At 70.5% G+C, this 109843-nt stretch carries 107 protein-coding genes, 5 tRNA genes and 5 pseudogenes (1 of these 117 cut by a window edge); 59 read left to right on the top strand and 58 right to left on the bottom strand.

Features of this window, described 5'->3' with window-relative positions; genetic code table 11:
* Positions 1–341 precede the first annotated feature (341 nt).
* From ACZ6CL_RS06955 to ACZ6CL_RS06945, 3 genes are read left to right on the top strand one after another with little or no spacing between them, the layout of a single operon-like run.
* Positions 342–551: a ferredoxin gene (locus ACZ6CL_RS06955; RefSeq protein ID WP_468932121.1), complete on the top strand. Its 210-nt coding sequence runs from the start codon at positions 342–344 to the stop codon at positions 549–551.
* Positions 541–1935 (top strand): NAD(P)/FAD-dependent oxidoreductase, encoded by a 1395-nt coding sequence (locus ACZ6CL_RS06950; RefSeq protein WP_468932118.1) that lies wholly within the window; start codon positions 541–543, stop codon positions 1933–1935. Before ACZ6CL_RS06955 ends, ACZ6CL_RS06950 begins: the two co-directional genes overlap by 11 nt.
* Before the next feature lie 33 nt (positions 1936–1968).
* Entirely contained in the window at positions 1969–3216 is a 1248-nt protein-coding gene (locus ACZ6CL_RS06945) for a cytochrome P450 (RefSeq protein ID WP_468932116.1), read from the top strand.
* Positions 3217–3235: 19 nt separating this feature from the next.
* Here the strand turns inward: ACZ6CL_RS06945 and ACZ6CL_RS06940 are convergent, their stop codons facing one another.
* On the bottom strand, positions 3236–4711 hold the full coding sequence (locus ACZ6CL_RS06940; protein ID WP_468932113.1) for an SDR family oxidoreductase: 1476 nt from the start codon (positions 4709–4711) through the stop codon (positions 3236–3238).
* Positions 4712–5105: 394 nt separating this feature from the next.
* Between ACZ6CL_RS06940 and ACZ6CL_RS06935 the strand changes: the two genes are divergently transcribed.
* Positions 5106–5402 (top strand): type II toxin-antitoxin system VapB family antitoxin, encoded by a 297-nt coding sequence (locus ACZ6CL_RS06935; RefSeq protein WP_009716657.1) that lies wholly within the window; start codon positions 5106–5108, stop codon positions 5400–5402.
* Positions 5403–5517: 115 nt separating this feature from the next.
* A complete protein-coding gene (locus ACZ6CL_RS06930; protein ID WP_468932110.1) occupies positions 5518–6189 on the top strand; it encodes a LytR C-terminal domain-containing protein in 672 nt (223 codons plus the stop codon).
* A 22-nt stretch (positions 6190–6211) separates the two neighbouring features.
* Here ACZ6CL_RS06930 and upp read toward each other — a convergent pair whose 3' ends face one another.
* Complete coding sequence (gene upp, locus ACZ6CL_RS06925; protein ID WP_468932108.1) at positions 6212–6847, bottom strand: uracil phosphoribosyltransferase; 636 nt, start codon at positions 6845–6847, stop codon at positions 6212–6214.
* A 176-nt stretch (positions 6848–7023) separates the two neighbouring features.
* Here upp and ACZ6CL_RS06920 point away from each other — a divergent pair, with 176 nt between their 5' ends.
* From ACZ6CL_RS06920 to ACZ6CL_RS06905, 4 genes are all read left to right on the top strand, one after another.
* Entirely contained in the window at positions 7024–7221 is a 198-nt protein-coding gene (locus ACZ6CL_RS06920) for a hypothetical protein (RefSeq protein WP_468932105.1), read from the top strand.
* A 177-nt stretch (positions 7222–7398) separates the two neighbouring features.
* Positions 7399–7935, top strand: a complete 537-nt coding sequence (locus ACZ6CL_RS06915) for a tRNA adenosine deaminase-associated protein (protein ID WP_468932102.1) — start codon at positions 7399–7401, stop codon at positions 7933–7935.
* A 19-nt stretch (positions 7936–7954) separates the two neighbouring features.
* Positions 7955–8455: a tRNA adenosine(34) deaminase TadA gene (gene tadA, locus ACZ6CL_RS06910; protein ID WP_468932099.1), complete on the top strand. Its 501-nt coding sequence runs from the start codon at positions 7955–7957 to the stop codon at positions 8453–8455.
* A 70-nt stretch (positions 8456–8525) separates the two neighbouring features.
* Positions 8526–8612: transfer RNA gene (locus ACZ6CL_RS06905), tRNA-Ser, on the top strand.
* Positions 8613–9174: 562 nt separating this feature from the next.
* Here the strand turns inward: ACZ6CL_RS06905 and ACZ6CL_RS06900 are convergent.
* Positions 9175–9426 carry a hypothetical protein gene (locus ACZ6CL_RS06900; RefSeq protein WP_468932096.1) on the bottom strand — a complete coding sequence of 84 codons (252 nt, stop codon included), beginning with the start codon at positions 9424–9426 and terminating at the stop codon, positions 9175–9177.
* 258 nt (positions 9427–9684) lie between these two features.
* Between ACZ6CL_RS06900 and ACZ6CL_RS06895 the strand changes: the two genes are divergently transcribed.
* Entirely contained in the window at positions 9685–10269 is a 585-nt protein-coding gene (locus tag ACZ6CL_RS06895) for an RICIN domain-containing protein (RefSeq protein ID WP_468932094.1), read from the top strand.
* Positions 10270–10454: 185 nt separating this feature from the next.
* Here ACZ6CL_RS06895 and ACZ6CL_RS06890 read toward each other — a convergent pair whose 3' ends face one another.
* Entirely contained in the window at positions 10455–11630 is a 1176-nt protein-coding gene (locus ACZ6CL_RS06890; protein ID WP_468932092.1) for an acyltransferase family protein, read from the bottom strand.
* Positions 11631–13165: 1535 nt separating this feature from the next.
* Between ACZ6CL_RS06890 and ACZ6CL_RS06885 the strand changes: the two genes are divergently transcribed.
* A complete protein-coding gene (locus ACZ6CL_RS06885) occupies positions 13166–13705 on the top strand; it encodes an RICIN domain-containing protein (RefSeq protein WP_468932089.1) in 540 nt (179 codons plus the stop codon).
* A 355-nt stretch (positions 13706–14060) separates the two neighbouring features.
* Positions 14061–14597, top strand: a complete 537-nt coding sequence (locus tag ACZ6CL_RS06880; RefSeq protein WP_468932087.1) for an RICIN domain-containing protein — start codon at positions 14061–14063, stop codon at positions 14595–14597.
* Between the two features lie 452 nt (positions 14598–15049).
* Here the strand turns inward: ACZ6CL_RS06880 and ACZ6CL_RS06875 are convergent.
* The 3 genes and pseudogenes from ACZ6CL_RS06875 to ACZ6CL_RS06865 form a co-directional block, all read right to left on the bottom strand.
* Positions 15050–15256 (bottom strand): annotated as a pseudogene (locus ACZ6CL_RS06875) (IS5/IS1182 family transposase); the annotation flags it as partial.
* A 298-nt stretch (positions 15257–15554) separates the two neighbouring features.
* Entirely contained in the window at positions 15555–16736 is a 1182-nt protein-coding gene (locus tag ACZ6CL_RS06870; RefSeq protein WP_468932084.1) for an alpha/beta hydrolase family protein, read from the bottom strand.
* Between the two features lie 436 nt (positions 16737–17172).
* Positions 17173–17379, bottom strand: a pseudogene (locus tag ACZ6CL_RS06865) (transposase); the annotation flags it as partial.
* On the opposite strand from ACZ6CL_RS06865, the gene ACZ6CL_RS06860 reads away from it, so the two are divergent.
* Entirely contained in the window at positions 17377–17622 is a 246-nt protein-coding gene (locus tag ACZ6CL_RS06860) for a sensor histidine kinase (RefSeq protein ID WP_468933374.1), read from the top strand. The pseudogene ACZ6CL_RS06865 and the gene ACZ6CL_RS06860 overlap by 3 nt on opposite strands.
* 97 nt (positions 17623–17719) lie before the next feature.
* Here ACZ6CL_RS06860 and ACZ6CL_RS06855 read toward each other — a convergent pair whose 3' ends face one another.
* Positions 17720–18676 carry a MerR family transcriptional regulator gene (locus ACZ6CL_RS06855; protein WP_468932081.1) on the bottom strand — a complete coding sequence of 319 codons (957 nt, stop codon included), beginning with the start codon at positions 18674–18676 and terminating at the stop codon, positions 17720–17722.
* A gap of 352 nt (positions 18677–19028) precedes the next feature.
* On the opposite strand from ACZ6CL_RS06855, the gene ACZ6CL_RS06850 reads away from it, so the two are divergent.
* From ACZ6CL_RS06850 to ACZ6CL_RS06840, 3 genes and pseudogenes are all read left to right on the top strand, one after another.
* Positions 19029–20231 (top strand): SMI1/KNR4 family protein, encoded by a 1203-nt coding sequence (locus ACZ6CL_RS06850; protein WP_468932079.1) that lies wholly within the window; start codon positions 19029–19031, stop codon positions 20229–20231.
* 284 nt (positions 20232–20515) lie between these two features.
* Positions 20516–20812, top strand: a pseudogene (locus ACZ6CL_RS06845) (helix-turn-helix domain-containing protein); the annotation flags it as partial.
* Positions 20813–20888: 76 nt separating this feature from the next.
* On the top strand, positions 20889–21560 hold the full coding sequence (locus ACZ6CL_RS06840; RefSeq protein ID WP_468932076.1) for an arginase family protein: 672 nt from the start codon (positions 20889–20891) through the stop codon (positions 21558–21560).
* A gap of 5 nt (positions 21561–21565) precedes the next feature.
* Here ACZ6CL_RS06840 and ACZ6CL_RS06835 read toward each other — a convergent pair whose 3' ends face one another.
* Positions 21566–22516 carry a phosphotransferase gene (locus ACZ6CL_RS06835; RefSeq protein WP_468932073.1) on the bottom strand — a complete coding sequence of 317 codons (951 nt, stop codon included), beginning with the start codon at positions 22514–22516 and terminating at the stop codon, positions 21566–21568.
* A 171-nt stretch (positions 22517–22687) separates the two neighbouring features.
* On the opposite strand from ACZ6CL_RS06835, the gene ACZ6CL_RS06830 reads away from it, so the two are divergent.
* Entirely contained in the window at positions 22688–22927 is a 240-nt protein-coding gene (locus ACZ6CL_RS06830; protein WP_468932071.1) for a DUF6411 family protein, read from the top strand.
* A gap of 38 nt (positions 22928–22965) precedes the next feature.
* Here the strand turns inward: ACZ6CL_RS06830 and ACZ6CL_RS06825 are convergent, their stop codons facing one another.
* From ACZ6CL_RS06825 to ACZ6CL_RS06815, 3 genes are all read right to left on the bottom strand, one after another.
* The gene (locus ACZ6CL_RS06825; RefSeq protein WP_468932068.1) at positions 22966–23280 is read right to left on the bottom strand and encodes a hypothetical protein; all 315 of its coding nucleotides are present in this window, start codon (positions 23278–23280) and stop codon (positions 22966–22968) included.
* On the bottom strand, positions 23277–23627 hold the full coding sequence (locus ACZ6CL_RS06820) for a hypothetical protein (protein ID WP_468932066.1): 351 nt from the start codon (positions 23625–23627) through the stop codon (positions 23277–23279). The genes ACZ6CL_RS06825 and ACZ6CL_RS06820 overlap by 4 nt, the downstream gene beginning before the upstream one ends.
* 95 nt (positions 23628–23722) lie before the next feature.
* Complete coding sequence (locus tag ACZ6CL_RS06815) at positions 23723–24919, bottom strand: DUF6777 domain-containing protein (protein WP_468932063.1); 1197 nt, start codon at positions 24917–24919, stop codon at positions 23723–23725.
* 314 nt (positions 24920–25233) lie between these two features.
* Here ACZ6CL_RS06815 and ACZ6CL_RS06810 point away from each other — a divergent pair, with 314 nt between their 5' ends.
* A complete protein-coding gene (locus tag ACZ6CL_RS06810) occupies positions 25234–26124 on the top strand; it encodes a universal stress protein (RefSeq protein ID WP_468932061.1) in 891 nt (296 codons plus the stop codon).
* A gap of 551 nt (positions 26125–26675) precedes the next feature.
* Here the strand turns inward: ACZ6CL_RS06810 and ACZ6CL_RS06805 are convergent.
* Entirely contained in the window at positions 26676–27701 is a 1026-nt protein-coding gene (locus ACZ6CL_RS06805) for a 6-phosphofructokinase (protein ID WP_468932058.1), read from the bottom strand.
* 195 nt (positions 27702–27896) lie between these two features.
* Here ACZ6CL_RS06805 and ACZ6CL_RS06800 point away from each other — a divergent pair, with 195 nt between their 5' ends.
* The 4 genes from ACZ6CL_RS06800 (at position 27897) to ACZ6CL_RS06785 (ending at position 31079) form a co-directional block, all read left to right on the top strand.
* Positions 27897–28061: a hypothetical protein gene (locus ACZ6CL_RS06800; protein WP_009716632.1), complete on the top strand. Its 165-nt coding sequence runs from the start codon at positions 27897–27899 to the stop codon at positions 28059–28061.
* A gap of 184 nt (positions 28062–28245) precedes the next feature.
* The gene (locus tag ACZ6CL_RS06795; protein ID WP_385436140.1) at positions 28246–29100 is read left to right on the top strand and encodes an RNA polymerase sigma factor SigF; all 855 of its coding nucleotides are present in this window, start codon (positions 28246–28248) and stop codon (positions 29098–29100) included.
* A 183-nt stretch (positions 29101–29283) separates the two neighbouring features.
* Positions 29284–30114, top strand: coding sequence for an RNA polymerase sigma factor SigF (locus tag ACZ6CL_RS06790; RefSeq protein ID WP_468932054.1), 831 nt, complete (start codon positions 29284–29286; stop codon positions 30112–30114).
* A 38-nt stretch (positions 30115–30152) separates the two neighbouring features.
* Entirely contained in the window at positions 30153–31079 is a 927-nt protein-coding gene (locus ACZ6CL_RS06785) for a hypothetical protein (protein WP_468932052.1), read from the top strand.
* A 13-nt stretch (positions 31080–31092) separates the two neighbouring features.
* Here ACZ6CL_RS06785 and ACZ6CL_RS06780 read toward each other — a convergent pair whose 3' ends face one another.
* The gene (locus ACZ6CL_RS06780) at positions 31093–31293 is read right to left on the bottom strand and encodes a hypothetical protein (protein WP_468932049.1); all 201 of its coding nucleotides are present in this window, start codon (positions 31291–31293) and stop codon (positions 31093–31095) included.
* Positions 31294–31493: 200 nt separating this feature from the next.
* Between ACZ6CL_RS06780 and ACZ6CL_RS06775 the strand changes: the two genes are divergently transcribed.
* The 3 genes from ACZ6CL_RS06775 to ACZ6CL_RS06765 all read left to right on the top strand — a co-directional run bounded on the left by ACZ6CL_RS06775 (position 31494) and on the right by ACZ6CL_RS06765 (position 35648).
* Positions 31494–31979, top strand: coding sequence for a MarR family winged helix-turn-helix transcriptional regulator (locus ACZ6CL_RS06775; protein WP_468932047.1), 486 nt, complete (start codon positions 31494–31496; stop codon positions 31977–31979).
* A 128-nt stretch (positions 31980–32107) separates the two neighbouring features.
* A complete protein-coding gene (locus ACZ6CL_RS06770; RefSeq protein WP_468933297.1) occupies positions 32108–34603 on the top strand; it encodes an MFS transporter in 2496 nt (831 codons plus the stop codon).
* Positions 34604–34793: 190 nt separating this feature from the next.
* Positions 34794–35648 carry a YceI family protein gene (locus ACZ6CL_RS06765; protein ID WP_468932045.1) on the top strand — a complete coding sequence of 285 codons (855 nt, stop codon included), beginning with the start codon at positions 34794–34796 and terminating at the stop codon, positions 35646–35648.
* A gap of 23 nt (positions 35649–35671) precedes the next feature.
* Here ACZ6CL_RS06765 and ACZ6CL_RS06760 read toward each other — a convergent pair whose 3' ends face one another.
* The 6 genes from ACZ6CL_RS06760 to ACZ6CL_RS06735 form a co-directional block, all read right to left on the bottom strand.
* On the bottom strand, positions 35672–36457 hold the full coding sequence (locus tag ACZ6CL_RS06760) for a TetR/AcrR family transcriptional regulator (RefSeq protein WP_468932042.1): 786 nt from the start codon (positions 36455–36457) through the stop codon (positions 35672–35674).
* A 77-nt stretch (positions 36458–36534) separates the two neighbouring features.
* A complete protein-coding gene (locus ACZ6CL_RS06755; protein ID WP_468932039.1) occupies positions 36535–38064 on the bottom strand; it encodes an MFS transporter in 1530 nt (509 codons plus the stop codon).
* Between the two features lie 173 nt (positions 38065–38237).
* A complete protein-coding gene (locus ACZ6CL_RS06750) occupies positions 38238–40688 on the bottom strand; it encodes an ArnT family glycosyltransferase (protein ID WP_468932036.1) in 2451 nt (816 codons plus the stop codon).
* Positions 40685–41983 (bottom strand): bifunctional glycosyltransferase family 2/GtrA family protein, encoded by a 1299-nt coding sequence (locus ACZ6CL_RS06745; protein ID WP_468932035.1) that lies wholly within the window; start codon positions 41981–41983, stop codon positions 40685–40687. The genes ACZ6CL_RS06750 and ACZ6CL_RS06745 overlap by 4 nt, the downstream gene beginning before the upstream one ends.
* Positions 41984–42008: 25 nt before the next feature.
* Entirely contained in the window at positions 42009–43805 is a 1797-nt protein-coding gene (locus ACZ6CL_RS06740; protein ID WP_468933294.1) for a sensor histidine kinase, read from the bottom strand.
* 104 nt (positions 43806–43909) lie between these two features.
* Entirely contained in the window at positions 43910–44647 is a 738-nt protein-coding gene (locus ACZ6CL_RS06735; RefSeq protein WP_039938430.1) for a response regulator transcription factor, read from the bottom strand.
* A gap of 175 nt (positions 44648–44822) precedes the next feature.
* Between ACZ6CL_RS06735 and ACZ6CL_RS06730 the strand changes: the two genes are divergently transcribed.
* Positions 44823–45704: an LLM class F420-dependent oxidoreductase gene (locus tag ACZ6CL_RS06730; RefSeq protein ID WP_468932032.1), complete on the top strand. Its 882-nt coding sequence runs from the start codon at positions 44823–44825 to the stop codon at positions 45702–45704.
* Between the two features lie 21 nt (positions 45705–45725).
* Here the strand turns inward: ACZ6CL_RS06730 and ACZ6CL_RS06725 are convergent, their stop codons facing one another.
* The 5 genes from ACZ6CL_RS06725 to ACZ6CL_RS06705 form a co-directional block, all read right to left on the bottom strand.
* Positions 45726–46604 carry an amidohydrolase family protein gene (locus ACZ6CL_RS06725; protein WP_468932029.1) on the bottom strand — a complete coding sequence of 293 codons (879 nt, stop codon included), beginning with the start codon at positions 46602–46604 and terminating at the stop codon, positions 45726–45728.
* An 89-nt stretch (positions 46605–46693) separates the two neighbouring features.
* Positions 46694–46767 (bottom strand) — tRNA-Met (locus ACZ6CL_RS06720).
* A gap of 50 nt (positions 46768–46817) precedes the next feature.
* Positions 46818–47132, bottom strand: coding sequence for a transcriptional regulator (locus ACZ6CL_RS06715; protein WP_468932027.1), 315 nt, complete (start codon positions 47130–47132; stop codon positions 46818–46820).
* A gap of 2 nt (positions 47133–47134) precedes the next feature.
* The gene (locus tag ACZ6CL_RS06710) at positions 47135–47599 is read right to left on the bottom strand and encodes a hypothetical protein (RefSeq protein ID WP_468932025.1); all 465 of its coding nucleotides are present in this window, start codon (positions 47597–47599) and stop codon (positions 47135–47137) included.
* A 55-nt stretch (positions 47600–47654) separates the two neighbouring features.
* Positions 47655–48260: a DUF4232 domain-containing protein gene (locus ACZ6CL_RS06705; RefSeq protein ID WP_468932022.1), complete on the bottom strand. Its 606-nt coding sequence runs from the start codon at positions 48258–48260 to the stop codon at positions 47655–47657.
* 202 nt (positions 48261–48462) lie between these two features.
* Between ACZ6CL_RS06705 and ACZ6CL_RS06700 the strand changes: the two are divergent.
* From ACZ6CL_RS06700 to ACZ6CL_RS06690, 3 genes and pseudogenes are all read left to right on the top strand, one after another.
* Positions 48463–49029 (top strand): annotated as a pseudogene (locus tag ACZ6CL_RS06700) (isochorismatase family protein); the annotation flags it as partial.
* A 33-nt stretch (positions 49030–49062) separates the two neighbouring features.
* Positions 49063–49245, top strand: a complete 183-nt coding sequence (locus ACZ6CL_RS06695; protein ID WP_468933292.1) for a DUF1737 domain-containing protein — start codon at positions 49063–49065, stop codon at positions 49243–49245.
* A 279-nt stretch (positions 49246–49524) separates the two neighbouring features.
* Positions 49525–50358 (top strand): PIG-L family deacetylase, encoded by an 834-nt coding sequence (locus ACZ6CL_RS06690; RefSeq protein ID WP_468932019.1) that lies wholly within the window; start codon positions 49525–49527, stop codon positions 50356–50358.
* Between the two features lie 392 nt (positions 50359–50750).
* On the opposite strand, the gene ACZ6CL_RS06685 is transcribed toward ACZ6CL_RS06690, so the two are convergent.
* Positions 50751–50823 (bottom strand) — tRNA-Arg (locus tag ACZ6CL_RS06685).
* 716 nt (positions 50824–51539) lie between these two features.
* Positions 51540–51630, bottom strand: a tRNA-Ser gene (locus ACZ6CL_RS06680).
* A gap of 224 nt (positions 51631–51854) precedes the next feature.
* Here ACZ6CL_RS06680 and ACZ6CL_RS06675 point away from each other — a divergent pair.
* Positions 51855–52304, top strand: coding sequence for an SSI family serine proteinase inhibitor (locus ACZ6CL_RS06675; RefSeq protein ID WP_468932017.1), 450 nt, complete (start codon positions 51855–51857; stop codon positions 52302–52304).
* Positions 52305–52516: 212 nt separating this feature from the next.
* The gene (locus ACZ6CL_RS06670; RefSeq protein ID WP_468932014.1) at positions 52517–56872 is read left to right on the top strand and encodes a response regulator; all 4356 of its coding nucleotides are present in this window, start codon (positions 52517–52519) and stop codon (positions 56870–56872) included.
* Between the two features lie 150 nt (positions 56873–57022).
* Here ACZ6CL_RS06670 and ACZ6CL_RS06665 read toward each other — a convergent pair whose 3' ends face one another.
* From ACZ6CL_RS06665 to ACZ6CL_RS06630, 8 genes are all read right to left on the bottom strand, one after another.
* Positions 57023–58675, bottom strand: a complete 1653-nt coding sequence (locus ACZ6CL_RS06665; RefSeq protein ID WP_468932011.1) for a long-chain fatty acid--CoA ligase — start codon at positions 58673–58675, stop codon at positions 57023–57025.
* Between the two features lie 106 nt (positions 58676–58781).
* Entirely contained in the window at positions 58782–59312 is a 531-nt protein-coding gene (locus ACZ6CL_RS06660; RefSeq protein WP_468932010.1) for a SigE family RNA polymerase sigma factor, read from the bottom strand.
* Between the two features lie 189 nt (positions 59313–59501).
* A complete protein-coding gene (locus ACZ6CL_RS06655) occupies positions 59502–60350 on the bottom strand; it encodes a DUF1906 domain-containing protein (RefSeq protein WP_468932007.1) in 849 nt (282 codons plus the stop codon).
* Positions 60351–60403: 53 nt separating this feature from the next.
* Positions 60404–61570, bottom strand: a complete 1167-nt coding sequence (locus ACZ6CL_RS06650; RefSeq protein WP_468932004.1) for a lipid-transfer protein — start codon at positions 61568–61570, stop codon at positions 60404–60406.
* On the bottom strand, positions 61567–62049 hold the full coding sequence (locus ACZ6CL_RS06645; protein WP_468932003.1) for a MaoC family dehydratase: 483 nt from the start codon (positions 62047–62049) through the stop codon (positions 61567–61569). Before ACZ6CL_RS06645 ends, ACZ6CL_RS06650 begins: the two co-directional genes overlap by 4 nt.
* Entirely contained in the window at positions 62046–63179 is a 1134-nt protein-coding gene (locus ACZ6CL_RS06640; RefSeq protein ID WP_468932000.1) for an acyl-CoA dehydrogenase family protein, read from the bottom strand. Before ACZ6CL_RS06640 ends, ACZ6CL_RS06645 begins: the two co-directional genes overlap by 4 nt.
* Complete coding sequence (locus ACZ6CL_RS06635) at positions 63179–64132, bottom strand: bifunctional MaoC family dehydratase N-terminal/OB-fold nucleic acid binding domain-containing protein (RefSeq protein ID WP_468931998.1); 954 nt, start codon at positions 64130–64132, stop codon at positions 63179–63181. The genes ACZ6CL_RS06640 and ACZ6CL_RS06635 overlap by 1 nt, the downstream gene beginning before the upstream one ends.
* Positions 64129–65388 carry an acyl-CoA dehydrogenase family protein gene (locus ACZ6CL_RS06630; protein WP_468931995.1) on the bottom strand — a complete coding sequence of 420 codons (1260 nt, stop codon included), beginning with the start codon at positions 65386–65388 and terminating at the stop codon, positions 64129–64131. Before ACZ6CL_RS06630 ends, ACZ6CL_RS06635 begins: the two co-directional genes overlap by 4 nt.
* A gap of 420 nt (positions 65389–65808) precedes the next feature.
* Here ACZ6CL_RS06630 and ACZ6CL_RS06625 point away from each other — a divergent pair, with 420 nt between their 5' ends.
* On the top strand, positions 65809–66732 hold the full coding sequence (locus ACZ6CL_RS06625; protein ID WP_468931993.1) for a bifunctional DNA primase/polymerase: 924 nt from the start codon (positions 65809–65811) through the stop codon (positions 66730–66732).
* A gap of 24 nt (positions 66733–66756) precedes the next feature.
* Here ACZ6CL_RS06625 and ACZ6CL_RS06620 read toward each other — a convergent pair whose 3' ends face one another.
* Positions 66757–67317, bottom strand: coding sequence for a TetR family transcriptional regulator (locus ACZ6CL_RS06620; RefSeq protein WP_468931991.1), 561 nt, complete (start codon positions 67315–67317; stop codon positions 66757–66759).
* Between the two features lie 127 nt (positions 67318–67444).
* Between ACZ6CL_RS06620 and ACZ6CL_RS06615 the strand changes: the two genes are divergently transcribed.
* Both ACZ6CL_RS06615 and ACZ6CL_RS06610 read left to right on the top strand, forming a co-directional pair.
* Complete coding sequence (locus ACZ6CL_RS06615; RefSeq protein ID WP_468933289.1) at positions 67445–68347, top strand: SDR family oxidoreductase; 903 nt, start codon at positions 67445–67447, stop codon at positions 68345–68347.
* Positions 68348–68515: 168 nt separating this feature from the next.
* On the top strand, positions 68516–68797 hold the full coding sequence (locus tag ACZ6CL_RS06610; protein ID WP_468931989.1) for a hypothetical protein: 282 nt from the start codon (positions 68516–68518) through the stop codon (positions 68795–68797).
* A 319-nt stretch (positions 68798–69116) separates the two neighbouring features.
* Here the strand turns inward: ACZ6CL_RS06610 and ACZ6CL_RS06605 are convergent, their stop codons facing one another.
* Complete coding sequence (locus ACZ6CL_RS06605; RefSeq protein WP_468931987.1) at positions 69117–69590, bottom strand: ArsI/CadI family heavy metal resistance metalloenzyme; 474 nt, start codon at positions 69588–69590, stop codon at positions 69117–69119.
* A gap of 78 nt (positions 69591–69668) precedes the next feature.
* Between ACZ6CL_RS06605 and ACZ6CL_RS06600 the strand changes: the two genes are divergently transcribed.
* The 6 genes from ACZ6CL_RS06600 to ACZ6CL_RS06575 all read left to right on the top strand — a co-directional run bounded on the left by ACZ6CL_RS06600 (position 69669) and on the right by ACZ6CL_RS06575 (position 73356).
* On the top strand, positions 69669–70070 hold the full coding sequence (locus tag ACZ6CL_RS06600) for an ArsR/SmtB family transcription factor (protein WP_468931985.1): 402 nt from the start codon (positions 69669–69671) through the stop codon (positions 70068–70070).
* Positions 70070–71194: an ACR3 family arsenite efflux transporter gene (arsB, locus tag ACZ6CL_RS06595; protein ID WP_468931982.1), complete on the top strand. Its 1125-nt coding sequence runs from the start codon at positions 70070–70072 to the stop codon at positions 71192–71194. Before ACZ6CL_RS06600 ends, arsB begins: the two co-directional genes overlap by 1 nt.
* Entirely contained in the window at positions 71187–71606 is a 420-nt protein-coding gene (locus ACZ6CL_RS06590; RefSeq protein ID WP_468931980.1) for an arsenate reductase ArsC, read from the top strand. The genes arsB and ACZ6CL_RS06590 overlap by 8 nt, the downstream gene beginning before the upstream one ends.
* On the top strand, positions 71603–72112 hold the full coding sequence (locus ACZ6CL_RS06585) for a GNAT family N-acetyltransferase (RefSeq protein WP_468931977.1): 510 nt from the start codon (positions 71603–71605) through the stop codon (positions 72110–72112). The genes ACZ6CL_RS06590 and ACZ6CL_RS06585 overlap by 4 nt, the downstream gene beginning before the upstream one ends.
* A 206-nt stretch (positions 72113–72318) precedes the next feature.
* Entirely contained in the window at positions 72319–72654 is a 336-nt protein-coding gene (locus ACZ6CL_RS06580) for an ArsR/SmtB family transcription factor (RefSeq protein WP_468931975.1), read from the top strand.
* On the top strand, positions 72655–73356 hold the full coding sequence (locus ACZ6CL_RS06575) for a cation efflux transmembrane domain-containing protein (RefSeq protein ID WP_468931972.1): 702 nt from the start codon (positions 72655–72657) through the stop codon (positions 73354–73356).
* A gap of 430 nt (positions 73357–73786) precedes the next feature.
* On the opposite strand, the gene ACZ6CL_RS06570 is transcribed toward ACZ6CL_RS06575, so the two are convergent.
* From ACZ6CL_RS06570 to ACZ6CL_RS06515, 12 genes are all read right to left on the bottom strand, one after another.
* Positions 73787–74203, bottom strand: a complete 417-nt coding sequence (locus ACZ6CL_RS06570; protein WP_468931969.1) for a hypothetical protein — start codon at positions 74201–74203, stop codon at positions 73787–73789.
* 280 nt (positions 74204–74483) lie between these two features.
* Entirely contained in the window at positions 74484–75590 is a 1107-nt protein-coding gene (locus ACZ6CL_RS06565; RefSeq protein WP_468931967.1) for a tyrosine-type recombinase/integrase, read from the bottom strand.
* Positions 75590–75799: a helix-turn-helix domain-containing protein gene (locus ACZ6CL_RS06560; RefSeq protein WP_468931963.1), complete on the bottom strand. Its 210-nt coding sequence runs from the start codon at positions 75797–75799 to the stop codon at positions 75590–75592. The genes ACZ6CL_RS06565 and ACZ6CL_RS06560 overlap by 1 nt, the downstream gene beginning before the upstream one ends.
* A gap of 2 nt (positions 75800–75801) precedes the next feature.
* Positions 75802–77163 carry a replication initiator protein RepSA gene (gene repSA, locus ACZ6CL_RS06555; protein ID WP_468931941.1) on the bottom strand — a complete coding sequence of 454 codons (1362 nt, stop codon included), beginning with the start codon at positions 77161–77163 and terminating at the stop codon, positions 75802–75804.
* On the bottom strand, positions 77156–77341 hold the full coding sequence (locus ACZ6CL_RS06550; protein ID WP_468931938.1) for a hypothetical protein: 186 nt from the start codon (positions 77339–77341) through the stop codon (positions 77156–77158). The genes repSA and ACZ6CL_RS06550 overlap by 8 nt, the downstream gene beginning before the upstream one ends.
* Positions 77342–77431: 90 nt before the next feature.
* Positions 77432–77755: a SpdD-like protein gene (locus ACZ6CL_RS06545; protein ID WP_468931935.1), complete on the bottom strand. Its 324-nt coding sequence runs from the start codon at positions 77753–77755 to the stop codon at positions 77432–77434.
* 20 nt (positions 77756–77775) lie between these two features.
* Positions 77776–77931 (bottom strand): hypothetical protein, encoded by a 156-nt coding sequence (locus ACZ6CL_RS06540; protein ID WP_179935396.1) that lies wholly within the window; start codon positions 77929–77931, stop codon positions 77776–77778.
* Between the two features lie 14 nt (positions 77932–77945).
* Positions 77946–78137: a mobile element transfer protein gene (locus ACZ6CL_RS06535; RefSeq protein WP_179935397.1), complete on the bottom strand. Its 192-nt coding sequence runs from the start codon at positions 78135–78137 to the stop codon at positions 77946–77948.
* Position 78138: 1 nt separating this feature from the next.
* Complete coding sequence (locus tag ACZ6CL_RS06530; protein ID WP_468931933.1) at positions 78139–78333, bottom strand: hypothetical protein; 195 nt, start codon at positions 78331–78333, stop codon at positions 78139–78141.
* Positions 78334–78355: 22 nt separating this feature from the next.
* Complete coding sequence (locus ACZ6CL_RS06525) at positions 78356–79036, bottom strand: DUF2637 domain-containing protein (RefSeq protein WP_468931930.1); 681 nt, start codon at positions 79034–79036, stop codon at positions 78356–78358.
* 85 nt (positions 79037–79121) lie between these two features.
* Positions 79122–80477: an FtsK/SpoIIIE domain-containing protein gene (locus ACZ6CL_RS06520; RefSeq protein WP_468931927.1), complete on the bottom strand. Its 1356-nt coding sequence runs from the start codon at positions 80475–80477 to the stop codon at positions 79122–79124.
* 2 nt (positions 80478–80479) lie between these two features.
* The gene (locus ACZ6CL_RS06515) at positions 80480–80827 is read right to left on the bottom strand and encodes an SCO3933 family regulatory protein (protein ID WP_468931925.1); all 348 of its coding nucleotides are present in this window, start codon (positions 80825–80827) and stop codon (positions 80480–80482) included.
* A 425-nt stretch (positions 80828–81252) separates the two neighbouring features.
* Here ACZ6CL_RS06515 and ACZ6CL_RS06510 point away from each other — a divergent pair, with 425 nt between their 5' ends.
* Positions 81253–82296 (top strand): XRE family transcriptional regulator, encoded by a 1044-nt coding sequence (locus ACZ6CL_RS06510; RefSeq protein ID WP_468933286.1) that lies wholly within the window; start codon positions 81253–81255, stop codon positions 82294–82296.
* Here the strand turns inward: ACZ6CL_RS06510 and ACZ6CL_RS06505 are convergent.
* Entirely contained in the window at positions 82280–83074 is a 795-nt protein-coding gene (locus ACZ6CL_RS06505; RefSeq protein WP_468931922.1) for an NUDIX domain-containing protein, read from the bottom strand. The two genes, ACZ6CL_RS06510 and ACZ6CL_RS06505, sit on opposite strands and share 17 nt — an antisense overlap.
* 607 nt (positions 83075–83681) lie before the next feature.
* On the opposite strand from ACZ6CL_RS06505, the gene ACZ6CL_RS06500 reads away from it, so the two are divergent.
* Positions 83682–84692, top strand: coding sequence for a restriction endonuclease (locus ACZ6CL_RS06500; RefSeq protein WP_468931920.1), 1011 nt, complete (start codon positions 83682–83684; stop codon positions 84690–84692).
* Between the two features lie 33 nt (positions 84693–84725).
* On the opposite strand, the gene ACZ6CL_RS06495 is transcribed toward ACZ6CL_RS06500, so the two are convergent.
* Positions 84726–85223 carry a hypothetical protein gene (locus ACZ6CL_RS06495; RefSeq protein ID WP_468931917.1) on the bottom strand — a complete coding sequence of 166 codons (498 nt, stop codon included), beginning with the start codon at positions 85221–85223 and terminating at the stop codon, positions 84726–84728.
* A 480-nt stretch (positions 85224–85703) separates the two neighbouring features.
* Between ACZ6CL_RS06495 and ACZ6CL_RS06490 the strand changes: the two genes are divergently transcribed.
* A complete protein-coding gene (locus ACZ6CL_RS06490) occupies positions 85704–86108 on the top strand; it encodes a hypothetical protein (protein WP_468931916.1) in 405 nt (134 codons plus the stop codon).
* 341 nt (positions 86109–86449) lie between these two features.
* Here the strand turns inward: ACZ6CL_RS06490 and ACZ6CL_RS06485 are convergent, their stop codons facing one another.
* Positions 86450–86740 carry a hypothetical protein gene (locus ACZ6CL_RS06485; RefSeq protein ID WP_468933284.1) on the bottom strand — a complete coding sequence of 97 codons (291 nt, stop codon included), beginning with the start codon at positions 86738–86740 and terminating at the stop codon, positions 86450–86452.
* 593 nt (positions 86741–87333) lie between these two features.
* Positions 87334–87612: a hypothetical protein gene (locus tag ACZ6CL_RS06480; RefSeq protein ID WP_468931914.1), complete on the bottom strand. Its 279-nt coding sequence runs from the start codon at positions 87610–87612 to the stop codon at positions 87334–87336.
* Positions 87613–87690: 78 nt separating this feature from the next.
* On the opposite strand from ACZ6CL_RS06480, the gene ACZ6CL_RS06475 reads away from it, so the two are divergent.
* The gene (locus ACZ6CL_RS06475; protein WP_468931912.1) at positions 87691–88446 is read left to right on the top strand and encodes a GntR family transcriptional regulator; all 756 of its coding nucleotides are present in this window, start codon (positions 87691–87693) and stop codon (positions 88444–88446) included.
* Positions 88447–88592: 146 nt separating this feature from the next.
* On the opposite strand, the gene ACZ6CL_RS06470 is transcribed toward ACZ6CL_RS06475, so the two are convergent.
* Both ACZ6CL_RS06470 and ACZ6CL_RS06465 read right to left on the bottom strand, forming a co-directional pair.
* Positions 88593–88679 (bottom strand) — tRNA-Ser (locus ACZ6CL_RS06470).
* 39 nt (positions 88680–88718) lie between these two features.
* A complete protein-coding gene (locus ACZ6CL_RS06465; protein ID WP_468931909.1) occupies positions 88719–90395 on the bottom strand; it encodes a S1C family serine protease in 1677 nt (558 codons plus the stop codon).
* A 188-nt stretch (positions 90396–90583) separates the two neighbouring features.
* On the opposite strand from ACZ6CL_RS06465, the gene ACZ6CL_RS06460 reads away from it, so the two are divergent.
* From ACZ6CL_RS06460 to ACZ6CL_RS06450, 3 genes are all read left to right on the top strand, one after another.
* Positions 90584–91447 (top strand): glycerophosphodiester phosphodiesterase, encoded by an 864-nt coding sequence (locus ACZ6CL_RS06460; protein ID WP_468931906.1) that lies wholly within the window; start codon positions 90584–90586, stop codon positions 91445–91447.
* Between the two features lie 140 nt (positions 91448–91587).
* Positions 91588–92268, top strand: a complete 681-nt coding sequence (locus ACZ6CL_RS06455; RefSeq protein WP_468931903.1) for an ATP-binding protein — start codon at positions 91588–91590, stop codon at positions 92266–92268.
* 167 nt (positions 92269–92435) lie between these two features.
* A complete protein-coding gene (locus tag ACZ6CL_RS06450; protein WP_468931900.1) occupies positions 92436–93404 on the top strand; it encodes a DUF5926 family protein in 969 nt (322 codons plus the stop codon).
* A gap of 458 nt (positions 93405–93862) precedes the next feature.
* Here the strand turns inward: ACZ6CL_RS06450 and ACZ6CL_RS06445 are convergent, their stop codons facing one another.
* Positions 93863–94534, bottom strand: a complete 672-nt coding sequence (locus ACZ6CL_RS06445) for a bifunctional DNA primase/polymerase (RefSeq protein WP_468931897.1) — start codon at positions 94532–94534, stop codon at positions 93863–93865.
* A 584-nt stretch (positions 94535–95118) separates the two neighbouring features.
* Between ACZ6CL_RS06445 and ACZ6CL_RS06440 the strand changes: the two genes are divergently transcribed.
* The 3 genes and pseudogenes from ACZ6CL_RS06440 to ACZ6CL_RS06430 all read left to right on the top strand — a co-directional run.
* Entirely contained in the window at positions 95119–96753 is a 1635-nt protein-coding gene (locus tag ACZ6CL_RS06440) for a PP2C family protein-serine/threonine phosphatase (protein ID WP_468931894.1), read from the top strand.
* Between the two features lie 49 nt (positions 96754–96802).
* Entirely contained in the window at positions 96803–98311 is a 1509-nt protein-coding gene (locus tag ACZ6CL_RS06435) for an aminopeptidase P family protein (RefSeq protein ID WP_468931891.1), read from the top strand.
* A 118-nt stretch (positions 98312–98429) separates the two neighbouring features.
* A pseudogene (locus ACZ6CL_RS06430) lies at positions 98430–98648 on the top strand (GntR family transcriptional regulator); the annotation flags it as partial.
* A 144-nt stretch (positions 98649–98792) separates the two neighbouring features.
* Here ACZ6CL_RS06430 and ACZ6CL_RS06425 read toward each other — a convergent pair.
* The gene (locus tag ACZ6CL_RS06425) at positions 98793–99296 is read right to left on the bottom strand and encodes an ATP-binding protein (protein WP_385443206.1); all 504 of its coding nucleotides are present in this window, start codon (positions 99294–99296) and stop codon (positions 98793–98795) included.
* 201 nt (positions 99297–99497) lie between these two features.
* On the opposite strand from ACZ6CL_RS06425, the gene ACZ6CL_RS06420 reads away from it, so the two are divergent.
* From ACZ6CL_RS06420 to ACZ6CL_RS06380, 9 genes are all read left to right on the top strand, one after another.
* Positions 99498–100319: a hypothetical protein gene (locus tag ACZ6CL_RS06420; RefSeq protein ID WP_468931887.1), complete on the top strand. Its 822-nt coding sequence runs from the start codon at positions 99498–99500 to the stop codon at positions 100317–100319.
* Positions 100320–100422: 103 nt separating this feature from the next.
* Positions 100423–101160 (top strand): YcnI family protein, encoded by a 738-nt coding sequence (locus ACZ6CL_RS06415; protein WP_468933281.1) that lies wholly within the window; start codon positions 100423–100425, stop codon positions 101158–101160.
* Positions 101161–101304: 144 nt separating this feature from the next.
* Positions 101305–101967, top strand: coding sequence for an SCO family protein (locus tag ACZ6CL_RS06410; RefSeq protein WP_468931884.1), 663 nt, complete (start codon positions 101305–101307; stop codon positions 101965–101967).
* A complete protein-coding gene (locus ACZ6CL_RS06405; RefSeq protein ID WP_468931882.1) occupies positions 101964–102419 on the top strand; it encodes a copper chaperone PCu(A)C in 456 nt (151 codons plus the stop codon). Before ACZ6CL_RS06410 ends, ACZ6CL_RS06405 begins: the two co-directional genes overlap by 4 nt.
* Before the next feature lie 6 nt (positions 102420–102425).
* Positions 102426–104546: a copper resistance protein CopC gene (locus ACZ6CL_RS06400; RefSeq protein WP_468931879.1), complete on the top strand. Its 2121-nt coding sequence runs from the start codon at positions 102426–102428 to the stop codon at positions 104544–104546.
* Positions 104543–105820 (top strand): iron uptake transporter deferrochelatase/peroxidase subunit, encoded by a 1278-nt coding sequence (gene efeB, locus ACZ6CL_RS06395; RefSeq protein ID WP_468931876.1) that lies wholly within the window; start codon positions 104543–104545, stop codon positions 105818–105820. The genes ACZ6CL_RS06400 and efeB overlap by 4 nt, the downstream gene beginning before the upstream one ends.
* Positions 105821–105898: 78 nt before the next feature.
* Positions 105899–106834, top strand: coding sequence for a prephenate dehydratase (gene pheA, locus ACZ6CL_RS06390; RefSeq protein WP_468931873.1), 936 nt, complete (start codon positions 105899–105901; stop codon positions 106832–106834).
* 576 nt (positions 106835–107410) lie between these two features.
* On the top strand, positions 107411–108688 hold the full coding sequence (gene serS / locus ACZ6CL_RS06385) for a serine--tRNA ligase (RefSeq protein WP_468931871.1): 1278 nt from the start codon (positions 107411–107413) through the stop codon (positions 108686–108688).
* Complete coding sequence (locus ACZ6CL_RS06380; protein WP_468931869.1) at positions 108685–109494, top strand: HAD family hydrolase; 810 nt, start codon at positions 108685–108687, stop codon at positions 109492–109494. Before serS ends, ACZ6CL_RS06380 begins: the two co-directional genes overlap by 4 nt.
* Positions 109495–109572: 78 nt before the next feature.
* On the opposite strand, the gene ACZ6CL_RS06375 is transcribed toward ACZ6CL_RS06380, so the two are convergent.
* Positions 109573–109843: the 3' portion of a phospholipase gene (locus tag ACZ6CL_RS06375; protein ID WP_468931867.1), read on the bottom strand. Its footprint extends 179 nt past the window's final position; 271 of the gene's 450 nt are visible here — the last part of the coding sequence; the start codon falls outside the window, past its right edge; it ends in the stop codon at positions 109573–109575.

Genomic DNA, 109843 nt, shown 5'->3' with positions numbered 1-109843 from the left:
GTGGAACCGACAGCGGCGATCCCGCCTCTTTGTGGGGTTGAGGAGAGGGCTGCGGAGTGGAACATTCCCCGCACAGTAGTGGGGGGTACGGGCCCACGGGCGGAATGGCTCAGCTCTTGCGCACGACGGTTCACGCCCCCGCCGCCACTGGCACACTGCGCCCCCGCACCGCGCCCCGCGCCACCGGAAGCGGAACCGGATCGCGAACCGGACCGTGAAGGAGAATCACCCCCTTCGCCCCTTTGGCCCGGCTGTGCGCGCGGGCCCCGGCCGCCTCGCCCATGCTGGCCGTGAGGAGGGGGTGACCCGGCGACCCGAGCGTGGCGAAGGGCAGGGCCCCGATGAGGCTTGTCGTCGATCTCAACCGCTGTCAGGGGTACGCGCAGTGCGCGTTCCTCGCCCCCGACGTCTTCACCCTCCACGGTGAGGAGGCGCTGCTCTACACCCCGCACGCGGACGAGGCCCAGCGGGAGAACGTGGCGCGCGCGGCCGCCGCCTGCCCGGTCCAGGCCATCCTGGTCGACGACGAGGACCTCTCCGGTGTCCGCTGACGGCGCGACGCACACCCTGCGGCGCGACGGGCGCATCGTGATCGTGGGCGCCTCGCTGGCCGGGCTGCGGGCCGCCGAGACGCTGCGCGACGAGGGGTTCGCCGGGTCGCTCACGATGATCGGCGACGAGCCCCACGAGCCGTACGACCGGCCACCGCTGTCCAAACAGGTGCTGCTGGGCAGGTCCCCCGCCGACCACACCGCGCTGCCCCGGCGCCGCGCGGTGGACGCGACATGGCGGCTCGGCGTCGCCGCCACCGGGCTGGACATGACGACCCAGCGGGTGCGGCTGGCCGACGGCGACGAGGTCGGCTACGACCGGCTCATGATCACCACCGGGGTGCGCGCCCGCCCCTGGCCGCACCCCCTGGAAGCCGAGCTGGACGGCGTCTTCGTGCTCCGGAGCCGGGAGGACGCGGCCGCGCTGCACCGCAGGCTGTCGGCCGGCCCGCGCCGGGTGCTGGTCATCGGCGCGGGCTTCACGGGCTCGGAGATCGCCTCCGCCTGCCGGGAGCGGGGGCTCGCGGTCACCGTCGCCGAACGCGGACCCACCCCCCTGGTCGGCGCCCTCGGCGGGGTGCTCGGCCAGGTCGCCGCCGACCTGCACCGCGCCCACGGCGTGGACCTGCGCTGCGGCGTCATGGTCACCGGTCTTGAGGGCGACGCCGCCGGGCGGCTGCGGCGGGCCCATCTGTCCGACGGCACCGCCCTCGACGCCGACGTGGCGGTGGTCTCCCTCGGCATCACCCGCAACACCGAATGGCTGGCCGGTTCCGGGCTCGGCGCCGGGCCGCGCGGCATCGCCTGCGACGCGGGCTGCCGCGCGTTCGACGTACGCGGCATCGTCACCGACGACATCTTCACGGCCGGGGACGTGGCCCGCTCCCCGCATCCGCTCTTCGGCTACCAGTTCCTGTCGCTGGAGCACTGGGGCAACGCGGTCGCCCAAGCCGAGACCGCCGCCCACAACATGATCAGCGCGAGCGCCGACCGCCGACCGCATCTGTGGGTCCCGGCCTTCTGGTCCTCCCAGTTCGGGGTGAACATCAAGTCGGTCGGGGTGCCGTCGCTGGGCGAGGAGGTCCTGATCGCGCAGGGGTCGCTCGCCGAGCGCCGCTTCACCGTGGTCTACGGCTACCAGGGGCGCGTCATCGCCGCCGTCACCTTCGACCAGAGCAAGTGGCTGGCGTTCTACCAGCGGCTGATCGAGACCGCCGCGCCCTTCCCGCCGCCGTTCACCACCGTCGACCGCCGCGCCGAAGGGCTGCGGCCGGTCCCGGCCGACTTCCCGGACCCCACGCTGCCCACCCACGGCCCGACCGTCACCCTCAGCGGCTACTCGCCCGCCGACCGGCGCATCACCTTCACCCCCGCGCGCCACTGAAGCCACTGATCCCCGGCCCGGAAGGACTCCGCCATGGCCCACGGCCCCCTCCTGCGGAAGATCACCGACTACGCGAACCGCGCCGACCCGTACCCGATCTACGCGGAACTGCGGAAGACCCCCGTGGCGCACGAGGAGGACGGCCCGTACATCGTCAGCACGTACTGGGAGATCCACGCCCTGCTGCACGATCCGCGCATCAGCTCCGACGCGCGCAACCTCGACCCCGGCCTCGCGGGCGAACCGGACGGCGCGGACACCGAGGCCGAGGAGGACGACCCCGGGCTGCCGCCCGCCTTCCTGAAGCTCGACCCGCCCGAACACGACCGGCTGCGGCGCCTCGCCATGACCCCCTTCGGCCCGCCGCACACCCCCCGGCGGATCCACGCCATGCGCGGCGAGCTGTCCCGCATCGTCGGCGAACTGATCGACGGCTTCGGGGACCGGGACCACATCGACCTCGTCGACGACTTCTCGTACCCCTTCCCGGTCACCGTCATCTGCCGACTGCTGGGCGTGCCGCGCGAGGACGAGCCCCGCTTCCACACCTGGGCCGACACCCTCGCCGCGAGTCTCGACCCGGACCCCGAGCAGGACGCCGCGATGCGCCGCCGCGTCACCCACCAGGCGCGCGCCGAACTCGGCCGCTACCTCTCCGAACTGATCGAGGAACGCCGCCGCTCCCCCGGCGACGACATGCTCTCCGCCCTGGTCGCCGGGCACGGCCCGGACGGCCGGATGAACCATACGGAGCTGCTGAGCACCGCCGCGCTGCTGCTGGTCGCGGGCCATGAGACGACCGTCAATCTGATCACCAACGGCATGCTCGCCCTGCTCCGCAACCCCGATGTCCTGGCCCGGCTGCGCGCCAAGCCCCATCTGGCCGTCCCCCTGGTCGAGGAGCTGCTGCGCTACGACCCGCCCGTCCAGCTGCTCCCCCAGCGCACTCCGCTCTCGGACATCGACATCGCCGGGGTGACGATCCCCAAGGGCGCCCCCGTCTGGCTGGTCCTGGCCTCCGGCAACCGCGACCCGCAGCGCTTCCTCGACCCCGACCGCTTCGACCCCCAGCGCCGCGACAACCAGCACCTCGGCTTCGGCAGCGGCATCCACAGCTGCTTCGGCGCCCCGCTGGCCCGCCTGGAGGCCCAGCTGGCCCTGATCGCGCTGGCCCAGCGCCTGGAGAACCCCCGCCTGCTCGAAGACCCGCCCCCCTACCGCCGCAACGCCGTCCTCCGAGGCCCCCGCCACCTCCCCATCGCCCTCGACGGCCTGCGCTAGCCGCGCGCGGCCTCGCAGGTCAACCGCGCACAGACGACTCCGCCTTGGCGGCGATCTTGCGGGTCATCCCGCCGAACACCAGCGCGTGGAACGGCGAGACGCCCCACCAGTAGACGTGCCCGGCCAGCCCGTGCGGGTGGAAGACGGCGCGCTGGCGGAAGACCGTACGGCCCTCCGCGTCGCGGTCCACCCGCATCTCCAGCCACGCCAGCCCCGGCAGCCGCATCTCGGCCCGCAGCCGCAGCAGACGGGGTGGCAGGACCTCCTCGACCCGCCAGAAGTCGAGGCTGTCCCCCACCCGCAGCCGGGCCGCGTCGCGGCGCCCACGGCGCAGGCCGACGCCGCCCATCAGGGTGTCGATCCAGCCGCGCAACGCCCATGCCAGAGGAAACGCGTACCAGCCGTTCTCGCCGCCGATGCCCTCCACGACCCTCCAGACGTCCTGCGGGGAGGCGTTCACGGCGCGGCGGCGGTGGTCGGTGTAGAGGGTGCCGCCCGCCCAGTCGGGGTCGGTGGGCAGCGGGTCGCTGGGGGCGCCGGGGGTGGCGGCCGAGGACCAGCGGGTGGCCACTTCGGCCTCGCGGATCCGCCGCAGGGCCAGTTCCAGGGCCCGGTCCACGCCGAGCGGGCCGCCCGGCGGATCGGGCACGTAACTCCCGATGTCCCGCTCGGCGCAGACCACCTCGTGCCGCAGGGACTCCACGAGGGGCCGCGCGAGGGCGCCCGGCACGGGGGTGATCAGGCCGACCCAGAGGCTGGAGAGCCGCGGGCTGAGCACCGGCACCGGCAGGATGCCGCGCCGGGGCAGCCCGGCGACGGCCGCGTACCGCCGCATCATGTCCCGGTAGGTGAGGACGTCGGGGCCGCCGATGTCGAAGGCCCGGCTCACCTCGTGCGGCAGTGCGGCGCAGCCGACGAGCAGCCGCAGCACATCGCGGACGGCGATCGGCTGGGTGCGGGTGCGGACCCAGCGCGGGGTGACCATGAGCGGTAGCCGTTCGGTCAGGTAGCGCAGCATTTCGAACGACGCCGAGCCCGACCCGATGATCACCCCGGCCCTCAGCACCGCGGTCGGCACCCCGGAGTCCAGGAGCACCCGGCCCACTTCGGCGCGGGAGCGCAGATGGGGGGAGAGGTCGCGGTCCGGGACCCCGGCCGGGGTCAGCCCGCCGAGGTAGACGATCCGCCGGACCCCGGCGGCCCGCGCCCGCTCGCCGAAGAGCCGGGCGGAGCGCCGGTCGGTCTCCTCGAAGCCGGGCCCGCAACCCAGCGCGTGCACCAGGTAGTACGCGACCTCCACGTCCTCCATGGCCGCCCGGACGGACTCCTCGTCGGTCACGTCGCCGCGCACGATCTCGACCCGTCCCGCCCAGGGGTGATCGCGCAGCTTCCCGGGGGAACGGACCACGCAGCGCACCGCGTGCCCGGCGCTCAGCAGCTCGGGCACGAGCCTGCCGCCGATGTAACCGGTGGCCCCGGTGACCAGACAGCGCATGCGGCCATGCTTGAACGCGGAAGAGCCCACCGCAACCGGGCCGCACCCAGGCAGCACAAAACCTGCGAGGTGGGCTCCCTTCGCCGGCATTGTCCGGATCAGGTTGTGGAGGTCGCCTTCCGGTCTCCCCGACCTTCCGGCCTCTCAGCCCGGCCATCAGCGAGACGCTCCGGAGAACCAAAGTCCTCTGTCCTGAACGCCTCTCCGGTCGAGCTCCCTCGCTCGCCCCGCAGGCTGTTTTTCAGGTTACTCCTGACCCCCTTGGGGGACTAGTCCCCTTCCAAGAAATTTTCACCCTTTTGTCCACTCGCCCCCGAGACCCTTCCCCGGCCCCCGGCCTGGCACTCCCGCGCCTTGGCTGCGCCGGAAGCCGCTTGCCCGGTAGGCTTTCCGTGTGATCTTCAAGCGCATCGGAAACGGTCGGCCCTATCCCGACCACGGACGGGAAAGCACCCGCCAGTGGGCGGATGTCGCCCCACGCCCGGTACGTCTTGACCAACTGGTCACGACGAAGCAGCAGCTCGACCTGGAGACGCTGCTCGCGGAGGACTCGACGTTCTACGGCGACCTCTTCGCCCACGTCGTGAAGTGGGACGGCGACCTCTACCTGGAGGACGGGCTCCACCGCGCCGTGCGCGCCGCGCTCCAGCAGCGCCAAGTGCTGCACGCACGCGTGCTGGAACTCGACTGACGCCGTCCGCCGACGTCCCCGGCCGGGCCTTCGCATTGGCCCTTTCGGGTTGGACTGCAGACGAACCATTGATCATTTAGTAGGCATCGCCACCAGGCCGCACTACGCTGCGCACATGAGCATGCTGACCCCTCCTGGCATGGGCGGTAAGTACCGCATCACGGGCGACCGCTACCCGCGCATGCGCAGGCCCCGGAGCCGTCGCCGCCTGGTGTTCGCGGCCCTCGGCTCGGTCGTGGCGCTCGGCCTGGTCGGCTGGGGGACGCTTCAGCTCATCGACGTCTTCTCCGGAGGCGGCGGCAAGGGCGGCGACACGGTGCGCGCGGCGCGCGGCAGCACGGACTGCAAGCGCGAGCCGGGCAGCGGCCACGACCGGGGCACCGGGTCGTCGACGCGTACGGCGGCGAAGAAGCTGCCGAAGCCGTCCGACATCACCGTCAACGTCTACAACGCGACCAAGCGCTCGGGGCTCGCGAAGGACACCGCCAAGGAGCTGGAGAAGCGCGGCTTCACGATCGGCGACGTGGGCAACGCCCCGAAGGCGTACGACGAGAAGGTCAAGGCCGCGGGGATACTCCTGGGCGCGCCGGCCTCCGCCGACGGGGCCTCCCGGGTGCTCGGCACCCAGCTCGCCGGGGCCCAGACCAAGAACGACGGCCGCCACGGCAAGGACGTCGATCTGATCATCGGCTCGGGGTTCAAGGACCTGGTCAAGCAGAAGGACGCCGACAAGGCGCTCACCGCGCTGACCAAGCCCTCACCCAAGCCGTCCGGCTCGCCCTGCTGAGCCGGAGGCCCCAGCGGCCGACCTAGCCCGCGGTCCCGTACATCCGGTCGCCCGCGTCGCCGAGCCCCGGGACGATGTACCCGTGCTCGTTGAGCCGCTCGTCGACGGAGGCTGTGACCACCGTCACGGGCGTGCCCGCCAGCTCGCGCTCCATCACCTCGACGCCCTCGGGCGCCGCCAGCAGGCACAGCGCGGTGACGTCGTCGGCGCCCCGCGCTATCAGCTCGCGAATGGCCGCGACGAGCGTCCCGCCGGTCGCCAGCATCGGGTCCAGCACGTACACCTGACGGCCGGAAAGGTCTTCGGGCATCCGCGTGGCGTACGTGGACGCCTGCAGCGTCTCCTCGTCGCGGATCATGCCGAGGAAGCCCACCTCGGCCGTCGGCAGCAGCCGCACCATGCCGTCGAGCATCCCGAGCCCCGCCCGCAGGATCGGCACCACCATGGGGCGCGGGTGCGAGAGCCGCACGCCGGTCGTCGGCGTCACCGGGGTCTCGATGTCGACCTGCTCGGTCCGCACATCGCGGGTGGCCTCGTACGCGAGCAGGGTCACCAGCTCGTCGGCGAGCCGCCGGAAGGTGGGGGAGTCGGTGCGCTTGTCGCGCAGCGTGGTGAGTTTGTGCGCCACCAGCGGGTGGTCGACGACATGGATCCGCATGGCATCGACACTAACCGAGCCCCCCGCCCGCGGCTCCCGCCGGTAACCCCCGGAGCCCCCGGCACGCGCCGACAGTCTGCCGCTGTACTGGCATCAAACCGCTGTTTCGGGGGAAAGTGGGCAGGAGCGCCCGGACCCCACGTCCGGGCGGACACCTCGGCCCGAGGGGTGAGGCCATGGCCGACACCGACATGCCCACCGGCAGGACGATGGGTGCCGTGTCCGCAGGCGAGAGCGCTGCGGACCGCCTCCGCCGTCGCGAACGCTTCCTGCGCGCGCTGAACCAGGCACGGCAGGTGCGCGACGCCGTGCGGCCACGGCTGACCCGCGCCGCCCGGATGCGCGAGGCGATACTGCTGCGTACGTTCCGCTAATGAACCCGAAGCTGGCGCACCGCCGAGGGAGCGATCAGGTCGGTCCGTTTCGTTTCACGTGAGCCACATCTCTTTGGACTGGTGCACGACGCAGCGCGGAAGACCTCTCGCGAAGCGACGGTTTCTGCCACGATTCCGATTGGGGCGGGACACTGTCCCGCCCGCCCCGGCACGCCTATGACCAGTGGGAGAGTCACGGTGTACTTCGCCGCATTGCTCGCGCGCACCGCAGAAGGGTGGGAAGCGAGCGACACAGAGCTCGATGACGTGGAGACTCTGACCGATTTGATCGATCTGGCTCGTGGGGCCGCCAAGGACGACGACACGGTTCTGGCCTTCATCGAGCACGAAGACGCGTGGTTCGGCGTCGTCCGCGTGGACGGCGAGGAGGACCCGCACATCTACGTATCGGACGCGGCCGCGGCCGCCCGCACCTCATACGGGTCGATGCTCACCGATGAGCTGCTCGGCCGGGATCCCGAGGACGACCTGGACAGCCTCGTCGACCTGGACGGCACCGAGGACGGCGAGCCCGACGAGGACGACGAAGCCGACCCCGACGCACCGGTCCCGGTGGGCCCGCTCGGCGACGGCGACATCCTGACCGACCTGGGCATGGAGGAAAAGGAACTGAAGTCCCTCGACGGGGACGCGCTCGAATCGATCGCGGACATGCTGGGCTGCTCCATGGAGGGCCTGGAGGCGGTGCGCTGACCGCCGCCACACTGGTGTCATGACCGATCCGCTGACCGGTATCTTCCCCGGACCCGACCCCGACCCCCTGCGTGACCCCTGGCGCGCCCCGATGCGCCTCGCGCTGGAGGAGGCCGTACGGGCACCCGAGACGGGAGACGTCCCGGTCGGCGCCGTCGTGCTGGGCCCGGACGGCACGGTGCTCGGCCGCGGCCGCAACGAACGCGAGGCCCACGGCGACCCCACGGCCCACGCCGAGGTCCTCGCCCTGCGCGCCGCGGCCCGCCGCCTCGGCGGCTGGCGGCTGACCGGGTGCACCTTGGTGGTGACCCTGGAGCCGTGCGCCATGTGCGCGGGCGCCATCGTGCTGTCCCGGCTCGACCGCGTGGTCTACGGCGCGGTCGACGAGAAGGCGGGCGCCGTCGGCTCCCTCTGGGACATCGTCCGCGACCGCCGCCTCAACCACCGCCCCGAGGTCATCCACGACGTCCTCCCCGAAGAGTGCGCGGCCCCTCTCACCGCCTTCTTCCGCACCCCCTGACCGCCCCTTGATCCACCCCCGCCCGGAACCGATTTCGGATCTCGGCCCTTCGTCCGCTAGGCTCTGCCTCGGTAGCGTGTCCGAGCGGCCGAAGGAGCGCGCCTCGAAAGCGCGTGAGGGGGCAACTCCTCCGTGGGTTCAAATCCCACCGCTACCGCTCGAATCACCCCCCTGACCTGCGGAAACGCAGGGCAGGGGGGTGTTCTGCGTGTGGACACGCCCCGGCACGCGAGCCCCGCACAACCCCAACTGGCCTGCTTACAGCCGTCGATGACAGAAGGCACCGTGGGACCCGGGCCCCGCGGATCCCACAGCTTCTGGGAACGGCAAAGCAGCCGAAGTGTCTGCGAAGCCAACGTCGCCGCCTCAGGCAGGCGACACGACCAACGCGCACAGGCCGGCGCCGACGGTACGTCCGTTTTCCCAGTCACCGAGGAAGGAGTACAGGCTCAGTCGATGCCATTTGATGACCCAGCTGGGGACGAGCTGTTCTCACTGTCCGCGGTCGACCAGCCCGGCTTCGTACTGACGGCTGGGGCATTAGCCGAGCACCTCTACTCAGCCGCCGGGAAGGGCGGAGGGGTGGTTGCCGGACAGCCCAGCAGGACGTAGGCAGGCGGGTGACGCGGGGCGCGCCGCAGCGCACCGTCGGCTTCCCCGCCAACAGGCACGCACCGCCGCGGCAGGTGGCCGATGTGTGTACCGGGGGTACGGACCGCCTACTCGTTGTGCAGCACCTTGGCGATCGTCAGCCGCGCCGCCGAGCGGGCCGGGATCAGCGCGCCGAGGACGGCGATCACGACCCCCACCAACGCCAGTACGACCAACTGCGGCGCGCGCCAGACGCCCTTCACGGACTCCGGGAACGCGACCACTCCCAGGTGGTCCACGAGCAATCGGTGCGCGGCGATACCGAGGGGCATCCCCAGCAGCCCGCCGACCGCGCCCACCGCCACGGAGGTCACGGTCATCACTGTGACCTGGCGCGGCCTCGTGCCGATCGACGTGAGCATGCAACCTGCGCCGACCAGGTCTCACGGCCTTGCCTGGTCGGCGACTCGTAGCGCGGACAGTATGTCGGGCATGCAGAGCATGTCGGATACGCCCCCGTCAAGAAAGCGCTTTCGGTCGAAGTCTTCGAACGATCTAGCGAATAATCCGGATCCCCTGATTGGGTACCTCCAGTGACACCAATGGCACCAATGGCACCAATCGTGAGGAGACGTCTCGTGCGCACATCCCGCACCAGGAACACCGTCGCGGCCGTTCTGGCCGGAGCACTGATGGCGATCGCCAGCCCGGCGATCGCTTCCGCCCAGTCGCCGAGCGAGGACTGGAAGCCCAACCCTCTGCAGTTATCAACCCTCAAGGATCGGGCAGCAGCCGCCCCGATCGTTGGGCTCAGAAACGCGAAGTCCGGGAAGTTCCTGCAGCCGACGGGCAACAGCACCGCCAATGGCGCCAAGGTCGTCCAGCAGCCGGGAAACGACCAGAACTCCTCGCAGTACTGGGACATGATCCAGGACGGCAACTACTTCAGCTTCGAGAACGGCCGCTCGGGTAGAAACCTGGGGATCGACGGAGCCAGCACCGCGTCCGGCGCGGCGGCCATCATCGCAAACGGATCCGGCGACGCCAACCAGGACTGGGTGATCATTCCCTACCAGGACGGGACGGACATCGCCTATCTGAAGAACCGCAAGAGCGGGCTGTGCCTGGGTATTTCGGGCGCCAGTACCGCGAACGGCGCACAGGCCGCCCAGTTCTCCTGCGACGGGTCGACCAACCAGCGCTGGGCCCTCGACCTCCTCTGATCGAGTGATGGAACAGTCGTCGAGGGTTTCAGCCCACGCCCCCTGTCGCGCGCGGTCCGGATTCCCGGGCTAGCCTGACCGAAACGCCCGTACAGGATCTGCCGTCAGGACGCCTCGGACCTTGTCGGTCCGGGGCGTCCCGCGCTACAGGCGGGAATTCAGCACGCTTATGGCACAAGCCCTCGTCACGGCGGCTGAACGCGGCGTGCCAGCTTTCGTCCCCACGCCTGCCCCGGCGCTTCGATGTAACGGTAGGTCAGCACGCACAGCGGCAGCAGGACACCATAGAATGCCGTTGTGAGAAGAAGACTGTCACGTGGCCACCGCCCGATCGTGCCGTCGCTCACCGCCAGCAACACCGGATGCACCAGATAGACCGAGTAGCTGATCGTCCCCAGTCCGACCAGCCAGCGCGGAATCCGCCGACGGCGCACTGCCAGTCCTGCGCCGAAGGTGAACACTGCCAGGACAAACGCCACGATCCAGCCGCGCCGTGTGAAATAGTCCCCGTCCCCGTACCAGTACGCGCTCCCCACCGCGCAGGCCACCACCACGACGGCTGCGCCCGCCGCGTACGACCATGCGCTCTGACCCTGCTCAGCGCGATAGACGGCGGTACCCAGGAACATCACGGCGAGGATCACCAGCCCCTCCCACTGCGGAACCGTGCCGTTGAAGGCAACCAGGACGAGCGCCAGCACTCCGCCCAGCACACCCCCGAAAACCCGGAGCACGGGTGACCTGGCACTCGCACAGCAGATCGCAACCACCATGGCGACCACAGTGAGCGCGACCAGCGAGCCGGCCCCGACCCTGCCGGAGAGGGCAGAGGCCGGCAGCACGACCCCTGCCGTCACACTCACGGCGGCGAGCACGGCCAGGCTGACGGCGACCGCCGCCGACCGCTGGTGGAGGCGGACCGTGAACAGAGCGACGACCAGCAGATAGAAGGCCATCTCATACGCGAGCGTCCACAGAACCAGAAGAAGATTGGGCGTCCCCAGCAGTTCTTGGAACAAGGTGACATGTGCGGCTGCAACAGTGACAGCGCTCTGTCCACCGAAGTCGCGCATGCGCGCTATGCCCAACGCATCGGCGGTGAGGGCCGCGACGACGACAGCCACCCACAGTGGGTAGATGCGGAACCCCCGCCCGATCCAGAAAGTTCGGATGCAGCCCCGGCGCTCCAGTGAGGCGGGGATGATGTAGCCGCTCACCAGGAAGAACACCATGATGCCGTAGCGGCTGGTATTGAACTCCGGCATCAACTCCCGTCTGAACTCGGCCATGAAGGAGTACGAAGAGTGGTCGAACACCACGACGAGTGCCGCTATGCCGCGCAAGGCGTCTAACCAGCCCAACCGAGACGAGTCGGACAATGTTCCGGCTGAGGGTAATCGGTGCGGCGCGGAGGATAATCGCCCCAGCGTCGAAGGAGGCGGGGCGAGGCGTGAGGGGTCCATACTCGTCTTCACGTGTCGTTGCTGATCGATGTTCAACTACACTCCGCCCATATTTGAGTACGACTTGGAGTTACGCCAGCGCCTGGTCCGCCCGCTCTTCGGCGACCCGCGGGAGAGGCCCGAACGAAACAACCCCGGTGCCGCGCCACCGTGTGTGGGCCAGGCACGGGGGCCAGGAGCCGGGGGCCTTATGCGGCAACCCTTCGCCGCCGCGTCGGCCACCATGGCCGTGAGGTAGACATGGGCGAGCCTCGGCGATGTAACTGACGCCCATCGGTAGAGCCACAGCCCTCTCCGGCACCGCACGAGATCACCACCCATGCCTCCACGGGAGCCTGAGCGGATGGATGGTCAATGCGCGGGCCGAAGACCTGCTGTGACTTGGGCACCGCTAGAACCTAGCCGATACCGCACCATCCCTACGTGGCGAAGCCGCGCTCGTCGGGGACCTTCACCGCCTGGCAGCACTCACGGTTGTCCGTACAGGGCCTGGGCAGGTGCAGCTTCCGGTTCATCAACTCGCGTGCATGCCGGCGGAGTAGGCGGCAAAGACACCGATCTGACAGCCATCAGTGCGGTTGGCAGTTCCGGAATACTGACGCTACGCCCCGGCCGAGGTGATGCCCTTCTTGAATGAAGCCGATGTCGGCGATGACGAACACCCCGCCGTCATTGCGGTGCTTGGCGACATATGACTGGAGGTCACCGCGGACGTCATCGGCTTTCCAGATCACTCCGTTCAGCAACCACTGGAGGCCGTCGGGGCGCGATGCCCGGCAAATTCGGCCGACTATCGACCACCCTGGTGACCAACGGGGCAAGCAGGCCCCACGCATACTCCCGCATCCGGCGCCGCAGACCAGCATGGTCAAACCGGTTGCCAGTAGAGGGGAAGGCCCGTCGAGCTCTCGCATCCAGGCCGCATCCGCATTCGACAAGGCCGACCGTGACACACCACCGGCCAACTACGCCCCCGACCAGCACAGATACGTTGCTCAAGTACTAGCCCGAGCCCATCTTGACAAGACGCCAGCGCGTCCCTCGCCGAGGGCACACGGACTTTCGTACTTCGGCTCGCCAGAAGCGGATTGCCCGTACAAGTGAACCAAAGAGGCGTCAAGTAAGCGCTTTCAGACCATCTTGAAAAGTGATCTAGCGGGGAAGTCCTCCCATCTGGTTCAGTACATGACGTAATCGCTGCATGACCCAAAGAGGGGATATGTCATGTGTATTACGCGAAGGAGTGTCAACGCACTACTCGGCCCGGGGCCCTGACGGCGTCGGTCAGTCCCGTGTTCACCGAGGCGATATCGGCTGCTGTCATCCAGGACTTACGGCCCGACCAAGGCATGGACCAACCAAGGTTTGGGGCCGACCCCTGACCGAGCTGACCGCCGAGCGCGGAACGCGCGTCCCTGAAAGGAGTACACGTCATGCGCGCAGCACATATTAAGGGCGCCGTCGCGGCGATGCTGGCCGGAGCGATGCTGGCGGCCGCCAGCCCTGCGATTGCCCACTCTGAATCGCCACAGGGCGGTGACCCGACGCCGTCCAGACAGTTCGAAGCTAGCAGGTTCAAGAACCTCAAGTCCGGAAAGTACCTGCACGCAGTGAGCACTGCCAACGGCGCCAAGGTTGTCCAGCAGCCCTACGACGGAACCGGCTTACAGACGTGGGAGACCGTCCTCGACGGCAACTATTACTCCTTCGAGAACTACGACGCGCGTCGGAATCTCGGAATTAACGGTGCCAGCACCTCGGTCGGTGCGGCGGCCATCATCGCAAACGGATCCAGCGACCTCAATCAGGACTGGAAGATTGATTATACCGACTACAGCGGAGACTACTTCGCGCTCAAGAATCGCAAGAGCGGCCTATGCCTGGGCATCTCGGGCGCCAGCACCGCCAACGGCGCGCAGGCCGCCCAGTTCGCGTGTGACGGATCGGCCAACCAGGGCTGGAAATGGTCGTGAACGAACCGACCGTTTCGGGCTCGAGATCGCCCCTTGTCGGCGAAATCCCGCGGCCTTGATTCGGATGAGTACGTCCGAAGGCATGGTCAACGGTCACAGGTGATCAGTGATCGTGCAATGAACCGACCTGTATTGCGGTTACGCCGGACCACAGCAGCCATGGCCGTGATCCATTGTCCGGCACGGGCGAGAACGCCGACGGGGGTTCTCGCCCCGTACCGCTCAAGGTCGAGTTGGTCTTGAGGATGTCGTTCACTCATTCGACGAGCTAGCGGACGGGCCTAAGCAAGTGCCCCCGAGGGTGCGTCGCACCCACCGAAATAGCGAAAAGGCACCAACTATAAGGAGAAGCGTCATGCGTGCAACACAGCTTTTCGCCGCGGCCCTGACCGGAGCGCTGCTGGCAGTAGCCAGCCCGGCAATCACTCATGCCCAGTCGCCACAGAGTAGCGACCCGACGCCGTCCAGTAGCGCCACCAGCACCAGCCGGATCAAGAACGTCAAGTCCGGAAAATATCTGCAGGCCGTAAGCTCCGCAAACGGTGCCAGAGTTGTCCAGCAGTCCCGAAACGACAATTTCCTGCAGTTTTGGACCACCGTGCTGACCGAAGACGGCACCATCTTCAGCTGGGAAAACTGGCAGTCCAAGTTAAACCTCGGAATTGACGGCGCCAGCACCTCGGCCGGCGCGGCAGCCATCACAGCGAGACCGTCCGGCGACCTCAACCAGGACTGGCTGAAGATTTGGAAGGGAAACAACTTCACGCTGAAGAATCGCAAGAGCGGCCTATGTCTGGGCATCTCAGGTGCCAGTACCGCCAACGGCGCACAGGCCGCCCAGTTCACGTGTGACGGATCGGCCAACCAGACCTGGACAGAGATTGACGTATGACCGAGCGGTCATCGACGGTTCGCCCGTCCCCCGGCGGCGGGCCCGAGTCCCCTGTCGCGTGCGGTCACGATCCTCGGGCTAGTGCTGGAACCGCGTAGATTCGCCGGGTTGGTGGTTGCGGCGGTTGGATGTGCGCCGACCCGTCCGATCCGACCGCTGGATGGGCGGTGGCTGAGCCTGTCCGTGTCCGCAGGCTGACCGATGTGAGCGATCCACCGCTTAACCGTCGTTCGAGCCCGCAGGTGAAACGGGTCACGTGGAGGGGTTCAAATCCCACCGCTACCGCTCGAATCACCCCCCTGACCTGCGGAAACGCAGGTCAGGGGGGTGTTTTGCGTGTGGACGTGTCCGCCAGCTGTGTGGACGTATCCCGGCACGTGACCCCGCCTGACCCCAACTGACCTGCTGAAACGGCTGTAGCGGAGGATCTTCCAGGTCTTCATGCGGGCGAAGACGGGCTGGCCGACCGCGACGGCCAGACAGGCGTCCGCGTCGATGACCACCTGATGATTGGTGGAGTACCGGTAGTTCTTCGACTGCTCGGCGACCGTATGGTCACGCGTGGACACCAGGGTGTCGTCCACGATCAGCACCGTGTCGCGCCGGTACCGGCGCCGGTGTTGCAGCGTCAGGCGCGGACTGATGTCGTCGATGATTCGCCGCGGGATCGCTGTCGAGTCAGGCTCGGTCGCCAGGACAACGGCTCGTGGACGCGCTACTGCGCGGCTTGGCCGTGGTCATTTCACCGTAGAGGGCTCCTTGCCCGTGCGCCCGCATGCTGACCGAGGGCCGGTGCAGGCGCGTCCCGCACGGGCGTGACATGGCCGCCGTTGGCGTAATCGACTGGCCTCGCCAGGCGGCTGCGGCACCCTGCGGCTATGACTGAAGGTGAGCGCGAGCCCGACAGGGGCACGGTGGCCGGTCGGAGGGATTCGGCTGCCCTGTTCTTCTGCCGCCTCACGGCTGCCGGAATACGACCTCGGGATGCGCGGCAGTCGGACCGGTGAGGATCGGCTGCGGTATGTCCCGCAGGTGAAGGTCGAAGAATGCTGTCACATAATCGCGGGTTATGTCCCAACCGCGTTCCCCGGAGAGCGGCACGGCGGGATCCGACAGGCCCAACTGGCCAGCAAGATAAGGCAGGTCCGTGAAGGAGAAATGCTCGGCGCCGGTCACCGTCAGCCAGCGTTTCCAGCCGCGCAGGTGCTTCCATGCCTCAGACCAGTCGGTATTCTCGCTGCCGGGGCTGTGCTTGGACTCGGTACCGAGCATGATGAACGGGCGTCGGCCGAGCCCCGCAGCAGCAGGGCGCAGGAAGAAGTCGCCGTCCAGGTCAACCCCGGCACGCACGCGACGGTCGGCGGCCATGGTTGCCGCGGCGGCCGCGCCCCCGATCGAATGCCCCGCGATTCCGATCCGGCTCGGGTCGATCGCGCGGGACAGCGCCCCCGCCTGTCGGGCCTTCGTCAGTTCGTCGATCACGAAGGACATGTCCTTGGCCCGGCCGCGCGCGACGGCTGCCTTCTCCTCGGACGTCTCGACCTGCCCGCAGGCCACACAGGTCAGCATTCGGCCCCCAGGAAAGGCCGTACCAACGGATTCGTATGCGTGGTCCACGGAGGCAACGACGTAGCCGCGACTCGCGAGATCATCGGCGACCGACGTGAGTGTGGTGCGCGGCATCGAGAATCCCGGAGAAAGCAACACCAAGGGGAAACGCCCCGGCGCCGGGAGAACACCCTCCTGAGCGTGAGTACGCGCCCCTGCAACCGTTGCAGCAGGCACCACGCCGCCGAGACCTCTGGCCTCCAGCAGGAGCTGCGCCTCGTCATCGGTCATGTATGCCGCTGGGGAACCGCCCGTCCCACGCGACGGATAGGACACCGACACCATCAGCTCCCGGTTCCCCGCCCTTGGCACCCACGGGTCAGTGCGGTGCCTGTCGACCAAGTGCAGGGCGCGGCGGCCTACCGTGTACGGACCGGTGGGAAGTGGCAACGCCAACCCGCTCGTGTACGGAACCCGGGAGGGAGTCTGCGCGCCCTGGGCGGAGGCGGGGGGTGCGGTGTCCAGGAGCGGGGCGGACAGGGCGAGGGTGAGCAGGCTGGCTGCAATGGCTCTGCGAGGTCTGGTGGTCATACAGCCGACGCTAGACCTCCGGTTGCCTCCAACACGTCGATCTACAGGCGTACTTGGGCGTACCTCTGTGGTCGGATCTTGTCAGGCCAGGTTTCCCGACAGCGTGAGAGCGGATCCGCTGCCTCGGAGACGGCCGGTCAAAGTTCGATGAGATCGATCAACCTTCAGTGAGACGAGACACCTCGAGACCGCTCTCGGTACCCCGCCCGCACGGCCTACACATTCCGTCACCCGGGGAACCGCATTTCGTCGGTTCCCCCACAGGGGACGTGGTGTCGACAGAGGTGTCAGAGATCGTGTTTGTGCAACCCGAGGAGGAGGGTGGTATCCGGGTGTGGTTCAGCGGCCGTGGCCCCTGCCGAGGAAGAGGACGGGTAAGGGGCCGGTCATCCGTCGGCTGGCGCCGGTTTCCTCGGCCAACTCGGGGTCGCGCCTTCCGCGCCAAGCGCGTGGTCATAAGCGTGATGGCAGCCCAGGCGATCAGCGTCTCAGAGTGCTGGGCAAGCCGTTCGTAGTCCCGGGCATGCCGACGGGCATGCATCATCCACGCAAGACTGCGTTCGACGACCCACCGACGGGGCAGCACGATGAAGCCGGAGGCGTCCTTGGGGCGGCTGACCGGCTTGATGGTGACGGGCGCGTGCGGGATTCCGGCGTCACCGTGGAGCTGAGCCGCGATGGCGTGGGCGTCCTCCCGCCGCTGGTCGACCGGGCGGTGTACCGCGTGGTGCAGGAGTCGCTGACCAACGCCATCAAGCACGCTCCCGGCAGCGCGGTCCTCGTACACATCACTCGCGAGGGCGGGTGGACCAAGGTGCGGGTGACGAATACGGCGCCGCGGAGCCGGGCCGGCACGGACTGGCCGGACTGCGGGAACGGGCCCTGATGCTCGGGGGGACACTGCGGGCGGCGCCCTCGGCAGATGGCTTCGAAGTGCTCGCCACCCTGCCGGACCGCGCACCCTCCGGCTCCACCTGCGAGTTCTACCGGTCGAACATCAATCTCCTGGAACAGGGAGCACCGGGGAGGGCGGTGGTGAACCAGGTGTAAACGGGGGCGAGGTTCGGGGACGCGGGCCATCTGTTGATCGTCGCCAGGAGCTGCCAGTAGCGCGCGGCGTGGGGGTCGGCGGTCGTCTGCAGGCGGGCGAGGAGCCAGCGGCGCAGATCGCCGTCCCCCGCTCGCTCGAACGCGTGGCCGTAGAGGCCGCCCAGTGAGTCGGCGAGGGGTGCGGTGGCGGAGGCCGGGAGGAGGCCGACGGATACGGCTTCCTCGATTCGTTCGCTCAGTGCTTGATTGAGACCGTCGTGGAGACTGCTGACGTCCTGCGGAGAAGGGTCTTCCGCCTGCTCCTCGGCGATGTGGCGCACCACCGTACGGAAGTCCGCGTTCTGGCAGAGTTCGGCGAGTTCCACCCAGGCCTCGACCTGATCAGGTGTCGGGTCGTCGGGGAACTCGGGCATGGCGGATCGCATCAGGGTCACGAACTCGGGGTTGGCGTCGAGGTCCCCGAAGGTGTCGTCGATGAAGTCGGCTACCAGTCGGCGCCGTTCGGCCTGGGAGAGCGTGGCGAGTCGGTGCATGAGGTCCATCTCCATGGGGGTGGGGCCGCGTCTGGCGACAGCGCGCAGGACTGCCCGGCGCAGGCGGAGTGTCTGAATCTGCACGTCCAGGGCGTTGGCATGGGCTTCCGCGACGTCCGGTATGGACGCCTCCCGGTCCAGCACCTTGCGCACGGTCGCCAGGTCGAGCCCGAGATCGCGCAGCGTGCGGGCCAGGTCCAGGCGCGCGAGTGCGTCGGGGCCGTAGAGCCGGTAGCCCGCCGGGCTCCGGCCGGTCGGCGGGACGATGCCCTGGTCGGAGTAGAACCGGATGGTCTTCACCGTCAGACCGGTGTGGCGGGATAGTTCTCCGATGGAATAGAGGCCGTCGCTGTCCATGCGCCTCAGCTTGAGGTCTCCCCCCACAGGAGACTCAACCGCACGCGTCTTGTCCTATAGGTCCGGCCTGCCACCGCTTGCCCGTTAAGGACCCTTTACGTGCCTGTGACCAACAAGAACCTGACGGCGATGTCCAGCGGCGACCGGGTCTCGTTCGCCCGGTCGCTGTACGAGCTGTACAGCGCCGCGCCGGACCTGCGCGCGGAGGCCCGGGCGAAGGCGGACGGCACCAGCGACGAGGGCGCGGACGTGAACCGGCCCTACACCTACGAGAACAACCCCGGGCGCGGCGCGGACGTCGCCGGGGAACAGCGACGATGGGGGTCCGACCGTCCGAACCGGAGGACCCCGCGTGACCCAGGACATCGCCACGTTCACCACCCCCGGCCCGGAGCGGCCGCCCGTGCCCGTCCCTGTCGACTGGGCGGCGGTCGAGGCGTGGCTGGGGGTGGCGCTGCCGGACGACTACAAGCGGCTGGCCGACGCCCACGGGCCGCTGGACTTCGGCGATTACGTATGGATCCACGTGCCCTGCGCCCAAGAGGACGCGTTCGACTACGGGGACTGGCTGCGCGCCACGCACCGCGAAGCCCGCATCGCGCAGCGCGCGCTGCCGGAGCCGGAGCGGTCGGCCGTCCACCCGGACCCCGGCGGACTCCTCGCCTGGGGCGAGACCCGGGGGAGCGATGTGCTGTTCTGGGACACGTCCGTCTCGGAGGACCCCAACGCGTGGACGGTGGTCGTCCGCCACACCGGGCCCGTCCCCGGGAGCGGGCTCCTCCCCTGGCACCGGTACGACCTCACGCTCACCGGCTATCTGCGCCACATGGTCCGCGAGGGCTGGGAACTCCCCTCCCCGCCCGGCCCCCTGATGGGCCCGCTGCCCGGCACCATCGACCGCACCGCCTTTCTGCCGGAGGCCGGGCCCTGGACGCCGCCCGAGCCGACCGTCCCCCGTCTCACCGACGCTGAACGCCGCGTCGCCCTGGAAACCGGCACCGGACTGGACGCCCTGCGCCTGCTGTCCCCGCCGCCGTCCGAGGCCCCGTACCTGGGCGGCGGCACCTGGGAGGGGCTCTTCGAGGAGCTGGGCACGCGGCTGCCACGGGAGTACGTGACCCTCCTGGATCTGTACGGCGCCGGGTGCTGGAGCGGCTGGCTGCGCTTCCACACCCCGCTGCGCCCGTCCGGTCAGGGGTTCGTGCGACACGTGGAGTCGGCCCTGGACGGCTACGGGCAGCTCAAGGAGAGCTTTCCGGAGGACTTTCCGCTCGCAATGTGGCCCGAGCCCGGCGGCTTCCTGCCCTTCGCCAACTCCATCGACGGCGACTACCTGGGCTGGCTCACCGAGGGCGCCGACCCCGACGCCTGGCCCCTGATCGTCTGGCCCCGCCACGCCCAGCAGGGCCGGCCGTGGGACCGCGGCCTCGTCGACGCGCTCCTCGCCTGGCAGCGCGGCACCTTCGTCACCGCGGGGCTGGCGGCGCTGGACGAGGACGACGACCCCGTCGAGTACGCGGGGTTCGAGCCCTGGGACGACCGCGCCTACTGGTGAGGGCCGGTCGTGGCGTCGAAGACCTTCCCGGGCTCGATGGTGCCGTCCAGGATGTCGGGCATCAGCTCCTCCATGTAGGCGCGCGCCGGGGCGGGTCCCCGGCCAGGCGGACGTTGTGGGCGAAGAGGCTGCCGAAACCGATCGGCGCGTCCGTCTCCGCAGTGGTCGTCGATCGAGGTGCTCGGTCCACGAAACCGCCCGCGTCGCGCCCGAGGAAGGCTGCGTTTATGGGGGGGTACAAGCTCAACCTCCCTCCCCGGATGTCCATGGCTACCGTGGAGGGCATGGACCACCGCCCCGACGACCGCGCCGACAGCCGCCCCGGCGACCGCGCCGACAACCGCTCCGAGATCCGGGACTTCCTCGCCAGTCGGCGCGCGAAGATCACCCCGTAGCAGGTCGGGCTGCCGACCAGCGGGCGGCGCCGGGTGCCAGGGCTGCGGCGGGAGGAAGTCGCGGTGCTCGCCGGTGTGAGCACCGAGTGGTACACGCGGCTGGAGAAGGGCCACATCAGCGGCGTATCCGAAGACGTGCTCAACGCGGTCGCCCAGGCTTTGCGGCTGGACGAGGACGAACGCACCGTCTACACGGCGGAGGCGGGCTCGCCGTCCGCCGAAGCCCTGGCCCTGCTCGCCAGCTGGAGCGCCCCCTCCGCGGATGGAGGAGCGGGACGGCGTCGAGGCCAAGGCGGCCGTCACCCGGCAGCTCGCCACGGCCCTGGAGATCATCCGCGAGCACGCTCCGGCGCGCATCACCACCCTGGGCGGTGAATGCTCGGTCAGCGTCGCCCCGTTCGCGGAACTCGCCCGCCGCTACGGCGACGACCTGGCCATCGTCTGGATCGACTCCCACCCCGACATCGGCACCCCGCGCAGCGCGTACAAGGGCTACCACGCGATGGCCGTCTCCGCGCTCACCGGCCACGGCGACCCGGACGTACTGAAGCTGCTGCCCGCGACCGTTCCCCCGGAGCGGGTCGCGCTGGCGGGGCCGCACTCGTGGACCGACGACGACTTCCCCAACGTCGCCGAGTGGGGCATCGCGGCCTTCGGCCCCGACCAGCTGCGCGCCTCCACCCGCCCGCTGCTGGACTGGCTCGCGTCCACGGGCCGCTCGCGCGTCGCCGTCCACTTCGACGTCGACACCGTGGACAGCAACGAGGTCGTGCTGGGCCTGGGCCCCGAACCGGACGGCCTCACCGGCGACGAGGTGCGCCGCGTCGTCGCCGACCTGGACGCGGCCGCGGATGTCGTCGGCCTCACCATCGCCGAGTTCATCCCCCGCCAGGTCATGCACCTGCGGCGCATCCTCGACGCCTTCCCGGTGTAGCGGCGTCAGTCGGCCAGGCCACCGGCGAACGGCAGCGTCTGCCACTGGTCGACGGCCGGTTTCACGTAGTCCGCCAATACGGGCAGCTGCGGCGTGAGCGCGAGGCAGGCGACGGCCCGCAGCATGCCCACGGCGTTCACGAAGCGCAGGACGTCCTGGTTCAGCGTCCTCATGGCGTTGCGCTCCGCGCCACGGTTGTACGCGGCTTCGAGGTCGGGCCCGAGACCGGCCAGGTCCCATTCGACGGGGCCTAACGTGACCAGCTCGAAGTCGGCGTAGAGGTCCCCGTCCGCCCCGGAGAAGATGTTCGCGGGCGGGGAGTCGCCGTGGATGGGCTGGAGATCGACCCCCGGGAACCTCGTCTCGAAGACCGTGCGCGAGCCCGTGAGAGGTTCCAGCACCTGCCACTCGCGGCGTGCGCGGTCCAGATCGGCCGGGCCGAGCAGGTCGGGGCGCTTTTCGAGCAGAGCGAGACTTTCCGCGATGAACCGCGGTTCGGCCGCGGACAGGAACGAGAGTCGGCCCGGGTACGCGCGCATCGCGGCGTGCAGGGCGGCGACGCTTTCGGAGTTCGCCACGTAGTCGGGCTGTTTGTCCCGGTCCTCCTCGACGAACTGCCAGAACGTCATCGAGAAGCCGTCCCGCTGGACGGGTTCCCGTGGCACGAGAGGGCTCGGCGGGATCACGGGCGTCCCCTGCTCCGCGAGCCACCGTGTCACGTCCAGTTCGGTCCGCTGGCGGGCGGCCTGGGTCGCGAGGTCCGCGGAGGGCGGCAGGACGGTGGGGACCCGGACCACCACCGGCGAGGGCGCGAGATGGACGACGACGGAGAACAGGTCATGCAGGACCACGGCGTCGGTCACGGCGAGTCCTAGTTCGCGGCCTGCTCCGACCGCCGCGTCGAGGGCGGCGGAGGTGCGGCGGGCGATGTGTTCCGATGTCAGGAAATCAGTCATCGCTCGATCGTTCCATGGCACGAAGTGACTTGGGAAGAAAGGCAGTTACGGGGCCGGGCATGAGCGGCCGGGCGTGAACGACGGGCTTGGACGGCCAGACATGAGCGGCCGGGCATGCGACCGGGCAGGGCGGGTACTCGGCGGATACGCCTCACAGAGGAGTGTTTCACCATGATCTTCGCCATTGTTGGTATCTGTGTCGTCCTGGCCGTGCTGGCCTTCCTGGTCCCGCGCCTGTCCCGCCACCCCGAACGCGGCACCCAGCGCACCCTGGGCGCCGGAACCCGCGCGGGCTACAAGGCCCCCGGCATCCTGGGGCGCATCTTCAGCAAGCCGTTCCGCAGCAGCTCCAAGGCAGTTGGCCGCAGCGGTTCCGCGGGTCGGCGCGCCCGAGGCCACATGCCGTTCTAGACGGCCGCGCCACGGCAGCCCGCCTGCCGCTCAGCCGCTCAGTCGCTCTTCAGGCCGCGGGCTTCGAGGACGCCCACACACTCTTCCGGCACCAACGTCTCCCTGAAGACGGCATTGCCCCTGAACCCTTCCCGCATCTGGCGATCGGACTCGGCGCGGGCTCGCTCCAGGTCGTCGGCGATCTGTCGGCAGTCCACGGTGTACGTGGCTGTCGGCGTCGGGGGTGTCGTCGCCTGCTCGTAGGGGGAATCCGGCTCGTTTGCGTACGGCTCGGTGCTGACGACGGAGGTGGCGGCGAGCCCGGCCAGGCACAGCCCCGCCCACGCGGCGATCGCGGTATGCGCGGCCTTCACCGCAGTTCCGCTCCCAGCCCCTCCAGAGTCCCCTGGAGCCAGCCACGGGCCGCGCCCGTGTGCAGCGCGAAGCGCGCATGGGAGAGGGGGCGGGTCAGGGGGTTGCGGCGGTGGGCACGCGCCGCCTTCTCCGCGGCCCTGACGGCCTTGACGGCGAAGGCGAGCCGCTGCTGCAGATTGTCGGGCTCCGTGACGTCGATCAGCTGCGCTGCGCAGGCAACGATCTTGTCCGCCGCGCCCTCCAGCTCAGGGGCACGGCGGATGTCGGCTGGCTCGTCGACGAAGGTCGCCAGCAGGCTGTGGACTTCGCGTAAGGCGGCTATGGCGGCTATGGGGTCGGTAGACATGCGCACAGCATGCCGTAACCGAGACCTCCCGCCCGGATCCGCTCAGCCGTCCCTGGCCCGGTGCACCACCGGGCCAGGGACGGCTTCTTGGCGCGCTACTGCGGGGGCTGTTGCTGTGGTGGCTGCTGGGGCGGAGGTTGCTGAGGCGGAGGTTGCTGCGGAGGGGGTGGAGGCGGCGGTTGCTGCGGAGGGGGCGGAGGCGGGGGTTGCTGCTGCTGGTTCTGCTGGTTCGGGTCCGTGGGCTGCTGCGGGGGCGTGGGCTGCTGGTTCTGCTGCGCCGGGTCGGACGGCTGCTGGGACGGCGGCTGCTGCTGCGCCGGGTCGGACGGCTGCTGCTGGCCCGGGTCGGAGGGCTGCTGCCCTGGGTCCGTGGGCTGCTGCGACTGATCCGTCGGCTGGGACGGCTCCGCTGACGAGGTCTCGGACGGACGGATCGTCTCCAGCCCCAGCGGCGAGTGGCGTTTGATCCTCTTCGGCGCCTCAGCCAGGTTCGGGGCGTTCTGCTCGCCCGGCATCGCCAGGTACTTCGGGTAGCGGGCCGGGGACAGCACCGCGTCCCGCCCCTTCTTGCCCTTGGCGTCACCGATCACCCGCCGGAACAGCTCCGACTTGCCGACCGTCACCAGGGTGAGCCGCTTGACCGCGTCCGGGGCCGGGCGGATGACGGTGACCGCGTTACGGGAGAAGCCGGACCACTCGGGACCGGTGAACGTCGGTTCGGCGTCCTTCTTCGGGGCAGCCGCCCTGATGGGGTTGCCGGAGGCGCACTTCACGACCGGCATGCCGCGCCGGTCGACGAGCACCGCGGTGCCCGCCTGGAGCACGGTGGCCGCGGGTTTCACCCGGCCCTGGTAGCCGTACGTCCTGGCGTAGGTGTCCGAGCGCAGGACGACACCGGAGAGCCGGTGGACATAGGCCGGTATGCGCTCCGGCCGGATGTGCTGGACCCGGCTCCAAGCGGCGGCCTTCTTCGGGGACGCCTTGAGGTCGCGGATCAGTTCCCGCCGGTCACACGGCTGGCTGCCCGGGACCCCGGCGTAGAGCCCGGGGGTGTCGCCTTGGAAGGCCCGGCCCCCGTTGGACGGCGAGACCACATGTCTGCGGTCGTGGCCGAAGGCCGGGGTGAATGCCGGTACCGAGGTCTTCCCGACCGGTTCGCGGCGGTATTCCGCCGCTGCGGCCCGCCCGGAGGGGGTGACCGTCCCCAGGACCGCCACGGCGGACACGACGGCGACGGATCCGGCAGCAAGTCCTGATCGGCGCGAGGTGAGATGCCATGAGATCGAGCGCATGTCCGTTTCCCTTCCCTCGCCACCATCCTGCGCTCGCTCCTCGCGCCGCCGCGTCCCCCGAAACCCGGACATCCGCCCCCACCTTCGGGGGACGTGCCCGGCACCCCCATTCGGCGTGCGCTGCCCATTCGGCGTGGATTACCGCAGACGCAGAACCGCCCCCGATCCGGTGGCCCGGACCGGGGGCGGCCGCTGCCCCTCGCGGTTCCGTGTGGGACTCCCCGACAAGCACGAACATCACGAACATCACGGGTATATCCCTCGTATCTAGACTAAACGCAAAACCCCATCCACGCTCCGGGAGGGAGAACGCGATGACCGGCCCTGTCGTCGCGGGTGTCGACGGCTCACAGCGCAGCCTGGCGGCAGCGGAGTGGGCCGCGCGGGAGGCGCTGCGCCGCGGGGCCGGGCTGCTGCTGGTCCACGCGGGTCCCCCGCTGCCACGCAGGATCTCCCCGGTGCCTGGAGTGGACGCGTGGCAGCACGTGGGCGCGCAGATGCTGCGGCGGACCGTGGACGAGTTCACGGCCCGCCACCCCGGCCTCGCCGTCGAGGGGACGCACACCGACACCGAACCCGACGAGGCCCTGCTCGCCGCCGCGACGGACGCCGGACTACTGGTCGTCGGGGCGCGCGGCTGGGGCGGCTTCGACGGACTCGCGGTCGGGTCGGTGGCGCAGTGTGTGGCGGCCACCGCGGACTGCCCCGTCGTGACCGTGCCCGACCCGGCGGCGCGGCCGCCGGACGCGGATGCGGATGCGGATGCGACGGCGGACGAGGTGGTGGCCGGTTTCGCCGCGCACGCCCCGGCGGACGAGACGATCGGCTTCGCCTTCCGGGCCGCCCGGGAGCGGGGCGTCCTGCTGCGGGTCGTGCACGCATGGGCGCTGCCCCCGGCCTCACCGTCCGCCTGGATGCTGACCGTGCTGGAGGAGGACCGCGGCCTGTGGGAGGACCAGGAGAGCCAGGCGGTCTCCGATGCCCTGCGGGTGTGGCGGGAGAGATACCCACAGGTCACGGTGGTGCCGGACGTGGTGCTGCTGGGCCCGGCGCAGGCGCTGGTGCGGGCCTCGGAGCGGGCCCGGCTCTTGGTCGTCGGACGCCGCACGAGCCCACGGCTGGCCGAGCGCCGCCTGGGCCCGGTCACCCACGCGGCCCTCCACCACGCCCACTGCCCGGTAGCCGTCATCCCGCACCCCGCCTAGACCGCAGACACACGCCCCACCCCCTGACCGCACACCGCAGCCGCAGGCCGCACACCCCACGCCACACCCCGCCTGAGCGCACGCCGCACACCGCCTGACCACACCTCGCCTACCGCAGGCCGCAGGCCGCCTGACCGCAAGCCGCAGGCCACAGGCCGCACACCGGCTGACCGCAGCCGCAGACCGCACGCCGCAGACCGCAGACCGCAGACCGCAAGCCGCAGACCGCAAGCCGCAGACCGCAAGCCGCAGACCGCAAGCCGCAGACCGCAAGCCGCAGACCGCAAGCCGCAGACCGCAAGCCGCAGGCCGCAGGCCGCAGGCCGCAGGCCGCAGGCCGCAGGCCGCACCGGCAACGCGGCAGCGCCCCGTCTGACGCCTGCCGTGGCAGCATCGCCCTGTCCGCCCCCAGCCCCGCCTGACCTCGGACGACGCCCCCCACGCCCGTCAGCCGACGTCAGCCCCGTCACGTCCCGTCGCGCCCCCTCAGGCGAGTCGCGTCCCCTCAAGCCCCGTCACGCCCCCTCACCCCCTCATCCGAAGGACATCCCTCACCCGAAGAACACGCCGAACTCGGCGTAGAGCGCGGGATCCACGGTCCTGATCCCGGCCGCGGCCTCGGCGAGCGGTATGCGCACGACATCCGTACCGCGCAGCGCGACCATGACCCCGAACTGGCGTTCCTTCACCGCGTCGACCGCGCGCAGCCCGAAGCGGGTGGCCAGCCAGCGGTCGAAGGCGCTGGGCGTACCGCCGCGCTGGATGTGCCCGAGCACGGTGGTGCGGGCCTCCTTGCCCGTGCGGTCGGCTATCTCCCTGGCCAGCCACTCCCCGACCCCGGACAGCCGCACATGGCCGAACTCGTCCAGCGCCGAGTCCTTGACCACCATCTGCCCCTCCTTCGGCACGGCTCCTTCCGCCACCACCACGATCGGCGCGTATCTGATCTTGAAGCGGCTCTCCACCCAGCCGCAGACCTGGTCGACGTCGAAGGGCTGCTCGGGTATGAGGATGACGTTGGCGCCGCCCGCGATGCCCGAGTGCAGGGCGATCCAGCCCGCGTGGCGGCCCATCACCTCCACGACCAGGGTGCGGGTATGGGACTCGGCGGTGGTGTGCAGCCGGTCGATGGCCTCCGTGGCGATGTTGACCGCGGTGTCGAAGCCGAAGGTGCTGTCGGTCCCCGCGACGTCGTTGTCGATGGTCTTGGGCACGCCGACCACGTCGATCCCCTGCTCCGCGAGGGCCGCCGCGACCCCGAGCGTGTCCTCGCCGCCGATGGCGATCAGCGCGTCCACCTCGTAGTCCGCGAGAGTCTCCCGAACCCGGCGCACCCCGTCCTCGCTGGCCAGCGGGTTGGTGCGGGAGGAGCCGAGGATGGTCCCGCCACGGGGCAGGATGCCGCGCACGGCCGGCACGTCCAGTGGCACGATCCCGCCGTCGAGGGCGCCGCGCCAGCCGTCCCGCACCCCGACGAAGTCGAGGCCGTGCACCTCGACGCCCTTGCGGACGATGCCGCGAATCGCCGCGTTCAGTCCAGGGCAGTCACCACCACCCGTCAGCACTCCCACCCGCATCTCCGCCTCCCTCCACGGCCTTCGATGCCCGCCCCTCTCCAGAGTCCACCCATCCTCGCCCGGACGCCCACTCCACGGAGTCCGCACCTGTGGATCACCTGCCAGATGATCGGACTGATAAGACTGATGCTTGTGCGGTGTGGATAGACTCCGCCGCGATTACCTCAGGGGACACGGCGGGAGAGGCAGTACGAGATGGCCCAGGCGAAGAAAATCGCGCTGTACATGCTGATCGTCTTCGTGCTGTACACGATCATCCAGACCCCGGCACGAGCGGCCGATCTCGTCCAGGTGGGGTTCGAGGGCATATCGGAGGCCGCGAAGAGCGTCGGTGAGTTCATGAGCGAACTGGTCAACTGACCCGCCACCCGGGATCAGCACCCGGGTGATCACCGGCTCCGCCTTCCGAGTATCAACGGAAGCGGCTGCCCCACTATGGGGCAATATCGCCACCAACACGTAGTAAAGCGGTGCTTGCACACAGTGCACATGTCTTGTGATGCTATGACCGCTTTGCCGGGTGAGTACATCGTGAAGGGGTGGCGTGACCGTGTCGGCCCGTACCGCGCCCAGAACCCCGCCCCAAGGCGATGGCGGCCGAGGTGACGGCGGCAGCGAGAGCGGCAGAAGCCGCGGGGCTGACGCCAGAGCCCTCACCCAGGTGCTCTTCGCCGAGCTGTCCGGCCTCACCGTCGGCACCCCCGAGCACAACCGGGTGCGCGACGCGCTGATCGAGGCCAACCTTCCGCTGGTCCGCTACGCCGCCGCCCGGTTCCGCAGCCGCAACGAGCCCATGGAAGACGTGATCCAGGTCGGCACGATCGGCCTGATCAACGCGATCGACCGGTTCGACCCGGAGCGCGGCGTCCAGTTCCCGACCTTCGCGATGCCGACCGTGGTCGGCGAGATCAAGCGCTACTTCCGCGACAACGTCCGCACCGTGCACGTACCGCGCCGACTGCATGAGCTATGGGTGCAGGTCAACGGCGCGACCGAGGACCTGACGGTGCTGCACGGCCGCTCGCCCACCACCGCCGAGATCGCGGAACGGCTGGGGCTGGGCGAGGACGAGGTGCTGGCCTGCATCGAGGCCGGGCGCTCGTACCACGCCACCTCGCTGGAGGCCGCCCAGGAGGGCGACGGACTGCCGGGGCTGGTCGACCGGCTCGGCTACGAGGACCCGGCGCTCGCCGGAGTCGAGCACCGCGACTTGGTGCGCCATCTCCTCGTACAGCTGCCCGAGCGGGAGCAGCGCATCCTTTTGCTCCGTTACTACAGCAATCTGACTCAATCTCAGATCAGCGCCGAGTTGGGCGTCTCACAGATGCATGTGTCGCGGCTGCTGTCCCGCAGCTTCGCCAGGCTGAGATCCGCAAATCGGATCGAACCGTCATCGTGACGGGGGACCCCCACCCCGCCTCTTCGGCGCTGTAATGTCGACATGGCGCTACAGCGTGTTGCCGACATGTGACATTCTGCTGGAGTCGCGTTTGCCGCGGCCCGACCTCCGGTATTCAGGGGGAGGCTGCGTTTGAACGCGGAGAGCGCAACTGGGATCCGTCCGCGACCTCAAGGGGGTGGCATGTCCGTAGAACTGGGCAGCTCGAAGGTGCTCACCAACGACGCACCGCACGTGCTTGACGACTGCGACGCCATCGACACCCGCACCCTCTCTCGCTCCCTCTTCCTGCGGCTTGCCGCACTCGACCGGGACAGCGAGGAAGCCGGGTATGTACGTGACACCCTCATCGAGCTGAACCTGCCGCTGGTGCGCTACGCGGCGGCCCGGTTCCGCAGCCGCAACGAGCCGATGGAAGACATCGTCCAGGTCGGCACGATCGGTCTGATCAAGGCGATCGACCGTTTCGACTGCGAACGGGGCGTGGAGTTCCCGACCTTCGCGATGCCGACCGTCGTGGGCGAGATCAAGCGCTTCTTCCGCGACACCAGCTGGTCGGTGCGGGTGCCGCGGCGGCTGCAGGAGCTGCGGCTGGCGCTGACCAAGGCCAGCGACGAGCTGGCCCAGAGGCTCGACCGCTCCCCGACCGTCACCGAGCTGGCCGCGGCCCTCGGTGTCTCCGAGGAGGACGTGGTCGATGGGCTCGCGGTGGGCAACGCCTACACCGCGTCCTCGCTGGACTCCCCCTCCCCGGAGGACGAGGGCGGCGAGGGCTCCCTGGCCGACCGGCTCGGGTACGAGGACAGCGCCCTGGAGGGGGTGGAGTACCGCGAGTCGCTCAAGCCGCTCCTCGCCAAATTGCCCCCGCGCGAGCGCCAGATCATCATGCTCCGCTTCTTCGCCAACATGACGCAGTCCCAGATCGGCGAGGAGGTCGGGATCTCCCAGATGCATGTCTCCCGGCTGCTCACCCGGACCCTGGCCCAGCTGCGCGAGGGGCTCATCGCGGACTGACCCTGTACACCTGACGGGCCGTCAGCCACACTGGCCCGATGCGACCCGCAGGGAGCCGGACAACGGGCCGCCGGGGCACGGCAATCGCCGCCTCGGCGGCCGCGCTGTGCCTGGGCGCGCTGCTCAGCGGCTGCGCCGGAGACGGCGGCGGCCACGTCGCGACCGGGGCTGCCGGTCCCGGCGACGGGCGGGCCCCGACGAAGGCCGTCCCCCCGGAGGGCGGCGTGGACCTGGTGCCGCTGGACCAGGACGGCGACGGCACGGACGGGAAGAACAGAGGGAGCGGGGCACCGGAGACGGCCGGTACGGGCGACGCGAGCAGCGCGCCCCCGACCGCCGGGTCCGGCCCGCCCGGGTCCGCCTCGCCATCGCCCCGGCAGCCCCCGGCCACCAGCTCACCGGGCACCGACGAAGAGAGCGGCAGCGAAGAGGGCACCAACGAAGAGGGCAGCGGCGGCGATACGAGCCCCACTGGCGGACATACGGACGATGAGCCCTCGCCCTCGCCCCCGCCCGGCACCACGCCTCCCGCACCCTCCACCCCGTCCACGCCCAGCGGACCGGCCGCCCTGAAGGTCGGCGAACCCGAGCGCGAGGCGACCGACGAGCGCTGGTGCGAGAAGGTGACCGTCGAGTTCCGCAACACCGGCGGACTGCCCGTCATGTCGGGCACGGTGACGCTGTCGACGCACGTCATCGACGCGCTCGGCCTCGACTGGGCGACGCTCACGGCGAAGAGGAAGCTGCCCGCGCCGATCGGCGCGGGTCAGAAGCGAGAGCGGACCTGGAAGGTGTGCGTGGACGCCTGGCGGGTCCCGCTGGGGATGCACATCGAGACCCGGGACGTCTCCGTCGACTGGAAGCCCTGGAAACCACCGAAGCCGTCGGAGTCCCCGAAGACCTCAGAGTCGCCGAAGACCTCGGCGTCCTCGAAGCCCCGGGAGACCGAGCCGCGGACGTCCTGAACGGACGGGCCGGTCAGCCCAGCGCCAGCCAGGCCACCGCCGCCACGATGACGATCGCGGCGACCACGCCGACGATCACGCCGACCCGCGAGCCACCGCTCGCCGGGGCGGCCGTCTGCGGCTGTCGTCCGCCCTCGTCGACGAACGCACGGAACATCTGAGTGGATCCGGCAGGATCTTGGTTGCCGTTGGGGCTCTGCGGGTTGTTCGCCATGGGCCCAGACCCTAGCGAACGAGCGGATTCCCGCCCACCCCTGGGTCACACCGGGCACCGCACACCCCAAGGGCCCCATTTGACTGACAAGAGGACAAGCCTTTAAGGGGAATTTACCGCCCTAACCCACCCTGTCATTTGCCTGTAGCAACTAACTTCTTCTATGGTTGCCTAAAGCAACCTAAAGTCAGGGAGGTGCGATGGCAGCGCAGAGCCAGTACGAAGAGCTGGCCCGTCAGCTCAGCGCCATCGGCACCGTCAAGCGCGGCCTGGGCCGGGTCCTGCCGGCCGACTGCCCGGCCGGCTCGGCCGTCGTCCTCATGCTCCTCGACCGCTACGGCGAGATGCGCATGAGCAAACTGGCCGAGCTGCTCGGCATCGACATGTCGGTCACCAGTCGCCATGTGGCCCATGTCGTCGATCGCGGCTGGGTGGATCGCACGCCCGATGCGCTCGACCGGCGCTCACGGCTGCTGAGCATCAACGCCAGCGGATTGAAACTGCTCAGTCAGGTGTCCGAGCGCTACACGGAGGCACTCGCATGCTGTCTGAGCGACTGGTCGGACGACGACGTCGGCCGCCTCAATGAACTTCTGGCCCGGCTGCGCACGAGCTTCGGTGATACCCGGCACCGGCTCCTGCCACACCAGGTCGAAAGCAATACCCGTACACCTTCGCAAAGTTAAGGACATTCATGGCAACGACCACACCGGACGGCGGTGTGCGGGGACCCGCGGGCGGCCCCGCCCACGCCAAGCCTGGCGGAGGAGGACACCGCGGCCCCCACGGCCACGGTGCCGACGACGCGGCACCGATGACTCACCGGCAGATCATGGAGGCCCTGTCCGGGCTGCTGCTCGGGATGTTCGTCGCGATCCTGTCGTCGACCATCGTCTCTGCCGCACTCCCCGAGATCATCGCTGATCTCAACGGCAGCCAGTCCTCCTACACCTGGGTGGTCACCGCGACCCTGCTGGCCATGACGGCCACCACCCCGCTGTGGGGCAAGCTCTCCGATCTGTTCAGCAAGAAGCTGCTGGTCCAGATAGCCCTGGTGATCTACGTCGCGGGCTCGGTGGTCGCCGGTCTGTCGCAGAACCCCGGCATGCTGATCGCCTGCCGAGTGGTCCAGGGCGTCGGCGTCGGCGGACTCTCCGCGCTCGCCCAGATCGTCATGGCCGCGATGATCTCCCCTCGGGAGCGCGGCCGGTACAGCGGCTACCTCGGCGCGACCTTCGCCGTCGCGACCGTCGGCGGTCCGCTGCTGGGCGGCGTGATCACCGACACCGACTGGCTGGGCTGGCGCTGGTGCTTCTACGTGGGCGTCCCGTTCGCCGTCATCGCGCTCATCGTCCTGCAGAAGACCCTGAAGCTTCCGGTCGTGAAGCGGGACGTCAAGGTCGACTGGGGCGGCGCCTTCTTCATCAGCGCAGCGGTCTCGCTGCTGCTGATCTGGGTGACCTTCGCCGGTGACAAGTACGACTGGCTCTCCTGGCAGACCTACGCGATGGTCGGCGGCTCGGTCGTCCTCGGCCTGATCTTCATCCTGATCGAGTCCAAGGCGAGCGAACCGATCATTCCGCTGCGGCTGTTCCGCAACAAGACGATCACCCTCGCCTCGCTGGCCTCCCTCTTCGTCGGTATCGCGATGTTCGCCGGCACCGTCTTCTTCAGCCAGTACTTCCAGCTGGCGCGCGGCAAGACGCCCACGATGTCCGGCGTCATGACCATCCCGATGATCGGCGGCCTGTTCGTCTCCTCGACCATCTCCGGTCAGATCATCACCAAGACCGGTCGCTGGAAGGCATGGCTGGTCAGCGGCGGTGCGCTGGTGACGGCGGGCCTCGGGCTGCTGGGCACCATCCGGTACGACACCCCGTACTGGCGCATGGCGATCTTCATGGCGCTCATGGGCCTCGGCATCGGCATGATGATGCAGAACCTGGTGCTGGCCACCCAGAACCAGGTGGCTCCGCAGGACCTCGGCGCGGCCAGCTCCGTCGTCACCTTCTTCCGCTCCCTGGGCGGAGCGATCGGCGTCTCGGCGCTCGGCGCCGTGCTGTCCAACCGGGTCACCCACTACGTCAAGGACGGCCTCGCCGAACTCGGCCCCAAGGGCCAGGCAATGGGTCACGGCGGTACCGGCGGCGGGGGCATCCCCGATGTGAAGGCACTGCCGGAGCCCATGCGCACGATCATGGAGAGCGCCTACGGGCACGGCATCGGGGACGTCTTCCTGTACGCCGCGCCGGCCGCGCTGCTCGCCTTCCTGCTGACCCTCTTCATCAAGGAGGTCGCACTGCGTACCAACGCCAACTCCGTTCCCGACGCCCAGCAGCCCGCCACGGCTGCCGAGTCGGCGCCCGCCCCCGTGGACGCCATGACCGGCCCCGACCGGATCGAGGAGCGGGAGCCCGCCCTGGTGGGCGCCCCGTCCGCCGACCTGTCCACGTCCGACTCCGGCCGCGCACCGGCCGCCGCGGTCGCCCCGCAGCGCCTGGCGGCGTTCGCCTCGGCCGGTGACGGCGGGTCCGGACACCAGCCCCGGCAGGGTGTGCACGGCTTCGTGCGGAACGCGGACGGCGGCGCCGTGCCGCGCGCCGCGGTGACGTTGATCTCGCTCGCCGGTCGGCAGCTCGGCCGTTCGGTGGCGCACACCGACGGCTCGTACGCCCTGGACGCCCCGGGCTCCGGCTCGTACGTGCTGATCGCGGCCGCCGACGGCCACCAGCCGCAGGCCTCCACGGTCGTCGTCGGCGACGAGCCGCTCGGCTTCGACATCGTGCTGTCGGCCACCAGCGGGCTCGTGGGCACCGTGCGCGGCGCCGACGACGGGCAGCCGGTGGACGCGGCGATGGTCGTGGTCACCGATGTCCGCGGTGAGGTGCTGGCCACCGGCAAGACCGGTGAGCAGGGCGAGTTCAGCTTCGAGGAGCTGATCGCCGGAACCTTCACGGTCGCGGTGAACGCGCCCGGCCACCGGCCCGCCGCGCTGCCCGTCGAGGTCGGCTCCCAGGGCCTGACCCGGCTGGAGATCGCGCTGCAGGCCGGTGCCCGGGTGCAGGGCACCGTACGGGCCGGGGCCGACCGCCGCCCGCTGCCGGACGCGCGGGTCACGCTGGTCGACGCGGCCGGGAACGTGGTCGCCACCGCCACCACCGGTGAGGACGGCGCGTACGCCTTCACCGACCTGGACTCGGGCGACTACACGGTCATCGCGAGCGGCTACCCGCCGGTCGCGGGCAACCTGACGGTCGCCGGGCACGGGATCGACGGACACGACGTCGAACTCGCCCACCCCGGCGACTGAGAACTCCGGGGCGGGGGCGTGGGAAGAGCGGAGACACGCCCCCGCCCCGGACCGGGCGGCGGGAATTCCGCCGGACCCGGAACCCGGATCGGGGCAGCGGTGTACATCAGGCAGGGGACGGCCTCACACCGCTGCCCGGGTCCGGGCGCGGCACATCACAGCACCACGGGAGCAGGAGACGACAGGCGGCATGACGACGACTGGGGCAGGAGCAGGCGGGGGAGCGGGGCTGCGGGCCCGGATCCTCACCCGCGACGGATGGGCGGTGCAGCACGCGGTGCTGACCGTCACGGATATGACGGGCGGGCAGGTGCTGCGCGCCCAGGCCACCGAGGACGGTTCGGTGCGCAGCGAGGAGCCGCTGCCGCCCGGTCCGTACACGATCATCGCCACCGCGGTGGGGTACGCACCGGTGGCCTCGACGGCGATCGTCACGGCGGCGGGCCGCGCCGATGTGGGCACGCTGGTGCTGGCCCGGCAGGGCGGGGTGGAGCTGCCGCCGCCCGGCGCGTGGACGCTGGATCCGGCGCATTCGACGGTGGGGGCCGTCGCACAGCACCTGGGGATCTCCAGTGTGAACGGGCGGTTCACGGACTTCGGCGGACGGATCGAGATCGCCGAGGACATCGAGAAGTCGCGGGTCGAGGCGGTCATCCAGGCGGCCAGCATCGACACCGGGAACGAGATGCGGGACGGCCATCTGAAGTCGTCCGACTTCCTGAATGTGGAGCAGTTCCCGGTGCTCACCTACCAGAGCACCCATCTGAGCGCGGCCGGGCCGGACCGGTGGACGGTCCACGGTGAGCTGTCCATGCACGGTGTGGTGCGGGACGTGGATCTGGACCTGACCTACCTGGGCACCGGCCCCGACCCCTGGGGCGGTGTGCGGGCGGCCTTCCGGGCGACCGCGGAGCTGCGCCGCGAGGACTTCGCGATGAACTACAACCAGGTGGTCGCGGCGGGCATCGCGGCGATCGGTACCACCCTGCGGGTGGAGCTGGCCATACAGGCTGTGCAGGGCGAGGAGCTTCCGGCGGCGGTATGACCGCCGCGCCGCCCGCTCGCGGGCTAGGGAGCGTTCCGCAGGGCCTCGATACCGGCGATCGCGAAGTCCAGCGCGATGGTGAAGTCCCGGTCGCGCATCTCCTCGACGGTCTGTCCGCCCCGCGCTTCCATGTTCTTGCGCGATTCGTCGAACTCCGGGCGGTCCTCGACCGAGCTCATCACCTCCTGGAGCAGCTCGTCCTGGGAGATCCCCGCCGCCCGGCAGCGGGCGGAGAAGCGGCCCTCGATGGTGCTGAAGCCGTAGACGAACTGGTAGACGAGGGAGAGCGCGCTGGTGATCTTCTCGTCCGGCAGCCCGCTGTTGTGCATCACCCGCTGGGCGGCGCTGGAGAAGGCCATCGCGTTCGGCCCGATGTTGAAGTACTCCCCCATCAGCGGGGACAGCCAGGGGTGGCGCACCAGCAGCAGACGGTATTCGGAGGCGAGCTGGCGCAGCTGCTCGCGCCAGTCGAGGTCCTCGGCGGGCGGGTGTTCCCGGTCCTCGGCGGGCTGGACGGCCTCCGAGGGGAGTGCGATCTCGCCCATGGCGGCGTCGAGGGCGAGTTCGAGCAGATGGTCCTTGGTCTCCACGTACCAGTAGACCGACATGGCGGTGACCCCCAGATCCGCCGCCAGCCGGCGCATCGAGAAGCCCGCGAGCCCTTCGGCGTCCAGCAGCCGGACGGTCGCCGCGATGATCTTCACTTGGTCGAGGCCGACCGGCTGCTGATCGCCCTTGCGTTTGGGGGCCTTGCGCTCGGAGAGCCAGACGCTGGACCGCGGGCGGGTGACACGGCTGCCGGTTGCCATGGCGGCTCTCCTTCTGCGCTGCGTGGCCGCCGCGTATCCGGCGGACACGATGCGCGACGGGTCATACATGTCCGATGCTATGCCGCCGGAGCCGTCTGTGAAGATCGCTCGGCCCGGCGGAGCAGCAGCGCGGCCAGCACCCCACCGGCGAACACGGCCGCCGCGCCGACCAGCTGGCTGGTCTCCACCCCGGAGGCGAAGGCGTCCGTGACGGCCGCCCGCTCCTCGGGGGTGCGGGCCGCGGCGAGAGCGGCCGGGAGCGAACCCGCTCCGGCCGCGACCGCGGGCAGCAGCGTGCCGAAGCGGGAGTTCAGCACCGCGCCCAGGACCGCGACGCCGAGCCCGTTGCCGCATTCGGTGAGGGTGCCGTTGACTCCCGCGCCCACCCCGGCCTTCTCCGGCGGGATCGCCGACATGATGGCGTTCGCCATCGCGGGCATGGCGAACGCGATCCCGGCTCCCATCACCACCAGCCCCAGCAGCATCCCGCCGTAGCCGTCCGCGCCGAGGACCGCGATCAGCGCGAGGCCGAGCGCGAGCATCCCCATGCCGGTGACGATCACCAGCGGCGTGCCGAGCTTCGGCAGCAGGCGGGCCCCGACGCCGGTGAGGTTGAGCGCCACGATCACCAGGGCGAGCGGCGCGGTGCGCAGCCCCGCGTCCAGCGCGTCGTAGCCGAGGACGAACTGCAGATGCTGGGTGAGCAGGAAGAGCGAACCGCCCATGCCGAACGCGACGAGGATGCCGCCCGCGACGGCGCCCACGAAGGAGCGGTTGCGGAAGAAGTGCATGTCCAGCATCGGATACGGGATATGACGCTCCCACAGCGCGAACCCGGCCAGCACGGCGACGCCGACGAAAGCGGACAGCAGCACCCGGGTCGAGGTCCAGCCGTGCTCGGGCCCGGAGATGATGGCGAAGACCACCCCGGTCATGCCGACCGTGGAGAGCAGCGCGCCCAGCAGATCGGGCCGGTCGCCGGTCGGGTTCTTGGACTCGGGGACGAGCCAGACCACGGCGACCAGGCCGAGCAGGGCGACCGGGAGGTTGATGAGGAAGATCGAGCCCCACCAGAAGTGCTCCAGCAGACTGCCGCCGATGAGCGGACCCGCGGCGAAGCCGAGCGAGCTGACCGCGCCCCACACGCCGATCGCCTTGGTCCGCTCGGTGTCGTCGAAGATCTGCACCACGACGGCGAGCGTCGTGGTCATGAGCAGCGCGCCGCCGATCCCCATCCCGGCGCGGGCGGCGATGAGCTGTCCGGCCCCCTGTGCCAGGGACGCGATCAGCGAGCCCACCCCGAACAGGGCGAGGCCCGCGATCAGCATCTTCTTGCGCCCGTAGCGGTCGGCGGCGCTGCCCGCGCTGAGCAGCAGCCCTGACTGGACCAGCGAATAGGCGTTGATCATCCACTGGATGTCGGCGGTGGTCGCGTCCATCTCCCGGGCGAGGGAGGGGACCGCCACATTGAGGATCGTGTTGTCCAGCAACACGGTGAGCTGGGCGAGGCAGATCACCGCGAGGATCAGCCAGCGCTGGGGATGGCCGCCGGAGGTGGTGCCTGGCGGGGCGGCAGCGGGTCCGGTATCGGCGGTCGGGGCCGTCATGGGCACTCCAGGGAGACGTGTGTGCGGTGTATGGCTCTGCGTTCGCCTTACACCGTACAAGTGCCGCTGTACGCCGTACAGCGAATTTCCGCGCGCCACGTTCCCCATACGGATACGGGCCGGTGGCCGCGGGGGGAACCCGGCCACCGGCCCGTACAGACGGGACTCCGGCGTCAGCTGGAGGACTTCTTCTGCGTCAGGTCGTAGAGCGTGGTGCTGCCCACGGTGACCTTCTTGTAAGTCGCCTCGACCCAGGTCGTGATCTTGGAGGAGGTGCCATTGCCGCCACCGCCCGGGCCGCCGCCCATGCCGGTGCCCGAGGAGAGGAAGTAGTGGATCTTCCCCTGCTTCACATACTCCTTGAACTGGGCGAGGGTCGGCGACGGGTCGCTGCCGTTGAAGCCGCCGATGGCCATCACCGGGTCTTGGGTGGCGAGCTGGTAGCTCGCGGCGTTCTGCGAGCCGATGGCCGCCGCCACCCAGGTGTAGTCGTCGGCGTTCTTCGCCAGCTTCGCCTTCACCTTGGCGTTGACCTGCTGGCCGTTGAGCAGCCCGCCCATGCCGCCACCGCCCATACCGCGGCGGCCGCCTTCGCCCATGCCGCCGGGCATCATGCCGGGCTGACCGTTCTGGCCCTGGTTCTGCCCCTGCTGGCCTTGGCCCTGGGCGTTGCCGGCGCCGTTGCGGTTTCCGTTGGCGTTGCCGTTGCCGTTGCCGTTCTGCTGCTGGCCGCCGCCCGGGAAGCCGCCACCGCCGGGACCGCCGCCCGGCATGCCCTGCTGACCTTGCTGGCCCTGGTTCTGCCCCTGCTGGCCTTGGCCCTGGGCGTTGCCGGCGCCGTTGCGGTTTCCGTTGGCGTTGCCGTTGCCGTTGCCGTTCTGCTGCTGGCCGCCGCCCGGGAAGCCGCCACCGCCGGGACCGCCGCCCGGCATGCCCTGCTGACCTTGCTGGCCCTGCTGGCCCTGCTGACCCTGCTGACCCTGCTGACCGCCCTGCATCCCCGGCGGGCCACCCATGCGCCCGCCGCCGGGGCGACCGCCACCGGGGCCGCCGCCCATGCCACCCGACACCGTGGGACCGGCCGTGATGATCGAGCCGCCCTTCGGCGTCTCCACCGTGTTCAGCGTGTACGCCACCGGCCCGGCCAGCGCCGCCGCGAGACCGAGCGCGGCCACGCCCAGCGCGAGGTTCCGCCCCAGCCGCGCCGCGAACAGCAGCCCCACCGCGGCCGCCAGCCCGGCGATCAGCACCGCCCAGCGCAGCCACGGGTGCCAGTCCGCGGACCGGCTCAGCAGCACGTACGACCAGGAGGCCGTGATCGCGGCCGTGACGGCGAGCACCACCGAGGCCACCGTGCCGACGCGCCCCTCGGTCTGCCCCCGCCGCTCCCACAGCATCGTCGCGCCCATGCCCACGATCGCCGCGATGTACGGCGCGAGGGCGATGTTGTAGTACTGGTGGAAGATCCCGGACATGAAGCTGAACGTCGCGAACGTGATCAGCATCGCGCCGCCCCACACCAGGAACGCCGCGCGCTGGGTGTCCGTCCGCTTGGCCCGCCAGGTCAGCCAGAGCCCCGCCACCAGCAGGATGAACGCGGCGGGCAGCAGCCAGGCGATCTGACCGCCCATGTCGGAGCCGAAGAGCCGGTCGATGCCGGTCTCGCCCCACATCCCGCCACCGCCACCGCCGCCACCACCGCGACCGCCGCCGCCGACGCTGCCGGTCTCGTTGCCGTTGATCCGGCCCAGGCCGTTGTAGCCGAAGGTCAGCTCCAGGAAGCTGTTGTTCTGCGAGCCGCCGATGTACGGCCGGGACGACGCGGGCCACAGCTCGACGATCGCGACCCACCAGCCGCCGGAGACCACCATCGCGAGCCCGGCGAGCAGCAGTTGACCGATCCGCCGACCCAGCCGGGCCGGGGCGCACACCGCGTACACCACCGCGAGCGGCGGCAGGATCAGCCACGCCTGGAGCGTCTTGGTGAGGAAGCCTAGGCCGAAGCAGATTCCGGCCAGCACCAGCCACTTCGTCCGGGCGTCCTCCAGCGCGCGCAGCACGCAGTAGACGGCCGCGACCATGAGCAGGCACAGCAGCGCGTCGGGGTTGTTGAAGCGGAACATCAGCGCCGCGACCGGGGTCACCGCGAGCACGCCGCCCGCGATAAGCCCGGCGGCCGCGCTGAACCGGCGGCGTACGGCCGCGTAGAGCACACCGACCGTCGCGACGCCCATCAGCGCCTCCGGGACGAGGATCGCCCAGGAGGAGAGGCCGAAGATGCGCACCGCGAGGGCCATCGGCCACAGCGCGGCCGGGGGCTTGTCGACGGTGATGGAGTTCGCGGCGTCCGAGGAGCCGAAGAAGAACGCCTTCCAGCTCTCGCCGCCCGCCTGCACGGCGGCCGAGTAGAACTGGTTCGCATAGCCGGAGGCGCCCAGGCTCCACAGGTAGAGCACGGTGGTCACGGCCAGCAGGGCCCACAGCGCGGGCCGCGCCCAGCGGGGGTCCTCCGGACGGCCCCGCCACGCCCGCGCCAGGCGCGATCCGCCGGGAGCGGCGGGGGAAGCGGCAGGGGGAGGAGTCGGCGGAACGGCTTCCCGGGTGCCGTAGTCGTACGTCGTCATCGGTTGATCCTCGGGTCGTCGTCGGAGGTGGCCCCGCTGTCCGACGGGAAGACCCAGGCCCGGAAGAGCAGGAATCGCAGAACAGTGGCGGCGAGGTTGGCCGCGATGAGCACGGCCAGTTCGGTGCCGTGCGAGGGGGAGCCGGGGGCGGTGTCGAGGGCGGCCAGGGAGCCGCTGGTCAGCACGAGGCCGATGCCGAAGACGACCAGCCCCTGCGCGTGGTGACGGATCGCCCGGTCCCGTCCGCGTACCCCGAAGGTGAGCCTCCGGTTGGCCGCGGTGTTGCCGAGCGCGGACAGCAGCAGCGCCAGCGCGTTGGCCACCTGCGGGCCCGTACCGAGCCGGAAGAGCGTGTACAGCGCCAGATAGACCAGCGTGGACAGCCCGCCCACCACGCAGAACCCGACGAGTTGGCGCGCCAGTCCGCCCGGCACCCCGCTCAGTTCCCGGTCGCGCGGATCGTCACCGAACGGGCGGCGCAGCCGGTCCAGCGGGAGCGCGCCGGTGGCCAGCGCGCGCCCCACCCGCCAGACGCCCTTCAGGTCGTCGGTGGCCGTCTTCACGATGTGGACCGTGCTGTTCGGGTCGTCGACCCAGTCCACCGGCACCTCGTGGATGCGCAGCCCCGCCCGCTCGGCCAGCACCAGCATCTCGGTGTCGAAGAACCACCCGGTGTCCTCGACCATCGGCAGCAACCGCTCCGCGACGTCCTTGCGGATCGCCTTGAAGCCGCACTGGGCGTCGGAGAACCGGGCCGCCAGGCTGCCCCGCAGGATCAGGTTGTACGCACGCGAGATGAACTCCCGCTTGGTGCCGCGTACGACGCGCGAGCTGCGCGTGAGCCGCGACCCGATCGCCAGGTCCGAGTGGCCCGAGATCAGCGGGGCCACCAGCGGCAGCAGCGCGTTCAGGTCAGTCGACAGATCGACGTCCATGTAGGCGAGCACCGGCGCCTCGGACAGCGTCCAGACGGTGCGCAGCGCCCGCCCGCGCCCCTTCTGCTCCAGCCGGACCGCCGTCACCTCCTCGACGGTGTCGTCCAGGTAGGCCGCCACATGGGGCGTGCGGTCCGTACTGGCGTTGTCCGCGATGGTGATCCGGAAGCGGTAGGGGAAGGTGCGCGTCAGATGGTCGTGCAGCCGTCGCACACACCGCTCGAGGTCCGCCTCCTCGTTGTAGACGGGGATCACGACGTCGAGCACCGGGCGGCTGCGGTCGACCACGATGTGCCGACGCGCGGGCAAGGTCTGCAGGGGTGTCTCGGGCGGCGCCTCGAGAGGGGTGTCGGTTCGCATGGAACGACATTCGCGAGCGGTGCTGTCACGGCTGTGTGGTCAGCCTGTGGCCTGGCTGTGAGTGCGTTACGCCCTGGTGAACAGGGAGATGGACGCCGAACACGGTCCGCCCCGGCACGCTGTCCACCGTCACATGGCCGTCGTGCGCGGCGACCACCGCGTGCACGATGGCCAGCCCAAGACCGGTGCTGCCCGCACTGCGCGAGCGCGAGGCGTCACCGCGCGCGAAGCGCTCGAAGACGTGCGGAAGGAGGTCGGGCGGGATGCCGGGGCCGTCGTCCTCGATCTGCAGCGAGAGGTACGAGGGCGGCTGCGGCGGCCCGTAGGTGCCGGGGTGCGCGGCCTGCGCCATGGCGTACGGGGAGCCGTACGGCGCCGCGTAGGGGTTGCCGGAGCCGTTGCTTCCGGGCGGCGCGTCATGGCCGAAGGCGTACGGCGAGCCGGGCCCGAAGCCGTTGCTGTTGCCGTTGCCGTTGCCGTTGCCGTTGCCGATACCCGGACCGTTCGCGGACCCGTTCGCGGACCCGTACGACGGGCCGTGCACCATCCCGTACGGCGCCAGGTACGGCGACGGGCGCGGCGAGGTGTGCGGGCCGCCCCACAGCACGCGCGCGGTGACGGTCGTCCCGGCCGGGGTGTGGTTACGGGCGTTGCCCAGCAGGTTGACCAGGACCTGGTGCAGCCGCGCCGAGTCGCCCTGGACGAGCGCGGGTTCGTCGGGCAGCTCCAGCCGCCACTGGTGGTCCGACCCGAGCGCCCGCGCGTCGCTGACCGCGTCCACCACCAGCGGGGACAGGTCCACCTCTGCGTACTCCAGCGGCCGGCCGGCGTCCAGCCGGGCCAGCAGCAGCAGATCCTCCACCAGCCCGGTCATCCGCCCGGCCTCGGACTCCACCCGGCCCAGCGCGTGCCGGGTGTCCGGCCCGATGTCCTCGCGGCCGCGCCGGGTCAGCTCGGCGTAGCCACGGATCGAGGCGAGCGGGGTCCGCAGCTCATGGCTGGCGTCGGCGACGAACTGCCGTACCCGCGTCTCGCTCTCCTGGCGGGCCGCCAGCGCCGATTCGATGTGCCCGAGCATGCGGTTGAGCGCCGCCCCGACCTGGCCGACCTCGGTCCGCGGATCGGCCTCGGAGGCCGGGACCCGCTCCCGCAGCGCCACCTCGCCGCTGTGCAGCGGCAGCTCCGAGACCCGGGTCGCGGTCGCGGCCACCCGGCGCAGCGGGCGCAGCGAGATGCCGACCGTGGTGGCCCCGGCGAGCCCGGCCGCGACCAGCCCGGCGGCGGCGACGCAGACCTCGACCAGGATGAGGGTGTTGACGGTGTCCTGGGTCTGGTTGAGCGGGAAGGCCATGATGATCCCGCCGTCCCTCGGGTTCCACTTGGCCACGGCCCGGTAGCTGCCGAGGCCGGGGAGATCGACGGCGTGCACCTTGTCGTCGAGGGGGACGGCGGTGAGCGCCTTCTCCTGGCCGCTGGTCAGCTTGTCGACCCGCTGCGCGGCGTTCGAGAAGTCCGGCAGCATGGGCTCGTCGTTGCTCTTCCCGGACTGGATCGACTTGCCGTCCTGCCCGAGGCGCGCCCCCGCCGTTCCGATGGGCTGCCCGGGCCCGTTGAGGAAGAAGATGCTGCTCTCCGGGGTGCGCGGGTCGGCCGGGTTCGGCTGCTCGCCCACCTTGCGCATGGCGCCGCCCGCCGACGAACGCAGGTCGTTGTCGACTTGGCCCTCCAGGTACGACTTCAGGGCGATCGTCGTGACCGTACCGATCACGGCGCAGACCACGGCGATCAGCGACACCGCCGAGACGACCAGGCGGGTGCGCAGCGACCAGGGCCGCCGGACGGCGGCCCGGGAATCTTTCCTGGCACGTGAAGACCGCCGCGCCGGAGCAGCCTTGGACGGCGGGGTCTGGGGGTGCGCCACGGTGTCTACTCCCCGGGCTTGATCAGATACCCGGCACCGCGCCGGGTGTGGATCATCGGGCTGCGGCCCGCGTCGATCTTGCGCCGCAGATACGAGATGTACAGCTCGACGACGTTGGCCTGGCCGCCGAAGTCGTAACTCCACACCCGGTCCAGGATCTGCGCCTTGCTGAGCACCCGGCGCGGGTTGCGCATCAGATAGCGCAGCAGCTCGAACTCGGTCGCGGTCAGATGGATCTCCTGCCCCGCACGCGACACCTCGTGGCTGTCCTCGTCCAGTACCAGGTCGCCGACCGCCAGCACCGATTCGCTGCGCGCGGCCGCCGCCCCCGACCTGCGCAGCAGACCGCGCAGCCGGGCGACGACCTCCTCCAGGCTGAACGGCTTGGTGACGTAGTCGTCGCCGCCCGCCGTCAGCCCGGCGATCCGGTCCTCGACCGCGTCCCGCGCGGTCAGGAACAGCACCGGCACCTCGGGCAACTCGCGGCGCAACCGGCCGAGGACGGTGAGCCCGTCCATGTCGGGCAGCATGACGTCCAGGACGACCGCGTCCGGGCGCAGCTCACGGGTCGTACGGATCGCCTCGGCGCCGTCGCCCGCCGTCCGCACCTCCCAGCCCTCGTAGCGCAGGGCCATCGACAGCAGGTCGGCGAGCGCCGACTCGTCGTCCACAACCAGCACCCGGACGGGGCTTCCGTCGGGTCGCAGCAGCTCGGTACGCCCATGGGGCGAGGTCGCCATCATGAACGTCAGCTTCCGGCGACGGTCTGAGAGGTTCCTTTCGGCTACCTGTGAATAACCTGAGAATCCTGTGGCCCCGAGAACGGCCCAGAGGAACGCTCCACAGGGGGAACCACCCGTAGGAGTGAACATTCCACGATCCGGGAATAGCCGGATCCACCCTCCGGTTCGCGAGGGTATGGCTACTCATCCCGCCCTCGGCAAGATCGGCATCTGGACCGCGGCCCTGCGGGCCACGGAGTCCCGCTCGGTGCAGGAGGTCAGCGAGGCGACGGCCGAGCTGGAGACGCTCGGCTACGACGCCCTCTGGATCGGTGGCAGCCCCAGTCCGGACCAGGCCGCGACCCTCCTCCAGGCCACCAACCGGATCACCGTCGCGACCGGCATCCTCAGCATCTGGGACCACGAGGCGGCCCACGTGGCCGACCGGTACGCCGCCATCGACGCCGCCCACAAGGACCGCTTCATCCTGGGCCTCGGCGTCAGCCACAGCGCGCTCGCCGGTGAGCGGTACAAGCGCCCGTACTCGGCGATGCGCGATTACCTGACCGCCCTGGACACCGCCCCGATCCCGGTGCCCGCGTCCCGGCGGATCCTGGCCGCGCTCGGCCCGAAGATGCTGGAGCTGTCCCGCGACCGCGCCGCCGGCGCCCATCCGTACCTGGTCACCCCGGAGTTCACGGCCGAGGCGCGGGAGATCCTGGGCGACGGCGCCCTGCTCGCCCCGGACCTCAAGGTCGTCCTCGACCCCGACCCCGACCGCGCCCGCACCATCGCCCGCAACTACCTGTCCATGTACCTGAAGCTGCCCAACTACACCAACAACCTGCTGCGGCTGGGCTTCGAGGAGCAGGACTTCGCTGACGGCGGCAGCGAACGCCTCCTGACGTCCGTCTACGCGCTCGGCGACGCGGAAGCGATCCGGCGCCGCGTCGACACGTACCTGGAGGCGGGCGCGGACCACCTGGCGATCCAGGTGGTGACCGAGGACCCGTTCAGCGCCCTCCCCCGCGAAGAGTGGCGCGCCCTGGCCGAGGCCCTCCCCCTCGCCAACCGCTGACGCACCGGGCAGCGGGGGGTGTCAGAGGCCGAACAGCCGCGCCGCGTTCCCGTAACACACCCCCCGCAGCCACGCGTCGTCCTGATCCAGCCGGGTCAGCACCTCCAGGGCGTGCCCGTACCCGTACGGGATGTTGGGGAAGTCGCTCCCGAACAGCACCCGGTCGCCCAGCGCGCCGAGCCGCCCCCGCTCCTCCGGCGGAAACGGCCAGTTGCGCTCGGTGAAGTCGGTGAAGGCCATCGTCGTATCCAGGTGGACTCCCTCGTACCGCTCCGCGAGCCCCAGGAAGTCCGCGTACTCCGGCAGCCCCATGTGCGCGACGACCAGCCGCAGCCGGGGGTGCCGGGCCAGCAGCCGGGCCACCGGTTCGGGGCCGGTGTGCTTGCCGGGCGCCGGGCCCGAACCGCAGTGGATCACGATGGGCGTACCGGCGTCCGCGAGCATCCCCCACACGGGGTCGAGCAGCGCGTCGTTCGGGTCGTACGCCCCCACCTGCACATGCGCCTTGAACACTCGCGCCCCGCCGTCCAGCGCCCCGCGCACGTAGGCCTCGGCACCCGGCTCCGGGAAGAAGGTCGCGGTGTGCAGACAGTCGGGCGTACGGGCGGCGAATCCGGCCGCCCACTCGTTCAGCCACGCCGCCATGCCCGGCTTGTGGGGGTAGACCATCGAGGTGAAGGCCCGCACCCCGAACTCCCGTATGAGCGCGAGCCGTTCGTCCTCGCCCTCCCGGTAGGTGATGGGCCAGGCGATGCCCACCATGGGCTCGACGGCGTCGAAGTACGCCCAGACCTTGTCCAGGACGTTCTTCGGCATGAAGTGCGTGTGTACGTCGATGAGTCCGGGCAGCCCGAGCCCCTGCCAGAAGCGACGGACCGGGACCACGTCAGGATCAGTCATACGGATCACGGTACGACTAGCGAAACCACGAGGGCCGCACACGCACGAGGGCCCGGCACCACATCTGGTGCCGGGCCCTCGATCTCAAGTAGCGGGGACAGGATTTGAACCTGCGACCTCTGGGTTATGAGCCCAGCGAGCTACCGAGCTGCTCCACCCCGCGTCGGTGAATACAACTCTACGTCATTGATCCCGCTGAGGGAAATCCACTCCCTACCCGCCCGTCTCCGCCCCCGTCTCCGCCATCGCGACGATGCGCCGCAGCTCGGCAAGATGCCCGGCCACGGCCCGCCGCCCCTGGGGAGTGAGCGAGATCCAGGTCCGCGGGTAGGACCCGCCGCGCACCTTGTTCACCTCGACGTACGAGGCCCCCTGCAACACCTTGAGGTGCTTGCTGAGCACCGAATCGCTCACGTCCAGCGCCTCGCGGACCACCGCGAACTCCATCGCGTCGACCGCGGCGAGCATGCCGCAGATCTGGAGCCGGTTCGGCGCGTGGATCACCTCGTCGAAGGCCGGATCGGACATCGTCAGCCTCTGAGGCCTTCGCGCGCCACCGCATCGACGCGATAGCCGATCACGACGGTGAGCGCCCCGATCACCAACCCCGCCGCGGCGATCGCGAGGCGCACGTCCCGCCCCCATTCGAGCCACATCCCGGCCGCGGCGAGCAGCACCAGGGCCGCGCAGTACGCCCCGTAGAGCCGACCGGCGCCCGGCGTGGCGGTATAGCGCTCGAACGAGATCCCCGTCCCCCGGCGAACCGCCCGGTCGAGAACGAAGACGATGACGGCGACCAACGGCACCACCCACGACGCCAGCCGCAGGCTCATCGAGGCGAAGACGAGCGCGAGGGTGATCCCCAGCCCCCAGTGGTACCACCACGGAGCGGAGATACGGTCCGCCACCCGCGCCCGGGAGGCGTCGACGGCATCCAGGGCGGCACGCGCCGAACGGGCGTCCACCCTGGGGGAGTTGCGCGAACTACTTTCCATACCGGAAAGAATCGCAGACTACTTTCCACTACGGCAAGTAGTTACGCTGCATGGTTCACACCCCGGCGCCGGACTCGACGGCCGTGACGGTGAACTCGTCCCCGCACACCCGCAGCCCCGAGGAGACCCGTGCGGTCATGGCCTCCTTCGACCCGGGCGGGTAGGCCTGCACCAGAGAGGCGCTCTTCCAGCACGGCTTGTCCGAGAGGCCGTCGTTGATCGTGTGCAGCACGGCATGCGCGCTCCCCCCGGCGGCCACCGTGACGGGCTTCCCCATGGCCCCCTCCCGCTCGGCGGGCTTCCCGATCCTCTGTCCGTCCTTGGCCAGCAGCGACACCCCGGGGAACCCGCTCAGCGTGCAGGCGCTCTGCCCCTTGTTGGTGAACACCAGCGAATACCGGATGTTGCCCGCCCCCACGTCGGCGTTCCCCACACGCAGACTCATCGACGAGGACTCACACCGCCCGCCCCCGGCACTCCCGGCCATGGACCCGATCCCCTTCCCATCCGCCGAGCCCACCGAGGCACCCTTCGACGCCGCGGACTCGGCGCCCGCGGGCTTGGGATCACTTCCCTGACAAGCCGTGATGCCCATGGCCGCCACAGCCGCCATCGTGGCGACGACGACCTTGCCCCGGCGGGTGAGCGTGCTGTGCGACATGGGAACCTCCTTGGTCGATGGAGCGTCTCTCTCACCACCAAGCCTGCCGACCGCCGCTATTGCCCCGTTAACACCCCGGTGGTGCCCACTAACGCATCGCTAACGCCCGGTCCCCGCCGCAGCCGCCAGCCTGTCCGCTCGTCCGCTCGCCCGTCCGCCCGTCCGCCCGTCCGCCCGTCCGCCCGTCCGGAACAATCGCCGCATGACTGCTGCCGTTCCGCCCGTACAGGCCCTGATCGTGGTAGACGTCCAGTCGGCCTTCGTCGCGGGCCCCGACGCGGTACCCGACGCACCCCGCCTCCTCGACCGGACCCACGACCTGATCACCAGGGCCCGCGCCGCCGACGCGCTCATCGTCCACCTCCAGAACGACGGCCCCACGGGCGCACCCGACGAACCGAAGACCCCGGGCTGGCAACTGCACCTCCCGATCCGCGAGGGCCACCGGGAGGTCTCCATCCGCAAAACGGAGGACGACGGCTTCCACGACACGCCCCTGGGCGACCTGCTCACCGCCCACGGCGTCCGCGCCCTCGCCGTCTGCGGGGTGATGTCCGAGATGTGCGTCAGCGCGACGGCCCGCACAGCCCTGGACCTCGGCTACCACGTCGTCGTCCCCCACGACGCCCACGCGACATACGACATCCCCGCGGCACCCGGCATCAGCGACGCCATACCGGCGGCCATGGCCTCGCGCGTAGCCGAATGGGCCCTGGGCGACGAGATCGAGATCCCCGCCGAAGCCGCCAACGTCCCCTTCACCAGCGCACGTAGCCATGACAAGCCCGGAGACCCTTCCCCCATGAGCACCCCACCGGACGGCCTGCCGACCTACCGAGTCCTGACGGGCCCCGACGACGAATCCTTCTGCCGCCGCGTAAGCGAGGCCCTGGCCCTGGGCTACCAACTCCACGAAGGCCCCGCCCTCACCTTCAACGGCGACCGCGTGATCGTCGCCCAAGCGCTCCTCTGGCCGACGAGCTGAGTACGCCGGGGAGCTGGCGCGATGCCGATGACTCGGCTCCGACGCGCAGGTCGCGCCTCTACCTCGTTCGCGTCGCGACGTTGAAGCCTGGAAGGCCAGACGGCCGCGCGGGGAACAGCCGTCCCGGCGGCACGGTTGCATCACCCGAGGGACCGGCGCCGCACAGCGGGGAGCACGGAGACCACAAGGTCGTCCGCCCCAGCAGGACCCGGGCCCCAGGATCGCGGTACGCCCGCCGCGCACTTGGATCAAGACCCATTTCCGCAGGAGGACTGTTTGATGACTGACCGGCCCTTGACGCTCATGGCGGTACACGCCCACCCCGACGACGAGGCCACCGGAACCGGAGGGGTCCTCGCGCGGTACGCGGCGGAGGGCATCCGGACGGTTCTCGTCACCTGTACCGACGGCCGTTGCGGTGACGGACCGGGAGGTATCAAGCCGGGCGATCCCGGGCACGATCCGGCGGCCGTCGCCTCGATGCGCCGTCAAGAACTCAAGGCGAGCTGTGACGTCCTGAAGATCAGCGATCTGGAGATGCTGGACTATGCCGACTCCGGGATGACGGGATGGCCGAGCAACGACGCCCCCGAATCCTTCTGGCAGACCCCCGTGGAGGAAGGCGCCGCCCGACTCGCGGAACTCATGCGGCACTACCGACCCGACGTGGTCGTCACCTACGACGAGAACGGCTTCTACGGCCACCCCGACCACATCCAGGCCAACCGCATCACGATGGCGGCACTGGAGATGACCACGCTGACACCGAAGGTGTACTGGACGACGATGCCCCGTTCGGGGATGCAGCGGTTCGGGGAGATCATGCGCGAGTTCCATGAGGACATGCCGGAGCCGGATCCCGCCGAGGCCGCCGCGCTGGCCGAGATCGGCCTCCCCGACGACGAGATCACCACGTGGGTGGACACCACCGCATTCAGCGGTCAGAAGTTCGACGCGCTGGCCGCGCACGCCAGTCAGGGCGAGAACATCTTCTTCCTCAAGATGGGCAAGGAGAGGTTCGGCGAGCTGATGGGCATGGAAACCTACGTACGCGTCAAGGACGCCACCAGCGCCGCCGTACCCGAGAACGACCTCTTCGCCGGCCTGCGCTGATCCGCCCTTCGCGGCTGTCACCCACTGCGCCTCGCTGACAGCGGACACCGCATCGTCCGCTGTCAGCGGTCCTGCTCCCCAAACCCTGGCAGGCCAAGGGGCGGTCCGGTGGAGAGTCCCTGACCAAGGCCCCGCCTTGTCCCAGATGGGACAGAGACAAGCGCGAGGCACACACGGCCAGGTGGGCTCGACGCTGGCGATGCCCCAAGCCTCTACGACACGCTGGCCAGCCACGGCGATACGGAAACCGAGGCGGAGCGACCACGACGGGCCGCACCACCGCGCGGCAGCAGCTGCCCCCTCCCGCCCGCCCGGCGGCTGATGTCAGCTTGGATGTCAACGCACATGCAAGAGGCCCCTTCCAACAAGTGGAAGGGGCCTCTGAGCTGCTGCGCGCTCGGCAGGATTCGAACCTGCAACCTCTTGATCCGTAGTCAAGTGCTCTATCCGTTAAGCTACGAGCGCTTGGCTTCCCGGCGGTTTTTCTTGCCGGTCGGCGTTGCGGGAACAACATTACATGACCTGCGCCGTCACGCGAAATCCGATTCCCACACCCATCCTGACCTGCGGAAATACCTGTTTTGAGGTCGCCGAGGCCCGCTCAGGCGGCAGGGACGGCCACGTACGGAGCGGCTCGGGATGACCCCCGGCGGGATGACGCTTCGGAGGCGGTTCGTCACTCGGAGAGGTGCGCACGCACAAGCCTCCTGGCGGCCCGGGACGCGCTTCCCCGTACGCGTCCCGAGCTGTCCGCTACGAGGCACCGCGACCAAGTACGAGGCATCGGATTCGGGAACGCCGGACCGAACTCGGCATGGTGCAAGGCCAGCTCGCCATGAAAGTGAACCGGTTGCCGGGCTGACATCCGGAGTCCCCGGCTCCAAGGCCGTGCCATCCGAGGCTGTGCCGTACCGACGCCAGCTCGATGACCTCCGGGGCGCCGACGCGGTGCAGAGCCCGCGCCGGTTGGCCCCGACCGCGGTCGCGCGGTTCCAGACCGTCGCGCGCCTGGCGGCCAACAGCCACGGCGACCTCCGCCAGCGGCTGCGGCAGACAGCGGCGGCCTTCACCGGGCCAGAGGAGACGGGGGACCGTGACTGCCGTCCGCCGATAGGTCGAGGGGGCCTCGGAGACGACTCAGGGGGTCCGTGTCATGGACACGGACCCCCTGAGGCAGAAAGCGGAGGCTGAGGGATTTGAACCCTCGATGGGCTTTAGGGCCCAAACCGCATTAGCAGTGCGGCGCCATAGACCAGACTAGGCGAAGCCTCCAGCACACCGTGGCGCGCTCGCGTGAGCGCGATGTGGCGTGTGCAGATGATGTCACAGCCCAGTGGGATGTCACCAATCGCGGCCTACGGTACTCGGCGGGCGGGCAGGACCGCAAAGCTCTTAGGGGGCGCAATGCCCGGATGGCGGCGCAACGCGCGCGACGGAGGCGCGTTAGCAGGGGCAGGGGCAGCGCGCCCCGGTCTGATCACACCAGGAGTACTCACATGCCCCTGCTGCATCGCCTCGCCATCACCACCGCCGCCGCTGTCGCCGCCACCGTGGCCGCGCTGAGCCCCGCGGCGGCCACGCCGCTGCCGCTGCCCGTGTCGTACGACGGGGAGAGTTCCGACCGTCTCGTCATCAGGGTGAGCGAGACGGGCGAGCACTTCGACACCGTGCGATACGTACTCGCGTGCCACCCCACCGGCGGTACCCACCCCCGGGCCCGGGCCGCATGCCGTCAGCTGGACGCGCAGACCGAGTGGGGACGGGATCCGTTCGCGCCGGTGCCGCCCGGGGCGATGTGCACGGGTCAGTACGGCGGCGCTGCCACGGCGACGGTGCGGGGGCGGTGGGCGGGCCGACCCGTCAATGCTCGCTTCACGCGAACGAATGGGTGCGAAATCGCCCGGTGGAACCGTTTCTCGATCGTTTTGCGTCTGCCTGGGAGCTGACCTGGGGATTGGGCCGGGAGTGTGTGGCGGCGGGGCCCGAGAAGTTTGTCCGGGCGTGCGCCGAGACGTGCACGTCGTGCTGCGACCTCCCTCTCATCTACCGCCGCGCCCGCCCTTGGTGCCCGTAGACTCCCCTGAGACACTCCACGGACAAGCGGCACAATGACCGCGGGTGTCAGCAAGGTGCGGTAAGTCAGGGAGGAAGCGTCGTCGTGAGCAGCAGGCCATCCCGAGGCGCTGCTCGCCTCGCAGCGATACTCGACGCCCTCCCCGACGCGCTGCTGTTGGTCAACTGCAACGGCACGATCGTCAACGCCAACCACATCGCGCTGGAGTCCTTCGAGACGCCGGGCACCGCACTCGTGGGCCGTGGTCTGCTCGATCTCCTCCCCTCCTTCGATCCCAATCGGATCCCCGGTTCGATGCGCAGGCCCGGGGACGCGGAACGGACCACCAGCACCAAGCCGACCCGGATGATCGCGCGGCGCACCGACGGGGCTCAGTTCCCCGTGGAAGTGACCAGCGCGAACGTCGAGGACAGCCGGACCCCGTACGCCGATCCGTACACCGATCAGTACAGCTACACCGGCGACGAGCTGCTGATGCTCATCGTGAGGGACCTGACCGGGACGCTCGACACCGAGGCCGAACTCGCCCGCCAGCAGCGCCAGACCGAGATGATTCTGCGCGCGGCGGCAGAGGGCGTGGTCGGCGTGGACACCGAGGGCAAGGTGGTCCTCGTCAACCCGTCCGCGGCGCAGATCCTCGGCTTCCGGGCCAGTGACCTGGGCGGTCAGGAACTTCACTCTCTTGTACACCACTCGCGCCCGGATGGTTCCCCTTTCCCGTACGAGGAGTCCCCGCTCGCCGACACCCTGCGCTCCGGACGCAAGCACCGGGTGCGCGGCCAGGTGCTGTGGGCCAAGGACGGGAGCGCGGTACCGGTCGACCTGACGACCGCGCCCGTACGGGACGGCGAGCAACTCGTCGGCGCCGTCATGACCTTCACCGACCGGCGCGCCGAGGAAGCGCTCGTCTCGACCCACGCCGAGGAGCTGGAGAGCCTCACGGCGCGGCACGACAAGGAGCTGGAAGGGCTTCGCGACGAGCACGCCAAGGCGCTGGAGGAGCTGCAGGCGCAGCTCGACCGGGAGCGGCAGACGTACGCGGAGCGGCTGGACGCCCTCACCGCCCGCAACAGCCAGCTGCTGGCGGTGCTCGACCAGTCGCTGCGCGGTCCGCTCCAGGAGCTGCGCAGCGAACTCGGCGTCCTGGCCGACGACCCGGCCGGGCAGCTGTGGCCCGAGGCCAACCAGATCCTGCACCACCTGGCCGCCGGGTACACCCGGATGACCACGCTCGTCGACAACGTCCTGAGCTATCAGCGGCTCGACGCGGACGGCGAGGAGCTGGCCCGGTGCGCGGTCTCGATGGACGAGGTCGTGGCCGCCGGTGTGGAGGGCGCGGTCGAGCTGATCGGCCCGGGGCGCGCGCAGTTCGCCGTGCACGCTCCGCCGATCGAGGCCGAGGTGGACCCGCAGCGGGTGGCCCAGGCGCTCGCCCATCTGATCGCGGACGTGGCCGGGGTCGACTCGACCGGCAAGGCGGCCTCGGGCGGAGGCGGCGCGTCCGGGGACTCGACGATCGTGGTCGCGGCGGCGCAGCGCGGCAACGTCGTACGGTTCGAGGTCCGCGGGCCGTACGCGGGCGGCGACCCGGTGCACGAACCGATCGTGCGCGGGATCGTGCGCCGGCACGGCGGCGTGCTGCAGACGCACGAGATGCCGGGGATGGGCGGGCACGCCTACGTCCTGGAGGTGCCGATCTCGGCGGCGGCCGCCGACCAGGAGAAGGCGAAGGCCGACGCCCAGGCGGCGTCCGGAGGCGCCGAGGGTACGCGGGGACAGGGCACCTCGGGCGGCGGAACCGGCGCGGCCGCGGACACTGCGGGCGGCGACGGCGCCAACGGCGATCCGAACGGCGCCCCCGGCTCCGGCGATCCGCAAGGCGCGCCGGGAGCGGACACGAGCGGCGAGCAGAACCGTTCCGCGTCCACCGCGCTCCCCGCGGAGGCCGGTTCCGATCCGCGGCAGCAGAACCAGCAGGGCGAGCAGCAGCCGGGCGAGCAGGACCAGCCGCGGCCGACCGGGCGGCGCCGGGCGCGCCCGCGCCCCGACGAGGAGGCCCCGGCGGCCGCGAACGGCGGGACGGACGGCCAGGGCGCCGGTGCCGGTCCGCAGGCGGTCGGTCCCGCCGCGATGGGCGTCGTACCGCCGCAGGGCATCGCCGCCCAGCCGCAGCACCCGGCCGCTGGCGGCCGTCGGCGCGGCTCCCCGGCCCAGGAGGCCGCCGGTCCGTATCCGGACCAGCAGGGTGGCCAGGGCGGCGGCCGCTCCCCGTTCGCCCTGCCTCCGGCGGCGGCCGACGCGAACGGCCCCGGCGCGGCCGGTCCGGGCGAGTCCGCCATGCCCGCGCTTCCGGCCGCCCGCACGCCGGATCAGCAGCAGCCCGCGTGGGGCGACGCTTCCCAGGACTCCGCCGAGGGCGAGGGGGCGACCCCCACCGGCCGCCGCCGCGCCCGGCGGCCCCTGACCGAGACGCCGAACCGGGCGGTGTCCGAGCAGGGCGCTCAGCCTCAGCCGCAACGCCAGGCACAGCCGCAGCCCCAGGCACAGGCGGCGGGGGAACCCGGCGCGGCACGGTCTCCGTTCGCGCTGCCGCCCGCGGCGGCCGACCGGCCGTCGCAGCCCGGCGCGCTGCCGCCCGAGCTGGGCCCAGCGGGGCCCGCCGGGCTCGTCCCCGCGCAGCACGGCCCCCGGGACGCGCGCGTCGGCGCCCCCCAGGCGCAGGCCCAGGCGCAGGGTCAGGCGCAGGGCGGTGGCCTGGCCGTACGGGGCGAACCCGTGCCCCCGGGCGGCACCGCGCCCCGCAACGGAGCCTGGCCGTCCGGCCCCGGGCAGGCCCCGCAGGGCCAGAACCAGGGCCAGAGCGGGCCGCAGCCCCCGCGTCCCGGCACGGCCGGGCCGGGTGCCGGGCCAGGTGCCGCGCCGGGCTCCGGTGCGGGCGGGTCCGCCATGCCCGCGCTGCCCGCCGCGCGCACGCCCGAACATCAGCAGCCCGCCTGGGACGAGGCCGCGCAGGACTCCATGGGCGGCCAGCAGGCGGCCCAGCCCTCCGGCCGCCGCCGCGCCCGGCGCCCCCTCTCCGAGGAGCAGCCGGAGCCCGCGCCCGGGGCGCAGACCCCGGCGCAGCAGCTGCCTCCCGAGGCGCCGCGCGGGCCCCAGGGCCCGCCCCAGAACGCACGCCCGAACGCCCCCCAGCCCCCTCAGGGCGCGCCCCAAAACGCCCCCCAAAGCCGCCCGCAGGGCGCTCCGCAAGGCGCGGAAACCACCCAGGGGCGCGCGTTCAGCGTGCGCACGCTGGGTCAAGGGGTGCCGTTCGCGCAGCAGGTCAGCGAGCACCAGCGCACTGCCCAGCCGCAGCAGCCCCAGACGCCCTCGGGTGGTACGGCCACCGCGGGGTCGGGCAGGCGGCGCAAGCTGGCCGCTCGGCCCGATCTGGCCGACCAGAACAGCTCGGCGGATCTGGAGCCCACCGGCAGCCGCGCCCACCCCCCATCCCCGGCGCAGGCCCCCGGCCAGGCCGGGCCCCCGCCCGGAGCACAGCCGCGCACCCAGCCCGGCCCGGCGCCGCAGCCGCCGCGCCCGGCGTCGCCGCACAGTTCGGGGCGCGCCTTCGCGATCGGCGCGCCGGACGAGGGCGCGGAGGGGCCGGAGCCGCTGGACGGGCCCAATGGCGCCATCGAGATCGTCGACGACCGCACCCCGCCGCCCGACGACGAACTGCCCCCGGAGCCGCTGGACAACCCGCGCCGCCTCCTGGTGTGGCCCGCGCCGGACATGTCCACGCAGCAGGCGCTGAGCGACCGCGGCTACCGCCCGGTGATCGTGAACTCCCGTGAGGAGGTGGACGCGCAGATCGCCGCGTATCCGGCTGCGCTGTTCGTCGACCCCCTGACCGGGCCGATCACCCGGACAGCGCTGCAGTCGCTGCGGACGGCGGCGGTCGCCGCCGAGGTGCCCGTGCTGGTGACGGCGGGCCTCGGCCAGGCCACGCGGGAGGCGGCGTACGGGGCCGACCCGGCCGTCCTGCTCAAGGCGCTCGCCCCGCGCGACAGCGAACAGCATCCGCCGCGCGTCCTGCTGATCGAGGAGCACGAGCCGATCGCGGCGGCCCTGACGGGGGCCCTGGAGCGGCGCGGCATGCAGGTCGCCCGGGCCGCGACGGACGCGGACGCGGTGGCGCTCGCGGGACGTATGCGGCCGAACCTGGTGGTGATGGACCTGATGCAGGTACGCCGCCGCAGGGCCGGGATCGTCGACTGGCTGCGCGGCAACGGGCTGCTCAACCGCACCCCGCTGGTCGTCTACACCTCCGCGGACATCGACCCGGCGAACCTGTCGCGGCTCAGTTCGGGCGAGACGGTGCTGTTCCTCGCGGAGCGCTCGACGAGCGCGGAGGTGCAGGCCCGGATCGTCGACCTGCTGGCCAAGATCGGCACCAACTGAGGTATCGGCTGAGGTATCGGCTGAAGGCGTCGGCTGAAGGCGTCGGCTGAAGGCGTCGGGCACCGGCTGAGGTGAACGGCCCCAGCCGAGTGCCCCCGCCGGGCGGCCTCGGTCGTACGGTCTCGGTCGTACGGCTTCAGCCGAGCGACCTCAGTCGAGCGTGGTCACCTCCAGCTCCCCGTCCGCGTACCGCTTCCGGATGACCTTCTTGTCGAACTTCCCCACGCTCGTCTTCGGCACCTCCGGGACCAGGGCCCAGCGCTCCGGCAGTTGCCAGCGCGCGACCCGCCCGGCGAGGAACTCCCGCAGCCCCGCGTAGTCCACGGTGGCGCCCTCCTTCAGCACCACCGTGGCGAGCGGGCGCTCGTCCCACTTCTCGTCGGGGACCGCCACCACCGCCGCCTCGGCGACCTCCGGGTGGCCCATCAGGTGGTTCTCCAGCTCGACCGAGGAGATCCATTCACCGCCCGACTTGATGACGTCCTTCGCCCGGTCGGTCAGGGTCAGATAGCCGTCCGGGGAGACCGTGCCGACGTCGCCGGTCTTCAGCCAGCCGTCCTCGGTGAACTTGTCCTCCGGCCGCATGGGCTCGCCCGCCGCCCCTCCGTAGTACGCGGCCGCGATCCACGGTCCGCGCACCTCGAGTTCGCCGACCGCCTTCCCGTCCGCGGGAACGACCGCGCCGCCGGGCGCCGTCAGCCGGTACTCCACGGAGGCCGGGAACCGGCCCTGCGTCACCCGGTACGGCCATTCCTCTTCGACCGTGAGACCGGCGGGCGGATGGGCCATGGATCCGAGCGGCGACAGCTCCGTCATGCCCCACGCGTGCACGACCCGGATGCCGTGCCGCTCCTCGAACGCCTTCATCAAGGACGGTGGGCAGGCCGACCCGCCGATGTAGACGTGGGTGAGGCTGGACACGTCCCGCGGCGTGGCGGCGAGTTCGGCGAGCAGCCCCTGCCAGATGGTGGGGACGGCGGCGGCGAGGGTGGGCCGGGCGGTCTCGATCATGTCGGCGAGCGGGGCGGGCTGCAGGAAGCGGTCGGGCATCACCATCGAGGCGCCCGCCATGAAGGCGGCGTGCGGGGTGCCCCACGCGTTCGCGTGGAACATCGGCACTACTGGCAGCAGGGTGTCCCTCGCGGACATGCCGAACGCCTCGGCGCTGTTGACCTGCATCGAGTGCAGATAGATGGAGCGATGGCTGTAGGCCACGCCCTTGGGGTCGCCGGTCGTACCGGAGGTGTAGCACAGGGCCGCGGCCTGCCGCTCGTCGGTCACCGGCCAGGGATGGCGCTCGGGACGGCCCTCGATCAGTTCCTCGTAGTCGTGGACGCGGGCCCGGCACCCGTCCAGCACGGAACGGTCGCCCGGCCCGGCGACGACGATGTGCTCCACGGAACCCAGCTCGGGCAGCAGCGGGGCGAGGAGCGGCAGCAGCGAACCGTTCACCACGATCACACGGTCGGCGGCGTGGTTGATGATCCAGGTCAGCTGACCGGTGGGCATCCGGAGATTGAGGGTGTGCAGCACGGCACCCATGGAGGGGACCGCGAGATAGGCCTCCAGATGCTCGCAGTTGTTCCACAGGAGCGTGCCGACAGGCTGCCCCTGTTCGACGCCCAGCTCGTCGCGCAGCGCGTTCGCCAGCCGGGTGGCACGCAGGCCCACCTCGTGGAAGGTACGGCGCTGCGGCTCACCGCCACCGGTCCAGGTGACCACCTGAGCCGTGCCGTGCGCCAGCGCTCCGTGCTCGAGGATGCGGGTCACGGTCAGCGGTACGTCCTGCATCGTGCTGAGCACCGTGGCCTCCAGGAATGTTGGTTACGCGCGGGTAGTCCGCCGATTGTGCAAGCGACCGGCCGGTATGTCACTACCCCGCTTTACCCTGGAATCTCGCCGTCGGGCGTCAGGCCACGCGGGTCAGCTCCGGGTCTTCGCGGAGCTTGACGAGGGCGCGCGAGACGGCGCTCTTGACCGTGCCGATGGACACCCCGAGCACCTCCGCCGTCTGGGCCTCGCTCAGGTCCTCGTAATACCTGAGGACGACCATGGCCCGCTGACGGTCCGGCAGCCGCAGCACCGCGCGCCACATCATGTCGCGCAGGACCCCCTGCTCGGCGGGGTCGGGGGCGGGGACCGGGTCCGGCTCGGGCAGCTCCTCGCAGACGAACTCGTCGACCTTGCGCTTACGCCACTGGGAGGTCCGCGTGTTGACCAGCGCCCGGCGCACATAGCCGTCCAGCGCCTTGTGGTCCTCGATCCGCTCCCACGCGACGTAGGTCTTGGTCAGCGCGGTCTGCAGCAGATCCTCGGCGTCAAAGGCGTTGGGCGTCAGCGAGCGGGCGGTGCGCAGCAGCATCGGACCCCGCGCCCGTACGTATGAGGTGAACGACGGGAACGCGGCGACGGAAGCCCCTGAGCACACGGTCGTGGTCATGCCCCAACGCTAGGGAGTGAGCGGCTCACCGCGGATCGGCCACAAGTGCCGAAGCCGAATCAACCTGAGGTTGTAGGGGTAGGGCTGGTAACACCTCCTGGAGATGGATAAGGAGGGACTTCCGTCAGGGTTGTGCCGTAGAGGGTCCCCCGGGCGGCCGACGGCCCAGCTGACGGCCCAGCTGACGGCTCAGCTGATGATCGCGACCGGCGCGTCCACCTTGTTGCGGTCGATCTGGATCGTCCGACCGCCGTGCTTCTCCCGCACATTGCCCACGTACTGATGGATGCGGCGGTGCGGATGCCAGGCCTTCTTGGCCAGGACCGGCTCACCGGCCAGCGCCGCCTTCCCGTTCCAGCGCGCGAACCACATCACGGAGGGGAGATCACGGATCCCCGCCTTCCGGGACTTCTCCAGATGGCGCACCCCGGACTCGGCGCTGCTGTAGAAACCAGGGAAGAAGCCGTGCGAGCGCACCTCGCGGTTCCAGCCGCGGATGAAGGAGAGCGTGGTGGCCGCGCAGCTCGCCTTCCCCTGGTCGTAGGCCTCCATGTCCAGATAGAGCGCGCTGCGCTTCTTCATCGCCAGCGCCTTCGCGCGGGCCACCGCGTCCTTCCCCTCCTTGCGCCCCTGTGCCCAGGGGGTGCTGCCGATGGCGAACTTCCGCTTGTTCTTGTTGCGGACGCAGGGGGCCTGGGAGCCCACGAAGATGGGCAGCACATGCCACCCCATGCTCTTCACTCCGCGCATCCAGGAGACGGTGAGGTTGGGCTGGCTGGGGCAGGCCCGGCCACGGCCCGCGTAGTAGACGCCGACGGCGCGGTACGGGGAGACGTTCCACGCGCGCAGGGCCGCGAGCGTGGGGGTGTGGCAGGTGTCGAAGCCCCAGCCCTGGAAGACCTTGGCGCCCAGGGGACGAGGGTCGGGGAGGGCTTCCGCCGAGGCGGAGGCGGGGCCGCTGATCGAGGTGGCCAGCACCGCGATCAGACTGACAGCCCAGCCCATGAACATCCATCTGCTCTTCTTTCCTCGGTTCATATGACGAGTCAAAGTGGACACCGGAGGGCCGGTGCCGCAGACACGCGCGTGGTTCAGCCGTCTGCGCCGAGGAGGAGCCCGGATGTCGGTACCCCGGTGCCTGCGGTGACCAGTGCGCGGGCGGCGTGCGGCACCTGGTTGACGGCGGTGCCGCGTATCTGGCGGGTGGCCTCCGCTATCCCGTTCATACCGTGCAGATACGCCTCGCCGAGCTGACCGCCGTGGGTGTTGAGCGGCAGCGCGCCCTCGGCGACGCATCCGGCCGCCTCGCCCCGCTGACAGAAGCCGAACTCCTCCAGTTGCATCAGCACGAACGGCGTGAAGTGGTCATAGAGGATGGCCACATCGATGTCGGCGGGACGCAGCCCGCTGCCGCTCCACAGCTGCCGCGCGACCACGCCCATCTCCGGCAGCCCCGAGAGATCGTCCCGGTAGAAGCTCGTCATCTGCTCCTGCGCCCGGCCCGCGCCCTGCGCCGCCGCCGTGATCACGACGGGCGGCTGCGGGAGATCGCGGGCCCGCTCGACGCTGGTGACCACGATCGCCTGGCCGCCGTCCGTCTCCTGGCAGCAGTCGAGCAGCCGCAGCGGCTCCACGATCCAGCGGGAGGCGGCGTGATCGGCCAAAGTGATCGGCTTGCCATGGAAATACGCGGCCGGGTTGGTGGCGGCATGGCGCCGGTCGACGACGGCCACCTGGCCGAAGGCCTCGGGTGTCAGACCGTAGGTGTGCAGATAGCGCTGCGCGGCCATGGCGACCCAGGACGCGGGGGTCAGCAGGCCGAAGGGCAGCGACCAGCCGAGCGCCGCCCCCTCGGCCGATGGCTCGCGGTGCTGCACCCCGGAGCCGAAGCGGCGCCCGGAGCGCTCGTTGAACGCGCGGTAGCAGACGACGACCTCGGCGACACCGGTGGCGACGGCGAGCGCGGCCTGCTGCACGGTGGCGCAGGCGGCGCCCCCGCCGTAGTGCACCCGGGAGAAGAACGTCAGCTCGCCGATGCCGCATGCCTGGGCCACGGTGATCTCGGGGCTGGTGTCCATGGTGAAGGTGACCAGCCCGTCGACCTCTGCCGGGGCGATCCCCGCATCGTCCAGCGCCGCCCGGACGGCCTCGGCCGCGAGCGTCAGCTCGCTGCGACCGGAGTCCTTGGAGAACTCGGTGGCGCCGATGCCCACGACGGCCGCCCGCCCCCCGAGCCGGTCCGGCCGACGGGCGCTCATCGGACCGCTCCGGCCGGGGATTCGGCCGAGCCGGTCGAGCTGGTGGAGGCGGTGGCGCCGGTCGTGTCGGTGGGGCTGGTGGGGCCGGTGGGCAGCTCCACCATGACCGTGCCGGTCACATGGCGGCCGATGGCGTTCTGCCCGGTCACCGCGACCTCCGCCGTGCCGTCGGCGACCGAGGTGACCTCTCCGGTCAACACCATCTCGTCTCCGGGGTAGTTGGGGGCGCCGAGCCGGATGGCGACCCTCCGGAGACGGGCCCCCGGTCCGAAGTGGTCGGTGATATACCGACCGACCAGGCCATTGGTGGTCAGAATGTTCATGAAGATGTCCGGAGAGCCCTTCTCCCGGGCGGCCTCCGCATCGTGGTGCACATCCTGGTAGTCCCGGGAGGCGAGGGCGCCGGAGACGATGAGCGTCCGGGTGATCGGGATACGCAGCGGGGGCAGCGCCTCGCCCGCACGGGCCGTGACCGTCATGCGGCCGTCTCCTCCGTGAGCAGGGTGCCCAGCTCGGCCAGCAGGGCGGGGGCCGGGCCCAGATACGCGTCCAACTGCCGCCCCCACAGGAAGTGCCGGTGCACCGGATGCTCCACATCGGCGCCGATGCCGCCGTGCAGATGCTGCCCCGCGTGGACGACCCGTCTGCCCGCCTCACAGGCCCACCATGCGGTGGTGAGCGCATGGGCGGCCGTGGGCAGACGCTGGTCATAACGCCAGGCCGCCTCGTAGGCGGTCACCCGGATCGCCTCGGTGTCCATATGGGCGTCCGCCGCGCGCAGCAGCACGCCCTGCTGGGCGGAGAGCGGGCGCCCGAACTGCTCGCGGACGGAGGTGTGATGGACCACCCGCGCGACCGATCCCTGACAGACGCCCGCCTGCAATCCGGCGAAGGCGGTACGGGCCCTGCCGAGCACATCGGCCCAGATGACACCGTCGTCGCCGAGCGGCTCGGCGGGCGCGTCATGCAGCGTGAGCCGCCCCGCCGCCCAGGGTGCGGTGGTCTCGACGGATGCGGTCCGGACGGGCACGCCCGAGGTATGCGCGGCAGGGGCGGAGGCGGCCGGGGTGGATGGACCGGAGGCGGCCGGGGCGGAGACCGGCTGGGTCTCGATCAGGAAGCAGCGTGTGCGCCCCTCCTCCGTGCGCGCCGGGACCAGCACATGGGTCGCGGCCCGCAGCCAGGGGACCACCGGAAACGTGCCGGTCAGCGCCCACCCCACGCCGGTCCGGCGAGCCGAGGCCGCCGGACGGGAGCCGGGCCGGTACGCGGCCGTCGCCACCGCCGTACCGTCCCGCAGGGCGGGCAGCAGCCGCGCGCGCTGCTCTGCCGTGCCGTGGGCGGCCACCGGCAGCAGCCCGTACGCACAGGTCGCCGCGAGTGGCACCTGGGCGGTCACCCGGCCCTGCTCCTCCATCAGCAGCACCAGACCGACCAGACCGATCTCCTCCACAGCGGCGGGCAGCCCCGCCGCGCAGAGCGCCTTCCACAGCTCGACGTCGACACCGGTCCCGAGGGCCGACAGCCGCTCGTGGGTGGACAGATCCCCGAAGATCTCCGCCGCCAGGTCCCGGGCGGCCTGCTGCTCGGCGGTGGGCGTGAAGTCCATCAGGCCACCGCCCCTCGGAAGACGGGCAGCTCCAGCTCGTCGTCGGCCCGCAGGAACTCCAGCTCGACGGGCATCCCGATGCGCACCTCGTCGTACGGCACCCCCGTGATGTTGCTGACGATGCGGACCCCCTCGGCCAGCTCGATCAGGCCCACGGCATACGGCGGGTCGAAGGCGGGGAAGGGCGGATGGTGCATGACCACATAGCTGAACACCGTGCCCGCGCCGGAGGCCGCGACCGTGTCCCACTCCGGTGAACCGCAGCCGCCACACCCCGGCAGCCAGGGGAAGCGGAGGGTGCCGCACCCGGTGCAGCGCTGGATGAGCAGCCGGTGGGCGGCGACACCCTCCCAGAACCCCGCGTTGTCCCGGTTGATGACGCGACGCGGGCGCTTCGCCTTCGGCTGCCGCTGTGGTGTCTGTTCCGGCTGGTGTTGCGCCGTCTGCTCCGGCTTCGGCTGCTGCCGCGTCGGCGCGTATTTGAGGATGCGGAAGCGATGCGTCCCGGCCAGCTCACCGCCCGCCCGGATGTCCATCCGTGTGGTGACGAAGTGGCCCGTGCCCAGCTTGGTGGTCTTGCGCGGCGACACCGACTCGATCACCGCGTCGAAGGTGATCCGGTCTCCCGGACGCAGCGGCCGCAGATACTCCTGCTCGCAGTCCGTCGCGACGACCGAGGTGCAGCCCGCCTCGTCGAGCAGCGCCAGCATCTCGTCGTACGCCTCCGACCGGGCCGAGCCGCCGGGGTGCCCGCCGAGCCCGCCCATCGTCCATGCCTGGAGCATCGTCGGCGGTGCGATACCCGGATAAGCGGGGTTGGTGTCGCCCATCGCCTCGCACCAGTGCCTGATCATGGGCTCGTTGACCGGGTCCCTGCCCTCGCCGCCGCGCGCCGCCACCCGGCCCTCGTAGGCCCGCAGCCGCTCGTACAGCTCATACGTCTCAGCGGTCATCGCCGCCCCCGCCGCATGCCGAGCCGCATCGTCGCCACGATTTCCCTCTGCACCTCACTCGCCCCGCCCCCAAAGGTGTTGATCTGCGCGGCCCTGTTCATCCGCTCCAGCTCGCCGTCCCCGAACGCTCCCGGCGACCCCGACCGGATCAGCCCCGCCTCTCCCGCGATTTCCTGACATAGGCAATACACCGCCACCGCGCTTTCGGTTCCCGCGAACTTGACGCCGCTCGCGTCGCCCGGGCTCAGCGTCCCCGCCCCCACGTCCCCGACCAGCCGCCAGTTGAGCAGCCGGGTCGCCGCCAGCCGGGCGTGCGCCTCCGCCAGCCGGGCCCGTACCCAGTCCTGGTCGGCGGGGCGGGCCCCGGTGTCCGGGTCGGGGGTGCGGGCGTGGGCGAGAACGGCCTCGTAGAAGTCCTCGGCCTGCATGCCGATGGCGGCGAGCGCGACCCGCTCGTGGTTGAGCTGAGTGGTGATCAGCCCCCAGCCGCCGTTCTCCTCGCCGACGAGATGGCTGGCCGGGACCCGGACCGCGTCGTAGTAGGTCGCGGTCGTGGTCAGGCCCGCGACCGTCTCGATCGGCGTCCACGAGAATCCGGGGGCGTCGGTTGGCACCAGGATGATCGAGATGCCCTTGTGCTTGGGGGCCTCCGGGTCGGTACGGCAGGCGAGCCAGATCCAGTCGGCGTTCTGGGCGTTGCTGGTGAAGGTCTTGGCACCGTCGATCCGCCACGGCCCGGCGCCCGCCCCGCCGGGTTCGGCACCGAACCCGGCCCGGTGCCCTTCCTCGTTCTCGTTCTCGTTCTCCCCGTCCCCGCCCTCCCCACTTCCCTCGCGCACGGCCTTCGTGCGCAGCGAGGCGAGGTCGGTCCCGGCTTCCGGTTCCGAGTAGCCGATGGCGAAGACGATCTCACCGCTGAGGATGCGCGGCAGGAAGAACCGCTTCTGCTCCTCGGTGCCGTACCGCATCAGCGTCGGACCGACCGTATTGAGCGTGACCATGGAGACCGGCGCGCCCGCGCGGTACGCCTCGTCGAAGAACACGAACTGCTCGTCGGGGCCGCGCCCTTGACCGCCGTACTCGACCGGCCAGCCGAGTCCGAGCAGCCCGTCGGCGCCGATCCGCCGCAACAGCCGCCGCTGACCCGCCGGGTCGCCCGGCAGCGCCGCACGGATCTCAGGAGTGATCAGCTCACGGAAGTAGGCGCGGAGTTGCTCGCGCAGTTGCCGCTGGCGGGGCGTGGGGGCGAGGTGCATGGGCAGCAGGCTCCCCTGGGCTTGACGGCGTCGTACGGCCGCACGTACGACCGCACGGAAAGCTTTCTGACTATCCGTCAGATAATTTGGCGCTGTCAAGCACGCCGTCGAGCAGGTCACCGAACACGACCGCGCGGCGGCGCCGAAGCGCCGCCGCGTGACCGTAAACGACCTCACCCGTCCCGTTCACTCAATGAATCACCACTACTCACTCGTGCCGGTCATGCGCGAACACTTGCCATGACGGAAAGTTGCCCACCAGCCGGCAGACGAAGCGCACCGAACGACGTATTACCACGCAAGCATGATGAACTCCGTTCAAACCTTCTACGCGCCCCCGCGCTCCAGAACGCCCCGATGCACCGCTCCGGACGCGCCGCCCCCTTCCCGCTGTCGGACACTTGTACGAAAATGGAGGACATGGCGAACACTCCACTCGCCCATGCCCTCGCGGCCGCCGCCCATGGCTTCCGCGTCATCCCGCTGACCCGCGCGAAGCTGCCCGCCGTGCGCTCCCCTCACCACCACGACCCCGTACCGCTTCCCTGCCGCGGCGCCTGCGGGCGGCCCGGCCACGGCGTCCACGACGCGTCCGCCGACCCGGCGGCGATCCGGGCGCTGTTCGCCGCCGCCCCCTGGGCCACCGGCTACGGCATCGCCTGCGGCCGCGCCCCGCACCACCTCATCGGCGTCGACCTCGACCTCAAGCACGCACCGCGCGTCGACGGCGCCGCCGCGCTCGCCCGGCTGGCCGGCCGGTACGCCTTCGCCGTCCCCCGTACCGTCACCGTGCTCACCCCCGGCGGCGGGCGCCATCTGTGGCTGTGCGGACCGCCCGGGCTCGCCGTCCCCAACTCCGCCGGACGGATCGCCCCCGGCATCGACATCCGCGGGGCGGGCGGCTATCTCGTCGGCCCCGGCTCGGCCACCTCACGCGGCCGCTACCGCCTGGCGCCCGGCTCCCCCGCCTGGCACCCCGCCCCCGTGCCGCCCGCGCTCCTCAGCCTGCTGCGACCCCCGGACCGTACGCCTCCCGGCCGTACGTCCCCGGACCGCACGCCACCGGACCGCACGCCACCGGGTCGCATACCCCCGGACACCGGCGGGACCCCGGGCCGCGACGCCGCCCTCATACGGTTCGTCCGCGCCTCCCAGGAGGGGCGGCGCAACGACCGGCTGTTCTGGGCCGCCTGCCGGGCGTACGAGACGGGCGCGGGGGACGAACTGGCCCCGGCCCTCATAGACGCCGCGCTCCACACCGGTCTGACCCGGCGCGAAGCCGAGGCTACGGTCGCCTCCGCGGCCCGTAGCACCACCGGCCGCCACCTGCCGCCGGTCGCCTGACCAGCCGGGAACGCGAATGCGCCGTTAGGCCACGGTGGCCTTGATGTGGTCAAGGCAGTCCCGGATGACGTCGGCCAACGCCTGCTCGCCGGGTTCGCCGATCCAGCGCTCGTACGCGACCTTGAAGACCGCGACACCGGCCTCGGCGACCAGGCTCGCGGCCGGCTCCGCGACTCCACGTCGGCGTAGCGCGTCGGCCATCGCGGACGCGAGCGCCGCGAGCTTCAGCAACTCGCGTTCCTGGAGCCCGGGGTTCGCGGCGATCACGGTCTGACGCTGCCGGGAGTGTTCGCGACGCTCTTGCAAGCGGGCGGAGATGACGTCGAAGGCTTCGGCCACCGCTTCGAGGGGAGCCGAGGCTTCCGGCGCACCGGTGATGGCGTTCACGCACGTTTCGAGCATCTCGGTCTGACCCGAGAACAGCACTTCGCGCTTGTCGGCGAAATGGCGGAAGAACGTCCGTTCCGTGAGGCCCGCCCGGTTGGTGATCTCCGCGACCGTCGTCTGCTCGAATCCGCGCTCGACGTAGAGCTCCAGCGCCGCCCGTTCCAGCCGCTCGCGCGCGCCCGGCTCCCATCGACCCATGACCGCGATCCTACGCGATGTCAGTCACTGTCATGGGGGTGGTACGCTGCTGATGACAGTGACTGACATCGTCTTGTCCAGACGCGCCCTGCGCGCCGAAGACGGGCCCCACTTGGAGATCTCACTGATGCGTTTATTCGTCACCGGCGCGTCCGGCTTCATCGGCTCCGCCGTCGTCCCGGAACTCATCCGCGCGGGCCACCAGGTCGTCGGCCTCGCCCGCTCTGACCCCTCTGCCGAGGCCATCGCCGCAGCCGGGGCCGAGGTGCACCGCGGCGGCCTCGACGACCCCGACAGCCTGCACGCGGGCGCCTCCGCGGCCGACGGCGTCGTGCACCTCGCGTTCATCCACGACTTCTCGGACTATGAGGGCGCCGTCAAGGCCGACCTGCGCGCCATCGAGACCTTCGGCGCCGCACTCGAAGGCACCGATCGCCCCCTCATCGTCGCCTCCGGGCTGCTCGGACTCCCCCAGGGACGGGTCGCGACCGAGCGGGACCGGCCCGACCCCGGCTCGGCGGGCCCCCGGGAGGCCAACGCCCGGGCGGTGCTGGGCCTCGCCACCCGCGGCATCCGCTCCTCCATCGTGCGTCTCGCGGCGTCGGTCCACGACGAGGGCGACCACGGCTTCGTCCCGAGGCTGATCGAGATCGCCCGCGAGAAGGGCGTCTCCGGCTACGTCGGCGACGGCTCCAACCGCTGGCCCGCGGTCCACCGCCTCGACGCCGCGCGACTGTTCCGGCTGGCGGTGGAGAAGGCCCCGGCCGGATCGGTGCTGCACGGCACCGCCGAAGAGGGCATACCGCTGCGCACCATCGCGGAGGCGATCGGCCGTCACCTCGACCTGCCGGTGGCCTCCATCCCCGCCGAGGAGGCGAACGAGCACTTCGGCTGGCTGGCCCGCTTCCTCGCCGTCAGCGCCTCGGCGTCCAACGCCCTGACCCGCGACCTGCTGGACTGGCACCCCACCGGCCCGACCCTCATCGACGATCTCGCCCGCGGCCACTACTTCGGCCTCCGGACCGCCTGAACCCGGCCCCCTCCGCCGGGGCACGGCCCGTTCGTCGCCGAATGAGGAGCACGGGCAGCACTCACGCGATCCGTGAGTGCCCGTCAAGCGAGGGACGCTAGCAATGGGTAAGGAGGCGGTTGGCGTCTCCGCCAGATCGTGTCCGAGCAGGAGGCAACAATGCGTCGTATGGGGCTTGTGACGGCGTCGGTCATGGGCGCGGTGGCCCTCGCCCTGTCGTCAGCGGGGCCGGCCGTGGCCGCCGAGGGCACCCTGACCGTGGGCCTGGCCACGCACACCAATCCGAGCGGCTGTTACACGACGAACGTCTGGCCCATGTTCGTGGCGAACAACACCAACCAGGTCGCCGCCGTCTTCGGTCTTCCGAACTGTCAGGGGCCGCAGATCAGTCAGGTCGGGCCCAGCAAATCCGGCGTGTTCGAGTTCGGCACGAGCGTCTCCATCTCCTGACGCCCGAAGGGGTGCCCCTGAACTCGGGGCACCCCTTCCCACCGGCTCCAGCACGCCCCTCAGATCTCCCCGTGCCGGGGGTGCGGGGGGGGTGCGGAAGCTTACGGGTGGTACTCCTCCTCGACCGACTCGGCAGCGCCGGACTTGCGGTCCATGGTGACGCGGACGGTCACACTGTTGGCCTTCGCGGCCTTCTCCAGCCACCATCGCCGCCGCCGCGGCGCTCACGGACGGCTAATGCCTGCTCAGCGGCGCATCGCAGCCCGCTTGCCACAACGGGACCGTCCCCAACAAGCGCGCGACGCGGCCTCGCCGCGGCTCAGGAGCCGCACACGCAGTCCGCGGCGGCTACGACGCCTTCCGCAGCGGGTTGGTCCGCGCAGCACGTGCCGCCGGCATCAGTGGCTGCGCTCTTGCCCAGGCTGTCGGCGTCGCCCTTGACGACGTAGACCTCCCAGGGTTCCTTGCCGGGGCCATGGACCCAGACCTTGTCCTGGAGGGCGTAGCAGCAGGACGTGTCGTTCTCCTCGAACGTGGCGAGTCCGGCGCTCTTGAGGCGGTCGGTAGCGGCGTTGACCTGATCAGTGGAATCGACCTCGACACCGAGGTGATCGAGCCGGGTTTGCTGGTCTGCGTCGCCTTCGATCAGGACGAGCTTCAGCGGCGGCTCGGTGATCGCGAAGTTGGCGTATCCGGGGCGGCGCTTGGCTGGCTCGACGCCGAAGAGCGTGGAGTAGAACGCCACAGAGGCGTCAAGGTCAGGCACGTTCAAGGCGAGCTGAGCGCGGGACATGGTGGCCTCTCATCTGGCTGTATCGATAACCTTCAATTCAAGATTGCGTCCTGGATCGAAAAACGTCAACATAGAAGGATGTCGAATCAAGAGCTTGCGGTGGTCGGCCAGGACGGCCTCGACGGCTGCTGTCCGGGACTGCTGACCGCTCCGCTGGACGAGGCGCAGTCCGTCGAGCTGGCGAAGGTGTTCAAGGCACTGGGTGATCCGATCCGGCTGCGGCTACTGTCGATGATCGCCTCGCGGGCCGGAGGCGAGGTCTGCGTCTGCGACCTCACCCCCGCCTTCGACCTCTCGCAGCCGACCATCTCCCACCACCTCAAGCTGCTGCGGCAGGCCGGGCTGATCGACTGCGAGCGCCGGGGCACGTGGGTCTACTACTGGCTGCTGCCGGAGATGACCGACCGGCTCGCCGGGGTCCTCACCCGTCCCGCCGGGCAGCCGCTGCCCGAGCCCGCCGGGACGGCGGGCGGCGCCTGATGGCCACCGACTCCACGACCGCGTCCCCCACCGCCCCGGTCGCCGCGCGCCTGTCGTTCGTGGACCGGTTCCTCGCGGTGTGGATCCTGCTCGCGATGGCCGCCGGACTCGGCCTGGGACGGCTCGCGCCGGGCCTGGGTGACGCCTTGGCGAAGGTAACCGTCACCGGTGTCTCCCTGCCCATCGCACTGGGCCTGCTGGTGATGATGTATCCGGTCCTGGCCAAGGTCCGCTACGACCGTCTCGACACCGTCACCCGGGACCGGCGCCTGCTGATCCCCTCACTCGTCCTCAACTGGATCCTCGGCCCGGCGCTCATGTTCGCGCTCGCCTGGCTCCTCCTGCCGGATCTGCCGGAGTACCGGACGGGCCTGATCATCGTCGGCCTGGCCCGCTGCATCGCCATGGTCATCATCTGGAACGACCTGGCCTGCGGCGACCGGGAAGCCGCCGCCGTCCTCGTCGCCCTGAACTCCGTGTTCCAGGTGATCGCCTTCTCCGCCCTCGGCTGGTTCTACCTCACCGTGCTGCCCGGCTGGCTCGGTCTGGAACGGACCGGTCTCGACGTCGGCGTGTGGGAGATCGCCCGCAGCGTCCTGATCTTCCTCGGCATCCCCCTGGTGGCCGGGTTCCTCACCCGGCGCCTCGGAGAGAAGGCCAAGGGCCGAACCTGGTACGAGACGACGCTCATCCCGCGCATCGGCCCGTTCGCGCTGTACGGGCTGCTGTTCACGATCGTCCTCCTGTTCGCCCTCCAGGGCGACGCGATCACCTCGCAGCCGATGGACGTGGCCCGGATCGCGGTGCCGCTCCTGGTCTACTTCGCCGTGATGTGGGCCGGATCCATGGCGCTGGGCAAGGCCGTGGGCCTGGATTACGCCCGCGCGACCACGCTGGCGTTCACCGCCGCGGGCAACAACTTCGAACTCGCCATCGCCGTGGCCATCGCGACCTTCGGCGCCTCCTCCGGCCAGGCCCTGGCCGGAGTCGTCGGCCCGCTCATCGAGGTCCCCGTACTGATCGGCCTCGTCTACGTGGCCCTGGCCGCCCGTCGCTCCTTCCCGCCGTCCTCCGCCGCGGCCGCCGAATACACGCCCGCCCAGGAAGGTTCCACCCGTGCCTGACCCCCAGAAGTCATCGGTGCTGTTCGTCTGCGTCCACAACGCGGGCCGCTCCCAGATGGCCGCCGCGTTCCTCACTCACCTCGCGGGCGACCGCGTCGAAGTCCGCTCCGCCGGTTCGGCCCCCGCCGAGCACGTCAACCCGGCCGTGGTGGACGCGATGGCGGAAGTCGGCATCGACATCGCCGCGGAGATCCCGAAAGTACTGACGGCCGACGCCGTGCGAGCGTCGGATGTGGTCATCACCATGGGCTGCGGCGATGCCTGCCCGTACGTCCCCGGCAAGACCTACCTGGACTGGAAACTCGACGACCCGGCCGGGCAGGGCGTCGCGGCAGTACGGCCCATCCGCGACGAGATCCGGGCCCGCGTTCAGAGCCTCGTCAGCCAACTCACCGCTGGAGGCCACGTATGACCCTTCGACCGGAGACGATCCGTATCACCGGGCTGACGGCCGAGCACGCCGATGAGGTCCTGTCGATCTACCAGCTCGGCATTGACGAAGGCAACGCCACCTTCGAGACCGCGGCGCCTTGCTGGGAAGCCTTCGACACGGCCAAGCTCGCAGATCACCGACACATCGCAGCGGACCACGATGGGCGCGTGCTCGGCTGGGTCGCTGCCACACAGGTGTCCGACCGCGGCGCGTACGCCGGTGTCGTCGAGCACTCCGTCTACGTCCACCCCGCCGCGCGCGGCCGAGGGGTCGGGCTCGCGCTACTGGACGCGCTGTTCGCCTCCACCGAAGCGGCGGGCATCTGGACCGTCCAATCCGGCATCTTCCCCGAGAACGCAGCCAGCCTCGCCCTGCACCACCGCGCGGGCTTCCGTACCGTCGGCACCCGCGAACGCATCGGTCGCCACCACGGCGCATGGCGCGATGTCGTCCTCATCGAACGGCGGAGCGCGCGCATTGCCTGACCAAGCTCCGTCAGCCAGGAGCGCGGCCACGCACGGTGCCGCATCCCGCCCAGCGCCAGCAGCGGCCTGCTGAAGCTCATGGTCCGGGCCAGCCGGGGATGGGCAGCAAGCGCATCACCTGCGGCCCGGCCCGTCAGGGAGCGCGTCCGCGAAGTCGGCGCTAGTTCACGATTTCCTGAATTCAGGATTCTATGTATTATCCGAGCGTGCTGACTCTCGCCACGGACATCGAGGTACTGGCGCGCTTCGGCCGCGCGCTGGCCGACCCCATCCGCTGCCGCATCCTGCTTGCCCTGCGTCAGGCTCCGGCCTACCCCGCGGACCTTGCCGACACCCTGAAGATCTCCCGCACCCGGCTGTCGAACCACCTTGCCTGCCTGCGTGACTGCGGCCTGGTCGTCGCCCTCCCTGACGGTCGGCGTACCCGCTACGAACTGTCGGACGAACGCCTGGGCCACGCCTTGGATGACCTCCGGGCCGCCGTGGTCGCTGTCGAGGCGGACAAGACCTGCCCGGATGCCGACGTGAAGGGCTGTTGCTGAATGACCGCGGCATCCCTCGGCCCGAGTCCGGCCCGCCGGGACGCGCTGACCCGGCACATACGTCTGCTGGTCGCCGCGACCATCACCTACAACGCCATCGAGGCGATCGTCGCGATCACAGCCGGCACCCTCGCCTCGTCCACCGCGCTGATCGGCTTCGGCCTCGACTCCGTCATCGAGGTCTCCTCCGCCGCTGCGGTCGCCTGGCAGTTCTCGGCCCGCGACCACAGCACCCGCGCAGCGCGCGAGAGGCGCACCCTGCAGATCATCGCCGTCTCGTTCTACGCCCTCGCGCTCTACGTCGCCATCGACTCCGTACGCGCGTTGACGGGCACCGCGGAGGCCGACCACTCCGTTCCCGGGATCGCGCTCGCCGCCCTCTCACTGGCGGTTATGCCGTTCCTGTCAGCCGCTCAGCGCAAGGCCGGTCGTGAACTCGGCTCCGCCTCGGCGGTAGCCGACTCCAAGCAGACCCTCCTGTGCACCTACCTCTCCGCCGTTCTCCTGATCGGCCTGCTGGCCAACCTGTTGCTCGGCTGGACCTGGGCCGACCCCATCGCCGCCCTCGTTATCGCGGCCATCGCGGTCAAGGAAGGCCGCAACGCCTGGCTGGGCAAAGGATGTTGTGCTCCGGCCGTCGGCCCCGCATCCGCTGACGCCGAGGGCGACGGGTGCGGATGTACCAACGGGTGCGCCTGCTGACGGCTCGTCGTTGGCCCACGCCTGGTCCACGCGCGCTGGTCAACGGTGGGATTCCGGCGGCAGGGTGGGACAGCGGACATGCGGAAGGGGTGCCCCTCGGCTGAGGGGCACCCCTTCTGACCAGCTACTTCGCTGACCTCGGCGGAGGCTGAGGGATTTGAACCCTCGGTGACATCGCTGCCACGACGGTTTTCAAGATCTTTCGCCGGTTTGCCGGGCCGGACGCTCCGCCGCAGGTCAGACGCGCGCAAGCATCCCGGCGGAGCCGTCGTCATCGTCGTCGTGCCCGCTACGTGCCCCAGGAACGGGGTCGTGCCCGCTGAGCCAGGAGTCGGCCGCTTGCCGAGGTGCCAGAAGACCGCCACCATCTACCTGGCCGGGCTCCACATCGAGGCATCTTCCTCTAGTCCGCCCGGTGATCCAGTGGGTACTACGATCTGGCGATCTCTTGCCGGAGCTGGTGGGTGAAGCGACGCAGGAGGTCCAACGTCTCTCGGAACTCGGCCCGGCGGTCGTCCCTGCCGTCGGTGGGCCGGGTGCTCCAGACCCGACGCGCGAGGGCATCGGCGAGATCGACAGTGTCGTTGGAGCAGAGCAGGTAGAGGGCTGAGCGTGCTTCCTGCAGCCGGTTCGCCAACTCGTTGGCTCCCGGACCGTCGTCACTCAGCTGTGTTTCCTTCAGGTAGTCCAGTAGCTGAACTACAGCCGTGTTGAAGCCGATCCCGGCTTTGAGCTTCTGTTCGCGGAGCCACATGCGGTCCTGTCGGCGCGCGGTGAACCACGACCCGAACACCACCCCTATGAGGCCGATAGCGGCCCCGATGGCCACGGGCAGTATGTTCTCCACGATCAGCTCCCCCCGACGTACAGCGACGCCAGGCTGCAGAGGCCGTCGGAGGCGCCGCACCCGATGAGCGCGCTCACATGCCAAGGGTTCGGTGATCCGAACGAAACGGCCTGGTCAGTGCGATGCATATCGGAACCGGTGATCCCCCGCACTGCGGCGGCCCTGCCAGCGGCAGGAGCGGACAGCAAGATCACCGGCCCATGTCCCCAAACTGGTCAGCACCCGGGGCAGCAGCAGCCTAGCCCGATGCCACCAGCCCGACAGCGGATTTTCCGCAGCCTCACGTCTCGTCCAACCACTCGTCTGCAGCAGCGGCCACCTGGTCGTCGCGACCGGCAACCGGCCGGGCGTAGTGCCGGGTGGTGACGCTCGCGTTGGAGTGACCGAGCCGATGGGCAGCGGTCATCACGCCGTACCGGTCGGCGACCCACGTGCCGTGCGAGGCTCGCAGATCGTGTGGGGTCACGTCGGTCAGCCCGGCCGCCGACACAGCGGGGTCGAAGTACGCCTTGCGCCACTGGTTGTAGCGCAGGGGCTTACCGCCGGGCGTCGTGAACAGCAGCGCGTCATCTCCGCCGGGCAAGGTCTCCAGGTACCGGCCCAGCCGCTTGGCGAGGGACGGGCCTACGCGGAGCAGCCGCTTCTGATGCGACTTGGGGGTGTCGAAGACCAAGGCACCGTTGGCTTCGGCAAGGTTCTCGTCGACCAGGACGAAGCCGCCGGACACGTCGATGTCCACGCGGCGAAGGGCGAACGCCTCACCGACACGCAGTCCCGCGTACGCGAGGAGCGCGATCAACAGGTCATGCGGCTTGTCGGCACTCCGCACGATCCGGGAGGCTTCGAGCGGGGTGAGGATGTGCGGCTCGGTCTGCGGCATTCGAGGCAGCTTCACGCCCCGGCACGGCGTCTGCGAGATCATGTCGTTGTCGACAGCCGCCCGCATGATCTGCGACAGGACCCGGTACGCCTGCCGGATACGTGAAGCGCTGAGCCCTTTGGTCTTCATCGCGCCGACCCACTCAGCGATCGTGATCGGTCGAAGAGTCGACAGCTCACGGTCACCGAGCGCCGGATTGATCAGCGAGTTGATCAGCGACCGGTACGACGCTTGCGTCTTGTGCTTGAGCTGCGGCGAGACGGCAGCGAGCCAGCGGGCCGCCCAGTCGCGTACGGTCGTCTGCCCCTCGGCAGGATCGAGCCAGCGCCCCTCTTCGACCTCGATGCGCTTCCGTATCAGCCAGCGATCAGCGTCCGTCGACGTCGCGAAGGTTCGATCCGCCGGGCGCAGAACACCGTCAGGTCCCGGATACCGAGCCTGGAACCGTCCGGAAGGCAGCTTGCGGACGCGTCCAAAGTCCCGGCGGGACTTGCGCTTGCCAGCCATCAGGCAGCCCTCCTGAGCCCCGTCGGCCGCAGAGTGATCGGTTCCACGGTGTTGGCCCCCACGAACGCTTCTACGGCGCTCTCAGGGATGCGGACGTGCCGACCGACCTTGACGAAGGTGATGCGGCGTTCCTCGATGAGTCGGCGAGGGAAGCGGACGCCCGTACCGAGCTGCTCCGCGACCTCGTACACGGTCAGGAGTCGGTCCATGGTCACCACTCCCCCTCGTTCGCCAGTGCGTCACGAGCTGTCTCGCGGTTGAGTTGCAGGTCGCGGTGGATGGTGGCCGCGAGGGCGAATTCGCCGGGGGTGTGGCCGTGTCCGGCGTACTGCCAGTCGGCCAGGACGAGGACGGTGTCCGGCTCGGCGTCGTCCAGGCCGAGGGCGGCGGTCTCTTGGGCGGCCCGGTAGTCGGCGCGTGCCTGGCGCAGGGTGCCCAGGGTGGTGGAGTAGCGGCGGGACTTGGAGGAGAAGTGGCCCCGGAAGCCGAGCATGTGCGCCCAGGCCCACAGGCGCCGGTCGGGGTAGAGCGAGTCGAGCCGCTTGCAGGCTTCGATCAGGCGGCGGGTGTGGTCGGGGACGTGGTGGCGGTCGAGTTCGGAGAGTTCGCCGATGCGGCGGTCCAGGGTGCCGGTGGTCTCGGCGGCTTTGGTGGCGTACTTGGCGACGTAGGAGGCGACGGCCTGTTCCGTGATGTCCGAGCCGTCCCCGAACGCCTTCACAGGCCGTACGTCGAGCTGGGCGCCCCAGCGGAAGGTACGGGCGGGCTCGTCCTCAGCGGCCGGGGCCGAGACGGAGGTGTAGGCGTGCGTGGTGGCGGCATGAAGGGCATCGGTGAGGAGCTGCACGGTGGCCCAGGACGGCGGCGGGGTGTTGGGTCCATCGGGGCCGTCAAGCCTGATGACGGCGTGGAAGTGGATGGCGCCGCGCTTCTGGAACTCGGCGACTTTGCCGTACGAGAGGCGGACGCACTCCTTCAGCTCTCGCTGGGTGATGCCAGCGCGTGCGGCGATCTCGCGGCGTAGGCGGTTCGTGAAGCGCTGCCAGAGCTGTCCGGCGTGGTTGTTGAACAGCACGGCGCCCGCGTAGTCGTAGGCGGCCGGATCGAGAGCGGTGCCCAGCTCCGGTGCGTCTGGAGCGTGGTGGGTGCCGCAGCGGCAGGCACCACGGTCAGGGCGGTTGTGAACCGGGCCGAAGGAGGGGGCGGTGAGGGTGGCGAAGACGCGGGGGTGGTTGCGGACAGTGGCGCGGATGTCTCGGCGGTCGTCCCCGGCCAGGCCAGCGCGGATGAGGTGGTAGGTGTCGCCCGCGTAGGTCCAGGCGCAGGCCGGGCAGCGGGAGGCCCGGCGGTTGCCGCAGGCGACGCGAAGGCGCCCGCCAGGCTCGGACTCGGTTGAGTAGTGGTGCAGGGTGGCACCGGTGGTCTTGTCCTTACGGATCAGCCAGCCGCGCAGGTGGATGGGGTCGGCGCAGCCGCCGGTGCGGCGGATCTGGTCTTCCCAGCGGGAGTGGTCGGGGGCCGAAGCCACCCTCAGCAGGTCACCGAGGGTGGTCGGATCGAGCAGGTCAGGCACGGACACCCTCCCGGTTAGGACGGCTGGTGCGGGTGCCGGTGCCGTGGCAGGCCGGGCAGTCGGCGGTGATGGCGCGAAGGTGGCCGCGCTGGTTGCGTCCGCCGGTGGTGATGGCGACGGAGGCGAAGCCGTCGCAGTTCGGGCAGCTGCGGGGCGCAAGGCTGGTGCGCTGCGGCATGCTGGGACTTCCTTCCGGTTCAGTGGATCGGACAGGGACGGCGCCCGGGCGGCGGATGCTTGGCGGTATCGGAGCCGCCCGGGCGCCGGTTCAGCGGCGCTTGGTGTCGGAGGCGAGCAGGGAGCGCAGGACGACGGCGCAGACGGCGACCGAAGCGCCGGTCACGGCGACGGCCAGGAGCATGGAGACCAGCACGGCGCCGACGACCAGGACCACGGCCGTGCCACCACCGACCAGGGCTATCGCTGTGCCGGGCGTGAGCTGCACAACCGGCCGGGTAGAGGCCGGGGCAATGGGTGCGGGCGGCGGTGCTGGAGTGCCGGGGGCGATGGTGGTCGGCTGGCTGACGGTCGGCGCCTGCGGGGTGACCAGGCCGGTGGGCTGGGGCATGGTCGGGTGCTTGGGCCGGAGCATGAACGGTTCTCCTTCCGGGGTTACTTGACGGCGGGGTCGATGACGGAGGCCAAAAGGCTGTCGGCGAGGAGGTAGCCGCCGAGCAGGAGTACGGCGATGAGCCACCAGGGCGGACGGATGAGCTTGACGCCGAGCCAGCCGACGACGATCAGGGCGAGCCAGAGCGGGACGTCCATGGCAGTACCTCCGGTCAGTTGATGCGGCAGCGGTGGGTGCGGGCGGCGAGTTGGGCGGCGGACCGGCTGGAGTAGTCGGCAGACCAGCCGCAGCGGTCGTTGGTGCACACGGCGGCGTGCACGGTGCGGCCGTGCCGGTCGCGGTGGGTGCCGATCTGCACCGGTCCGATGCGCATCACCGAGTGGAAGTGGTCGCGGGCGGGCATCTCAGTCGGTCTCCGTTCGTGAGGTCGTCGGGTCGGGGAAGCTGGCGCGGATAGCGGCGGCGGTGGCCAGGTCGGTGGTGCGCTGGGCGGCTTCCTCGGCGAGCAGGTGGGCGAGGAAGGGCCGGTCGGCGGCGGCCATCTCGCGGGCGCCGTCGAGGTAGTCGGCAGCGGTCAAGTCAGCCGGGGCACGGGTCATGGGGCGTCGCTCCCTTTCGGGGTCAGACGAGTTGGGCGGCGATGGCGTCGGCGAGCCGGGGCGGGACGCCGAGACGGGCGCGGAGGGTGTCGGTGTCGATCGGGGTCCCGGTGCGGGCGTGGTGGTCGTCGGCGACCTTGCGGGCGTGGTCGACCAGCGCGGCCGGGACCGGCGCGGGGGGAGCAGCGGGCGGGGCCGGGGTGGGCTGAGGCTCGGGGGCGGGAGGCGAGACGGGTTCCTCGACGTCAGCCACCGGCGCGAGTGTGGGTTCGGATTCTTGGTCGTCCTCGACGGCCGGGGGCTGGGGTGCCGGGTAGGGGTGTGCCGACGCTTCCGGCTCCGTGTGGGTGGTGGTGTGGGCGAGGAGGGTGCCGCCCATGAAGGCGAGGGCGGGCCAGGCGGCGACGAGGATGCGCAGCCAGGCGGGGACGTGGTGCATGTTGAGGAGCCCGGCGGTGGCGACGTTGGCGCCGAGGGAGGCGGCCAGGGCGATGAGGAACCAGCACCAGGCCAGCCGGGTGGGTCCGCCGGTGCGCAGTCGTCGCCAGGCGGCGACCAGGAGCAGGTCGACGCTGATCGGGTAGGCCCAGGCTTTCCAGCCGTCCTGTCCGGCAGCGGCGGCCAGGTCGTGCAGGTGGGCGAAGGACAGCGCCCCGGCGATGACCGCCTGGACCAGGACGGCGTCGACACGCAGGCGGGCCATCACGGGTTCCTTCCTGTCGTCAGGCATGGGAGGGGTAGGGACCTGGCGCGAAGACAGTCGCGCCGACCGGAGGAGAGGGCGAGGGTCAGGCGGTGGCGGGGGCTGTCTTGGACAGCCGGTCCCGGACCGAGGGCACCGCTGCGGTGGCGGGACGGAAGGCCGCCAAGGCGGGCACGTCAGGGGTGCGGTGAGCGTGCTTGTTGCAGATGTTCACTGCCTCGCGCAGCGAGGTGTGCGGCGCACGTATGCGGTGCCAGCCGCCGGTCGAATCGCCCGCGATGGCAAGGCCGCGGTTCTCGGACGGGATCTGGATCGCTGCCAGCACGGCGTCGGGGGCGATGTCGCCGAAGGCCATGTTGGCGGACGTTTCGTCGTTGACGCGGTGGGCGGTGCGGCCGGTGAGCTGGGCGCGGAGCATGGTGATGCCCTTGCCGAGTTCGGAGCCGAAGCGCTGCCCGCAGATCTCCAGGTAGACGCCGGAAGCGCGGCCGAGCTGGGCCAGGCGGACCAGGGCAGTGATGATCCGATCCCGGCGCTTCTCCTCATCCTTGGTGGCGTACAGGGCGAGTTCGGCGACCTCGTCGACCAGGACCACGACCGGTACCGGCCGGATGTCCTCGGGCAAGTCCCAGATGTCGGCGGCGATCTCCGCGTCCGGCACGGCGACGCTGATCCTCTGCTCGGCCCGGATGAGCTGGTACACCTCCTCCATGTGCGTCACCAGCGCCTCCAACAGTTCCAGCGCGGTGTCGGGGTTGTCAGCGAGCGCGGAGAACCGACGGGCGAGCGGGAACAGCTCCACGCCTTGCTTGCAGTCGATGCCGACCAGGGCGACATGGTGCGGGGCGAGCCCGGCGACCAGGTTGCGCTGGTAGACGGACTTGCCGGACTCCGTGGCGCCGAGCGTCAGCCCGTGCGGGACGGCGCGGTAGTCGCGGTAGTGCACCGAGCCGTCCTCGCGCAGGGCGACCGGAATCCGCATCGGGCGGGTGTCGAGCCGGGCGGGCATCTGCACCCGCTTCAGCACGTCGTAACCGGTCATCCGTACCTCCACCACACCCGAGCGGATCTCCCGGGACGTGACCCCGTACAGGCCGAAGGAGTGGCGGAGCCGGTCGGTGGCAGCGGCGACGTCGAAGGCGTCCTGTCCGGGCTTGAGCTTGAGCCGCAGCACCAGGCCGGTGCGGGTCGGGCGCAGGCGCAGGATGCGCGGCGGACGGGACTCCGGCGCCTCCCGGCGAGTCATCCGGGCCAGAGCCAGACGCCAGCGGGCGGGCGGGACGGTCAGCCCGCAGGCGTCCATGACCGAGGCATAGCGGACCAGGACCCGCAAAGTGGCGAGGGTGACGCCGATGGAGAGCCAGTACCAGGCGGGGCGCCGCCACCGCAGGAGACCCGCAGCAGCAGCGACCACCACCACAGCGACCATGAACCGCGTCATGGTCAGGCCGCCTTCGCACCCGTGGCCGCGAGCGAGGTGACCGCGACGGCGCGGAAGGCGATCCCGTGCCGCTTCTGACCGTTGAACTCGTTCTCCCACGGCCGGGCGATCAGGCCCGTGAGTGCGACCGGGGTACCCATGGCCAGGTCACCGGAGATACCGGTCTCCGGGACGGTGATGGACAGGATCTCGACGTCGTCGTTGGCCGCGAACATCACGTCCACGGTCATCAGCTTCACACCGTCCGCGTCCAAGGCGATCTCACCGGTACGACGGTCACGGACCTTCGGCTGGGCGGGCTTGGCGACCATCACGGTCGCGGCGGACGTGTCGACGGGAATCTGACGCATGATGGAGGTCCCTTCAGGGGCGGGAGCGGCGTACTTGCTTGGCGGTGGGTCGCCGCTCCTGAGCATTGATTGGATGCCGCAGCAAAGTTGCGGAGTGTTCACGTCACCAACTGGTGCGCACCAGAAGGTTGCATCTGGTGCGCACCAGATGTCAAGCATCGTCGTCGGCCCGGACTCTCAACTCGCCTGACTGCGACAGTTCCAGGGAAGCGCCCCGAGCAACGATGCGGTAGACAACAGGGGTTAACAGCAGCCCCATTAACCCCTGCCGACCTGGGCGGATGTAAGGCATGCTGCTGTTACGGATCAACACCCCCGACGCGGAGCGGCAGTACGCGATGAGTGGACTCAAAGCAGCCAGGACGGCACGGGCATGGTCACAAGAGCGTCTTGTGCGGGAGATCGAACGCCATGCGCGTCAGCACATGCTCACCGTCGCCTCAACCGCGAGTTTGCGAGTGTACGTCTCGGAGTGGGAGAACGGCCGACGGACGATCTCCAGCCGCTACGCCAAGATCCTCCGTGCGTTGCTCGGGATCACCGACGATGAACTGGCGGGCGGATCACAGTCGCCACTGGCACTCGCCACGGCCGACGGCTACGACGAGCTGATAGGCCGGATCGACGACGCCAGGAACGTCAGCCTGACGATGGTCGAGACGTTCATGGAGCAGACCGAACTACTCCGGACCGTCGACCGGCAGATGGGCGCCGCCAGCCTGGTCGACCAAATGACCGCCCACCTGACGCGACTGGAAGACGCCCTCACCTTCGCGGTACTCCCGGAGACCCGACGTCCGGTCGCTCTGGCTCTGGCCGGAGCAGCCACCTTGGCCGCCTGGCAAGCCCTCGACGTCGGAGCCGTGGAACGAGCCTGGCGTCACTACGAGCTGGGGAAGCGCGCCGCCCAGGAGGCCGAGGAGCCCATGTACCTCGCGCACGCCACCGCCGAGCAGGCATACGTGCTGTGTGACGCTGGACGTCCTGAGATGGCGGTGCAGCTGGTCCGAGATGCGCAACGCCTCGGTGGAAAGGGCATGTCTCCACGCCTCAGGGCTTGGCTGTACGCAGCCGAGGCGGAAATCTGCGCCCGAGCTGGGCTCCATGACGAGTGTCAGCAGGCTCTTGAACTCGCGACGCGACACCTGCCCGCAGAACAAGAAGCACGCGACCCGGACATGCTGAGCATCTTCCTGAATGAAGGCCACCTCACCAGGTGGCGCGGGAGCGCTCTCGCCCTGATCGGCGACACGGAAGCAGTGAGCAGCCTGTACACCGCGCTGGAAACGACCGATCCCACGTTCATACGGGCATCGGCAGGGCTCCACTGCGACTTGGCCCAGGCCCACGTGGCGCGCGGCGAGTACGACCAGGCGCAGAAGCACCTGCGACAGGCCAAACTGGTGGCTAGTCAGACCCGGTCAGTACGTCACAGGCGCCGGATCGAGCAGCTCACCCAGCGGTTGTAGGCGACGCCCCGGCACCCCGTGAGGCGAGCACATGAAGGAGGGCGACCAAGGTGCCGGACCCCATCAGCTCACCACGAGCCATCAGCCCAGGAATGTCGGACAGAGGGACCCAGGCGATGTGCCCGGCCTCTTCCAGATCGGTCGGCTCACCGACGAGCTTCGCCCCTTGACCGATGAAGATCTCGTGCGGCGAATCGACCATGCCGACCATGGGCTGGTACGTGACCACATGCTGCAAGGCGTCCGGCCGCCAGCCGGTCTCTTCCTCGACTTCGCGCAAGGCGGTCTGAAGGGGTTCCTCCCCCGGATCGACGATGCCGCCCGGCAGCTCCCAGCCGAAGGCAGCCGGGACGAAGCGGTATCGCCACATCATGAGCACCCGGTCCTGGTCATCGATCACAGCGGCGATGGCCACGTGGTGGAGCTTGACGACATGGTGCTCGAAGCGCTTCACGCCGGGCGGTTCCACGTCAACGAGGCTCAGCTTCACCCATCGGTTGTCATACACCGTCCGCTCACCATGGATCTGCCATGGCTCGACGTCTGCCGGCGCTTCGGTTGTCACTGACCGATCCGGAACCCGGTAGGAGCTACGTCCGTGAACCTCGACGACGCTCTCAGCTACGAGCCTGGCCAGCACCTGGCGTAGGGCGGTGCGGCCGATCTCCAGGTCCTCCGACAGGGTGCGCTCAGACGGAAGCTTGGAACCAGGCGAGTACTTGCCCGTAGCGATCCACTCGCGAATCGTGCGGTAGACCCGCTCCGACTTCGGTCCCATCCCGTGAGCACTCTCCTGCCGTCACTGGTGTTCGTCGGATGTAGCCACACCAGCGTATCCGCGTACCTACTCACGTGAGTAGGCATCGACCGACCAAGACGATCAACCAGAACGCGGTAGAACTTTCCCTACTCGATCAAGTCGGCTCGCTCCGCTCCCCGCGCGCGGCCCGGCCCCCGGCCGGGCCTGCGCTCCTGTCTCCGCCCCGCTCCAGCCCGACCGGTGTCCGTGCCGCGCGCACAGCAAGCAGCCACCTGACCTTAGAGATTGATGCCTCCGGCGGGGGCGCTCAGGCTCCGGGATGGACGGGGCGCCATACGCGAGTGCGGGCCAACGGTGGCGTGCGCGGGAGCTCCCATCCCGTCTGCCGTCGACCCAGGCAGAGCCGAGCAGACGCGGCCCATGGCGTCCAGGTCGTTCGTACAGTGGCGCGCTCCACCTGGACGCCATGAACCACGCCCGCTCCACGGTGTGTGGGTCGACGGCAGACGGGATGGAAGCTGGGGAAGTGGTGGGTAGAGGTCTCTGCTTTCGCTCTCCAGTGCCGTGATAGGGGCACCACCGCTTACCCTGAACCGATCACGCACCGGCCACCTTGGATGCTCCTATGACTGAGCCGCTTCATTTTGGTGACAACCCTCAACTACCGTCCCGCGCTTACGCTGAAGGCTGGCCAGCTTTCACGCTGGAACGTTGGACCCGCTTCCTTTCCTCTTACCGTCAGCGGGTCAGCGACCTGTACGAGGAACTTGCAGATGAGCAACCTGATCACTTTCGCCTGCTTCGCCCGCTACAGGTACGTGTGGTTGTCTCGCTTGTCAAGGAGTGGGTTTTCATCAGGGCCGCAGAGGTGGACGACATCGCCCTGGAGGAGCGATGGGAAGACCCACGCCTAGCCGGGCGCGACATGTTCAATCGTGCAGACCACGAGCGGGTAGTGCGGGAAGTCGTCGGCTTCGAAGATGATTACGAACTCTTCAGGGACGAAGACATGAGTCAGCGCTTTGATCTCGCTCAAGCCCCCCGCGTCAATCTCTCGAACCCTGAGTATTTCGGCCGAGAACAAGCCGATCTGGACGCTCATGTAGCTCTAGACGCTCCACGGTGGCAGAGAGCATTTGACGCCCTAATGGGGCGCACCATCAACGAGGAAAGTCTTGAAAAACTTCGGACCCAGCTGGAAATCATCTCGGAACTTCAAGGAACCCGCCGAGGAAATAGATTTGAAAAATGGTTCGGCGAGCTACTGATTGCTCACGGGTGCCAGGTAGAACCAGGGGTCACAGGCGACGGCGAACAGGTAGACTTCTTCGTCCATAAACCTTTTCGTGCTGTAATCGAATGCAGGTGGAAACAGGGGCGACTCCAGCCGCGCGAACTAGCCGATCTAACCGCCAAGCTCAACAGGCGTCCAGCAATTATCGCGGGCATCTACGTTGCGTGGTCCGGATTCACTGAGGCTTGCCGCCGTCACGCAGCCCACGAACCAAACGGCAGGACTGTCCTGCTTTGGGATGCTGGCGACTTGAATCGGCTACTCAGCAATGAGATCCATGCATTGGATCTATTTGAGGAACATGTCTCGGACCGAGTACGACGATACCCAATGGATCCGTAAATGACTTGACGCGGCGAGGCGATCCGGGTGAAGTCATCCGCCTCGAAGACCGACATCCTCGGCAGCCGGGGCCAGGAGAACTTCCCTCGATGCAGTCACATATAGCCCATATGCCGCCGCGAGAGGCGCAAAGGCTTGCACAGCTACGGATTCCGCCTCAGCCACCTCTGCGGGCAATTCAATCTCCCCAACACCATCTCTATCCGCCTCTATAAGCGCAGAAAGAAGTAGGCGATTCCATTCGGTATAATTTGCCACGATTGTTTGTGCCGCCACATTGAGAGTCTTGGCAGCTTCAATAACTCCTTCCGGCCCCAAAAGGCCAATGGACTGACAGGAATTAGTGAACGATCGGAAGGATGAATGGGCAGCTGCCGCACTTTCAAGTGGAGGAAGTGGTGCGGCAAGTTTACCTCCCCACTCAGATAGTGAGTCGGTGAACTCCCCATACTTGCGGACCACTTCAACATACAAATTGCGCTGCTCCTGGCGCACCCAGTGCGCGTGCTCGTTAGCCGCCTGGGCCGCCACCTGCCCCAAAGCTGCTCTGACTCCAGCCTCAGCACTGTGTCGCGCTGCTCGCCAGCTGGCCCATCCACCGATTGCGGCACCGATGAGACCGGCTAGTCCGGCAAACAATGCTGCGAGTCCTTCATTCACAGATTTCCCCCGCACTCAACTGTCTCGTGTGCTGCGGCGTGAGCCCCCTCTGCGGCAGACGTGAGATCACCCTTTACGATAGGCAGATCAAACACCTCGGCGATAGGGTTCCCCCTGCACCGGTATCGGATCCCCGGCTAGGTAGGCGCGTCCGTTACCCAAAAAGATCCCTCGCGCCCGCGAGGCAGCGTCTACTGATTCTTCGAGTGCTGCTTCGGATTCTGCCGCGCCGAACCGAGTGATTACGGCATATTCAGCCAAAGCCCGCTCAGCGCGATGACAGTAGACGTAGATGTCCCATGCCATATCAACCAATTCGTGGGGACCCTGAAGCTGCACGACAATTGCTGCATGAGCCACCTCGTCAAGTCGCTCGTCAAGCTCTTCGTGCTCACGATCTGGGACTGGCACGAAATCGACGTCAGGATTAGAAAGGCGCTCACTGACGATCTTCTGGATTCTGGCGACCTTTCGGCTAAAAAGGAAGGCGGCGGTGCCCAAGGCGCTGTACGCCTGGCGTCGAGCTTCCAGGCGGGACAACTCATGATTGAACTCGCCGCTGAGGCCTGCGGCGTTGACTGCAGACCGCCCCCCGATGAAGGCGCCCCCCAGCGCACCCACGACGCCAACGGCTCCGGCTATGACTGCTGCGATTCCTCCATCCACGTCTTCTACAAACGTTGTTGCCGTCGCGCTGGTTCCTGGTGGGGAACCAACTCATCAGCTCGGCACCCGACGTGGGGCCCGACCAAGTAGGACAAGCTTCGCTACAGGTGTGCCCCATGCGTGCCAGATCTTGGGGGAACCACGGGGGAACAGTGGCTACGTGTCGGCAGTCAGTCAGGACACAAGAACCACTTCGCCGCAGGTCAGCAAGGCGGGCGCTCAGGCCTAATAACGCCCAGGCCTCCCAAGCTGTTGTCGTCAGGTCCTGTCACGCTCTGAGCAGACGGGAGTCAGCGAGCGCAGCAGAACGGCTGTCGTACGTGCATAACAAGAAAAGCAGGGAGGACTCGAACCATGTCCGAGGCTCCCTGCTGAACTGCACCTATCCAGGGCCCGGGATGGCAAGTCGACCGGGCATTTCTCTGAGGGGGCTACTCAGGCGTTACCAGACGGTGACCGCGACTGGTAGCCACGCGCAGCACGTCCCGCAGTGCGCCAGTCAACTGCGCGGCGATGAGCTTCAGTTTCTCCGGATCTTCGGTCTCATCGTCGAGTACCTGAACTGTCTGCCCGAGCAGTTCGGCGGCCATCCCGAGTTGCACTGCCTCGATATGGTCCGCCAAGCGGGACATGTAGCCCTCCCGGTCGTCGGTGTCCAGGTAGCACGGCTTGCCCTCAGGCCCCGTCCACGGGAGAAGCCTCAGTTCGTGCTGTGCCCTCATCCCTGCGTCTGCCTCTCGGTGGATCTCGCCGGTGGATGTCGGCGCGCGGCCTGGTGCCCAGTCGCTCATTGCTTCACCTCTGCTTGCCCCGCCTGGCCGGACGCCGAGTGACACGGGCAGCCACACGCCTCGTAGATCAACGGCACGTCGACCGGCGCCGAAGCCGGAGAGGACTCCGTGCAGGCGTCGTGCGTGCCGATCCGGCAGGCGGGCGAGCGGTACGGGGCGGCCGGGGCGTGCGGGCTGTGGGTCTGCCGTCGAGAGGGCATCAGCAGACCCCCAGAAGGGCCGACCGGGCCGCGGTCGGCAGATGGGGAGCAACGACAACCGTCGGGTGCCGTCGTGCGCGCCTTTCCCAGGCCAGCACGTACGGACGGACGAGGGCGGTTTCCTCGGCCGTGAGCGAGTAGTGGTGCCTCGCCCAGTCGGAGGCCCGGCCCAGGCTGAGCGTCGGTTCGTCAGCGGGCGCCGAGAAGGCTGCGGCTGGCGGTCGGGAGGGCGTTAAGGGGCGGCGGTGCCTGCCCTTGGAGACGTGCCGCGCCCTGGTGAGGGAGACGGCGCGGCGGATACGGTTGAGCACGCTGAATCAGCTCCTATCGCTGATGGCTCGGTCCCCCGACATCGCCCGTCGTGGGGACCGCTTTGTGTACGACCGCCCGGAGAGTGCGGCCGTTCAGGCTGGTGGCGAGGAGCCCGAACCGATCGGCCTCGGCCAGCGCCGCCAGGACCTCCCTCCATGACTCGGTGGAGAGCGACTCCGGCACGTCCGCTTCGACCGACGTGAACCGGGCGTACTCCTCCACGCGCGTGGGGAGCCCGACGGCGGACAGCCGGGCGGCGATGGTCGCCGCGCTAACTCGCGAAGCGGGCACAGGGCAGCCTCCGTCACCGGCGATCACTTTCAGTGAAGCTAGTTAACTAGATTAGAGCTAGTGGACTAGATTTTCCATATGCCTGAGCAGCCGCCCTATCTCCGCGTCGCCGACGAACTCCGGCGGCGGATCGCGGAGCACGTATGGGAGCCGGGGGAACGCCTGCCGTCCCGCGCCCAGATCGGCCAGGAGTACGGGGTGGGCGAGAACGTGGTCCGCCGAGCGCAGGAGTTGCTGATCTCCCAGGGCGTGCTGGAGGGCCGAGCCGGATCGGGCACCTACGTCGCCGAACCTCGGCAACGAGTGCGGGTCGTCCGGTCGTCGGCGCGCGAGCAGCCCGAAGGGTCGCCGTTCCGCGCGGACATGAGGGCAGTCGGCAAGCACGGCGACTGGGAGAGCCGGACCGACGCCAAGGTTCCGGCCCCGGCGGAGATCGCAGCGCGGCTCGGTATCGCCGAGGGCGAGTTGTGCGTCCGGACGTCGTACGAGTTCCTGGCCGACAGCAGGCCGGTGCAGCTGTCGACGAGTTGGGAGCCGTACGACCTCACCGCAGGCACGCTCGTCGTCCTCCCCGAGGGAGGGCCGCACGCCGGGGCGGGCGTCGTGAACCGCATGGCGGCTATCGGAATCACCGTCAGCCATGCGGTGGAGCAGCCGGAGCCGAGGCAGGCGACCGCCGAGGAGGCATCGCTTCTCGGCATCCAGAAGGCCGCGCTCGTCACGCACATCCGGCGGACGTACTACAGCGACCAGGGGCGGCCGGTGGAGACAGCGGACATCGTCGTACCCGCCGCTCACTGCGAGATCGTGTACGAGATTCCGATCAATCGGTAGTCGGCGAGGGCCCTCTCAGCCGGTGTCCGGCCGTGCCCCTTCCGTGCCCGATCGGTCGGGGAATCGTGGGGAACGGCGGTGTCCTGCGGGTGGCGCGCATGACTACGGCCCCCGACCGTCTTACCTGGTCAGGGGCCGTAACGCTGCGGAGGCTGTGGGATTTGAACCCACGGTGACATCGCTGCCACGACGGTTTTCAAGACCGTTCCCTTAGGCCGCTCGGGCAAGCCTCCCCGCGCCGCCTTAAGGGGCGCGGGGATCAGCCTAGCGTGTCAGCTGTCTCCCTTGCGCTGCCCCAGGGTGACGTCGACCGTTGACGTCTTGCCGTCGCGCTTGTAGGTGAGGGTGACCTTGTCACCGGGCTTGTGGGTCCAGATCTCGCTGATCAAGGTCGGGCCGCTGTCGATCACGGTGTCGTCGAGCTTGGTGATCACGTCGCCGGACTTGAGGCCCGCCTTGGCGGCCGGGCCGCCGGGGACGACGGCGGGGCTGCCGCCTGCGCCGTTGGCGGCGATGGTGGCGCCCGAGGCGCTGTCCTTCATGCTGACCGTGGCCTCGATCACCGGGTAGACCGGCTGGCCGGTCTTGATCAGCTGCTGGGCAACGTTCTTCGCCGTGTTGATCGGGATGGCGAAGCCGAGGCCGATGCTGCCGGACTGCTGGGACTCGCCGAGGCCGCTGCCGCTGCCCGCGGACTGGATGGCCGAGTTGATCCCGATGACGCCGCCGTCCGCGTTGAGCAGCGGGCCGCCGGAGTTGCCGGGGTTGATGGAGGCGTCGGTCTGCAGGGCGCTCATGTAGGAGGCGTTGCCACCGCCGCCGTCACTGGAGGCGACCGGCCGGTTCTTGGCGCTCACGATGCCCGTGGTGACGGTGCCGGACAGGCCGAACGGGGCACCGATGGCGACCGTGGCGTCGCCGACGACGACCTTGTCGGAGTTGCCGAGCGGCAGCGGGTTGAGCTTGGCGCCGGAGGCGTTCTTGAGCTTGATGACGGCGACGTCGTAGCCCTGGGCCTTGCCCACGACCTCGGCGGCGTACCGCTTGCCGTTGGAGAAGGTGGCGGTGAGCTTGCCGTTGTCGGCGGCGGAGGCGACGACGTGGTTGTTGGTGAGGATGTGGCCTTGCTTGTCGTAGACGAAGCCGGTGCCGGTGCCGCCCTCACCGTTGTTGCCCTGCGCCTCGATGGTGACGACGCTCGGCAGGGTCTTGCCCGCGATGTTGGACACGGATCCGGGTGCGCGGCTTTCCGCCTTCGGGTTGCCGACGGCGGAGACGGTGGTGGTGTCGCCGCTGTCGTTCTCCCGGTCGGCCGCCCAGAAGCCGACGCCGCCGCCGATGCCGCCCGCGACCAGCACGGCGGCCAGGACGGCGGCCACGAGCCCGCGGGGCTTGCGCTCCGGGGTCCCGGGAGGGCCGGGAGGCGGCGGTACGGGGGCGTTGCCCCACGGGCCGCCGGGGCCGCCCGGTCCGCCGCCCTCGGCGCCGTAGCCGGGGCCGCCCGGCTGGCCGCCGTCGGAGGGCCACGGTCCGGGGCCGGAGCCGGGGGCGCCGTAGCCGGGAGCACCGCCGGAGTCGCCCGCGCCGGTCGACGCGAATGCCGCCGGGGGCTGGGCCGGAGCCGGGGGCTGGGCCGGAGGGGTGGGGGACGGCGCCGGGCCGCCCGCCTTCGCCATCTGGTCCGGAGCGCTCTGATCCGAAGCCGTGTGGTTCGAAGCCGTGTGGTTCGAAGCGGTCTGGTCCGCAGCCGTGTGGTCCGGGGCGGCCTGGGCCGGGGCGGCCTGGGCCGGGGCCGGGCCTATCGGCGCGTCCGGGGCGGCCGGCTTCGTGCCCGCGGTGGGCTCGAAGTCCGGCGCGGGGGGCACCGCGGGGTTCGGGTGCGGCGCCGGAGGGGCCGGGTGCGGCCCGGCCGCAGGCGGTACGGCAGCGCCCTCGTTCTCGGTGCTCACAGCTGTCTCCTCAGGTGCACGACAGTTTTTCCATGACGGCCCACGCGTACGTATTACCGTTGTCAGCTTTTCCCACGGCGCGTCAGACCGCCGTAAGGAGCGGCGGCCGTGTGGACTACCACCCTTTATCCCGGACAATTCGCCCTACCGCCATTCCGGGCAACGGCCGGAAGAGGAACCTTCCACCAATGGACACCGGGCGGTGGCACCATAACGCGGTGACCTATGCGCGTTCTGACCGGGACATCCGCCCGGGTCCGCACACCGTGTCCGTCGTGGCTCACCGCGGGGCCTCCGAGGACGCGCCGGAGCACACCCTGGCCGCGTACCGCAGGGCGCTGGAGGACGGCGCCGACGCTCTGGAATGCGATGTCCGGCTGACCGCCGACGGCCACCTCGTCTGCGTCCACGACCGGCGCGTCGACCGCACCTCCAATGGCCGCGGCGCCGTCTCCGGGCTGGAGCTGGCCGATCTCGCGGCCCTCGACTTCGGGTCCTGGAAGGGGCAGGCCACCGACAAGGAGGCGCCGGACCGGAAGAGCCGCGACAGTACGTCCGTCCTCACTCTCGAACGGCTGCTGGGCCTGATCGCCGACACCGGACGCCACGTCGAACTGGCCATCGAGACCAAGCACCCCACCCGGTGGGCGGGCCAGGTCGAGGACCGGCTGATCCAGCTGCTGCGCCGGTACGGGCTCGACGCGCCGCCGCCCGGCGAGCCGCCGCCCGTGCGCGTCATGAGCTTCTCGGCGCGCTCGCTGCACCGGGTGCGGCTCGCAGCGCCCGCCATCCCCACCGTCTATCTGATGCAGTTCGTCCTGCCGCGCCACCGGGACGGACATCTCCCGCCCGGGGTGCGCATCGCGGGCCCCAGCATCCGGATCGTGCGCAACCACCCGACCTATGTGGCGCGGCTGCGGCGCGCGGGGCACCGAGTGCACGTGTGGACCGTCGACGAACCGGCCGATGTCGAGCTGTGCGTGCGGCTGGGGGTCGACGCACTGATCACGAATCGCCCCAAACAGGTACTGTCCCAACTCGGGCGTTCATAGTGGGCATTACAAGGCGTGCACCGGCGCGTTCGTTACGTATTCGATCGTGACGAGTGCGTCACACGATGCCACTTGGCCGGTTTCCGCTCCAGCCCATTGGGGCATCCATCCCCTGGCGTGGGGCGAAGGAGGTCTCGGGGGTGGCGTTGGTGGTGGCACAGAAGGTGCCGACGTCGTCGACCATGGCCGTACCCCATGGTCCTGCGGGCGTCCGCGCGGCACGACACTGGATGCGCGGCGATTTGGGCAGGACTGGGGTATCGGATTCGGTCATAGACGACGCAGTGTTGATCCTTTCGGAACTGCTCAGCAATGCGTGGCGACATGGCAGCCCATGGCGCTCCGGCCCTGGCGGCGAGACGGTTCACGCGGCGTGGAGCGTCGATGAAGACGATCGGGTGACGATCGAAGTCACGGATGGCGGTGGCCCCACAAGGCCACTTCCGGCCAAACCTTCCGTTACGGCCCGCGGCGGCCGCGGGCTGAACATCATCAGGTCCCTGGCCGACGACTGGGGCGTACGGGACGGCACGGGCGAGGTCACCGTATGGGCCCTCCTCCCGGCCGACACCGGCTTCTCCGGGCGGGTCGTGCTGCCGCCCGACCTCGGGGCGGAACTGGCCCCCGGCCTTCACGGTACGAGCGGCAGCGCCCACGGCGGCCCGAAGAGCAGCGCCCACGGCGGCCCGAAGAGCGCCGCGCACAGCGGCCCGAAGAGCGGCCCGGGCGCCGGGGCGGGCATCGTGGCGAATATCGACACGAACATCGATCCTGATTTCGACCGCGACCTGGGCTTCGCCGATCTGGACGAGCTGGCGTGACCGACGCGGCGCATCTGGCCGACGACGTTCGGCCGACGGGCTAGGCTCCCGCCCGTACGCGTAGCCGTACGACGGCGTACGCGCCGATACGAGCCGTAGCCGATACGAGCCGTATGCGGGCCGTACGCACGAGCCCTGAGCCGCCACGATCGGGAGACAGCCACATCATGGCCAAGAAGCGCCGCCCCCAGACGAAGGCCGCAGGATCACGGGGCGCCACGGGCGACATCCCCGTGGTGAGTGCGCGGGAGCCCTGCCCGTGCGGTTCGGGCCGCCGCTACAAGGCCTGCCACGGCCGGGAGGCCGCCCACGCCGTCACCGAGCTGGTGCAGCGGCCCTTCGAAGGGCTCCCCGGCGAATGCGACTGGGTGGCGCTGCGCGAGCTGGTGCCCGCCGCGACCGTCCGCCTGAACCTCGCAGAGGGGCTGCCCGAGGGCGTGCCGTCGGTCACCCTGGCGACCGTGCTGCCGATGGCCTGGCCCGCGCTGCGCCGGGACAGCGGCGCGGTGCTGGTCGGTCTGCAGAACGACACGGCCTCCGGCGACCTCAGCCGCGATCTCGCCGACACGCTGCGGCGCGCGCTGACCGCCGAGCCCGGCACGCCGGTGTCGGCCCAGCGGGCGCCCGGCGACGGTCCGCGCCTGCAGGATCTGCTCGACCCGAACAGCGCTTTCACGCCGACCCTGCACGAGGGGTTCGAGTTCTGGCTGGAGGACGCCGCGAACGCGACCGGGGAGGTCGCCGCGTCGCTGGAACGGGCCAACGCGGCCGCGATCCCCACCGTCCGGCTCACCGGTGCGGAGGCCGCCTACTGGTGCGAGACGCCGGAGAAGAACCACCTGCGGTGGGTGATGTCCCACCCGGAGGAGAAGCTGCTCGACGCGCTCGCGCGGCTGCACGCGGCGGGGGCGTCCTCACTGGGCGAAGACACCCGTCTGGTGGGCTCTTTCCGGGCTCACGGGCTCACCGTGCCGGTGTGGGACCTGCCCCGCGGCATGGGCGCGGAGGAGACCGAGAAGCCGGCCGCGGAGCTGGCGGAACGGCTGGGCGAGGCCCTCGCGTCGGACGAGCCGCTCACCCCCGAACAGCGCCGCGCCCGGGGCGGTCTCACCAACCGTCAGGTGACGCTCAGCTGAGGTTCCGGACGGGATCGGCCGGGCCCCCGGACCGCGTGACGCTGCTCACAACTCACTGTTACGGCCTGCAAGTACGCGTCCGGAAATCCGCGATCGAATTTGCTTAGCGCCGATCTCTTGTTACGGTTCTAAAAGCCCGGTCGCTGGTGCATCCCCCGTCGCCAGCGACCGGGCGCTTCCATGTCCGGCACCGGAAGGCACAGGTCCGGTACGGACCAACCGGCCGCGGCGCCGCGGGAGTTGCCCCCGCCGCAGGCTCCCAGTCGACTTCCTCCGGCGGCGCGCGCAGGCCGCTGAAGATCACGGCACTGAAGCATCACGGCGGCGCTGAAGATCACCCGAACGCACGACACGCGGCGCGGCCCTGGGCCGCGCCGCGTGTGGCGTTCACCATCATTTCGTTGACGAGTGTTCGTTGACGGATGTCCGGCCAGCAGACGGCCGGGTCAACGGCCGGGTCAGTAGGCGAGCCGACTGCCCCCGTCAGGCGCGCTGCTGCTCGCCTCGACGAGCGCGTCCACCACGGTGGCCACCTCCGGCAGCCAGGGCCGCCCGCGGCGCTGCGGCGCCCGCTCCCAGCGCACCCGGCCCAGCCCCGTCTGCGACGGCGGCAGCACCAGATAGCCGCCCTCGCCGTGGAACCGCAGCGAGCTGGGCACCCAGTCCTGGCGGTTGAGCAGGTCGCCCAGCTCTTCGAGGGTGTACGGAGCCACCAGCAGCGACCAGCGGGTGGGCGTGGCGACCACCGGGCCGAGCCGGACGCCCGCCCGGTCGAAGGCGGCCAGCGCCCGGGCCCCGGCGACCGCGGGCAGGCTGAGCGCGCAGGGGGCCGTGCCGCCGGTGGCGAGGAGGAGCGGCGCACCGGGGCGGTTGGTCCACCACCAGCGCACCATGCGCGGATCGGTGGTGGCCGCGAGGAGAACGGGGTCGAAGGGGTGTCCGCCCGGCACCGCGCAGTCCGGGTCGGGGCAGCCGCACACCCGCATGCGCCCGCCGCCGGGCTGGAGGCCGATACCCGGCAGGACGGGCCACTGCCACTCGTTGGCGCAGGTGAGCGCCGCGCGGAGCAGCGGCGAGCGTGCGCCGCGCCGCAGCGAGAACTTGCGTCGCCTTCCGAGGATCTCGCGCATGAGCGCTCGTTCCTTTCCGTTAACGCCGAGGGCTGTATCCGTTCGCACTACATGGCACTTCGTGGCACTTCACATGGCACTACGTGGCGCTGCCGGGCGTCGTTCGGCCACTCACAGCACGTGGATCACAAGTCACTGCGCGTACAAGGCAGCGCATCACGCCGCGGGCCGAGCGTGGAACGTGGCGAGGGGTGGCGCGCGCATGGCGCTTACCGTCCTGGGTGGTGCGTTTCCTCGCCACTCGGGGAGGGGCGCGGCCGTTGTGGTCTATGACGCCTGGACCGGCCGCAGGGTTCCGGGGCGGTCCGAACTGCCCCAGTCCCTCTCCGAATGTGTACCCGCCGCGATGGAGACGACGCGCTGTCGAATGACGTCAGTCGACCTCAAATTGGCAGCCTAGCGACTTTTTTTCAGCCAAGTTCAATTCCCCACAGACACTAACAAGACCACCGGGACAATGCTGGACATCGGCTCTCCCGTGCGTGTACATCTGGAGACAGTAGCGGCACAGTAGCGGCGCAGCATGACAGGGGGTTTGCGATGCTATTGAGCAAGCTGGGCGCAGCGGGTGAAGGCAGCGGTCCATGAACTCGCCCCATCCGCCGAAAGTGGCTGGAATCGATTCTTCCCTCCCCGCACCCACGCAAACTGCCGACCCCATCACCCCGCCCCTTGCCGCGCAGTCCGGCGAACCGGCGCCCGGTGTACAGGACCGGCTGGCGGGGTGGGTATCGGATCTCACGACCCTTCACGAGCTGACCGAGCGGCTGATCCACACCAGCGCCCTCGACGACGCGCTGCGCGAACTGCTGCGTGCGGGCGCCGCGCTCGTGGGCGCGCAGCGCGGGCTGGTCTCGCTCGAACCGGCGGACGGGCAGGGCCCGGTGACCACCGTCGGCCTCGGCCTCGGCCGCGCCGACCTCGGCCAGATCGAGACGATCCCGGGCAGTTCCGCGCCCGCGGGCCATCTCCTCGACGGGCTGCCCGAACCGGGTGGCGAGCGCCACCCCGCCGTTGCCCATCCCGACATCCCGGGCGAGGCCGGTCTCCACCCCCGCCACCGTGAGGTCGCCGCCCGCCTCGGCTTCGCCGCCAGTTACGCGGTCCCGCTGGACCCGTTCCCCGGCCCCGGGAGCGGCCCCGGGCTCGCCATCGTCCCCGCGCCCGCCGAAGCCGCCGAGGACGCGCCCCCGGGCAGCGCGGGCGACCGTACGGCGCCGGGCGGGGCGGGGCAGGGCGCCGCGCAGGCCTCCGCCCCGGCCGGTGCCCCCGGCCTGGCGGGCGTGCCCGCCGGGCGGCTCGGCGCGGTCGCCTGGCTCTACGACGAACCGGCCGAGCCCGAGGAGCACCAGCGCCATCTGGTGGCCCTGTACTGCCGTTACGCCGCCGCCCACATCACCCGGCTGATCGAACTGGCCCGCGCCCGCGCCACCGTGGCGACCGTCCGGGAGGAGCTGCTGCCCACCCGGCTGCCGCGGCTTCCCGGGGTGCGCCTCGCCGTCCGCCACCGCCCCGGCGCACGGGGCGGCGGGGACTGGTACGACGCGCTGCCGCTGCCGGACGGCGCCCTCGGGCTGTCGGTCGGCGCGGTCACCGGTTCCGGGCCGAGCGCCATCGTCGCGATGGGGCGGCTGCGGGCCTCGCTGCGCGCGTACGCCGTGATGGAGGGCGAGGATCCGGTCGCCGTGCTCTCCGATCTGGAACTGCTGCTGCGGCTCACCGAGCCCGCCCGCTCCGCGACCGCCCTGTTCGCCTACTGCGAGCCCGGGGCGCGCCGGGTGCTGCTGGCCGGGGCGGGGCACTGCCCGCCGCTGATCACCGGGGAGCGGCGCACGGAGTTCGTGGAGACCACGCTGTCCGCGCCGCTGGGCATGCTCTCCTGCTGGGAGGCGCCGAGCGTGGAGATCGAGCCCGCCTGCGGAGAAACGCTTTTGTTCTACAGCGACGGGCTGCTCCACCGCACCGGTGAGCCGATGGACCGGGCCTTCGCCCGGCTGCACGCGGCCGCGGCCAACGCCCCCAGGGCGGTGCGCGCCGATCCGGACGACTTCGCGGACCACGTGCTGCTGACGATGCTCCCCGGCGACACCGGCGACACCGACATGACCGGCGGCACCAGTGGCACCGGTGGCACGCGCGAGACCGGTGACGCCGTTCGCGGGCCCGCCGCGGGGGACGGTTCCGAGGACATCGTCCTGCTCGTCGCCCACTTCGAATGATCAGCGGCGCCCGGGACGTCTCCCGGGCGCCGCGCCCCCGGGACCTACCATGGGAGAGGTCCAGTTCGAGGAGGATGACGTGACCGAGGAGCCCACTCCTGACGCCCTGGAGACCCCGGAGGCCGAGGAGCAGCCGATCAAGCAGCGGAAGAACGGCCTCTACCCGGGCGTGTCCGACGAGCTTGCCGAGAACATGAAGTCCGGCTGGGCGGACACCGAGCTGCACGACCTGAGCCCCATCGAACAGGCCCCGAACACCGCCCGCCGCCGCGCCGCGCTCTCCGCGCGCTTCCCCGGCGAGCGCCTGGTCATCCCCGCGGGCAACCTCCGCACCCGCTCCAACGACACGGAGTACAGCTTCCGCGCCGCCACCGAGTACGCGTACCTCACCGGTGACCAGACGGAAAACGGCGTCCTGGTGCTGGAGCCGGACGCGGGCGAGGGCCACAAGGCGACGGTGTACCTCCTGCCGCGCTCCGACCGGGACAACGGCGAGTTCTGGCTCGACGGCCAGGGCGAGCTGTGGGTCGGGCGGCGGCACAGCCTCGGCGAGGCCGAGCGGCTGCTGGGCCTGCCCGCCCAGGACGTGCGCGAGCTGACCGACCAGCTGGGCGCCGCGACCGGCCCGGTGCGCGTCGTACGCGGCCATGACGCGGGGATCGAGGCGGCGCTGGCCGACAAGGTCACCGCCGAGCGCGACGAGGAGCTGCGGGTCTTCCTCAGCGAGCAGCGCCTCGTCAAGGACGAGTTCGAGATCGCCCAGCTGCAGTCGGCCGTCGACTCGACCGTGCGGGGCTTCGAGGACGTCGTGAAGGTCCTCGACAAGGCGGAGGCGACCTCGGAGCGCTACATCGAGGGGACGTTCTTCCTGCGCGCCCGCGTCGAGGGCAACGACGTCGGCTACGGCTCGATCTGCGCCTCCGGTCCGCACGCCACCACCCTCCACTGGGTGCGCAACGACGGCCCGGTCCGCTCCGGCGACCTGCTGCTCCTCGACGCCGGGGTCGAGACCACCACGCTCTACACCGCTGACGTCACCCGCACCCTGCCGGTCAGCGGCAGCTACACCCCGCTCCAGCGGAAGATCTACGACGCGGTGTACGAGGCGCAGGAGGCGGGCATCGCGGCGGTCAAGCCGGGCGCGAAGTACCGCGACTTCCACGACGCCGCCCAGCGCGTCCTGGCCACCAAGCTCGTCGAATGGGGTCTGGTCGAGGGCCCGGTCGAGCGCGTCCTGGAGCTGGGTCTGCAGCGCCGCTGGACGCTGCACGGCACCGGCCACATGCTCGGCCTGGACGTGCACGACTGCGCCGTGGCCCGCACCGAGACCTATGTGGCGGGCACGCTGGAGCCCGGCATGTGCCTCACCGTCGAGCCCGGCCTCTACTTCCAGCCGGACGACCTGACCGTGCCCGAGGAGTACCGGGGCATCGGCGTCCGGATCGAGGACGACATCCTGGTGACCGAGGACGGCAACCGCAATCTGTCGGCGGGGCTCCCGCGGTCCGCCGACGACGTCGAGGCGTGGATGGCGCGGATCGTCGCGCGGCGCGGCTGAGACGAGGCGGAACGAGAGCGGAGCGGGGGAGCGTCGGAAGGCGCTCCCCCGCTGCCGTTCCCCGCCGCCGACAGGGTGCGCCGCCAGGGCGGAGTCATGGGTCAATTCGGCGCAGGCCCTGGGCAGTGATCTGCATCTGGAGCTGGCCGGGGCGGGCGGCCGCCGGGCCGCCCTGATCCGCGCGCTGCGGGACGCCGCCCGGGGCGGACGGCTCGGGCCCGGCACCCGGCTGCCGCCCTATCGCTCGCTCGCCGCCGACCTCGGCATCGCCCGCGATACGGTCGCCGACGCGTACGCGGAGCTGGTCGCCGAGGGCTGGCTCACCGCCCGCCGGGGGCTGGCCGACTACCGCCACCCCGATGCCACGGGACCGGCCCACGACGGCCTGGTCGTGGGCTATGGGCCCCGCCCGATCACGCGTTCGCGGGGGCGCTGGACGCGCTGTGCCGGGCGCTGCCGCCCGGTGAGGAGTGACGCGCGACTACGACGCCCTGAGCAGGGAGTCCTCGCGCCACTTGAGGATCTTGTCGAAACTCACCACCACCCCACCGCGACCCGGCCGGTCGCGGTAGCGGACGTGATCGGTGAGCGCTTCGATGAGAAAGAGCCCCCGTCCGTGCTCCGCGTGCGCGGGAGCCGGACTGTGCGGGTGCTGCGGCCTCGGCGCCGACGCCGGACGCCGCTCGCTCCGGGTGCGCGATTCGCGGCGCACGGTGCCACGGCCGGAGAAGCCGGGGCCCGAGTCGGTGACCTCGATACGGCAGGTGTCGCCGTCGATGAAGGCCGTGACGCGGTAGTCCCCGCCCGTACCGTCGCTGCCGCCGTGCTCCACCGCGTTCGCGCATGCCTCGGAAAGGGCGACCGACAGGTCGTAGGAGATTTCCGGATCGACTCCGGCCGTCTCCATGGTGCCGAGGAGCAGTCGTCGTGCGAGCGGAACGCTCGCCGCCTCGCGGGGCAAATGGAGTGACCACCAGATGCTCATGCTCCAGCCTCCCGGCCGCGGCTCGACATACCGTTACGTATTGCCTGGGTCCATGGTCCGTAAGCGTCCGATTGACGTGACTCCGCTCATTCGGCGGACGCGCGCGGTAGGCGCATCGGTGTATAGGCCTGTCCCGGTGTGCGCCGGTACGCCCTACCCGCCGTAGGGAACGCGTTTACCCAGTGGGATGATGGCGCGGCCATGGCTTCCCCTGTCGCCCGTGCGGGTGCCGATCTGCGCATGCTGCGGGCCGCGGTGTTCACCGCGGTCTGCGTCGTGCTGTCCGCGGCGGGGCACGTCCTGGCGTCCTGTACGGCCGTGCCGCTGTGGACCCTCGGCGCGGGGGCCGCGGCGATGTTCGCGGTCGTACTGCCGCTGGCCGGGCGGGAGCGGTCGCTGCCCGGGATCGCGGCGGTGCTGGCCCTGGGCCAGCTCGCGCTGCACAGCCTCTTCAGCTACGGACAGCAGGCGGCCGCCACCGCGGAGGCCGCCCACCGCGCGGACGCGGCCGACGGCCGCGTCATCGGCATGGCGGCGAAGCTGCTGTGCACCACGCTCCCCGGCCGTCTCGACGCCGCCACGGCGCACCGGATCGTCGCCCGGTCGGGCATCGACCCGAAGTCCCTGCACTCCACGTCCTCCACGCCCGCCACCGCGGTGCCCGGCCCCGAGCACCACACGGGACTCACCGCCCTGCTGCCGTCGCTGCCGATGACCCTGGGACATCTGCTGGCCGCACTCGCCGTCGGCTGGCTGCTGCGGCGCGGCGAGCGGGCCGTGTGGCGGGCGGTACGGCTGTCGCTGGACGGGGCGCGCGGGGTCGCGGAAGCCGCGCTCGTACGGTCCCTGCGCGCCGCCCTGGGGCTCGTACGGGCTCTGCTCACCGGGCTCATGGACGACGCGTCCGGCACCGGGCCGCCCCGCCCGCGCCCGGACGGGGCGGACGAGGGCGGGACGACGGCCGTCGTCCTCCAGCACAGCGTGATCCGGCGGGGACCGCCGCGCTACGACCTCGCGGCCTGATCGACGCGACACTCCTCCAGCGGGACCGGAGGGTGGCCGCGACGACGCCGCGCGCGCCGACCCCACCGATCACTCCTCATCTGGAGCGTTTGACATGAACGCCATGCGTCTTCGCCGTCTGCCGGTTCTCGGCGGCCTCACCGCGGGCGCCCTGCTGCTCGCCGCGGGCCCCGCCTTCGCGCACGTCACCGTGCAGCCCGAGCAGGCCGAGAAGGGCGGCTACAGCACCGTCGACTTCAAGGTGCCCAACGAGCGGGACGACTCCTCGACCGTCAAGCTCGAGGTCAACCTGCCCACCGACCATCCGCTCGCCTCCGTGATGCCCCAGCCGGTGCCCGGCTGGGACGTGAAGGTCACCAAGTCCAAGCTGGACAAGCCCATCGAGACCGGCGACGGCAAGGTGACCGAGGCGGTCACCAAGATCACCTGGACCGGCGGCAAGATCGAGCCGGGCATGTTCCAGCAGTTCCCGGTCTCCGTCGGCCCGCTGCCCAAGGACGCCGACCAGCTCGCCTTCAAGGCCCTCCAGACGTACGACGACAAGCAGGTCGTGCGCTGGATCGAGGAGCCCAAGGAGGGCGCGCCCGAGCCCGAGAACCCGGCGCCCGTCCTCAAGCTCACCGACGCGGCCGAGGGCTCGCACGGGCACGGCTCGGCGGGCGCGGGCGACGCCAAGGGGACCAAGGCCACGGCGTCCGGTTCCGGCACGGCGAAGACCGCCTCGGAGTCCGGCGGCGACGGCACCGACACCACCGCACGGGTGCTGGGCATCGCGGGCATCGTCATCGGCGTCGCCGGAGTCGCCTTCGGTGTGCTCGCGGGCCGGCGCCGCTCCGCCTGACCCACTGACCCGCCCCGACCCCGCGTGACGCCACGGCGTGACCGCGCGCCCCGACCCGGCGCCGCGCCACGCCCGGCGGCGGGCCCCCGGGCCCGCCGCCGCCACGCACCACCGATCCAACGATCTCTTTTGGAGAACAGCTCCATGCGCACCAAGATCCTGGGCTCCGCCCTCGTCGTCGCCGCCGCGCTCACCCTCACCGCCTGCGGCGGCTCCGGCGAGGGGGGAGACAAAGGGGGCAGCGCCGCCAGCGTCTCGGGCGGCCAGAAGACGGGACAGGCGATCGTCCTGAACGGCGACGCCAAGGCCAAGCCGGACCTCGTCCTCACCGACACCGAGGGCAAGAAGTACGACCTGATCAAGGAGACCAAGGGCCGCCCGACCCTGGTCTTCTTCGGCTACACCCACTGCCCGGACGTCTGCCCGCTGACCATGAGCAACCTCGGCATCGCCGTCTCCAAGCTGTCCAAGGCGGAGCGGGAGAAGCTGCGGGTCGTGTTCGTCACCACCGACCCGGAGCGCGACACCCCCGAGCGGATGCGGAAGTGGCTGGACGCCCAGGGCGGCACGGACTTCGTCGGGCTGACCGGCGACTTCGACACCATCCAGGCCGGAGCCAAGCCGCTCGGCATCTTCATCGAGAAGCCGAAGAAGGAGAAGGACGGCAGCACCACGGTCAACCACGGCGCCCAGGTGCTGGGCTTCTCGCCCAAGGACGACAAGGGGCACTGGATCTACACCACGTCGACCTCGCCCCAGCAGTACGCCAAGGACCTCCCGAAGATCATCAAGGGGGAGAACCCGTGACCACCCGGCACCGCGCCGCCGCCGCGGCCGCCCTCGCCCTCGGACTGACCGGCACGCTCACCGCCTGCGGCGACGACGGGGACCGCCCCGAGCTGTCCGTCGGCGGCGCGTACATCCCGCGCCCCGCGATGGCCGACATGGCGGCGGGCTTCCTGACCGTCACGAACAAGGGGGGCGGCGAGGACAAGCTGACGTCCATCACCACCCCGCTCGCCCGCGACGTCACCCTGCACACCACCAAGGGCACCCAGATGAAGCAGGTCGGCTCGCTCGACGTGCCCGCGAACGGCGAACTGAAGCTGACCAGCGGGGGCGATCATCTGATGCTGACAAATCTGGTCCACCGCCCGAAGGTCGGTGAGAAGGTCGAATTCACCCTGCACTTCGCCACGTCCGACCCCATCAAGATCAAAGTCCCGGTCGAGCCGATGACGTACCGTCCCAAGGACTGACAGCCGATGCCCTCGCTGACCTCCCCGACCGCCCGGCCCCGGATCTCCGTCACCGCCCGGCGGCTGCTGTCGGTCCTCGGCACGCTGCTCGCCGCGCTGCTGTGCGCGCTGAGTTTCGGCGCCGGGCCCGCGTCCGCGCACGCCGCGCTGACCTCCACCAGCCCCGGCGAAGGCTCGGTGGTGAAGTCCGCGCCGTCGGACGTCAGGCTCACCTTCACCGAGGGCGTGCTGCTCGGCCGGGACGCGGTGCGCGTCCTCGACCCCAAGGGCAAGCGCGTGGACACCGGGAAGACGGCCCACGTGGACGGCAAGTCGTCGACCGCGGCGGTCGCGCTGCGCCCCGGGCTGCCCGACGGCACGTACACGGTGGCGTGGAAGGCGGTCTCGGAGGACAGCCACCCGGTGAGCGGCGCGTTCACCTTCTCCATCGGCGCCCCGTCCAAGACCTCGGTCAAGGCGCCGACCGGTGAGAGCGGCGACAGCACGGTCACCACGCTGTACGGCATCGGGCGGTACGCCGCCTACGGCGGTTTCGCGGCGCTGGTCGGCGCTTGCGTGTTCGCCGGGGTGTGCCGGTCCTCCCGCCCGGTACGGAAGATCGCGGTCGGCGGCTGGGCGACGCTCTTCGGCGCCACCCTGGCGCTGTTGCTGCTGCGCGGGCCGTACGCCAACTCCGAGGGGCTCGGCACGGTCTTCGACCTCGGCGCGCTCGGCGACGCCCTCGACACCAAGCCGGGCGCGGCACTGCTGTCCCGGCTGCTGCTGCTCGGCGTGGCGGCGATCTTCCTGGCCGTGCTCTTCGGCTCGTACACCCGCGACACCGGCGCGGCGGAGGCGGACGCCCGGCGCCGCCGTGACCTCGCCTTCGGGCTCGGCTTCGGCGGCGTCGTCGTCACGGTGGGCCTCGCCGCGACCTGGGCGATGGCCGAGCACGCCTCGGTCGGCATCCAGCGGCAGCTGGCCATGCCGGTCGACGTGATCCACCTGGTCGCGGTCGGGGTGTGGCTGGGCGGACTGGCCTCGCTCGCGGTGACGCTGCGCGCGGGCGTGCCGATCGAGCGGGCGGCCGTGGCCCGCTTCTCCCGGCTCGCCTTCGGGTCCGTCATCGCCCTGGTCCTCACCGGGCTGTACCAGTCGTGGCGGCAGGTCGGCTCCTGGAAGGCGCTGACCGGCACCGACTACGGGCGATGGCTGCTGATCAAGGTGGCCCTGGTCGCGGTGCTCGTCGGCATCGCCGCAGTCTCGCGCCGCTGGACCGGCCGTCTCACGGACGCCGTGAGCGCGGAGAAGGCACAGGTGACGGTGGAGGCAGCGGCGGAGACGGAGGTCCGGACCGAGGCCAAGGCAGTGGTGAAGGAGCCGGTCCGTACCGGCGCCGCGGGAGCCGACTCCGGCTCGGCTGAGGGCTCGGCTGAGGGCTCGGCTGAGGGCTCCGAGGGTTCGCACGAGGGCTCGGCCGAGGGTTCCGGCGAGGACTCCACCGCTGACGCCGCGTCCGGTGAAGAGGCCGGGGCCAAGGCGGCGGACCGTGACGGGGGCGCGGACGACCCCGTCCGCAGCGCGCAGCTCGCCCGTCAGCGGGCGGCCAAGGACAAGACCGCCGCCCAGCGGGAGCGCGACGCCGACCCGCAGCGCAGCGGCCTGCGCCGCTCCGTGATCGCCGAGACCGTCGTGGCCGCCGTGCTGCTCGCGGTGACCACCGTGCTGAGCGGCACCCAGCCGGGCCGGGCGGAGACCGGGAAGCCCGCGGCCGAGGCCGTGGACACCGGGGGGCCGAGCGTCGAGCCGATCAGCGTGTCGATCCCGTACGACACCGGCCCCAAGAGTGGCCGCGGCAAGGCCATCGTCATGCTCGACCCGGCGCTCCCCGGCGACAACGCCGTCAACGTCTTCATCAGCGACTTCGCCGACCGCCCGATCGAGGTGCCGGAGGTGAAGGTCTCCCTGACCCTCAAGGACAAGGGCATCGGCCCGCTCTCTGTCCCCCTCAAGCAGCGGTCCACCGGACACTGGAACGCCGAGGGCGTACAGCTCCCCATGGCCGGGAAGTGGCTGCTCTCCATGACCGTACGCACCTCCGACATCGACCAGGTGACGGAGACCAGGAACGTGAAGATCGCGCAATGAGCACTCAGCACGCCCCGAAAGCCCCCGAAACCTCTTCTGACCAGCACACCGAACCCGCCGGGGTGTCCCGGCGCCGTCTGCTGGGCTCGGCCGGCGCCGCGGGCGCGGCCGGGCTCGTCGTCGGCGGTGCGGCCGGCGCGTACGCCGCGGAGGCGACGCGGAACACGCCCCAGCCGCTCAGCTCCGTCGGCACGACAGCGGTGTCCTTCCACGGCAAGCGCCAGGCGGGGATCACCACCCCGCTGCAGGCCCACGGTCATCTCATCGCCTTCGACCTGGCGCCCGGCGCGAACCGCAGACAGGCCGCCGCGCTGCTGCGCCGGTGGTCGCGGACGGCGCGCGAGCTGACCGAGGGCAAGGCGCCGCCGGACGACACGGGCATCGCGCTCGACGCCGGGCCGTCGTCCCTCACGGTCACCTTCGGCTTCGGCCGCACCTTCTTCGCCAAGGCGGGGCTGAAGGACCGGCTCCCGGAGGCTCTCGCCCCGCTGCCCGACTTCGCCTCGGACGCCCTCGACGCGAAGCGCAGCAACGGCGACCTCTGGATCCAGATCGGCGCCGATGACGGGCTCGTCGCCTTCCACGCGCTGCGCGCGCTGCAGCGGGAGGCCGGGAAGACGGCCCGGCTGCGCTGGCAGATGAACGGCTTCAACCGCACCCCCGGGGCCACCGGCCGCCCCATGACCATGCGCAATCTGATGGGCCAGGTCGACGGCACGAACAACCCCAAACCGGAGGAGTCCGACTACGAGCGGCGGATCTTCGTACCGGACAAGGGGGAACCGGCCTGGATGGCGGGCGGTTCCTACGCCGTGGTGCGCCGCGTCCGGATGCTGCTCGACTCCTGGGACAACCTGTCCCAAGAGCGGCAGGAGAAGGTCATCGGCCGCCGCAAGTCGGACGGCGCCCCGCTGTCCGGCGGCACCGAGACGACCCCGGTGCGGCTCGACAAGATGGGCGCGGACGGCGGGCTGGCCATCGGGGGCGCCGCCCACGTACGGGTCGCGGCCCCCGAGTCCAACCAGGGCGCGGCGATGCTGCGCCGCCCCTTCTCGTACCACGACGGCTTCCGTGACGACGGGGCGCCGGACGCGGGGCTGCTGTTCATCGCGTGGCAGGCGGATCCGATGAAGGGGTTCGTACCGGTGCAGCGGAAGCTGGACCTCGGGGACGATCTGTCGCGGTTCCTGCGGCACGAGGCGAGCGCGCTCTTCGCGGTGCCGGGCGGCTGCGCGCCGGACGAGTATGTGGGTCAGGCACTCTTGGAAGGGTGAGCGAGGGATGAACCGTCCCGCCCCCGGCCGCCGCTGGGTATCGTGGCGGCTCTCATACGATCACAGGGAGCCACCGTGATGTCGGCCAGCCAGTATGCCTACCTCGGCCCCGAGGGCACCTTCACCGAGGCCGCGCTGCGGTCCCTGCCGGAGGCTGCCACGCGCGAGCTGGTCCCGATGGTCTCGGTTCCGGCGGCGCTGGACGCCGTGCGCGGCGGCGCGGCGGCGGCCGCCCTGGTCCCGATCGAGAACTCGGTCGAGGGCGGGGTCACCGCGACCCTCGACGAGCTGGCCACCGGCGAACCGCTGACCATCTACCGCGAGGTGCTGCTGCCGATCAGCTTCGCGCTGCTGGCGCGACCGGGCACCACGATCGCGGACGTGAAGACCGTGACCGGGCACCCGGTGTCCCAGCCGCAGGTCCGCAACTGGCTCGCGGCGAACCTGCCGGACGCCCTGTGGGAGTCGGCGGCCTCGAACGCGGACGGCGCGCGGCTGGTGCAGGAGGGGCGCTACGACGCGGCGTTCGCGGGCGCCTTCGCGGGGCCGAAGTACGGCCTGGAGCCGCTGGTCACCGACATTCACGACGCGGAGAACGCCATGACCCGCTTCGTCCTGGCGGGGCGCCCGGCCCGGCCCGCCGCCCGGACCGGCGCGGACAAGACGTCCGTGGTGATCTGGCTCGGCGACGACCACCCGGGCGCACTGCTGGAGCTGCTGCAGGAGTTCTCGGCGCGCGGCGTCAACATGATGCGGATCGAGTCGCGCCCGACCGGTGAGGGCATCGGCCGCTACTGCTTCTCGGTGGACTGCGAGGGGCACATCACGGACCGGCGGGTGGGGTCGGCCCTGATGGGGCTGAAGCGGATCTGCCCGAAGGTGCGCTTCCTGGGCTCGTACCCGCGCGCGGGCGTGGAGGCGGCGGACCTGGGTCCGCTGCGCCACGGCACCACGGACGAGGCGTTCGCGGAGGCGGCGGAGTGGCTGGCCCGCTGCCAGGACGGGCGGGGCTGAGCGCGGAGGGCGCGGGGGCCGAGCGCGGAAGGCGCGAGTCTCCCGGGCCCGTCAACCACGGGCCCGGGCGGCCGTCGCCAAAAAGTTATCCACAGGCTCGGCTTCGCGCTGGGGACAAGTCGACAACACCAACCCGGCAATGTCGACACATCACCACAGTCACCTCATCGGCTCACATCACCGGACATTGCACACTCGTCACCGCAATTCCAGAGATCCGCTCTTTGGAGTGAGGGATTCCTCTCTCAAAGAGTGTGTGAACGCGGTTCGATAGGGGAATCCATCGCCGAGCATTCGGCGGACTAAACGATCACTGCGACATCCACAGATCTCACACACAGGCTGTGGATAACCCGTGGGTATCCCCCCAGGCCTGTGGACAACGAACGGCCAACTCGCCCCGCACACAGGGGAAGCCAGTCATCTCTTTGCCCCTTTTCGGGGAATGCGCACGCATTCCTTGACGGCGACCCACACAAGAATTCCCAGGTTTTCCCACAGCCATAAACAGGGGCAAAAAGGGGCACAACGGAATTTCGCGTCGAGTCCCTGAGGTCACACCGGTAACCTGGGGGGGTGATTGACCTTCGCCTGCTCCGTGAGGACCCCGACCGTGTGCGCGCCTCCCAGCGCGCCCGTGGAGAAGACGTCGGCATCGTCGACGCACTCCTGGCCGCCGACGAGCGGCGCAGGTCCTCCAGTGTCCGCTTCGACGAGCTGCGCTCCGAACAGAAGGCGCTCGGCAAGCTCATCCCCAAGGCCTCCGGGGACGAGAAGGCCGAGCTGCTGAAGAAGGCCGGTGAGCTGTCCGCCGCGGTCAAGGCGGCCGACGCCGAGCAGGACGCGGCGGCCGAGGAGGCCCAGGCCCTGCTGCGCCAGCTGGGCAACGTGGTCCACCCGGACGTCCCGGTGGGCGGCGAGGACGACTTCACCGTCCTGGAGACGGTCGGCACCCCGCGCGACTTCGCGGCCGAGGGCATCACCCCCAAGGACCACCTGGAGCTGGGCGAGCTGCTCGGCGCGATCGACACCGAGCGCGGCGCCAAGGTCTCCGGCTCGCGCTTCTACTACCTGACGGGCGTCGGCGCGCTGCTGGAGTTCGCGCTGGTGAACGCGGCGATGGCGCAGGCCACCGCGGCGGGCTTCACCCCGGTGCTCACCCCCGCGCTGGTCAAGCCGAAGGCCATGGAGGGCACCGGCTTCCTGGGCCAGGCCGCGGAGGACGTCTACCACCTGGACAAGGACGACCTCTACCTGGTCGGCACCTCCGAGGTCCCGCTGGCCGCGTACCACATGGACGAGATCCTGGACGCGGAGCAGCTGCCCCGGCGGTACGCGGGCTTCTCCTCCTGCTTCCGCCGCGAGGCCGGGTCGTACGGCAAGGACACCCGGGGCATCTTCCGGGTGCACCAGTTCGACAAGGTCGAGATGTTCGTCTACACGACGCCGGAGGAGGCCGAGGCCGAGCACCAGCGGCTGCTGGAGTGGGAGAAGCAGTGGCTGACCTCGCTGGAGCTGCCGTTCCGGGTGGTCGACCTGGCCTCGGGTGACCTGGGCTCGTCCGCGACCCGGAAGTTCGACTGCGAGGCGTGGATCCCGACCCAGGGGAAGTACCGCGAGCTGACCTCGACGTCCAACACCACCGAGTTCCAGTCGCGGCGGCTGTCGATCCGGATGCGCGAGGGCAAGAAGGTCCGCCCGCTGGCGACGCTGAACGGCACGCTGTGCGCGGTCACCCGGACGATCGTCGCGATCCTGGAGAACCACCAGCAGGCCGACGGTTCGGTGCGGGTACCCGAGGCGCTGCGGCCGTTCCTGGGCGGGCGCGAGGTCCTGGCACCGGTCGCCCGGTGAGCGCGGGGGCCCTTCCGTACGGATTGGTCGCGACGGACCTCGACGGCACCCTGCTCCGTCCCGACCACACCGTCTCGGCCCGTACCCGCGCCGCGCTCGCCGCGGCCACCGCGGCCGGCGCCGCCCATATCGTCGTCACCGGGCGCACCGTCCCGGTGGCCCGGCACATACTGGACGACCTCGGCTACGACGGGCTCGCGGTGTGCGGCCAGGGCGCGCAGCTGTACCACGCGGGCGAGCACCGGCTGTTGACCTCCGTCACGCTGGACCGCCAAGTGGCCATGCTGGCGCTGGAGAAGATCGAGGCGGAGACCGGTCCGCTGCTGCTGGCCGCGGCCCGCGACGGCCTCGACGGCGAGGTGCTGTTCGGCCCGGGATACCGGGTGGGGCACGGGGAGATGCCGGTCACCTCCTTCACCGACCAGGACGAGGTGTGGTCCGCGCCCATCAGCAAGCTCTACATCCAGCACGCCGAGCTGGGCGACGACGCGCTGGCGGACGCCGCGCGGATCGCCGCCGGGGGTCTGGTCGGGGTGACGATGGCGGGCGCGGGGCTGGTGGAGCTGCTGCCGCTGGGGCTGACCAAGGCCACGGGCCTCTCGCTGGCCGCCCGCAGGCTGAAGGTGACGGCCGCGGACACGATCGCGTTCGGGGACATGCCGAACGACATCCCGATGTTCGGCTGGGCGAAGCACGGGGTCGCGATGGCCAACGCGCACGAGGCGCTGAAGGCCGTCGCCGACGAGGTCACCGCCTCCAACGAGGAGGACGGCATCGCGGTGGTGCTGGAGCGCCTCTTCGGCTGAGCGCTTCGAGCGGATACGCATGACGACGGGCGGCCCCTGGCGGGCCGCCCGTCGTCATGCGTGACCCGTCATGCGAGGTCAGCCCAGGTTCTTCACGGCCTGGTAGTAGGTCCACGCGGTGCCGTCGCAGGCGGTCTTCTTCGCACCGGTGTAGGCGGTGCACACCCGCTTGAGGTCCTCGTAGAAGGCGCTGTCGATACGGGCCTTGTTGGCGTCGAAGATGCCGAGCGCCTTGTGGTTGCGGTACCCGAAGTCATGGCGGGCGCAGGAGGTCTGGAAGGGGAAGCCGAAGGGGTTGTCGGGCGAGCTGCTGCAGTAGTCGGTGGACCAGTCGAACGCGTACGCGGCC

The sequence above is a fragment of the Streptomyces sp. NPDC041200 genome, from assembly GCF_055591805.1.
The sequence above is the reverse complement of the archived record's forward strand: the minus strand, read 5'-3'. Positions and strand labels throughout refer to the sequence as shown.

Excerpts from the sequence above, each read along its gene's own strand:
- ACZ6CL_RS06930 (WP_468932110.1), top strand. The coding sequence starts at position 5,518 with ATGAGCATGCTGACCCCTCCTGGCATGGGCGGTAAGTACCGCATCACG.
- ACZ6CL_RS06730 (WP_468932032.1), top strand. The coding sequence starts at position 44,823 with ATGGCTACTCATCCCGCCCTCGGCAAGATCGGCATCTGGACCGCGGCC.
- ACZ6CL_RS06415 (WP_468933281.1), top strand. The coding sequence starts at position 100,423 with ATGCGTCTTCGCCGTCTGCCGGTTCTCGGCGGCCTCACCGCGGGCGCC.
- ACZ6CL_RS06510 (WP_468933286.1), top strand. The coding sequence starts at position 81,253 with ATGCTCACCGTCGCCTCAACCGCGAGTTTGCGAGTGTACGTCTCGGAG.
- ACZ6CL_RS06710 (WP_468932025.1), bottom strand. The coding sequence starts at position 47,599 with ATGGAAAGTAGTTCGCGCAACTCCCCCAGGGTGGACGCCCGTTCGGCG.
- ACZ6CL_RS06725 (WP_468932029.1), bottom strand. The coding sequence starts at position 46,604 with ATGACTGATCCTGACGTGGTCCCGGTCCGTCGCTTCTGGCAGGGGCTC.
- ACZ6CL_RS06785 (WP_468932052.1), top strand. The coding sequence starts at position 30,153 with ATGCGACCCGCAGGGAGCCGGACAACGGGCCGCCGGGGCACGGCAATC.
- ACZ6CL_RS06855 (WP_468932081.1), bottom strand. The coding sequence starts at position 18,676 with ATGGACAGCGACGGCCTCTATTCCATCGGAGAACTATCCCGCCACACC.
- ACZ6CL_RS06690 (WP_468932019.1), top strand. The coding sequence starts at position 49,525 with ATGACTGACCGGCCCTTGACGCTCATGGCGGTACACGCCCACCCCGAC.
- ACZ6CL_RS06605 (WP_468931987.1), bottom strand. The coding sequence starts at position 69,590 with ATGTCCCGCGCTCAGCTCGCCTTGAACGTGCCTGACCTTGACGCCTCT.
- ACZ6CL_RS06815 (WP_468932063.1), bottom strand. The coding sequence starts at position 24,919 with ATGCGCTCGATCTCATGGCATCTCACCTCGCGCCGATCAGGACTTGCT.
- ACZ6CL_RS06840 (WP_468932076.1), top strand. The coding sequence starts at position 20,889 with ATGGAGGAGCGGGACGGCGTCGAGGCCAAGGCGGCCGTCACCCGGCAG.
- ACZ6CL_RS06410 (WP_468931884.1), top strand. The coding sequence starts at position 101,305 with ATGCGCACCAAGATCCTGGGCTCCGCCCTCGTCGTCGCCGCCGCGCTC.
- ACZ6CL_RS06520 (WP_468931927.1), bottom strand. The coding sequence starts at position 80,477 with ATGACGCGGTTCATGGTCGCTGTGGTGGTGGTCGCTGCTGCTGCGGGT.
- ACZ6CL_RS06530 (WP_468931933.1), bottom strand. The coding sequence starts at position 78,333 with ATGACCCGTGCCCCGGCTGACTTGACCGCTGCCGACTACCTCGACGGC.
- ACZ6CL_RS06505 (WP_468931922.1), bottom strand. The coding sequence starts at position 83,074 with ATGGGACCGAAGTCGGAGCGGGTCTACCGCACGATTCGCGAGTGGATC.
- tadA (WP_468932099.1), top strand. The coding sequence starts at position 7,955 with ATGACCGATCCGCTGACCGGTATCTTCCCCGGACCCGACCCCGACCCC.
- ACZ6CL_RS06610 (WP_468931989.1), top strand. The coding sequence starts at position 68,516 with ATGGGGCTTGTGACGGCGTCGGTCATGGGCGCGGTGGCCCTCGCCCTG.
- ACZ6CL_RS06675 (WP_468932017.1), top strand. The coding sequence starts at position 51,855 with ATGCCCCTGCTGCATCGCCTCGCCATCACCACCGCCGCCGCTGTCGCC.
- ACZ6CL_RS06575 (WP_468931972.1), top strand. The coding sequence starts at position 72,655 with ATGACCGCGGCATCCCTCGGCCCGAGTCCGGCCCGCCGGGACGCGCTG.
- ACZ6CL_RS06750 (WP_468932036.1), bottom strand. The coding sequence starts at position 40,688 with ATGACGACGTACGACTACGGCACCCGGGAAGCCGTTCCGCCGACTCCT.
- ACZ6CL_RS06630 (WP_468931995.1), bottom strand. The coding sequence starts at position 65,388 with ATGCACCTCGCCCCCACGCCCCGCCAGCGGCAACTGCGCGAGCAACTC.
- ACZ6CL_RS06460 (WP_468931906.1), top strand. The coding sequence starts at position 90,584 with ATGGACACCGGGCGGTGGCACCATAACGCGGTGACCTATGCGCGTTCT.
- ACZ6CL_RS06915 (WP_468932102.1), top strand. The coding sequence starts at position 7,399 with ATGACCAGTGGGAGAGTCACGGTGTACTTCGCCGCATTGCTCGCGCGC.
- ACZ6CL_RS06945 (WP_468932116.1), top strand. The coding sequence starts at position 1,969 with ATGGCCCACGGCCCCCTCCTGCGGAAGATCACCGACTACGCGAACCGC.
- ACZ6CL_RS06800 (WP_009716632.1), top strand. The coding sequence starts at position 27,897 with ATGGCCCAGGCGAAGAAAATCGCGCTGTACATGCTGATCGTCTTCGTG.
- ACZ6CL_RS06440 (WP_468931894.1), top strand. The coding sequence starts at position 95,119 with ATGAACTCGCCCCATCCGCCGAAAGTGGCTGGAATCGATTCTTCCCTC.
- arsB (WP_468931982.1), top strand. The coding sequence starts at position 70,070 with ATGGCCACCGACTCCACGACCGCGTCCCCCACCGCCCCGGTCGCCGCG.
- ACZ6CL_RS06640 (WP_468932000.1), bottom strand. The coding sequence starts at position 63,179 with ATGGACTTCACGCCCACCGCCGAGCAGCAGGCCGCCCGGGACCTGGCG.
- ACZ6CL_RS06765 (WP_468932045.1), top strand. The coding sequence starts at position 34,794 with ATGACGACGACTGGGGCAGGAGCAGGCGGGGGAGCGGGGCTGCGGGCC.
- ACZ6CL_RS06955 (WP_468932121.1), top strand. The coding sequence starts at position 342 with ATGAGGCTTGTCGTCGATCTCAACCGCTGTCAGGGGTACGCGCAGTGC.
- ACZ6CL_RS06760 (WP_468932042.1), bottom strand. The coding sequence starts at position 36,457 with ATGGCAACCGGCAGCCGTGTCACCCGCCCGCGGTCCAGCGTCTGGCTC.
- ACZ6CL_RS06625 (WP_468931993.1), top strand. The coding sequence starts at position 65,809 with ATGGCGAACACTCCACTCGCCCATGCCCTCGCGGCCGCCGCCCATGGC.
- ACZ6CL_RS06870 (WP_468932084.1), bottom strand. The coding sequence starts at position 16,736 with ATGACCACCAGACCTCGCAGAGCCATTGCAGCCAGCCTGCTCACCCTC.
- ACZ6CL_RS06775 (WP_468932047.1), top strand. The coding sequence starts at position 31,494 with ATGGCAGCGCAGAGCCAGTACGAAGAGCTGGCCCGTCAGCTCAGCGCC.
- ACZ6CL_RS06645 (WP_468932003.1), bottom strand. The coding sequence starts at position 62,049 with ATGACGGTCACGGCCCGTGCGGGCGAGGCGCTGCCCCCGCTGCGTATC.
- ACZ6CL_RS06435 (WP_468931891.1), top strand. The coding sequence starts at position 96,803 with ATGGGAGAGGTCCAGTTCGAGGAGGATGACGTGACCGAGGAGCCCACT.
- ACZ6CL_RS06820 (WP_468932066.1), bottom strand. The coding sequence starts at position 23,627 with ATGTCTACCGACCCCATAGCCGCCATAGCCGCCTTACGCGAAGTCCAC.
- ACZ6CL_RS06770 (WP_468933297.1), top strand. The coding sequence starts at position 32,108 with ATGACTCACCGGCAGATCATGGAGGCCCTGTCCGGGCTGCTGCTCGGG.
- ACZ6CL_RS06780 (WP_468932049.1), bottom strand. The coding sequence starts at position 31,293 with ATGGCGAACAACCCGCAGAGCCCCAACGGCAACCAAGATCCTGCCGGA.
- ACZ6CL_RS06790 (WP_468932054.1), top strand. The coding sequence starts at position 29,284 with ATGTCCGTAGAACTGGGCAGCTCGAAGGTGCTCACCAACGACGCACCG.
- ACZ6CL_RS06400 (WP_468931879.1), top strand. The coding sequence starts at position 102,426 with ATGCCCTCGCTGACCTCCCCGACCGCCCGGCCCCGGATCTCCGTCACC.
- ACZ6CL_RS06805 (WP_468932058.1), bottom strand. The coding sequence starts at position 27,701 with ATGCGGGTGGGAGTGCTGACGGGTGGTGGTGACTGCCCTGGACTGAAC.
- ACZ6CL_RS06515 (WP_468931925.1), bottom strand. The coding sequence starts at position 80,827 with ATGCGTCAGATTCCCGTCGACACGTCCGCCGCGACCGTGATGGTCGCC.
- ACZ6CL_RS06545 (WP_468931935.1), bottom strand. The coding sequence starts at position 77,755 with ATGCTCCGGCCCAAGCACCCGACCATGCCCCAGCCCACCGGCCTGGTC.
- ACZ6CL_RS06735 (WP_039938430.1), bottom strand. The coding sequence starts at position 44,647 with ATGATGGCGACCTCGCCCCATGGGCGTACCGAGCTGCTGCGACCCGAC.
- upp (WP_468932108.1), bottom strand. The coding sequence starts at position 6,847 with ATGCGGATCCATGTCGTCGACCACCCGCTGGTGGCGCACAAACTCACC.
- ACZ6CL_RS06585 (WP_468931977.1), top strand. The coding sequence starts at position 71,603 with ATGACCCTTCGACCGGAGACGATCCGTATCACCGGGCTGACGGCCGAG.
- ACZ6CL_RS06560 (WP_468931963.1), bottom strand. The coding sequence starts at position 75,799 with ATGGACCGACTCCTGACCGTGTACGAGGTCGCGGAGCAGCTCGGTACG.
- ACZ6CL_RS06475 (WP_468931912.1), top strand. The coding sequence starts at position 87,691 with ATGCCTGAGCAGCCGCCCTATCTCCGCGTCGCCGACGAACTCCGGCGG.
- ACZ6CL_RS06485 (WP_468933284.1), bottom strand. The coding sequence starts at position 86,740 with ATGAGGGCACAGCACGAACTGAGGCTTCTCCCGTGGACGGGGCCTGAG.
- ACZ6CL_RS06835 (WP_468932073.1), bottom strand. The coding sequence starts at position 22,516 with ATGACTGATTTCCTGACATCGGAACACATCGCCCGCCGCACCTCCGCC.
- pheA (WP_468931873.1), top strand. The coding sequence starts at position 105,899 with ATGTCGGCCAGCCAGTATGCCTACCTCGGCCCCGAGGGCACCTTCACC.
- ACZ6CL_RS06880 (WP_468932087.1), top strand. The coding sequence starts at position 14,061 with ATGCGTGCAACACAGCTTTTCGCCGCGGCCCTGACCGGAGCGCTGCTG.
- ACZ6CL_RS06650 (WP_468932004.1), bottom strand. The coding sequence starts at position 61,570 with ATGAGCGCCCGTCGGCCGGACCGGCTCGGGGGGCGGGCGGCCGTCGTG.
- ACZ6CL_RS06830 (WP_468932071.1), top strand. The coding sequence starts at position 22,688 with ATGATCTTCGCCATTGTTGGTATCTGTGTCGTCCTGGCCGTGCTGGCC.
- ACZ6CL_RS06535 (WP_179935397.1), bottom strand. The coding sequence starts at position 78,137 with ATGCCCGCCCGCGACCACTTCCACTCGGTGATGCGCATCGGACCGGTG.
- ACZ6CL_RS06450 (WP_468931900.1), top strand. The coding sequence starts at position 92,436 with ATGGCCAAGAAGCGCCGCCCCCAGACGAAGGCCGCAGGATCACGGGGC.
- ACZ6CL_RS06565 (WP_468931967.1), bottom strand. The coding sequence starts at position 75,590 with ATGGCTGGCAAGCGCAAGTCCCGCCGGGACTTTGGACGCGTCCGCAAG.
- ACZ6CL_RS06695 (WP_468933292.1), top strand. The coding sequence starts at position 49,063 with ATGAGCACCCCACCGGACGGCCTGCCGACCTACCGAGTCCTGACGGGC.
- ACZ6CL_RS06745 (WP_468932035.1), bottom strand. The coding sequence starts at position 41,983 with ATGCGAACCGACACCCCTCTCGAGGCGCCGCCCGAGACACCCCTGCAG.
- ACZ6CL_RS06490 (WP_468931916.1), top strand. The coding sequence starts at position 85,704 with ATGAGCCACCTCGTCAAGTCGCTCGTCAAGCTCTTCGTGCTCACGATC.
- ACZ6CL_RS06900 (WP_468932096.1), bottom strand. The coding sequence starts at position 9,426 with ATGACCGTGACCTCCGTGGCGGTGGGCGCGGTCGGCGGGCTGCTGGGG.
- efeB (WP_468931876.1), top strand. The coding sequence starts at position 104,543 with ATGAGCACTCAGCACGCCCCGAAAGCCCCCGAAACCTCTTCTGACCAG.
- ACZ6CL_RS06885 (WP_468932089.1), top strand. The coding sequence starts at position 13,166 with ATGCGCGCAGCACATATTAAGGGCGCCGTCGCGGCGATGCTGGCCGGA.
- ACZ6CL_RS06550 (WP_468931938.1), bottom strand. The coding sequence starts at position 77,341 with ATGCCGCAGCGCACCAGCCTTGCGCCCCGCAGCTGCCCGAACTGCGAC.
- ACZ6CL_RS06615 (WP_468933289.1), top strand. The coding sequence starts at position 67,445 with ATGCGTTTATTCGTCACCGGCGCGTCCGGCTTCATCGGCTCCGCCGTC.
- ACZ6CL_RS06600 (WP_468931985.1), top strand. The coding sequence starts at position 69,669 with ATGTCGAATCAAGAGCTTGCGGTGGTCGGCCAGGACGGCCTCGACGGC.
- ACZ6CL_RS06500 (WP_468931920.1), top strand. The coding sequence starts at position 83,682 with ATGACTGAGCCGCTTCATTTTGGTGACAACCCTCAACTACCGTCCCGC.
- ACZ6CL_RS06635 (WP_468931998.1), bottom strand. The coding sequence starts at position 64,132 with ATGACCGCTGAGACGTATGAGCTGTACGAGCGGCTGCGGGCCTACGAG.
- ACZ6CL_RS06425 (WP_385443206.1), bottom strand. The coding sequence starts at position 99,296 with ATGAGCATCTGGTGGTCACTCCATTTGCCCCGCGAGGCGGCGAGCGTT.
- ACZ6CL_RS06940 (WP_468932113.1), bottom strand. The coding sequence starts at position 4,711 with ATGCGCTGTCTGGTCACCGGGGCCACCGGTTACATCGGCGGCAGGCTC.
- ACZ6CL_RS06540 (WP_179935396.1), bottom strand. The coding sequence starts at position 77,931 with ATGGACGTCCCGCTCTGGCTCGCCCTGATCGTCGTCGGCTGGCTCGGC.
- ACZ6CL_RS06705 (WP_468932022.1), bottom strand. The coding sequence starts at position 48,260 with ATGTCGCACAGCACGCTCACCCGCCGGGGCAAGGTCGTCGTCGCCACG.
- ACZ6CL_RS06810 (WP_468932061.1), top strand. The coding sequence starts at position 25,234 with ATGACCGGCCCTGTCGTCGCGGGTGTCGACGGCTCACAGCGCAGCCTG.
- ACZ6CL_RS06660 (WP_468932010.1), bottom strand. The coding sequence starts at position 59,312 with ATGACCACGACCGTGTGCTCAGGGGCTTCCGTCGCCGCGTTCCCGTCG.
- ACZ6CL_RS06420 (WP_468931887.1), top strand. The coding sequence starts at position 99,498 with ATGGCTTCCCCTGTCGCCCGTGCGGGTGCCGATCTGCGCATGCTGCGG.
- ACZ6CL_RS06525 (WP_468931930.1), bottom strand. The coding sequence starts at position 79,036 with ATGGCCCGCCTGCGTGTCGACGCCGTCCTGGTCCAGGCGGTCATCGCC.
- ACZ6CL_RS06620 (WP_468931991.1), bottom strand. The coding sequence starts at position 67,317 with ATGGGTCGATGGGAGCCGGGCGCGCGCGAGCGGCTGGAACGGGCGGCG.
- ACZ6CL_RS06715 (WP_468932027.1), bottom strand. The coding sequence starts at position 47,132 with ATGTCCGATCCGGCCTTCGACGAGGTGATCCACGCGCCGAACCGGCTC.
- ACZ6CL_RS06755 (WP_468932039.1), bottom strand. The coding sequence starts at position 38,064 with ATGACGGCCCCGACCGCCGATACCGGACCCGCTGCCGCCCCGCCAGGC.
- ACZ6CL_RS06920 (WP_468932105.1), top strand. The coding sequence starts at position 7,024 with ATGGCCGACACCGACATGCCCACCGGCAGGACGATGGGTGCCGTGTCC.
- ACZ6CL_RS06445 (WP_468931897.1), bottom strand. The coding sequence starts at position 94,534 with ATGCGCGAGATCCTCGGAAGGCGACGCAAGTTCTCGCTGCGGCGCGGC.
- ACZ6CL_RS06655 (WP_468932007.1), bottom strand. The coding sequence starts at position 60,350 with ATGAACCGAGGAAAGAAGAGCAGATGGATGTTCATGGGCTGGGCTGTC.